The following is a 111,371-nucleotide window of genomic DNA, read 5'->3' on the forward strand; positions in this document are numbered from 1 at the left end:
CTGCAGGGGGGACCCTGTGGGAGAGTAGGACGCCGCCGAACAATTTTTAGCCTCAACCCCCGAGCCATGCTCGGGGGTTGAGGCATTTTTGCGTTTAAGGTCAGGGCATGCGATACGACCTGGTCATCTTCGACAACGACGGCGTCCTTGTGGACAGCGAGCCGATCTCCAACACCATCCTGGCCGGATATCTCACCGAGCTGGGACACCCCACCACGTATGAGGAGTCGCTCCGCGACTACATGGGGGCTGCCGTGCACCGGGTGCACGATCTCGTGCTGGAGCGGACCGGGCAGCAGCTGCCCGAGGGGTTCGACGAGGCGCTGCACGCTCGGGTGTTCGCCGCCTTCGAGCGGGAGCTGGAGCCCGTCGCCGGGGTCGCCGAGGTGCTGGGGGAACTGGTCGCGGAAGGTGTGCCGTACTGCGTGGCGTCGTCCGGGACCCACGAGCGGATCCGGGTCGGGCACTGGAGGACCGGGCTCGACGAGTGGTTCGAGGAGGAGTGGGTCTTCAGCGCGGAGGACGTGGGGCGCGGGAAGCCGGCGCCCGACCTGTTCCTGCTGGCCGCGGAGCGGATGGGGGTGGCGCCGGAGCGGTGCGTTGTCATCGAGGACAGTCCGCTCGGGGTGGCTGCGGCTCGGGCGGCGGGGATGGATGTGTACGGGTTTACGGCGATGAGTACCGAAGAGGCGCTCGCGGGTGCGCAGGGGTACTTCTCGAAGATGGCGGATCTGGGGCAATTGCTCGCTTGATCCATCTACCCATGGGTAGATCGGGGGCCTAATGTGCGGCCATGACGACAGATGTGCGCCTGCGCCATGGCCGGGTGTCCCTCGGGATCAGCTTCTTCGCACAGGGCGTGTGCTTTGCCCTGCTGGTGACGAGGATCCCTGCCATGCAGGACCGCTACGGGATATCCGACGGGCTGTTGCCCGTCTTTCTCGCGGCGGTCCCGATCCTCGCCGGCGTCAGCAGTGTCCTCACCGAGAAGCTGGTGGCGCGTGTCCGGCCCAGTTCCGTGCTGCGGTGGGTGCAGCCCGTGGTGATGCTGGCTCTGCTCGGGGTCGCTGCCGGGGATCAGATGTGGCAGGCGGCCGTCGCGTTGGGCGTGTTCGGGCTCTCGGTGGGGGCGCTGGACGCGTCCATGAACATGCTGGGGGTCAGCCTTCAGCGCTCGTACGGGCGCAGCATCATGCTCGGCTTCCATGCGGCGTACAGCCTCGGCGGGATAGCCGGGGCCTCGCTGGCCTGGGTCGGGGCGCACTGGCATCTGTCGCTGCTGGTCCTGTACTTGCCGGTGGTGGCCGTGCTGGGGCCTGTGTGCCTGGTGGTGAGCCGGTGGTATGCCGATGCCAGGGCCGAGAGCAAGGTCGGGGACGGGGCCGCTGAGGTGGGTGGGGCCGACGCTTCTGGGGGCATCGTCTTCAAGCTGCTGCTGCCGCTGTGCCTGGTGATGTGCTTCGCGTACATCGGGGATTCGACCGTCTCCAACTGGAGCGCGAAGTATCTGCAGGATGTGCTGGGGAGTTCGGAGCAGCTGGCCACCGTTCCGTACAACGTCTACATGGTGACGACCCTGCTGGGGCGGGTCGTCGGGGACCTCGGTGTGCGCAGGTTCGGGGCTGTGGCTGTGGTGCGGGCGGGGAGTGTGGTCGCCGCTGTGGGGTTCGGGGTGGTGGCCGCTGCGCCCGGGCCCTGGGTGGGGATGCTCGGGTTCACTCTGCTGGGGTTCGGGCTGTGCGTGATCGTGCCGCAGACCTTTGCCGCGGCGGGGCGGCTGTTCCCGGGGAACAGCGATGCCGCCGTCGCGCGGCTGAACATCTTCAATTACGTGGGGTTCCTGGTGGGGGCGCCGTTGGTGGGGGCCATCGGGGACGCCTGGAACTACCGGGGGGCCATGATCGTGCCCATGGTCCTGGTGCTGGTGACGCTCGTGTATGCCCGGTCGTTCGGTGCGGAGGACGCCCGATACGGTGGCGGGCATGAGCGGCCGCGGACTGTTGATGTGGGACGAAGCAGTAACGAGGTATGACTTCGGGGCCGGGCACCCCATGGATCCGGTGCGGCTGGAGTTGACCATGGGGCTTGTGCGGGCTCTTGGTGTGGATGCGGCTGTCGAGGTTGTTGCGGCCCGGGCTGCCGGGGATTCGACGCTGGGGCTTGTGCACCGGGCGGACTACATCGCGGCCGTACGGGCTGCTTCGGTGGACCCGGGGGCTGCTGATGGGGCCTATGGGATCGGGACGGCTGATGATCCTGCCTTCGCGGGGATGCACGAGGCTTCGGCGCTGATCGCGGGGCAGTCCGTGGGGGCTGCGGAGGCGGTGTGGCGGGGGGACGCCGAGCACGCGGTGAACTTTGCGGGCGGGCTGCACCATGCGATGCCGGGGGCCGCTTCCGGTTTCTGTATTTACAACGATGCGGCGCTGGCCGTCGCTCGGCTGCTTGAGCTCGGCGCCGAGCGGGTCGCGTATGTGGATGTGGATGTCCATCACGGGGACGGGGTCCAGGCCGCCTTCTGGGAGGATCCGCGCGTGCTGACCATTTCGCTGCATGAGCACCCCCGGATGCTGTTTCCGGGGACGGGGTGGGCCGAGGAGACCGGGGGCGCCGGGGCCGGCGAGGGATCCGCGGTGAATGTCGCGCTGCCGGCGGGCACCGGGGACGCGGGGTGGCTGCGGGCCTTTCATGCGGTGGTGCCCGAGCTGCTGGACGACTTTCGGCCCGACGTGCTCGTGACGCAGCACGGGGCCGATACGCACTTTGATGATCCGCTGGCGCATCTGGCCGTTTCGGTGGATGGGCAGCGGGCTGTGCAGGTCGCTTGTCATGAGATGGCCCATGCGTATGTGGAGGGCGGGAAGTGGGTCGCTCTGGGTGGGGGCGGGTACGCGGTGGTCGATGTGGTGCCGCGGTCCTGGACTCACCTGGTGGGGGTCGCGGCGCATGCGGAGGTTGATCCGGAGACTGTGATCCCTGCTTCTTGGCGGGATGAAGTGTTCGCGCGTACGGGGGAGTTGGGGCCGGGGCGGATGACTGATGGGGGGTGGCCTGTGGGGTGGCGGTCGTGGGAGGCCGGGTACGACCCTGAGGACCGGGTGGACCAGGCGGTGCTTGCCACGCGGCGGGCGGCGTATCCCCTGCGGGGGTTGCTGGCCTAGCGGGGCTGGGCAGGGGGCTTTCCTCGATCCCGCCCCTTCCCGAAACCGGGGTTGCACCCCGGGCCCCGCTCTTCGGGGGCTCCGCCCCCGGACCCCCGGTCCTCAATCGCCGGACGGCTTGATTTGGCTCGGGATCGCTGGGATGTGCCGGTGGTGCCTGGCGGGTTGATTCTTGTTACGCCAACTGTGCGGTGTATTTGGGGTTTTGGCCCCGAGGGTGGGGCGGTGCGGCAGCATCGGGAGGGTGTTGAGCACTGGTGCGCTGCGTGCGCATTTGCTGGCCGCCCGGTTGGCCGGGCCCGTGGCCACCTCTCGGGAGGAGAGCCTGCGGAGTTATCGGCTGTTCGCCGCGCGCGATCCCCGCGTGACCCTTGGTCTCGATCCCGAATGGGGGTGGGGGGAGAGGGAGTTGTTGCGCCTGATGGCTGACAAATGCGGGGTGTCGGGTGATCCTGAGCATCGGTCCGGGCCCGATGTCATCGACCCGGAGCTGACGTTGGCGGGTCTCGATGCCTTTGCCGGGCGGCTTGCGGAAGCTGTTGAGCGGGGGGTTCCGGTGCTGTTCGGGACCGGCCATCCGCATCGACTGCTCGGGTTCTACGCCGGGTTGGCAGACGCTTTGTCGGCGGCGGGGTGTGAGATTCTCACCCCCGCGCAGGGTCGGAGTGTCGACATAACGACCCGGTTCGGCGTACGTACGTACAACCTTGACTACGTACGAGGAGTCGCGCTGGTGCGTGAAGCGGGCGCGCGAGCCCCCGGGAGTGAGCCGGGCGTGCACACGCATTCGCCGCTCCCGGTTCGGGTCGCCCTGGAGGGTGCTGCGGCGGGCGGAGGAGCGCTCCCAGGGCTCGTCGTGGGGGATCACGGGTGGGTCTGCGGTGCAGGTCAGCTGGGTATTGAGGCCATTGGACTGGCGGATACGGATGATCCCGCGCTGTTCGTCGGTGAGGCCGAGGGGCGGGTGTCCGTAGCCGTTCCACTTGATGACGCTGTGCGGTCTGATTACTACCGACCGCTTACTCGCTATGTACTCAATCGAGCGTGTCTGTCACGGTAGGCGTCCGATGGCTGCTCCTCTTCCCCACTCGCACCACCCGCCCCTAGTCTGGGGAGTGAGCGCACAACGACGAAGAGTCACCGGAAGGGGAAGCCGGTGCCCGTCCTGTGCGGAAGGTTCAGGTGGGTCATGGCTGCTGGCAGTGAGAGGCCTCTCAACGAGGTCAAGTTCCTGACCGTGGCGGAAGTCGCTTCGGTGATGCGAGTGTCCAAGATGACCGTGTACCGACTGGTGCACAGCGGTCATCTGCCGGCGATCCGGGTGGGCAGGTCCTTCCGGGTTCCGGAGCAAGCAGTGCACGAGTACCTTCGCGAGTCCTTTGTGGGGGTTGAAACGGCGTAGAAAGCCCTAGGGGGGTCCGGGGTCTTCCCTCGGATTACGTCCCTCACTCGGCGGCAGGTAGGCTAGGCCGACGTAGGTCGTGTGGGCCCAGACGCCCCGCACCGAGTGAAGAGAAGTGAGCGAGGGTAGTCGTGGGCTCTGTTATCAAGAAGCGGCGCAAGCGGATGGCTAAGAAGAAGCACCGCAAGCTGCTCAAGCGCACACGCGTTCAGCGTCGCAACAAGAAGTAAGCGGCAGCTGTACGTGTTTCCGAAGCCCTTCCACCATCACGGTGGGAGGGCTTCGGTGCGTTGTGGGAGTGGTCACTTCATGCAGCGTGCGGTCATCACAGCGCAACATCCAACCGATACGGTGGCCGGTACGGCAGACCTATTGGGGAGGCGCTGGTCTTGGGGAAGGTCGTGCTCGTCACCGGAGTGGCCCGGCAGCTCGGCGGCCGGCTCGTACGGCGTATTCAGCGCGATCCCGAGGTGGACCGGGTGCTCGGGGTGGATGTCGTGCCGCCGGGGGAGAGCCTGGGCGACGCCCTTTTCGTACGGGCCGACATCCGCCAGCCCACGATCACGCGGGTCCTGGCCGAGCACGACGTCGACACCGTCGTGCACATGGATGTCACAGGGACCCCGCTGGGCACGGGCGGCAGCCGGGCGTCGGTCAAGGAGACCAACGTCATCGGCACCATGCAGCTGCTCGGCGCCTGCCAGAAGTCGCCGACCGTCAAGCGGCTGGTGATCAAGTCCAGTACGAGCGTGTACGGGTCGGCGCCGCGCGATCCGGCCGTGTTCACCGAGACCACGCCCCCCAAGTCACTGCCCAGCGGCGGCTTCGCCAAGGATGCGGTCGAGGTCGAGGGGTACGTACGGGGCTTCGCGCGGCGGCGGCCCGATGTGGCCGTGTGCGTGCTGCGGTTCGCCAACATCCTGGGGCCGAGGGCCGATTCGCCGCTGGCCGAGTATCTTTCGCTGCCCGTGCTGCCGACCGTCTTCGGCTACGACCCGCGGCTGCAGTTCGTCCACGAGGACGATGTGATCGACGTGCTGCGGATCGCTCTGCACGAGCCCCGCAGAGGGACCCTGAACAGTGGGACCTTCAACATCGCCGGCGAGGGCGTCCTGCTGCTCTCGCAGTGCTCGCGGCGGCTGGGGCGGCCCACCGTCCCGGTGCTGCTGCCCGCCGTGACCTGGGTGGGATCCGCGCTGCGTACGGTGGGGGTGTCCGACTTCTCGCCCGAGCAGATCAGGCTGCTGACGCACGGGCGGGTCGTCTCGATCGTCCAGATGCGGGACACGCTCGGGTTCGTACCGCAGTACTCGACCGCGGAGACCTTCGAGGATTTCGCGTGCAGCCGGGGGGTTGGGCTGCTGTCGCCCGAGGTACTCGCGCGTACGGTCGACCGGGTCTCCGGATTTGTCTCTTCTGTTGGCAAGGAGCGCAGCTGACATGGCCGATGCCAAGGTCATCCCCTTCGGTGACGAGCCGAGGACCAGGCGGGCCAGGAACACCAAGGCCAAGCGGACGTCGGGGCGGAGTGCCACGGCCGCGCCCTCGGCGCTCGCGTCCGTACCGGAGGAGCAGGAAGAGGCCGTGGAGGCCCCTGTGGAGGCTCCTGCGGCTGCCGACGGCGGCGGGTGGGAGCGGAGGATCGCCGGCGGGCTGTCCTTCCTGCGCAGGCGCATCACCGGGGATTACGAGGTCGATGAGTTCGGGTACGACAAGGAGCTCACCGACCAGGTCCTGATGTCGATGGTGCGGCCCCTGTACGAGAAGTACTTCCGGGTGGAAGTGAAGGGGATCGAGAACATCCCCGCCGAGGGCGGTGCGCTGGTCGTCGCCAATCACTCGGGGACGCTGCCGCTGGACGGGCTGATGCTGCAGGTCGCGGTGCACGATCACCATCCGGCCGAGCGGCATCTGCGGCTGCTGGCCGCGGATCTTGTCTTCATGCTGCCGGTCATCAACGAGCTGGCCCGCAAGGCCGGGCACACCCTGGCGTGCGCCGAGGACGCCGAGCGGCTGTTGCAGCGCGGCGAGGTGGTCGGGGTGATGCCGGAGGGGTTCAAGGGCATCGGGAAGCCCTTCGGCGACCGGTACAAGCTGCAGCGGTTCGGGCGGGGCGGCTTCGTGTCGACCGCGCTGCGGGCAGGGGTGCCGATCGTGCCGTGCTCGATCGTGGGGGCCGAGGAGATCTACCCCATGATCGGGAACGCGAAGACCGTGGCGCGGGTGCTGGGATTCCCGTACTTCCCGATCACGCCGACGTTCCCGTGGCTCGGGCCGCTGGGGATGGTGCCGCTGCCGACGAAGTGGACGATCCAGTTCGGTGAGCCGATTCCTACGGACGGGTATCCGGCTGAGGCGGCCGAGGATCCGATGCTGATGTTCAATCTGACCGATCAGGTCAGGGAGCAGATCCAGCACACGCTTTATAAGTTGCTCGTGCAGCGGCGGTCGGTCTTTTTCTGACATGTGGAAATGCCGGGCCCCTCGCGGAGGGGCCCGGCATTTTCCGTACGTACCCGCCGCTACGGGGCGTCCTCGCCGTCGATGCCCAGGCCTGGGAGCAGGCCGGGGAGCAGGGGCGGGAGGGTGACGTCCGGGTGGGTCGTCTTCTTGCCGTCCTTGCCGGTGGCGGGGGTGCTGCTCGTGCCCGTGCTCGGGGGGTTGAGCAGGCCGCCCGTGTTGCCGCCGATCAGGCCGCTCGATCCCGTCGAGCCGGAGGCGGACGGGTGCGGGCTGGTGCCGCTCGTGCCGCCGTGGCCGGGGGTGGTCGAGGTCGACGGGTGGGTGGTGCCAGTGGAGTCCGTGGAGGAGCTTCCACTGCCCGTGCGGCCCGTGCTGCGGCCGGGCGGGCTCGGCAGCAGGGACTGGAGCGGGCCGACTTCCTGGTCTATGGCGTCGAAGACCGAGTTGACCTCGTTGCCCATGTCGGTGAGCTGGGCCGGCAGTCGGCGCTGGAGCTGGCTCCAGGTGTCCCGGTGGGAGCGCGCGAAGGAGGAGAGGGCCTGGATCGGGCCCAGCGCTCCGTTGCGTGCGTACGCCTCGTGGAGGAGGCGGTGTCCTTCGGTCGCGTCGTGCTTCATGCCGGTCAGGGCACGCCTGACCTCGCCCAGCTGTTCGTGGTCGAGCTGACCTGCCCGGTCCCGCTCCATGAGGCGACGTGCCTCCTGGAGGCGGGTGGACGCCTGGTCCAGGTAGATCTCGCCGCGGTCGGCGTTGTTGTCCGCCATGCCGAGTTTGAGATCTTCCATGCCGCGCTTCAGCCCGTACAGCGAATCACCTGGAAGGGCGTTGGAACTGGCAGCGGCCACGCCGCTGAAAGCCCCGGCCGCCACACCGACGGTGAGTCCGCCCGCAGCGATGCCCTTCGACCAGCGGGAGCGGGGGCGCAATTTCCGGAGCGAGGTCGCCCTGTGGGCGCCGCGACCGGTCCGCTGCTCGGGCACCTGAGGGCCCGCTGCTGCACCTCCCTCGGCGAACAGAGCCTCCATGGCTGCCACGAGCTGGGCTCGTTGCACCACTTTGACCTCGGGGTCCAGCTCGGGCATCGGGCGTGCGCCGATGTCGTTCGCCAGGGACAGCAGCCCCTCGGGGTCTGGCTGTTGCTCAGCCGCCGTGTCCTGGAGTGACTGCTCTTCCAGGGCCTGGGCGAAGGCGTCCGCCCGCCGGTGTGCCGAAACGTGTCCGATCACTGGCGGCACCTCCTCTCGTCATGACCATCGACTCCCCTCGGGGTCCAGAAGGTTGCACACCTTGAGCGCTTACACACTTTCGAGTGAGCGCCTGCGGGCGTGGCGTGACCACAGGGAGCCTGCATCCCGCTCAACGAGCCGGGCGCCACTTGGGTTACGGACGAAGGATGATCGGACCGCAGCTCTTTTGGCGGGCAAGTGGCGGGCATGCGGCGTTCGTTCAGCGTGCGTCGTCGGGAAGGAGCCGGGCCAGTGTGCGTACGGCCCGGTACTGCAAGGTTTTGATCGCACCCTCGTTCTTGCCCATGACCCGAGCTGTCTCCGCGACCGAGAGGCCCTGGAGGAACCGGAGCGTGACGCACTCCTGCTGCTGGGGATTGAGCTTGCGGACCGCCTCGAGGAGGGCCGCGTTGGAGAGGGATTCGAGGACGGAGTCCTCCGGGGAACGCTCGACCTCGTTGGCGTCGAGCATTTCGCCCGTGGTCACTTCCAGCCGGAAACGGCTCGATTTGAAGTGATCCGCGACCAGGTTGCGGGCGATGGTGACCAGCCAGGCGCCGAAATCACGGCCCTGCCAGGTGAAGGTGGAGATGCGGCGCAGGGCGCGCAGGAAGGTCTCACTGGTGAGATCCTCCGCCGTCGCCTTCCCGCCGACGCGGTAGTAGATGTAGCGGTAGACGGTGTCGCTGTACTGGTCGTACAGGCGCCCGAAGGCATCGGCTTCGCCGGCCTGGGCCCGTTCGACCAGTTCCATCATGCGGGCGCTGTCGCTGTCGGCCGTGGGGCGCTTTGGTGTCGGCGCAGCGGTTGTTGCGGTGGACGTGCCGCCGCGCGCGCTCCGTCTGCCGACTGCCGCGCTGCTCTGTGCGAGCGCGTAGCAGGGGCCGACGGGCGTGAGCGTGGCGGGCACAGGGGTGGCGAAGGCGGGTACGGCGTACGCGGTGGGGACGAAGCCGCGCAAGCGGTCGGCGACCGTTGCGCGCAGCGTAGCCAGGCCCGAGGCGTCAACCCCGACGTGTGGGTACACGGGACTCCCAGAGGCAGAGCTTCCATCACGTGCAGTGCTGGACCGTTCACCCGTAGTGCTTGTAGGTGGGGTCCGGTATGCGTCTGAGGAGAATAACGCTTCGTACAGGCAGTGCTACACCCAGTTGCTCAAATCATCGATTCCGTCGCTTCTGTTACGTCTTGGCGGCGGATCAAGTAGCACTTCGTGACCGGTTGTTGATCGGATTGCGTCACGATCTGGTTGGCTGCAGAGACACTTGTGGCCGAGTGGCAGTCACGGGACTGGCGGGGGCCCGGTGTGGGTAAGTGGCCGGGCCCCTGGGGGAATCCGGCTCAGCGGCGGCGGCGGTGCAGGGCGACCGCGGCGGCGGTGCCGCCCGCGATCGCGCCGACTCCGGCGGCGGCCGGGATGCCGACCTTGGCCGCCTTGCGGCCGGTGCGGTAGTCGCGCAGCCGCCATTCGCGCTCACGGGCGTGGCGCCGCAGTTTGGCGTCCGGGTTGATCGCGTACGGGTGTCCGACGAGCGAGAGCATCGGGATGTCGTTGTGCGAGTCGCTGTACGCGGCGCAGCGGGCGAGGTCGAGGCCTTCGGCCGCGGCGAGCGCGCGGACGGCCTCCGCCTTCGCGGGGCCGTGCAGGGGTTCGCCCACGAGGCGTCCGGTGTAGACGCCGTCGATGGACTCGGCGACCGTACCGAGCGCGCCGGTGAGGCCCAGGCGGCGCGCGATGATCGTGGCGGTCTCGACGGGGGCGGCCGTGACCAGCCAGACCTTCTGGCCCGCGTCGAGGTGGGCCTGGGCGAGGGCGCGGGTGCCGGGCCAGATGCGGTCGGCCATGTACTCGTCGTAGATCTCCTCGCCGATGGACATCAGCTCGGAGACGCGGTGGCCCTTGACGATGGACAGGGCGCTGTCGCGGGCGTCCTGCATGTGCTCGGGGTCCTCGATGCCGGCGAGCCGGAACCAGGTCTGCTGCCAGGCGAACCTGGCGAGCTCGCGGCGCTGGAAGAACTTGCGCTTGTAGAGGCCCCGGCCGAAGTGGAAGAGGGCCGCACCCTGCATCACGGTGTTGTCGAGGTCGAAGAAGGCGGCGGCGAGGTCGTCGCCGACGACCGGGAACTCGGGCTCTCTCGGGGTGTCTGCGGTGTCCTCGGGGGACTGCTCCTGCTGGGCGTGTGCCAGCTCGGCTGAGGACTTGCGGGCTGCCTCGGCTGCGGCCTCGCCTGCCAGCACGCTGCGTGCCGTGGCGGAGCGCCTACGAGGGGTGAGCCATCCCAGTGCGGCCATGTCGTGAGCATAGCCAGTCTGTTCGGTCCGTTCCGACCCGGCGGGATGCCATGGCGTGAACTCTCCGCGACTGCCGTGTTACGCGGATTACCGTGCGGCGCGCGGTTGAGGGGCGGCAGAGGGGCTGCCGTGGGGTGCCGGAGCCGCGGGAAATTTCGAAAGGGGCGATTCAGGACAGAGCGGCGTGGGCGGAGAATGGCCCGCATGAGTCCCCTGTTGCGGCGTGCGAAGAAGAGCCCCGGTGAGCGTGTGGTCACCCTGATCGGGAAGAGCGGCTGTCATCTGTGCGACGACGCCCGCGAGGTGGTCTCCCGGGTGTGCGGGGAAGTGGGGGCCGGGTGGGAGGAGAAGAGCATCGAGGAGGACGCCGAGCTCTACCGGGAGTACTGGGAGCAGATTCCGGTCGTACTCATCGACGGGAAGCAGCACACCTTCTGGCGGGTCGATGCCGAACGGCTTCGTCGCGAGCTGGCCTCTTAATCACGAAAGACCGCTACGATCGTGGGCGATTTGAGCGGTCTCGGGGGCGTAGTCGTGAGGAGTGTGTGCGGTTTTGCCCGCTTCGGTTTCTCAACGGATCGGAATGGCCTGCGGTTCCAAGATCGTGCGGCCGAAGTGCGTGACCCCGGTCACTTTGGTCGGACAAAGCGGACACCATCTTTGTGCACGCGTTCACAAAGACATAGCCTGCATTCGACGGGGCGGTCCTGGGACAAGTGGCCGCCTACAGCCTCGCTCATCCCGCAGGAGCACCGTGGCAACTGGCCGAACTCACCGACCGGCGACCCGTAGCCGAGGAATCCCCGAGGCCACCGTCGCCCGACTTCCGCTGTACCTCCGCGCCCTCACCGGGCTTTCGGAGAGGTCCGTACCCACCGTTTCATCGGAGGAACTGGCCGCTGCGGCCGGGGTCAACTCCGCGAAGCTGCGGAAGGACTTCTCGTATCTCGGGTCCTATGGGACGCGTGGGGTGGGATACGACGTCGAGTACCTCGTCTATCAGATCTCGCGCGAGCTGGGCCTCACCCAGGACTGGCCGGTCGTCATTGTCGGTATCGGTAATCTCGGTGCCGCGCTGGCCAATTACGGCGGTTTCGCCTCCCGCGGTTTCCGCGTCGCCGCTCTGATCGACGCCGATCCCGCGATGGCCGGGAAGCCCGTCGCGGGAATGCCCGTACAGCACAGCGATGATCTGGAGAAGATCATCAGCGACAACGGCGTCTCCATCGGGGTCATCGCGACCCCGGCCGGTGCCGCGCAGCCCGTCTGTGACCGGCTGGTCGCCGCGGGTGTCACCTCCATCCTGAACTTCGCGCCCACCGTGCTGACCGTTCCTGACGGTGTGGACGTGCGCAAGGTCGATCTCTCGATCGAGCTGCAGATTCTTGCCTTCCACGAGCAGCGCAAGGCCGGCGAGACCGCTGCCGCCGCCGACGAGCGGAAGGGACCCGACGGGGAGCTGCCCGCCGTGATGCCGGCATGAGTCTTCTGGTCGTCGGACTGAGCCACCGCAGCGCGCCGGTCAGCGTGCTCGAGCGGGCATCCCTCTCCGCTGATGCGCAGGCCAAGCTGCTGCAGGACACGCTCGCTTCGGAGCCCGCGGTCGAGGCCGCCGTGCTCGCGACGTGCAACCGCATCGAGCTCTACGCCGACGTGGACAAGTTCCACGCGGGCGTCGCCGAACTCTCCACGCTGCTCGCCCAGCACTGCGGGGTGGGGCTGGACGAGCTCACTCCGTATCTCTACGTGCACTACGAGGACCGGGCCGTTCACCACCTCTTCTCGGTGGCCTGCGGACTCGACTCCATGGTCGTCGGCGAGGGGCAGATCCTCGGGCAGATCAAGGACGGTCTTGCGCGCGGGCAGGAACTGCACACCGCGGGGCGGCTGTTGAACGATCTGTTCCAGCAGGCGCTGCGCGTCGGGAAGCGTGCGCACTCCGAGACCGGCATCGACCGGGCGGGTCAGTCGCTCGTCACCTTCGGGCTTCAGCAGCTCTCCGATGGTGCTGAAGTGGCTGACTGGGCCAAGGGGAAGCGCGTGCTGGTGATCGGCGCGGGCTCCATGTCCTCGCTGGCCGCCGCGACCGTCGCCCGCGCGGGCGCAGCCGAAATCGCCGTCGCCAACCGGACGTTGACACGTGCCGAGCGGCTCGCGGAGATCCTGGGCTCCGGCGGTACGGGAGTGGTGGCGCGCGCCGTGGCGATGGAGGAGGTGCGCGGCGAGCTTTCGTACGCGGACCTCGTGATCTCCTGCACGGGCGCGACCGGACTCGTACTGACCGCGGAAGCCGTCGAAGAGGCGGCCGGCGAGCGGCGGATCGCGCTGCTCGACCTGGCCATGCCGCGCGACATCGATGCGGCCGTGCACCGGCTCGCGGGTGTGCGTCTCGTCGACATCGAGTCGCTCGCCGAGGCCGCGGCCGACGCACCGATGGCCGCCGACGTGGAGGCCGTGCGCGCCATCGTCTCCGACGAGGTCGCCGCCTTCGGCGCGGCGCAGCGGGCCGCGCACATCACCCCGACCGTCGTCGCCCTGCGCACCATGGCCGCCGGCGTCGTCGCCGGTGAGATCGCGCGGCTCGACGGACGCCTTCCCGACCTGGACGACAAGCAGCGCGCCGAGATCACCCAGACCGTGCGCCGCGTCGTCGACAAGCTCCTGCACGCGCCCACCGTGCGGGTGAAGCAGCTCGCGAGCGAGCCCGGCGGCGCCGGGTACGCGGACGCGCTGCGCGAACTCTTCGACCTCGACCCGCAGACGGTCGCAGCCGTCAGCCGGGCGGATCTGACAGAGCTGACCGACCTGAAGACCGCTGATGTGAAGTTCGCTGATTTGAAGATCGGTGATCTGCAGATCACAGACGTCAAGAACCGAGGGCAGGCATGACCAGTGCCTTGAGGCTGGGGACCAGGCGCAGCAAGCTCGCCATGGCCCAGTCAGGACACATCGCCGAGGCGGTGCGGCAGATCACCGGCCGCCCCGTGGAGCTCGTCGAGATCACCACGTACGGGGACACCTCTCGCGAGCACCTCGCGCAGATCGGCGGCACCGGCGTCTTCGTCACCGCGCTGCGTGACGCGCTGCTCAGCGGTGAAGTCGACTTCGCCGTGCACTCGTTGAAGGACCTGCCGACCGCGCAGCCCGACGAACTGGTGCTGGCGGCGATTCCCGTACGGGAGGACCCGCGTGACGCCCTTGTCGCACGCGACGGGCTGACCTTCGAGCAACTGCCGGACGGGGCCCGCATCGGCACCGGTTCGCCGCGGCGCATGGCGCAGCTGAACGCGTACGCGCGGAGCCACGGACTGCGCATCGAGACCGTGCCGATCCGCGGGAACATCGACACGCGGGTCGGATTCGTGACCAACGGTGAGCTGGACGCGGTGGTTCTTGCCGCCGCCGGGCTCAACCGCATCGGGCGGGGCGACGAGGTCACCGACTTCCTCCCCACCGACACCATTTTGCCCGCCCCCGGCCAGGGGGCCCTGGCAGTCGAGTGCACGGCGGTCAACGCCGACCTCATTGCCCAGCTCGCCGAGCTCGACGACCCGTACACCCGGGCCGCCGTGACCGCCGAGCGATCTCTGCTCGCCGCCCTGGAGGCCGGATGCAGTGCACCTGTGGGTGCACTGGCCGACGTCCTGGCCGACGGGCAGATTGTCAACGAAATGCGCCTGCGCGGCGTCGTCGGCTCGATCGACGGCTCCGAACTGGTGCAGCTGTCCACCACCGGTCCCGTACCTACGTCGCACGAAGGCATTGTGGCTCTGGGGCGCGAACTCGCGTCCGAGATGCTCGCCAAGGGTGCGGCCGGTCTTATGGGGGAGCGAGCACGATGAACCCCACCGCCCCGAACCTTCCCGCCATTCCCGGACACGGGCACGTCACCTTCCTGGGTGCCGGACCCGGAGATCCGGGGCTGCTCACACTGCGCGCCGTCGAGGCGCTCGCTCGTGCGGACGTACTCGTCGCCGAGGAGGATGTGCTCGGCGTCGTACGCAGCCATGCGCGCGGAGACGTGAGCACGCCTCAGCTGACGGTTGTTGACGAAGCGTCAACAGCCGCCGGTATCCCGGCTATCCGAGATGCCGCCAATCTTGTCATGGAGGCCGCGCGCTCCGGCAGGCGGGTCGTCCGTGCCATCGCCGGTGACCCCGGGCTCGACGGCTGGGCGGGCGAGGAGATGCTTGCCTGCGCCGCCGAGGGGATTCCCTTCGAGGTCGTGCCCGGTGTGGCGACGGCGGTGGGCGTGCCCGCGTACGCCGGTGTGCCGCTGCGTGACGCCCAGGGTGCCGACGTGCGGTTCATCGACGCCAGGACGGCGTCGGGCCGTTGCTGGAGCGAGGTCGGCGCGAGCGATGCGACGGCCGTCGTCACGACGACGCTCGACACCGTTTCGGCCGCCGCCGGTGAGCTCGTCTCCGCCGGGCGCAAGCCCGACACCCCGATGACCGTGACGGTCGCGGGCACCACCACCCGGCAGCGGACCTGGTCCGCGACGCTGGGGACGGTCGCCCAGGTGCTGAAGCAGGCCAAGGTGCTGCCTTCGCCGGACGGGCACCAGCCGGTCATAGCCGTGGTCGGTGAGCGCAGCTCCGCTGCACAGCGCGACCAGCTCGCGTGGTTCGAGTCGAAGCCGCTCTTCGGGTGGCGGGTGCTGGTTCCGCGTACGAAGGAGCAGTCGGCTTCGCTCTCCGACCAGTTGCGGAGCTATGGGGCGGTGCCTCATGAGGTTCCGACCATCGCCGTCGAGCCGCCGCGCACGCCGCAGCAGATGGAGCGGGCGGTCAAGGGGCTCGTCACGGGCCGCTATGAGTGGATCGCTTTCACGAGCGTCAACGCCGTGAAGGCGGTGCGGGAGAAGTTCGAGGAGTACGGGCTCGACGCGCGTGCATTCGCCGGGATCAAGGTCGCCGCTGTGGGCGAGCAGACCGCTGCCTCGCTGGTGGAGTTCGGGGTCAAGCCCGATCTGGTGCCGAGCGGCGAGCAGTCGGCTGCGGGGTTGCTGGAGGACTGGCCGCCGTACGACCCGGTCTTCGACCCGATCGACCGTGTCTTCCTGCCGCGTGCGGACATCGCGACCGAGACGCTGGTCGCGGGGCTGATCGAGCTCGGGTGGGAGGTCGACGACGTCACGGCCTACCGGACCGTGCGCGCTTCGCCGCCGCCGGCCGACACGCGTGAGGCCATCAAGGGTGGGGGATTCGACGCCGTGCTGTTCACGTCGTCGTCCACCGTGCGGAACCTGGTGGGCATTGCCGGCAAGCCGCACAATGTCACCGTCATCGCATGTATCGGTCCTGCCACGGCGAAGACCGCCGAGGAGCACGGGCTGCGGGTGGACGTGCTGTCGCCCGAGCCGTCCGTGAACCGGCTGGCCGAGGCTCTCGCGGAGTTCGGCGCGGCGCGCCGGGACGCGGCGAGGGAAGCGGGGGAGACGCCCTGCCGGCCGAGCGAGCGGCGCCCTGGGGGGCGTCGCAGGCGCACCACCTGAGGCGTAGCCTCGTGGGGGGCCTGGTGTTGTTCGCCCGGGCCCCCCGACCCTGAACCCCTGAAGACGCTGGAGACGTACGTGAGTTCTTCGTTCCCGGGGGCCAGGCCCCGCCGTCTGCGTACCACTCCCGCGATGCGGCGGATGGTCGCGGAGACGCGGTTGCACCCCTCTGATCTGATCCTTCCGGCCTTCGTACGGGAGGGCATCGGGGAGCCGGTGCCGATCTCGGCGATGCCGGGAGTCGTCCAGCACACGCGGGACACCTTGCGGAAGGCGGCGGTCGAGGCCGTCTCGGCGGGCGTCGCGGGGATCATGCTCTTCGGGGTGCCCGAGGACGCGAAGAAGGACGCGGTGGGGTCGGCGGGGACGGATCCTGACGGGATCCTGCAGGTCGCTCTCCGTGATGTACGCGAGGAGGTCGGCGACGACCTGGTCATCATGTCCGACCTGTGCCTCGACGAGTACACCGATCACGGGCACTGCGGGGTGCTGACCGAGGACGGGCGCGTCGACAACGACGCGACGCTGGAGCGGTACGCCGAGATGGCGCAGGTCCAGGCGGACGCGGGCGCCCATGTGGTCGGTCCGAGCGGGATGATGGACGGCCAGGTCGGCGTCGTCCGTGATGCGCTGGACCAGATCGGGAAGGAGGACGTCTCGATCCTGGCCTACACGGTCAAGTACTCGTCCGCCTTCTACGGCCCCTTCCGGGAGGCCGTCGGGTCTTCGCTGGTCGGGGACCGGAAGACGTACCAGCAGGACCCGGCCAACGTCCGGGAGTCGCTGCGGGAGTTGGCGCTCGACCTGGAGGAAGGTGCGGACATGGTGATGGTGAAGCCGGCCGGACCTTATCTGGACGTTCTGGCGCGGGTCGCGGATGCGGTGGACGTGCCGGTGGCCGCGTACCAGATCAGTGGTGAGTACGCGATGGTCGAGGCGGCCGCCGAGCGGGGCTGGATCGACCGGGACAAGGCGATTCTCGAATCGCTGACCGGGATCAAGCGGGCGGGCGCGAACATGATCCTCACGTACTGGGCGACGGAGGTCGCGCGGCAGTTGTGAGCGGGTCGGGTGTGCGCTTGGCGCGCTTGGTGCGCGCAGTGCGCGTGGCCCCGCTGTCCGGTGACGGGCGGCGGGGCTTTGTGCTGTCCACCGTCTATGCGAACGCTTTGAGCTGGTCGTCGACGGGGGCGCCGGTGAGGCGGTTGGCGAGGGTCGAGAGTGTGTACGTACCGATGCCGAGGACGACTTCCAGGGCGTTCTGGTGGGTGTAGCCGTGGTCGAAGAAGGCCTGGAGGGCTTCGGGGGACACCTCGCCCGCGGTGGCGAGGACTTCGAGGGTGAAGAGGCGTACGGCCTCCAACTCCGGGGCGGAGAGCGGCTTCTGGGTGCGGAGGGCTTCTATGAGGAGCGCGTCCGCTTCGAGGTTCGTGAGGATGCGGGTGTGTACGGCGACGCAGACGTGGCAGCCGTTGCGGGTGGCCATGGTGAGGATGACGGTCTCGCGGGCGAGCTGGGGGAGGGTCGTCGTCTCGAAGAGGGCGCTCAACTTCAGGAAGCCGTCGAGGGTTTGGGGTGAGGTCGCCATGCGGGCGACGGGGGAGGGGAGGTAGCCGAAGTGCTGGGTGGTGGCCTTGATGGGGCGGTGCGCTGCTTCGGGGGCGGTGTCGAGGGTGTGGTGGGGGAAGGGGTGGGCGTGCGGTGTCATGGGTGGCCCTTCGGTAGAATCGACAACGTGATTGACCAAAAGGTAAACCAGGTTGTCGAGTTCTGCAATGGCTGAGGCGTCGGGGTCCGACGACGGACGCGGCTTCGAGCTGCCCCTGCTGATGTTCGCCGGATTCCGCGTGATCCTCGACGAGTTGCACGCCGAGCTGCGCCGGGAAGGGCACCCGGATGTCCGGCCCGCGTACGGCTTCGCGCTGCAGGCGGTCGGGATCGGCGGGGCCACGGCCACCGAGATCGGGCAACGGCTCGGGGTGTCGAAGCAGGCCGCAGGGAAGACGGTGGACCGCCTGGAGGCCCTGGGGTACGTGGAGCGGGGCGACGATCCGAACGACGGGCGCCGGAAGGTGGTGCGGCTGAGCGGGCGCGGGATCGACGTACTGGTGAGGTCTGCGGCGATCTTCGACAGGCTGCACGGGGAGTGGGCGCGGAAGCTGGGCGCGGACCGGCTGGCGGAGGTCGAGGGGGCGCTGCGCGAGGCCGTGCCGGGGGACTTTTTCCGGCTGGACGCGGTGAGTTGGTTCTCGGGGTGAGCCGCTCAGGCTGCTGAGGGGGCCAGCCGGTCGATCGCCCCGGTGACGTGGGCCGCGTGGGCGGGCAGTTGGGCGAGGAGGGCTTCGTCCCAGAGCTCCTCGGCCTCGCCGAGATAGATCGCTCGCGCGTGGGCGAGTACCGGGCGGTGCTCGGGCGGGAGGTGGGGGAGCACCCAGTCGGCCGCGGCGTCCTTGGACGTGATGTCGCCCGTCGCGAGCGTCGTCCAGATGCGGGCCAGGGTGAGCAGAACGTTGCGGGTGTCGGGTCCGAGGTTGGCGAGCAGGCCGGGGACGCCGGCGACGATCGCGTGGGTGAGGTCGGCGGGCGGCACGGGGGCGAACACGTCGGCGGGGGGCGGACCGGCCAGCGGTGCGTCGCCCAGGAGCGCCATCGTGATCAGGGGCGCGAGGTCGGGGCTCGGATGGGGTGCGGGGATCACGCCGCGCTCGTAGTCGTCGCGCAGCCACTCGCCGTACAGGAACTCGCAGCGGGGCGGGTACGTCCACGGGCTGACCTCGGAGTGCACGACGACGCTCAGCTCGATGGGGCGGGCGGGGCCGCGGCGGGCGCGCGAGCCGGAGATCTCCATCAGTGCCTCGACAAGTGCCCGGCTCTGGCGGGCGGTTGTGGGCTGCCGTACGACGACGAGGACGTCGATGTCGCTGTACGGCCGGAGACCGCCGAGTACCGCCGAGCCGTGCCGGTACATGCCGACGACGGTGTCGCCGAGGATCGTGTGGACCAGCTCGACCACGTCGTCGGTCTGCGTCATGGCTGCCTGCTTCCTCCGGCTCCGCTGCTCTCGGCATCCTCGCAGAGCGTGATCCGCCCGGCCCCGGCCCCGGGGGCCTTCTCCCGGCGCGGGAGCAGCAGCGGGGTCGCGAGGAGGAGGACGCCGGCGGCCGCGATCGCGGTGCGCGGGGTGGTGAGCGCTGCCAGCAGGCCCCACGCGGCGGTCAGTGACGCGATGGCCGCGCTGGTGCTGACCGACCATGCGGACAGGGTGCGGGCGACCCGGCCGGGGTCGGTGTGCTGGAGGCGGTGGGTGGCCAGCACCGGGTTGAAGACGCCGATGCAGGTCACCAGGCCGAACTGGACGACGATGATGAGCGCCATCCCTGGGATGCCCGGCTGGACGAACGCCAGCCCCAGCGGCCAGATCGCGCGCAGCGTCCCCGAGGTCAGGAGGACGCGCCGCTGCCCGAAGCGTGCCACGAGCCGGCGCGACAGGCGTGAGCCGAGCAGGCCGCCGATGCAGGGGGCCGCGAAGGCGAGGCCGTACTGCCAGGGGGCGAAGCCGAGATGGTCGAGAAGGAGGACGGCGAGCAGCGGCTCGGTCGCCATGATCAGGCCGTTGACCAGCATGGCGTTGAGGAAGAGTGCGCGCTGCGTACGGTCGGCCAGGATGAAGCGCCAGCCGTCGGGCAGGTCGCGGGCGCGCAGCCGCTGGGCTTCTCGGGGGGCGGGGGGCGGTTCGCTGGGGCCGTTGGCGCCGCTGCCGCCGATGGCGCGGATGCCCAGGGCCGAGAGCAGATAGCTGACCGCGTCGGCGATGACGGTCGTCACCGGGCCGAAGAGGCCCATCGCGGCTCCGCCGAGGGGTGGGCCGACGACCGTCGAGGTCCATGTCGTGGACTCGAAGCGGCTGTTGGCGACGAGGAGGTCCTCGGGCGGGAGGAGCGTTTTGAGGTATGCGCCGCTTGCCGCTCGGAAGGCGATGTTGGCGGCCGCGACGACGATCGAGACGAGGAGGAGCTGGGCGAAGGTGAGCAGGCCGAGCGCGTACGCGGCGGGGATGCTCATCATCGCGGCGAAGCGGACCAGGTCCATCGCGATCATCACCGGCCGCTTGGGGCGGAACTCCACCCAGGGGCCCAGCGGGACCGCGACCACCGCGCCGACGGCGCGTCCAGCGGCCGCGAGTGCGGCGACCTGGGTCGGCCCGGAGTGCAGGACGAGGATCGCGATCAGCGGGAGCGCGCCGAAGCCGAACCCCGTGCCGTACGAACTGACCGCGAACGCCGCCCACAGCCACCCGAACCGCCGCCCCAGCGCGCGCTTCCCCGCCATTCCCGTCCGTGCCTCTCCGTCGCGACCGCCCGTCGATCCGGACCCAGGGCATCAAAGCGGGGAAGGGGAGGCCGGGGCAAACAACCGGCCTGCTGCGAGCGCACAACCGATCGTTGTACGGATAGCGTGACGGGTGTGGATCTCACCTCTGTGCGTACCTTCGTGGCCGTGGTGGACGAGGGGCGGTTCCAGGACGCCGCTGCCGAGCTGTCCGTGACGCAGCAGGCCGTCTCGAAGCGGATCGCCGTGCTGGAGAAGCAGCTGGGCGTGCGCCTCTTCACGCGGACCGCGCGCGGGGCGGAACTCACCGTCGACGGGCAGGCGTTCCTGCCGCACGCGCGGGATCTGCTGCGGGCGGAGGAACGGGCGCTCGCGTCCGTACGGGCTGGTCGGCGGGGCGCGTTGCGGGTCGACGTGATCGGGCGGCGGCTGGCTCCGGCGGGGGTGCTGGGTGGGTTCCACCGGGCGCATCCTGAGGTCGAGCTCGCTGTGGTGACGCTTTTCGACGTGGGCGCGGCTGTCGATGCACTGGTCGCGGGGACGGTCGATGCGTCCTTCCGTGCGGTAGGTGATCCGGGGACTCCGCTCCCGAAGGAGATTGGGGCAGCCCGTGCCTTCGACGAGCCGCTCCAGCTAGTCGTGGGTCCCGGCCATGAGCTCGCCGACGCGGGTGCGGTGACGCCGGCGGAGCTGGCCGGACATCGCATCTGGATGCCGGGCATCGTCGCGGGGACGGAGTGGGCCGCGTACTACGACGCCCTCGCCGACGTCTTCGGTCTCACCATCGAGACGACCGGCCCCGACTTCGGGACCGAGCCGCTGCTGGACACGCTGGCCGACTCGGGGACGCTGGCGACGTTCGTGGGGGAGCAGACGCGATTGGCGTGGCCGCCCGAGCACGGGCTGCGGCGCATCGACGTACGGGAGCCGACGCCGGTGTACCCGCACTCCCTGCTCTGGCGCCGGGACAACGCGCACCCGGGGCTTGCCGCGCTCCGGGAGCACCTTGGGGGCGTACGGGGGGAGGGCGTTGGGGGCGGGGGGACTTGGGTGCCGGATTGGGCGTAGGCGGGGTGGGTGGGGCGGTGGCGGGTTTCGCGGATGTCGGGGTCACTGATCTACGACGCTGCGCGTCGTAGGCCGAGCCCTGGGGGCTCGTCCGGCTGGCTGCTGCCGCGATGGGGCGCGGGTTTCGTGGTGACCGCGCTGCTCCTGCGGACCGGATGAGCTGAAGGGTTCGGCTGCGGGGCACTTCGGCGGGGCAGTTGGCGTCACAGCATCCAAGGTGGAGCTCCGCTCCCCGCGCCGGTGGTGGAGGTCGCACGACTTGCGTGGGGCGGTGGCTCTCGGTTCGGCGTCAAGGGGCCGTCGTGGGGCGGGACTTCATGCCCCGCTGGTCGCCGTTTCGGGTGGGCGGAAGCGGTGGGGTGCCCCTTAGGTGACCCACTTGAGCCTTCAACCATCCTGCCCCCGGAGTGCAGGGCTGTGACCTGCGACGATGCCGGTGTGTCGTGTGCTCGTCGGGCGTGGGGGTGGGTGTGTGTTCAGTTAGGGGCGCGGATCGCACGCTGCGAGGTCCGGTCCGCCGTCCCGCACACGCCGAGCAGACCCGCGCTACCCGTCCAGCGGGTGCGGTGGTTCGCCCGCGCCCGGTGCGGGTGGCGGACCGGATCACCGGCCCGGCTCCGGCGGGTGTGGTTTGGCCACGGGCTGACCGCACCCCGGATGCTGCTCGCTTTATGCGGCCAGGACCCTCTGCCGACCGATAACCCGCCAAGTTTTTGCGGTGGAGGGGTGGTGTCAAGGGTGGCCCGCAGGGCCATCGCGCAGCGACGCGACCGCAGGGAGCGCCCTTTACTCCGCCCCGGAAACGCCACACTCCAGGTATCGGTCGGCAGGGGGGCCCACCCATCCGACCCCGACAAGAAGCCCCTGGTCTTGGGGGCCGCTCAATGCGGGAGCTTCTGCAGGGTCCAGCCGTTGCCGTCCGGGTCGGTGAACGCTGCGTAGGAGACGGTCGGCTTGCCCGGTGCGGTCATGTCGACCACCTCGGCGACCTCGACTCCGTTCTCCACCAACTCGGCCCTGGCCGCATGGATGTCGTCCACTACGAGGTGCAGGCCCTGGACCGAGCCCGGTGGCGTGCTGACGACGCCGACTCCGATGGCGATCGAGCAGGCCGATCCCGGGGGCGTCAGCTGGACGACGCGGAACGCGTCGTTCGGGCTGAAGTCGAGGTCGACCTTGAAGCCGAGCCGATCGGCGTAGAACGCCTTGGCGCGGTCGACGTCGGCGACCGGGATGGGGATCAGTTCGAGGCGGTATTCCACGGTGGCGGTTCCCTTCGCGAAGCAGTCCTAGGTGAAGTACGGGTAGAGATCGATCTGCTCGGGAGCGAGCGCGAAGTCGGTCCAACCCGTGGTTGCAGGGTGCGGGAGCGGCTCGGTCACGTCCAGTTGAATCGCGGTGTCTCCCAGATGGAGGAAGGCCGTTCCGTCGCCGAGCGGACTTGTGCCATGCGGAGGTCTGTGAACGCCAGGACCTCTACCTGCATGAGGTCAGGCCGCCCACTGGCGGGAGTCGGGGTGCCAGGGTGTGGAATTGGTTCGCGCGCGGGTCCATGGGCGGGACTCTAGGGGTGGGTACTGACAAGTGCCCGGGTGGAGCGCAAGGTGCATGAGGTGCGGCGGGGCGCTTGCGCGCTTCGTCACCAGGCGCTGATCGCGTCCAGGTCCGACTGCCAGTAGGTGACCGCCGCCTGGGAGTCGACGACCGAGAGCGGCTTGGGGAGGTGGGCGTAGGAGGCGGGGCCCACCGAGCCGTTGTTGGCGCGGTTCTCGAAGTGCACGCGGATCTGCTGGGTCGTGTACGGCTTGTCGCCGTTGTCCTCGCCGGACGTGCGGATCATCGCGTAGCCCGACTGGCCCGGGGAGAGCGTCACCACGGCCTGGGGCTGGGTGTCCCTGTCGATCTGGAGCGGGGACTGGGCATCGTCGGAGAAGGCGGTCGCGGGGGCGTAGTAGAGGTCGCACGTCGTGCTGCCGGTGTTGGTCGCGGTCAGGAGGACGTGGTTGACGGGGCGGGCGACCGGGGATGCCGTGAGCTTGATCGTCGAGCTGGTGCAGGTACTCCGCTTCTGGGGTTCTGCGGGCGACTTCGGGTTCTCGGGCTTCTTGGTGGTGGCGGTCGTCGTGGTGGTGTCGGTTCCCGTTCCGGCGGTGTCCTTCTGGGCCGGCTTGGCGGCTGCGGGCTGCTTTTGGGTGGGGGTGGTGGTCGAGGCGGACTTGTCGTCGGGCTTTGCGGTGGCGTCTGTTGAGTTCGAGCAGGCGGTGAGGGCCAGCGAGGCGAGCAGGGCGGTGGCGGCGAGGGTGGAGGTGCGGATGAGGCGCATGATGGGTGGTACTCCCCGTTCGGTGTGCGGTTGTTGGGTTGTCACGTGTGGCAGATCAGCGTGGTGACGATCACGGTTGTCGCGATCAGTACGCAGATCGCCACCGCGTCGGTGACGCTGATGTGGAGGCGATTTCGCATCGCTGCTTCCGGTGTGGGCTGCGGTGTGATCACAGCTTGGGGGGCGCCGGATTTCGGCGGCAAGCGTTGCCGGTCCATTCGGGACGCTGGAACGCTTTCACCCAGGCTGACCTGGGGAAACGAACCGTCCCTGGAACGCTTTCCTGGGACGGACGAAAGGATGTGCAGGGGTGGCAGGGCGGGAAATCGCGGAGTTCGCGGCGCTGGTGAAGGAGCTCAAGGAGCGGTCGGGGGACAGTTACGGGACGCTCGCGGGGAAGCTTCACGTCAGTACGTCCACGCTTCACCGGTACTGCAACGGGGATGCGGTGCCTGCGGAATTCGCGCCGGTCGCCCGGCTGGCCACGGTGTGCGGGGCGGGGCGGGAGGAGCAGGTCGAGCTGCACCGGCGGTGGATTCTGGCCGATGAGGCTCGGCGGCGGCCTGCGGGGGACGCCGTGATGCCGGAGGTCGCGCCACAGCCGGGGACAGGGGCAGGGACAGGGCCAGAGGCCGAGGCTGTTGCTGACGGCGCTGGTGCGCCGCCGCGTGCCGGGCGGCGCAATCTGCGGATTGCCCTGGCCGCGGCGGCTGTTGTGGCTCTGGGTGTGCCCACCGCTTACGTCGCCGCGCGCGACGGGTCCGACAAGGGCGGCGGGCGCGCCGCCGCCGCGGATTCCGCTTCGCCCTCGGTGAGCGCGGACGGGGGCGCGGACGGGGCGAACGCGACTGCCTCGCCCTCGGGGTCCGTCTCGCCGTCCGTTTCCGCCTCCCGTACGGCCTCGCCTTCTGCCACGGCTTCGCACGGTGCAGGTGGGGGCGGCAGCGCGGTGGGCTCGGGCGTGCCTGTGAGCGTGGGCGTCAGTTCGTACAACTGGGATGGGCCCTGCGATCAGTACTACGTACTCGACCAGCCGCCCACGGCCGTCCCCCCGCCCCCGAGCGATCCGCAGGACAACCGCAGTTGGGCGCGGGCGCTGGGCGGTGTCGACGGCGGGGGGATCATGCTGCAGGTCACCGCCACCGGCAAGAGCAAGGAGTCCGTGGTGCTGACCGGGCTGCGGGTGCGGACCGTCGCGCGCAGTGCGCCGCTCGCTTGGACCGCGTACTCCATGGGAGACGGCTGCGGGAGCGGTGTCACGCCGAGGAGCTTCGATGTGGATCTGGATTCCGCGCAGGCGCTGACCAGGCCCGTCGGGGGAGTGCAGGGCGATGTGAAGATCCCGGCCGTGGACTTCCCGTACAAGGTCGCTTCGGACGATCCGCAGGTGCTCAATCTGAATGTGCACAGTGATGCGCGCGACGTGAGCTGGTACTTGGAGCTCTCCTGGAGCACTGGCGGCCGGTCGGGGAAGGTGCGCGTCGACGACGGCGGGAAGCCGTTCAGGACGAGCGCCGTCAAGGGGCGGCCGCTCTACCTCTACAACCGGGAGTCCAACGTCTGGGAGCAGAAGGCGGCGGACTGACCTGACCGACGTGTGCGGTCGGTCCGCCGCCTTCTGGCGCCGTCAGAGGCGCTCGGGGGTCCTGATGCCGAGCAGTGCCATGCCCTGGTGGAGCGTGCGGGCCGTGAGCTCGCAGAAGAACAGGCGGTTCTCGACGTGTGCCGGGGTCTCGGCCTTGAGGACCGGGCACTCGGCGAAGAACGTCGTGTAGTGCGACGCCAGTTGGTAGAGGTACGCCGCCAGCTTGTGCGGCGCGTAGTCGGCTGCGACCTCGGTCAGCGTCTCGGCGAAGTTGTCCAGGTGGAGGCCCAACGCCCGCTCCGCCGGGGCCAGTTCCAGCTCCGGGTGGGCGGCCGGCTTGGTGTCGCCCGCCTTGCGGAGGATGGAGCGGTTCCTGGCGTACGCGTACTGGAGGTAGACCGAGGTGTCGCCGGTCAGCGAGACCATCTGGTCCAGGTCGAACTTGTAGTCGCGGTTCGCGGACGTGGAGAGGTCCGCGTACTTCACCGCGCCGATGCCGACCTGCGTGCCGCGCTCGGTGATCTCGGCTTCGGTGAGGTCCAGGGCCTTTTCCCGTACGACCGCCGATGCGCGCTCGATCGCCTCGTCCAGGAGGTCGACCAGGCGGATCGTCTCGCCCTCACGGGTCTTGAACGGCTTGCCGTCCTTGCCCAGCACCGTGCCGAAGGCGAGCTGCACCGCCTTCGTGTCCTCGTTCAGCCAGCCTGCGCGGCGGGCCGTCTCGAAGACCATCTTGAAGTGGAGCGACTGGCGGGCGTCCACGACGTACAGGAGCGTCGTCGCCTTGAGGTCCGTGACGCGGTTGCGGATCGCGGAGAGGTCCGTGGCCGCGTAGCCGTAGCCGCCGTTCGTCTTCTTGACGATCAGGGGGACAGGGTTGCCGTCCGGGCCCTTCACGTCGTCGAAGAAGACGCAGAGCGCGCCCTCGGAGCGGACCGCGACCCCGGAGTCCTCCAGGATCTGGCAGGTCTCTTCGAGCATGGCGTTGTAGCCGGACTCGCCGACGATGTCCGGGTCGTCGATCTCCATGTCGAGCTTGTTGAAGACCGAGTAGAAGTAGACCTTCGACTCGTCGACGAACCGCTGCCAGAGCGCGAGGGTCTCCGGGTCGCCCGCCTGGAGGGCCACGACGCGGTCCCGTGCGCGTGCCTTGAACTCCTCGTCGGAGTCGAAGAGTGCGCGCGAGGCCTTGTAGAGGCGGTTGAGGGAGGACATGGCTGCCTCGCCGTCCGCCTCGCCGGCTGCGGCGTCCTTGTGGTCCAGCTCGGTGGGGTGCTCGATCAGGTACTGGATGAGCATGCCGAACTGGGTGCCCCAGTCGCCGATGTGGTGGCGGCGGATCACCTTCTCGCCCTCGAACTCCATGATCTTCGCCATCGCGTCGCCGATGACCGCCGAGCGGAGGTGGCCTACGTGCATCTCCTTGGCCACGTTCGGCTGGGCGTAGTCGATGACCGTGGTGCCCGGGTTCTCCGCGTACGGAACCCCGAGGCGGTCGTCCGCCGCGCGCGCGGCCAGGGTCTCGGTGATCGCCTTGTCGGTGAGCGTGATGTTCAGGAAGCCGGGGCCCGAGACCTCGATGTCCTTGATCAGGTCGTTGGCGGGGAGGGCCGACGTGACCTGGGTCGCCAGGTCGCGCGGGTTGGCCTTCGCCTTCTTCGCGAGCGCCAGGATGCCGTTGGCCTGGAAGTCGGCCCGGTCGCTTCGTCGCAGCAGCGGGTCCGCGGCGCCGGCCTCCGGCAGGGCTGCCGTCAGGGCGTCCGCGAGGTGCTGCTGGAGCGTGGAAGCGAGGGAATTGACCGAGGCCATGGGCTGGCTGCCGTTTCCGTAGGGGGTATGGGGATCGGCTCCAGTATCCCATGGGGCGTCTATCCGTTTTCGCTCTGTCGGTGGGACCTGGGAGGATGGGGTACGCCCGTACCAGAGAGAAGGACGTACCGACCGTGGCCGAGAGTCAGAGCAGCACCGAGACCGACTGGGTCTCCCGTTTCGCGGACGATGTGATCGCTGAATCGGAGCGTCGTGCGCCTGGCAAACCGGTTGTGGTTGCCTCCGGGCTTTCGCCTTCCGGGCCCATTCACCTGGGGAACCTCCGCGAGGTCATGACCCCGCATCTCGTCGCCGATGAGATCCGGCGGCGGGGGTATGCCGTACGGCATCTGATCTCGTGGGACGACTACGACCGGTATCGCAAGGTCCCGAACGGGGTCCCCGGGGTCGACGCGTCGTGGGCCGAGCACATCGGGCGGCCGCTGACCTCCGTGCCCGCGCCGGCCGGGTCCGCGTATCCGAACTGGGCGGAGCACTTCAAGGCCGCCATGGTCGAGGCGCTGGACGAGCTGGGTGTCGAGTACGACGGCATCAGCCAGACCGAGCAGTACCAGGCCGGGACCTACCGGGAGCAGATCCTGCTGGCCATGCGGCGGCGGGGCGACATCGACGCCATTCTTGATCAGTACCGGACCAAGAAGGTCGTGAAGAAGCAGTCGCAGAAGGCTGTGGACGAGGCCGAGCTGGAGGCTGCCGAGGGATCGGGGGCCGCCGAGGAGGACGACGGCAGCACCGGGGGCGGCGGGTACTTCCCGTACAAGCCCTACTGCGGTGGGTGCAACAAGGACCTCACGACGGTGCTCGCGTACGACGAGGAGAGCACCGAGCTGTCCTACCGGTGCGAGGCCTGCGGGTTCACCGAGACGGTGAAGCTGAGCGAGTTCAACCGCGGCAAGCTGGTCTGGAAGGTCGACTGGCCGATGCGGTGGGCGTACGAGGGCGTGATGTTCGAGCCGAGTGGGGTCGACCACTCGTCGCCCGGGTCCTCCTTCCAGGTGGGGGAAGAGATCGTGCGGATCTTCGACTTCGAGCGGCCGATCGGGCCGATGTACGCCTTCGTGGGCATCAGCGGCATGGCGAAGATGTCGTCCAGCAAGGGTGGCGTGCCGACGCCGGGTGACGCGCTGAAGATCATGGAGCCGCAGCTGCTGCGGTGGCTGTATGCACGGCGCAGGCCGAATCAGTCGTTCAAGATCGCTTTCGACCAGGAGATCCAGCGGCTCTACGACGAGTGGGACAAGCTGGAGGGGAAGGTCGCGGACGGCAGCGTGCTGCCGGCCGACGCGGCCGCGCACTCGCGTGCCGTACGGACCGCGGCCGGTGAACTGCCGCGGACCGAGCGGCCGTTGCCCTACCGGACGCTGGCCTCTGTGGTGGATGTGACCGCCGGGGACGAGAAGCAGACGCTGCGGATCCTGAACGATCTGGACCCCGCGAATCCGCTGGGCTCGCTCGACGAGGCGCGGCCGCGGCTCGACAAGGCGGAGGCCTGGATCACCACGCAGGTTCCGGCGGAGTCGCGGACCGTGGTGCGCGAGGTGCCGGACGCGGAGACGCTGGGGGCGCTGGACGAGCAGGCGCGTGAGCAGGTGCGGTTGCTGCTCGACGGGCTCGATGCGAACTGGTCGCTGGATGGCCTGACGCACCTGGTGTACGGGGTGCCGAAGGTGCAGGCCGGCTTCTCGGCGGACGCCGGGCCCAAGGAGCTTCCGGCGGAGATCAAGGTGGCGCAGCGGACGTTCTTCGCGCTGCTCTACCAGCTGTTGGTCGGGCGCGATACGGGGCCGCGGCTGCCTACGTTGTTGTTGGCTGTGGGTGCTGAGCGGGTGCGGGAGTTGCTCGGGGGCTGAGGCGTCGGTTGGTGGTGTGGGGGCGGCTGTCCGGGTTCGGGTGGTCGCCCTTCGGCGTGGGTGGGGTCGCGGGTGGTCGATCGGCGGGCGGAGTCCGGCGCAGCGGCCCGATGCCTGTGAGGCCCCTTGGGGCCGAGCGGTGCGAGGGTTGCACGGGGGAGAGGTCACGGGGCCGCGGCTGCCTACGTTGTTGTTGGCTGTGGGTGCTGAGCGGGTGCGGGAGTTGCTCGGGGGCTGAGGCGTCGGTTGGTGGTGTGGAGGGCGGCTGTCCGGGTTCGGGTGGTCGCCCTTCGGGCTGTCAGGCGGCTGTTCCGTATGCCGTGCGCGGGTCGCCGGTGGTCTGCGGCTTCGGGGCGAAGACCGCGAGTTTCAGGATGAGGAAGCGGCCTATACCGATGAGGGCGCTCGCGGTGAGGTAGACGGTCTGCGCGAGCAGCATTCCCGCGTCGGGGTGCACGGCGTGCAAGGTGGTGACGGCGAGCGTCGTGACCAGCCAGCCGCCGGCGATGGTCAGCGCGCTCTGCAGGTGGCGGCGCCAGTCGGGGCGGCCCTGCCGGAAGGTGACACGGCCGTGCAGCTCGGTGGCGGCCACGGTGGAGACCACCGTGATCAGGGCGTTGGCCAGGGCCCAGGGCATCCAGAGCGCCAGCACCGGTATGACGGCGGAGGCTGCGAGGGTCATCCCGCCGCCCAGGGCGGTGAAGCGGAGGAATGCTGCGACGCTGCCGCCGCGGGCCGTTCGCTCGGCTGTGATCGTGTGCGACATGTCGTCTCCTCGTCCAACGTTGTGTGCTCGGGTTCGGGGACGAGCTTCGCAAGCCGCACTGACAGGTCGGTGACAGAGCGCTGACAGCCCACCGACGGCCCTTCCGGCGCACCCCACAGCACGACGGCAGGCCCCGGATTTTCCGGAGCCTGCCGTCGAGGGGGTACGCGTGCGTGGGGTCAGGCGATGTGCTCTTCCTTCAGTTCCACCTCGTGGCGGTGCCTGAACTCCGGCAGCAGGCGGCGGACGAGGGCCGCGCTGTGCGGGTGGCTGAGCTGGTGGATGTCCGCGAGGTGTATGTCCAGCTGGTCCGCGCTGGGGTAGTTGTTGTGCTCGTGGGCGTAGGCGCGGAAGGCTTCGTACGCCGTCTGCATGAACTCGATCTCGTCCAGCGGGGGTTGGGGATCGAGCTCCGGCTGCTGGTCCGGCTCCGGCTGGCGCGGGCCCGGGAGGGTGGCGCCTGCGAGGGGGCGGGTGCGGCCGGGGGCGCCCGAGGGGATCATCATCGGGGGCGCGGGCTGCTGCGCCGTGTCGTCCGGGCCGTACGGGGGGACGTAGGTGGGGCTGCTCTCGGTGTCGTACGCCGTCGGGCTGTAGTTGCCGTCGTACGCCTCCTGGGCCACCTGCGCCTCGAACCAGGGGCTTTCGTGGGTGGCTTGCGGCTGCGGCTGCTGCTGAGGGGCGGGCTGGGTCTGCGGCTGCTGGTGCTCCTGCCACTGCTGGGGCTGCTGGTACTGCTGCTGCACGGGTTGTACGGGGGCCTGCTGGGCCGGGAGCGCGGGCTGCTGCGCCTGCGCCTGCGCCGTCACCGGCACCACCGGCGGCATCAGCTGCGGGTCGATGCCCGCCGCCGCGAGGCCCGCGGGGGCCGTGTCCGCGAGGGGGACTCCGTACTTCGCCAGGCGCAGCGGCATCAGCGATTCGACCGGCGCCTTGCGGCGCCAGGCGCGGCCGTAGCGGGCTTGGAGGCGGGCCTGGTAGATCAGGCGGTCCTGCTCGAGGCGGATCACCTGGTCGTAGCGGCGCAGCTCCCAGAGCTTCATCCGGCGCCAGAGGCGGAAGGTGGGGATCGGGGAGAGCAGCCAGCGCGTGAGGCGCACGCCCTCCATGTGCTTGTCCGCCGTGATGTCCGCGATCCGGCCCACCGCGTGGCGGGCGGCCTCGACCGCGACCACGAACAGGATCGGGATCACCGCGTGCATCCCGACGCCGAGCGGGTCGGGCCAGGCGGTCGCGCCGTTGAAGGCGATCGTGGCTGCCGTGAGCAGCCAGGCCGTCTGGCGCAGGAGCGGGAAGGGGATTCTGATCCAGGTCAGGAGCAGATCCAGGGCGAGCAGGACGCAGATGCCCGCGTCGATGCCGATGGGGAAGACGACGGAGAAGTCCCCGAAGCCCTTCTCCTGCGCGAGTTCGCGTACCGCTGCGTAACTTCCTGCGAATCCGATCCCGGCAATTACTACTGCACCGGCGACGACGACACCGACGAGTATCCGGTGTGTGCGTGTCAGCTGCATCGCGGCCATGTACCGCAATCCCTCCCGAAGCTTTTGACATCTGGCGGGCACAGCCTGGCACATGCGTACGGGTGCTGGTGCGCGGGTACGGCCGGAGCCCGGTCTCCGGGGGAGGGCCGGGCTCCGTAAATCGGCGTGTATGGGGGCTTGTTGGGCCCGATTCGCTGACGCGTTCGGCTGCTGGGTGCTGGTCCCGCGCCTACTTGTTTGCTGTGGCGACCGCGGCGACGGCTTCCTTGGCCGCCGTCTGGGCGCCCTTGGTGACGTCGTCCACGGACGGGGACTTGGCGCCTTCGTAGCCCGCGCCGTTGTAGTCGACGATGGCGACGACGTTCTCCGTGCGGACGACGACCGTCGCGTACGTGAAGTCCGCGTCCGTCTTGCGCAGGGTGTACGTGACCGTGGTGGCCTGGTCGCCGATGCCGCTCGTGGCCGCCGTCTTGACGTTCTTCGCGCCCTCGGTCGCCTGGGCCTTGGTGACTTCCTTCGCGTACTGGTCGGTGGCGCGCTTGGCGCCGTCGCCCAGGGTCGCGTCCGAGGGGAACCGCAGGTAGGAGACGCCCAGCCAGCGGTAGTCGGAACCCTTGGTGCCGTTGCTCTTCAGGCCGTTCCAGTTGCAGCCGCTGCGCAGCTCGATGTCGGTCGACTTGTCCGCCGTGCCGGCCTTGGTCTTCACGCTGGGGACCAGGTCCTCGACCGTCTTCGCCGAGATCGACTTGCAGGCGTCCTCCGGCAGCTTGGCGAACGCGGCCGCCGCGGCCGTCGGGGACGCCGACTTGCTCGCGGAGGCGGTGGGGCTGGACGTCTTGCTGCTGGAGCCCGAGCCGGAGTCCGACGAGCAGCCGGCGACGACGAGCATCACCGGGACGGCTGCGAAGGCGAGGAGGCGGGGGGCGAGGCGGTGTCGCGGGGCTGATCGGTGCATGGTTCCTTCACTGGTCGTACGGTCCGGTGCGCCGCCACCGTATCGGCGGGTGGGCACACACCGGACTAATCGCTGAACTGCTCGGCGAGTTTGCGGGCCATGGCCTGCGTCCGGTCCTGCAGTTCCTTGCTGTCGGGCACGACGGCCGCCGCGGTGGGCTGCTCGCTGTACTCGACGGTGACGATGACATTGGCGGTACGGAAGACGACGGTGACCGTGCGTTCCTTGCCGGTGGCGCCGGCCCGGGCGAGCGCGTCGTCCAGGAACGCGGCGTCCCCGAGGCCGCCGAGGGTACGGGGTTCGAGGGCGTCGGCGGGGTCGGTGCCGCTGTCCGCCGAGGTGGAGGGGGTCGAACCGGCGGTGGCTCCGTCGGTCGGGGTGGGGGTCGCCGTGGCGGTGGGGGTCGGGGTCGAGCGGTGCGCCGGGGGGAGGTCCGCTGCGGATTCCTTGTCCGCGTACACCTGCTGGGCGCGGTCCTCGTCGCTGACCGCGGTGTCGTAACTCACGACCCGCTCGAAGCCGACGGAGAGCTGGTGCGAGGCGTCCGCGGAGTCGGCCTTCCAGTGGCAGCCGACGCGGCGGTCGGTGTCGTACGTCACGACCGCGCTGCCCGCGTACACCTTCTCCTGCTGGTCCTTGGGCAGCGTCTCCACGCCGGGGAACATCCGCTTGAGCGCGCCCGCGTCTGCGGCGCCGCAGGCCTCGGGAAGGGTGCGGTACTTGCCGGGGGCGGCGGCGGGGGTGGTCTCCCCGGACTTGGAATCGGCTCGGGATCCGTCGGTTCCCGAGGCGCTGGAGCAGCCTGCGACCAATGCCGTGACCAGCGCCGAAAGTAGCGCGGTGGCGGGGACGAGCGCCCTTCGCTGCACGGTCGGAGGCTCCCTTCGGGACGAGAAGCGGTTACCGCCGGATGGTGGTGCCCGGACACAATGTCTATCGCACGCACTGGAGTACATGCCGGTCCGCTGTCGCTTTCGTGGGCCTTGGCACGGGATTTGCGTTCTGCGATGTTCGCGGTGATTTGGGCAGTTATGTCGCATCCGGAGATGCCGGCGTTCGCTTCGACGGCCCCCGGAGCCTCTGGTTCCGGGGGGCCGTCGTGCGTCACAGCTCGCGGTGGACCTTGGTGTTGGAGGCCTGGGCGCGGGGGCGGACCACCAAGAGGTCGATGTTGACGTGGCTGGGGCGGGTCACCGCCCAGGTGATCGTCTCCGCCACGTCCTCCGCCGTGAGAGGGGCCGCCACGCCTGCGTAGACCTTGGCCGCCTTCTCGGTGTCGCCGTTGAAGCGGGTGGTCGCGAACTCCTCCGTCTTCACCATGCCGGGGGCGATCTCGATCACCCGGACCGGGGTGCCGACGATCTCCAGGCGCAGCGTCTCGGCCAGGACGTGCGCGCCGTGCTTCGCCGCCACGTACCCGCCGCCGTTCTCGTACGTGGCGTGGCCCGCGGTGGAGGAGAGGATCACCACCGTGCCGTCCTCGCTCGCGGTCAGTGCGGGGAGCAGGGCCTGGGTGAGGTTGAGGGTGCCGATGACGTTCGTCTCGTACATCTGGCGCCAGTCCGCCGGGCTGCTGGTGGCGATGGGGTCCGCGCCCAGTGCGCCGCCCGCGTTGTTCACCAGGACATGGATCGTGCGGAACGCCGTGGCGAACTCGTCCACCGCGGCGCGGTCCGTGACGTCCAGGGGGTACGCCGTGGCCTGGTGACCTGCCGCGGTCAGTTCCTCCGCGAGGGCCTCGATGCGGTCCTTGCGGCGGGCGGTGAGGACGACCCGGTAGCCGGCGGCAGCAAGGCCGCGGGCGGTGGCGGCGCCGATTCCGCTGCTCGCCCCGGTGACTACTGCGATGCGGTTCGTGGCTGCGGCGGTCATGGGGCTGCTCCTCGGGCGTTTGTACGAGTCGGTTCGGAATCAGGATAGGCGCGGGGTCAGCGGCCCCGCGGGGCGTACATGATCACTGCCATTCCGGCCAGGCAGATCAGGGCTCCTGTGATGTCCCAGCGGTCGGGGCGGTACCCGTCGGCGACCGCTCCCCAGGCCAGGGAGCCGGCGACGAAGACTCCTCCGTAGGCGGCGAGGATGCGGCCGAAGTCGGCCGAGGGCTGGAGGGTCGCGACGTAGCCGTACAGCGAGAGGGAGAGGGCTCCGGCGATGATCCAGAGCCAGCCCTTGTGTTCGCGTACGCCCTGCCAGATCAGCCAGGCCCCGCCGATTTCGAGGAAGGCTGCCAGGAGGAAGAGCGCTGCTGAGCGGGTCGTGAACATGAGGGCGATCGTGGCACGGGCGGGTGGGGTCAGAGGGGGAGGGCGGCTGACGTGGTGTAGCCGTCGGGGCGGACCAGGAGGGTGTCCTTGCGGGAGGAGCTCTGCCGCCAGTGGGCTTGTATCGCGCCGGTGACCGTGGGGGGTGCTGTGGTGCCGAGCGGGGTGATCTCGACGAACTTGCCTGCGCGCAGGGCCTCGTAGAGACGGGTGTCGTCGGACAGTGCGATGTCGGGGACGCGGCGGGTGTGCTTGTCGTAGGCGATGGCTGTACCGCTGATCTGGCCGGCGGCCTTGCGGCGGGCCGGGGCGAGGAGGTTCAGCGCGGTGGTCAGTACGGCGCGAAGGGCCTTGCGCGGTGCGGTGTGGGCGACGGCCAGCCGGACCAGGGCGCCGCTGGTGCGCAGGACCGCGGTGCCCACGGGGTGGCGCTCCGACTGGTAGGTGTCGAGGAGGGTGTCGGGGGACTCGCCGTCCAGGACGCGGGCCAGCTTCCAGGAGAGGTTCGCGGCGTCCTGGAGACCGGTGTTGAGGCCCTGGCCGCCGGCCGGGGAGTGGACGTGGGCGGCGTCACCGGCGAGGAAGACGCGGCCTTCGCGGTAGCGGGGGGCCTGGCGTTCGTCGCTGTGGAAGCGGGAGAGCCAGCGGGCGTCGTGTGCGCCGTGGTCGGTGCCGTGGGTGCGCTGGAGGAGCGCGCGGATCTCGGAGAAGTCGACCGGGTCGCTGTCCGGCACGACGTGGTTGCGGTCCCAGCCGATCACCCGGTAGTAGCCGTCGCCGAAGGGGGCGATGAAGGTGAAGGAGTTTCCGTCGGGGGCGGTGGAGAGCTGAGGAAGCTCGGCGGGCGGCTCGGAGAGGCGGACGTCGGCGAGCACGATGGACTTGAGGACGGCTTCACCGGGGAAGGGGATGCCGAGCGCCTCGCGGACCGCGCTCCGGTGGCCGTCGGTGCCCACTGCGTACCGGGCGGTGGTGGTTTCGGAGGTGCCGTCGGCCGTGCGGAGCTCGGCGGTGACGGTGGTGGGGGACTGGGTGAGCGACGTCAGTTCCCGTTCGTACCGGAAGTCGACGCCGGCCTCCACCGCGCGCCGTTCCAGTAGGCGTTCGACCTCGTACTGAGGGGTGATGAGGAGGAACGGGAAGCGGCTGGGGAGGTGGCTGAGGTCCATCCGGACCCGGCCGAAGACGCGCAGGGCGGGCGTGATGGAGCCGGTCTTGATCAGGTCGTCGGCGAGGCCCCGGGCGTCGAGGGCTTCCAGGGTGCGGGCATGTATCGCAAAGGCCCGGGTGAGATTGCTGATCTTGTGCGGGCGGCGCTCCACGAGCGTGACACGCAGTCCTGCGGCGGCGAGGTCGCCCGCCAGCAGCAGGCCGCTGGGGCCTGCGCCGACGACGAGGACGTCTGTCGTGGTGGTTTCGGTGGTGCTGGGCTCTGCGGCCATGGCTGCCTCCTGTTGCCAACAAGCGTTGGTCAACGCTTGTTGGCAACAGTAGAGCGGTGCGCGCTGGCTTGTCAACGATTGTTGGCATACAGTTGTTGGCATGACGGATTCAGTGGGTGCTACGCGGCGTTCCTCCGAGGTCACCAAGGGAGTGATCCTCGCTGCCGCCCGCGAACGGTTCGCCGCGGACGGATATGAGCGGGCGACGATCAGAGCCATCGCGCGCGACGCGGAGATCGACCCGTCGATGGTGATGCGGTACTTCGGGAACAAGGAAGGGCTGTTCGCCGCCGCCTCCGAATTCGAGCTGCGCATCCCGGAGTTGGGCGCGCTGCCCGGCAAGCATGTGGGGGCCGTGCTGGTCTCGCACTTTCTCGACCGGTGGGAGCAGGACGACGTGCTGACCGCGCTGCTGCGGGTGGGCGTCACCAACGCGGCGGGTGCCGAGCGGATGCAGGAGATCCTGCGGGGGCAGATCGCCCCGGTCGCGGCCGGCGTCTGTCCCGATCCCGCTCAGGCGCCGCAGCGGGCGGCCCTGGTCGCCTCGCAGATACTGGGCATGGCGATGGCCCGGTACGTCCTGCGGATCCCGGCGGCGGTCGAGATGGATCGCGAGGAGATCGTGGCGTGGCTCGCGCCCACGGTGCAGCGGTATCTGACCGCGGAGGTGCCGTAGCGGGCGGGCGGGCCATGGGCGCGGATGGGAAACTTGCGGGGTGATCGTCGAACGTGCGTACGCACACGTGAGCTCCCATGACGAGGAGGCGTGGCCCTGGCGGGTGCCCTGTGTGCGGCAGCTGCTGGAGGAGGGGCTGCGGTTCACGGCGCCCGTGACCTTCCTGGTGGGGGAGAACGGGTCGGGCAAGTCGACGCTCGTCGAGGCGCTCGCCGAGGGGTTCGGGCTCGACTCGTACGGCGGATCGCACGACTGGAAGTACGCCTCCCATCGGGAGAAGTCCGCGCTCGGTGAGCGGATCCGCTTCGACGCCGCGAGGGGCGGGCGTCGCATGGTGCAGAGCTTCGCGGCCCGCAAGGGGTTCTTCCTGCGGGCCGAGACCGCGCTCGACGCACTGGGGCGCGAGGGGTTCGATCCGGACGGGCGCAGTCACGGCGAGGGCTTCCTGGAGGCGTTCCGCGGGAAGTTCCGGCAGGCCGGGCTGTATGTGATGGACGAGCCCGAGGCGGCGCTCTCCTTCGCCTCGTGCCTTGAACTGGTGGGGCATATGGACCAGTTGGTGAAGGCGGGTGCCCAGATCATCTGCGCCACGCACTCTCCGCTGCTGACCGCTCTGCCCGGTGCGGACATCGTGGAGGTCGGGGAGCACGGCATGGCGCGGGTGGAGTGGGCGGACCTGGCGATCGTCGACCACTGGCGGCGCTATCTCGCCGATCCGCAGGCTTATCTGCGGCATGTCATCGACTGAATCTGCGTCGTACACTTGCTGCATGACGCAGAAGCTTGAGAAGTCGGAGAAGCGGGCGCGGCTGATGGCCGAGTTGGGCGCCGAGTCACGTCGGTACATGGCCTCGTACGCACTGTTCAACCAGGCCCTCGCCGACCACCTCAAGCTCCATCCCACCGATCTCCAGTGCCTGAATCTGCTCGGTCTCGAAGACGCACCGGTCACCACGGGGCGCGTCGCCGAGCTCACCGGGCTCACCACCGGGTCGGCCACCCGGCTCGTCGACCGGCTGGAGCGGGCCGGGTACGTCACCCGGCAGCGCGACGCCGAGGACCGCCGGAAGGTCCTGGTGGTGCTGGAGCCCGCGCGGATGGCGGAGCTCGGGGCGGTGTGGGGGAAGCTGAACGGCGCCTGGTTCGAGATGTTCGACGCGTACGGGGACGAGGGCATCGAGCTGATCACCGAACACATGCGGCGCACCGTGGAGTTGAGCGGTGCGCAGATCAGCCGGCTGAGGAGCGGGGAGCTGGACGGCTGAGGCCCGCGGGGCCGAAGTCGCGTACCGCCTCCTCGACGATCGCGTCCAGGCGGGCATGGTGCGCGCCGCGCCAGTAGGGGCGCTCGCAGGCCGTGCACTGCGCGAAGACGTCGTACGAGCGCTCGGTCCCGCCGTGGAGACGGGCGCTGACCTCGGCCTTGGTGGCCTCCTTGAGCGCGCCGTTGCAGGCGGTGCAGCGCGTCCAGGGGGCGAGGACCGGGGCGAACCGGCCCAGGACATCGCGGAGTTGGAGGTCCGGCTGGTCGCTGTAGACGTACGCGCCCGCCCACAGCTCCCTGCGGTGCAGCAGCCCGCGGTCCCGGGAGAGCAGGACGCGCTGCTCGCGGGCGGAGTGCGTGGCGAGGGCCGGGTCGCCGATGTCCTCACTGAAGTACGCGGCGTCCACGCCGAGCAGGCGCAACCGGCGGGCCAGCGTGCCCAGGTGGACGTCGAGGAGGAAGCGGAGCGGGGCGCCGGGGATCTGCTGCGGGCGCTCGACGGCGTGCACGTCGACCGATTCGCCGGATCGCGGTACGTGCGAGCGCGGCGTCGGGACGCCGTCGACCGTGAGGAGTCCGGCCTCGGTGAGCGGGACGCCCAGGGATTCGACGACGTGGCCGAGGCTCGATGTGCCGTCGGTGAGGAGCGTCGTACGCCCCTGACGGCGCTCCGAGGGGACGAAGAGGCGCAGCTCAGGGGCGAATTGGAGGTGGATCTCCGGGCGCGTGGTCACCTGGCCAGGGTGGCATGGGGCGGGTGGTGCGGGCCAGGGGTTTGCCCCCTGGTCGGGTGCGGCGTGGGAGCGCGGTCAGGAGCGGAAGGCGTCCGCGTTCTCCTTGGCCCACTCGGTGAAGGTGCGCGCAGGGTGGCCGGTCAGCGTCTCGACGTGCGGGGTGAGGCGCCTGGGCGTGCCGTCGGCGGAGGCCCAGTAGCTGAGCAGGGCGTCCGCGAAGGGGGCGGGCATGTAGTCGGCCATCGACTTCTTCCACGCCTCGGGCGTCACCTGGGCGACGGGGAAGGGGAGGCCCGTCGCGGTCTCCAGGATGGCGATCTGCTCGGTGAAGGTGAGCGACTCGGGACCGGTGAGCTGGTACGACGTGCCGCGCAGGCCGGGGTTGTCGAGGACGGCGAGCGCTGCTTCGGCGATGTCGCGCTCGTGCAGCGGGTCTCCGTAACTGCCCGGGTAGGGAAGGGAGATGGGGCTCCCCGACTTCAGGGCCCATGCCCACTGCAAGGCGTTGCCCGCGAACGCGCCGGGCTGGAGCGCGGTCGAGGCGAGGGGGGAGGCGTCCAGGGCCTGCTCCACGGCGAGGTGGCCGGCGGCGATCGGGTTGTCGGCCGCATCGGGGTCCAGGACGGAGCTGGAGGAGAGCAGCACGATGTGTTCGACTCCGGCGGCCTCGGCCTGCTGGAGGAAGGCATCGATGTGGGAGGCCTCGGCGTACAGGAAGACCGAGGTGGCCGAGGCGAGGGCGGCCGGGAAGGTGCCCGGGTCGCCGAGGTCGAGCTTCACGGACTCGACGCCTGCGGGGAGTTCGAGTTTCTCGGGGGCGGCGGATGCGGCCCGGACGGGGGTGCCCCGGTCGTGCAGGAGCTGGATGAGGGCAGCGCCGACCTTGCCGCGGCTGCCGGTGACGAGAGTGGTCATGGTGAAGTCCTTAAGGTGAAGTCCGCGTGATGCAGAATCTGTGTCACGCAGATAAATATCCGTGAAGAAGGCCCGCTCGTCAAGCGGGCCGGCTTCGCGGACTTCCCGCGGGCTTCTCCCGGACTCCTCAGACCGTGCGGAAGTGCGTCGTGATGGCGGCGCCTTCGCTGCCGCTCTCGCCGATGAGGTGGAAGGCGACTCCGGGCGGCGCGGTCCGGCTGACCAGGCCGTCGCCCGGCTCCCAGGGCAGGCGGAGCGTCGAGGTCACGCCCGGCGCCACGAGGAGCGGGCGGCCAGCGAAGGTGGTCGCGGCGGGGGTGTGGGCGTGGCCGGTGAGGATCGCGGGGACGTTGGTGCGACCCGCGAGGACTTCGGCCAGGCGGCCGGGGTTGGTGAGCGACGTCGAGTCGACGTACGGGTGATGCAGGGCGGTCGGCGGGTGATGGAAGGCGGGCAGCGCGGGGGTGTCGCCGAGGTCGTCGAGGGTGCGGGCCAGCCAGTCGAGCGTCTCGTCGTCGAGGAGGCCGGGGTCCTCGCCGGGGATGCTGGAGTCGAGCAGGAGGAAGGCGTAACCGGCCGCGTGGTGCAGGCGGTTGACGGCGCTCGTGTCGGGCGCCTCCTCGCCGAGCAGGGCTTTGCGGTACGCCGTGCGGTCGTCGTGGTTGCCCGGGCAGGTGAAGACCGGGGCGTCGAGACGGGCGAGGAGCTCGGCGGCTTCCGCGTACTCGGCGGGGGCGCCGTGGTCGGCGATGTCGCCGGTCACCAGTACGGCGTCGGGCTGCCGGGTCAGGGAGCGCAGGTAGTCCACGACGCGGGTGGTCCGCTCCGTGGCGCGGGCGTCTCCGTCGAGGTGCAGATCGCTGATCTGGGCCAGCAGCATGGGTGCCCCCTTGATGGCTTTAATGGTTGCAACCATTAAAGCCATTAGGAGGTGTCGATATCAAGAGGCGGTGGCCTGGTTGTCGTGGTGTTCGCGGGCCGCGAGGACGTCGTCCATGTGGCTCTCCGCCCAGGCCTTCACCTGGGTGATCAGGCAGGCGAGGTTGTAGCCCAGCGGCGTGAGTTCGTAGTCGACGCGCACCGGCACCGCGGCGGTGACCGTACGACCCACCAGGCCGTCGCGCTCCAGGGAGCGCAGCGTCTGGGTCAGCATCTTCTGGCTCACGCCGGGGATCTTGCGGGTGAGGCCGCTGTAGCGCATGGGGCCGCCGCTCTCGGCGAGCGCGGCGACGATCAGCGAGACCCACTTGTCGCTGATGCGGGCGAGGAGCTGGTTGGTCGGGCACTCCTTGAGGAACGCGTCGTAGGCCACGCGGGCCTCGGTGCGGCGCTGGGTGGCGGTGGTCGTGGGTGCCATGCTCCGGCTCCTACCTCTGGGTGAGTTACGCACTTTCAGGTGCCTACTTACCAGAAGAGAGTACCTCTCCGTAGGTTTCTGTCCAGCGGCAGGACGCCGCTCAAGTGGACCGACCCATCAGGGGAGTTGTCATGCGTGCAGTCGTTCTTACGTCGTTCGGTGGGCCCGAGGTGCTGGAGACCGCCGAGGTGGAGACGCCGGAGCCCGGTCCCGCGCAGGTGCGGATCAAGGTCCGTGCGGCCGCGGTCAATCCGGTCGACGCCGGCACCCGCGCCGGGGTGTTCGGCGGGGAGCCCGGGCAGCAGGTCGGGCTCGGATGGGATGTGGCGGGCACCGTCGACGCGGTGGGGGCCGGGGCCCCGTGGAGCATCGGCGACGAGGTCGTCGGGCTGCTGTACGGGACGGTCAAGTCCCTCGGTACGCACGCCGAGTTCGCGGTCCTGGACGCCTCCGCGATCGCCGCGGCCCCGCGCTCCGCGGACGCGGACGCCGCGGCGACCCTGCCGCTCAACGGGCTGGCCGCAGCTCAGGCGCTGGCGCTGCTGAAGCTCGACGCCGGGCAGTCGCTGCTGGTCACGGGGGCGGCGGGCGCCGTCGGCGGGTACGCGGTGCAGCTCGCGCGGCGGGCCGGTCTGGTCATCGACGCGCAAGCCGGCGCGGAGGACGAGGAGTTGGTACGGGCGCTGGGCGCGGATCACTTCGTACCGCGGACCGGTCCGCTCGGCACGGGGTACGACGGGGTGCTGGACGCGGCCGTACTGGGTGACGTGGCGCTCGCGGCCGTACGCGACGGGGGAGCGCATGTCGGCCTCATCCCCGGGGCCTCGCCCGCGAGCGAGCGGGGGATCCGGGTCGAGACGCAGGAGGTCGAGGCGGACGGGGAGTTGCTGGCGGAGCTGGTGACGCTGGTCGACGAGGGCGTGCTGACGCTGCGCGTCGCGGAGACGTACGGGCTGGAGGAGGCGGCCAAGGCCCATGCGCGGCTCCAGGAGGGCGGGGTCCGCGGGCGTCTGGTGCTGGTGCCGTGAGCGGTGCCCTGCCGGAATCGCGTGGGGCGGCGGTGGGGGGCCCACAGGGAAAGGGGTCCCCTTCCGGCGTCCGCGCTCGTACAGTTTCCGTTATGAAGATCATCGACCTTGAGCCCGGCGACGAGCGGCTCGCCGCCGACCTCCTTCCCGTCCTGCGCGAGCTCCGCCCGCACCTCACCGAGGAGCTGCTGACCGGGGTGTACGCGGAGGGGCACGGCCAGGGGCTGCGGTTCACCGCCGTGTACTCCGACGCAGGCGTGTGCGTCGGCGGCGCCGGGTGGCGCATCGTCGTCAACACCAGTGCGCTGCGGAAGCTGTACGTCGACGATCTGGTCACCGCCGCCACCGCGCGATCCACCGGTGTGGGACGGGCGTTGCTGGCCTATCTGGAGGAGCGGGCCCGGGAGACCGGGTGCAGCCGGCTCAGCCTGGACTCCGGTACGCAGAGGGCAGATGCGCACCGCTTCTACTTCCGGGAGCGGATGGCCGTCACCGCCTTTCACTTCGATCGGCATCTGGACTGAGGGAGCTGAGGGAGCTGAGGGGACTCAGGGGATTCAGCGCCGACAGGTCCAGGCGCCAGTCGTTCGTCCGGATCTTGTGGCCCGGCGGATACTCGAAGTCGCACTCCGCCATCAGCACGAACCCCGCCTTGCGGCACACTCCGTTGGACCCGGGGTGGTCCGTCTTCGGGAACGCGTGCAGATAGCGGTTGCGGCCGTGTTCCGCCGCCTCGGCCGCCACGGCCCGGGCGGCCGCGGACGCGACGCCCAGACCCTGGAAAGCGGACAGCACCGCCCAGCCCGTCTCGTACACGGTCCCGCCCTGCCACTGCCGCTCCCAGTAGCCGATCGTGCCCACGGGCTCGGGGTCGGGGTCGGGGTCGGGGTCGGGCCCGGACCCGTCCGCTCGCACGATGCGGTACATGCGCCCCGCCGCCGGGTCCGTCATCCCCACATACCGCGCATGGCGGACGGCGAGCTTCTCTTCGGTCTCCGGACCGCCCAAGTGGTCCATCATCTCCGGTGCGTTGGCACGCCGCAGCAGGTCCAGGTCGTCCTGCGACCACCGCTCGATTCGCACGCTGCTTCCCATGGATCCGACGATAGGCGCAGGGTCTGACAATCGGCGTCAGTGCGCCGCGTACGCCGTCGGCGGGACACCGATCGTGGCCGTGAAGTCCCTGGTCAGATGCGCCTGGTCCGCATACCCCAGCTCAGCCGCCAGCCCCGCCCAGTCGATCGCGGACTGCGTCTCGGCACGCTCCAGCGCCTCATGGATGCGGTAGCGCAGGATGACCCACTTCGGGCTGACGCCGACGTACGCGGAGAACAGCCGCTGCAGCGAGCGCGCCGACACCCCTTCCCCCGCGGCCAGTTCCTCGACCCTGCGGATCGTCCGGTCCCTGCGGATCAGGTCCGCCAGTTCCATCGCACGCGTCGCCTGTGCGTCCGGCGCGGGTGCGAGCGCGAGGAGATACGCATCCAGCGCGGCCACCCGGTCGTCCTCCCCGGACGGCGCGAGGACCGACTCCGCGTCCACGTCCGCCTCCGGGAGGCGTACACGCTGTCCCGTCCAGTGCGAGGCCGGGTGCTCCGGCGCGAACGGGCGGAAGCCGCCCGGGCGGAACTGGATGCCGCAGACCCGTCCGCTGCGCTCCAGTTTCTGCTCGGAGAGGCCCAGGCCGATGCCCGAGATCTCCGCGAAGTCCGCCTCGTCCGCGTACCGCTGGAAGACGACGTTCACCGAAGGGTGCGGCACGACCTGGGAGACGTAAGGCTCCGGAAGGTCCCAGTCGATGAGCCAGTAGTGCTCGAGATACGGACGTAGCGCGGGCGCCGGCTCGCGGCGCCGGAAGTGGACACGGCGCATCAGCTGCGAGGCGTCGACGATGCCTCTGGTGTCGCGGCGCGGGCCGGACACCCCCTACGGCCAGACCAGGCAGTACGCCTGATGCCCCGCGTCATGCAGCCGGTGGCTGAAATCCTGCCATTCATGGAGGAGTTGGTACACATTGAAGGCGTCGCGCGGGCCGCCCCGGTCCGGCACCGTCGACCAGATGAAGGCCGCCGCACCCACCGATTCCTCGCCCACGCCCCGCAGCGGGTCCACGACCGTCATCGGAAGCTTGACCACCGCATAGTCGGGGTGGAGCACCACCAGCTCCAGCGGCGGGACCTTGTGCAGGGGTATGCCCTGGATGCCGGTGAGGACCATCGCGGCCATCGTCTCCGGCTTGATCTTGGTGAACATCCCGCCCATGCCGAGCTCGTCCCCGCCCAGTTCCTCGGGGCGCATCGTCACGGGCACGCGGGCGGCGGTCGCGCCGTCGGGGGCACCGAAGTACTTGTAGGTCACCCCCATGGAGCCTGCCCTGTTTCCCGTGTGCGCGACAGGCTTCGAGGCAGCCCTCTCCCGCGCCCGTCGGTGTTTCCCCTTGGGCGCACGCTCGGGATCGAGGTCGTCGGTACCCTCGCCCAGTCCGCCACCGCGATGCATATCTCCACCCGACCACTCGCGGCCCCCGCCGCGCAACCCGATCATCGTGTCAGTGACCTCCCCCACGTGCGTGCGGTGAAACACCTGTCCGCAAGAGTGCTCGGGGCTCTGACACCATGGCTTGTGTGAGCTATCCGTACGAATACGACGCCCCAGTTTCGCAGACGCTCTTCGACCGTGCGTCCCTCGTGACACCCGGCGGGGTGAACTCGCCCGTCCGCGCCTTCCGCGCGGTGGGCGGTACGCCCCGTTTCATGGTGTCCGGTACCGGTCCGTACCTGACCGATGCCGACGGACGCGAGTACGTCGATCTCGTGTGCTCGTGGGGGCCGATGATCCTCGGCCATTCCCACCCCGAAGTGATCGCCGCCGTCCAGGCCGCCGTCGCCCGAGGAACCTCCTTCGGTACGCCCGGTGAGGGAGAGGTCGCCCTCGCCGAGGAGATCGTCGCCCGCATCGAGCCGGTCGAGCAGGTCCGCCTGGTCTCCTCCGGCACCGAGGCGACCATGTCCGCGATCCGCCTCGCCCGCGGATTCACCGGCCGCGCCAAGGTGGTGAAGTTCGCCGGCTGCTATCACGGTCATGTCGACGCGCTGCTCGCCGCCGCCGGTTCCGGCGTCGCGACCCTCGGCCTCCCGGACACCCCGGGTGTCACGGGCGCGCAGGCGGGGGACACCATCGTCCTTCCGTACAACGACATCGAAGCGGTCCGTGCCGCCTTCGCCGCCCACCCCGGCGAGATCGCCTGCGTCATCACCGAGGCCTCGCCCGGCAACATGGGCGTGGTCCCGCCGCTGGACGGCTTCAACGCCGGCCTGGCCGAGCTGTGCGCCGCCGACGGCGCCCTCTACATCTCCGACGAGGTGATGACCGGCTTCCGTACCTCCAAGGCCGGCTGGTACGGAATCGACGGCGTCAAGCCCGACCTGATGACCTTCGGAAAGGTCATGGGCGGCGGCTTCCCGGCCGCTGCCTTCGGCGGCCGCGCGGACGTCATGGGGCACCTCGCCCCCGTAGGACCCGTCTACCAGGCAGGCACCCTGTCGGGGAACCCGATCGCCACCGCCGCCGGTCTCGCCCAGCTCCGGCTCCTCGACGACGCCGCGTACGCGAAGATCAACGCGGTCTCCAAGGAGATCCAGGGCCTGATCACCGCCGCGCTCTCCAAGGAGGGCGTCGCGCACCGGCTGCAGACGGCCTCCAGCATGTTCTCGGTCTTCTTCACCGACAGCGACGTCCGCGACTACGACGGAGCCAAGGCCCAGGAGTCCTTCCGCTTCACCCCGTTCTTCCACTCGATGCTGGCGCAGGGCGTCTATCTCCCGCCGTCCGCCTTCGAGTCCTGGTTCGTCTCGACCGCCCACGACGAGCGCGCGGTCGAGCGCATCGCGGCCGCACTCCCCGCCGCCGCCCGAGCCGCCGCGGAGGCGACCGCATGAGCACCGACAGCAGCAAGGACATCACCGTCGTCCACCTGATGCGCCACGGTGAGGTCCACAACCCGGAGGGCGTCCTCTACGGCCGCCGCCCCGGCTACCACCTCTCCGAGCTCGGCCGGCAGATGGCCGACCGGGTCGCCGAGCACCTGGAGGGCCGCGACATCACGCATGTCGTCGCCTCCCCGCTGGAGCGCGCCCAGGAGACGGCGACCCCGGTCGCCAAGGCGCACGGCCTGGACCTGGCCACCGACGACCGGCTCATCGAGGCGGGCAACGTCTTCGAGGGCAAGACCTTCGGTGTCGGCGACGGGGCCCTGCGCAAGCCCGCCAACTGGAAGTACCTCACCAACCCCTTCCAGCCGTCCTGGGGCGAGCCGTACATCGAGCAGGTCGTACGGATGATGGGCGCCCTCGGTGCGGCGCGCGACGCCGCCCGCGGGCACGAGGCGGTCTGCGTCAGCCACCAGCTGCCGATCTGGATCGTACGGAGCTTCGCCGAGCGCCGTCGCCTGTGGCACGACCCGCGCAAGCGGCAGTGCACCCTGGCCTCGCTGACGTCCTTCACGTACCAGGGCGACAAAATCGTCTCCGTCGGTTACTCGGAACCGGCGAGGGACCTTGTGCCGTCCCATCTGTTGGCGGGCGCGAAGCCTGTGAAGGGTAAAGCAAAAGCCTTTGGTGCATAACGCCAAAATTTGTACTGATTCCCCGGAACCCTCGTGTTCCTCCCCGCATCTCACTCGTTGTCAGCTGTGAATAGGCTGTCAAAGAATCGAGCTGGGATGGGTGGCGCAATGCGCAACATGAGCCGAAGGGGTCTGCTGGGACTGGGAGTTGGGGCTGCGGCCGCGGCGGGACTCGCGGGCTGCAGCTCCGGCTCCGGATCGTCCGATACGTCGGACACATCCGATCCGGGGCACGTCGGCAAAGGCAAGGGATCGACCCCGAGCAAGGCGCCCGCGGGCCGCCCGATCGGCGACGGGTCGACCTCGGACACCGGCAAGCAGCCGCATCAGCCGGCCAGGCCCGTACCGCTGCAGCCGGGTGAGACCCCGCCGCAGTTCGTGATCTTCTCCTGGGACGGGGCGGGCGAGGTCGGCAACGGCCTCTTCCCCCGCTTCCTCAAGCTCGCCAAAGAGCACGACGCGAAGATGACCTTCTTCCTCTCCGGGCTCTATCTGCTCCCGGAGTCGAAGAAGTCCCTCTACCGTCCGCCGAACAACCGCATCGGCGCCTCCGACATCGGCTACCTCACCGACGAGCACGTCAGGGCGACCCTGACCAACACCCGCCAGGCGTGGCTCGACGGGCACGAGATCGGCACCCACTTCAACGGTCACTTCTGCGGTACGTCCTCGGGCTCGGTGGCGCACTGGACGCCCGAGCAGTGGCAGAGCGAGATCGACCAGGCCGTGTCCTTCGTCACCGAGTGGCGCACCAACACCGGCTGGCACGACGAGGACCCGCTGCCCTTCGACTACCGCAAGGAACTGGTCGGCGGCCGAACCCCGTGCCTGCTCGGCCAGGACAATCTCCTGCCCACGGCGAAGAAGCTCGGCTGGCGCTACGACGCCAGCTCGCCCGGCGGCCGCCAGACCTGGCCCGTCAAGCGCGGCGGACTGTGGGACCTGCCGCTGCAGGCGCTGCCGTTCCCCGGCCATTCCTTCGAGGTCCTCTCGATGGACTACAACATGCTCGCCAATCAGTCGGGGAATTCGACCAAGGGCATGACCTCGCGTTATGACGGCTGGCGCAAGCAGGCGGCCGCTTCGTATTTCGCCGGATTCAAGCGGGCGTACGAGGGCAATCGCGCGCCCCTGTACATCGGCAACCACTTCGAGCAGTGGAACGGCGGCATCTATATGGACGCCGTCGAGGACGCGCTCAAGAGGATGGCGGGCCGTCCCGGTGTGCGCTTGGTCTCCTTCAAGCAGTACGTCGACTGGCTCGACGTCCAGGACCCGAAGATGCTCGCCAAGCTGCGCACGCTCGATGTCGGCCAGCGCCCCGAGGGCGGCTGGAACACTTTCCTTAAGACGGCCTGACAACGGGCGTTCCGGGCACCGAGGGGGGCGCCCAAGATCCCGGATTGCGCCATGCGAAACTTTTCACATGGCACTTACGTATGCCCTGCCCCGCCGCACCGTCCGCCGTCGCGCCGCCCAGTTGGGCGTTGTGGCCGCGGCGGGTGCGCTGACGCTCACCGCTTGCAGCTCGGGCTCCCAGGTGAGCAGCTCGGCGGGCGCGCGATACGTGACGAGCAGCAGCGGGATCTCCACCGTGGCCAAGGGCTCCCGGGTGGCCGCCCCCGAGCTCTCCGGTGAAACCCTCGAAGGCGCCGAGCTCGATGTGAACTCCGCCTACAAAGGCAAGATCGTCGTGCTGAATGTCTGGGGCTCCTGGTGCAGCCCGTGCCGTGCCGAGGCGCCGAATCTGGCGAAGGTCGCGAAGGAGCTCAAGCCCAAGGGCGTCGAGTTCGTGGGGCTCAACACCCGTGACGCGTCGACGGGTCCGGCAAAGGCGTTCGAGAAGGATTTCGGGGTCGAGTACCCGAGCCTCTACGACCCGGCCGGCAAGCTTCTTCTCCGTTTCCCCAAGGGGAATCTGAATCCGCAGGCCATTCCGTCGACGATCGTCCTCGACCGTGACGGAAAGATCGCGGCCCGTAAGCTCACCGCCTTGTCGGAGGAGCAGCTGCACAAGATGCTCGACCCCCTGGTGGCGGAGAAGTGATCGCGTGATCCCTCTTGCTGCCGCGGCGGCCGAATCCGGCATCACGCACACCGTGAACAGCGGCACCCTGGTGGTCGCTCTCCCGATCGCGCTGCTCGCCGGCCTCGTCTCCTTCTTCTCACCGTGCGTGCTCCCACTGGTTCCGGGATATCTGAGTTACGTCACCGGGGTGTCCGGCACCGACCTGGCGCATGCCAAGCGCGGGCGCATGGCGGCCGGGGCCTCCCTCTTCGTGCTCGGTTTCACCGTCGTCTTCGCCTCCACCGGGGCTCTCTTCGGGTACTTCGGCCAGACGCTCCAGGAGTACAGCTCGGTCATCACCAAGGTGCTCGGCGCCCTGATGATCGTCCTCGGCTTCTTCTTCATGGGGATGATGCCGTGGCTCACCCAGCGCGAATTCCGCATCCACAAGCGGCCGGTGACCGGTCTCGCCGGCGCTCCGCTGCTCGGTGCGCTCTTCGGGGTCGGCTGGACTCCGTGCCTGGGGCCGACGCTCTCGGCGGTGAACACACTCTCCTTCCAGGAGGGGACCGCGGGCCGGGGGGCCATACTGACCGTCGCGTACTGCATCGGCCTCGGGGTGCCGTTCGTACTGGCGGCTGTCGCCTTCCGTAAGGCGCTCGGCGCCTTCGGCTGGGTCAAGAAGCATTACGCGTGGGTGATGCGGATCGGCGGGATCATGATGATCGCGACCGGACTGCTGCTGGTCACCGGCGTCTGGGACCGCATCATCCAGCAGATGCAGGTCTGGTCCGGCGGCTTCACGGTAGGGATCTAGGTTCATGAGCGACACCGAGACCAAAACGACGGACGACGACCTCGGCGCAGCCGGTTCGCAGCTGTCGACCGCTCCCAAGGAGGAGTCGGCCTCCTCGCTGCCCGCCATGGGAGTCATCGGCTGGATCCGCTGGTTCTGGCGGCAGTTGACGTCCATGCGCGTCGCCCTGCTCCTGCTGCTCCTGCTCTCGCTCGGCGCGATCCCCGGATCCCTGATCCCGCAGACCAGCATCGACCAGAACAAGGTCGACGTCTTCAAGGCCGCGCACACCTTCCTCACGCCGGTCTACGAGAAGCTCGGCATGTTCCACGTGTACAGCTCGGTGTGGTTCTCGGCGATCTACATCCTGCTGTTCGTCTCGCTCATCGGCTGCATCGTGCCGCGCACCTGGACCTTCGTCGGCCAGCTCCGCAGCCGCCCGCCGCATGCCCCCCGTAACCTCAAGCGCCTCCCCGCGTACACGACCTGGCGCACCGAGTCCTCGCCCGAGGACGTCCGGGCCGCCGCGCTCGCGCTGCTGAAGAAGCGGCGCTTCCGGGCGCACGCGGAGGCGGACGGTGACGCGGTCGCCGCCGAGAAGGGCTATCTGCGCGAGACCGGGAATCTCCTCTTCCACATCGCGCTGATCGTGCTGCTCGTGGCGTTCGCCGCCGGGCAGCTGTGGAAGTCCGAGGGCGGCAAGCTGATGGTGGAGGACACCGGCGACGGGTTCTCCAACACGCTGTCCCAGTACGACGACTTCACCGCAGGGAACCTCTTCGACGCCGACGAGCTGAAGCCGTTCAGCTTCACGCTGGACCAGTTCGTCGGTACGTACGAGAGGACGGGACCGAACCGCGGCACCCCGCGCAAGTACGAAGCCCATGTCACGTACTCCAAGGGCGTCGACGGCAAGGACCAGAAGGGCGTCATCAAGGTCAACGAGCCCCTGGTCATCGACGGCACCAAGGTCTATCTGATCAGCCACGGCTACGCCCCCGTCGTCTCCGTCAAGGACGGCAAGGGCAAGGAGATCTACCGCGAGGCCGTACCGCTCCTGCCGCTCGACTCCAACGTCACGTCCACCGGCGCGATCAAGGTCATGGACGGCTACAAGGACGCCAGGGGCAAGAAGGAGCAGCTCGGCTTCAACGCGATGTTCGTGCCGACCTTCAAGGGGCACGGCACGATGATGTCGCAGTACCCGGGCCTGGACTTCCCCGTCCTGGCGCTCTCCGGGTACCACGGCAGCCTCGGTGTGGACGCGGGGCTTCCGCAGAGCGTGTACCAGCTGGACTCGTCCAAGATGACCAAGTTCAAGGACAGCAAGGGCGATCTGCTCAAGAAGATGCTGCTGCCCGGCGAGACGATGAAGCTGCCGAACGGCGCGGGCTCGATCCAGTTCGTCGGCGTCAAGCAGTGGGCCAGCTTCCAGATCTCGCAGCAGCCCGGGAACGATTTCGCGCTGATCGGTGCGATCTCGGCCATCCTGGGCCTCGCCGGATCGCTGTTCATCCAGCGCCGCCGGGTGTGGGTGCGGGCCGTACGGGGCGAGGACGGGACCACCGTCGTCGAGATGGCGGGGCTGGGGCGGAGCGAGTCCGCGAAGCTCCCCGAGGAGCTGGGCCTGCTGGCCGAGAAGCTCCATTCAGTGGCGCCCTCGGCGCCAGAACCTGCAGAGACAGTTGAAGGGGCCGGGAAGAAGTGAATCTCGCCGCGGGAACCAATGAGAACCTCGCGCACATGAGCAATGTGCTCATCTACTCCGCGATGGCCGTCTACACCCTGGCCTTCCTTGCGCACATCGCGGAGTGGACCTTCGGGGCGCGCTCCAAGGTGGGCCGTACGGCCGCCGCACTCACCGCCACCACCTCGGCGAAGGCCGCCGCTCCGGCGGTTCAGGTCAAGAAGGCGGGCGGGGGCACGACCGTCCTGGAGCGCCCGAAGGTCGTCACGCGTTCGGCGGCCGGGGCGCGCGACGTCCCCGACGGCCCGGGTGCTGCCGGCGGTACGGAGCAGGGCGACCTGTACGGCCGGATCGCCATCTCGCTGACCGTCGTCGGCTTCCTCTGCGCGGTGGGCGGCGTGGTCACCCGCGCGGCCTCGGTGCAGCGGGCGCCGTGGGGCAACATGTACGAGTTCTCGATCACCTTCTCCACGGTCGTCGTCGCCGTGTACCTGGTGCTCCTGGCCGCCAAGGTGAAGGTCCGCTGGCTGGGCCTGATGCTGGTCACCGCGGTCCTGCTCGACCTCGGTATCGCCACGACCGTCCTCTACACCTCCAGCGACCAGCTGGTCCCGGCCCTGCACTCGTACTGGCTGTGGATCCACGTCTCCTGCGCGATCATCTGCGGCGCGACGTTCTTCATCGGCGGCGCGGGCACCCTGCTCTACCTCCTCCGCGACTCCTACGAGGCGAAGGTCGCGGCCGGCAAGAAGCCCGGAGAGCTCATGACCTCGGTCATGGAGCGGCTCCCCTCGGCGGCCTCGCTCGACAAGTTCTCGTACCGCATCAACGCCGCCGTTTTCCCGCTCTGGACGTTCACGATCATCGCGGGCGCGATCTGGGCGGGCGACGCATGGGGCCGCTACTGGGGCTGGGACCCCAAGGAGACCTGGTCGTTCATCACCTGGGTCGTGTACGCCTGCTACCTGCACGCCCGCGCCACCGCGGGCTGGAAGGGCCGCAAGGCCGCGTACCTGGCGCTCTTCGCCTTCGGCTGCTGGATCTGGAACTACTACGGCGTGAACATCTTCATCAGCGGCAAGCACTCCTACGCCGGAGTCTGAGCCCGCGCCGTACGAAGCACTCTCGGCGAAGGCCGGTTTCTGTGACACAGGTCACGGGAACCGGCCTTCGCCGTACGGACAGTTGGAGTGTGTGGACACACAATTCAGGGCCCGCGTCAGAGAGGGCGACCACGGCGCTTTCGGTGAGCTCTTCGACGCCTGCTCCCGCGCCGTCTACAACCACGCCTACCGCCTGACGGGCGACTGGGCGCACGCCGAGGACGTCGTCTCGCTGACCTTCCTGGAGGCGTGGCGGTTACGTGGGACGGTCGAGGCGGAGGGTGGTTCGCTGCGGCCCTGGCTCCTCGGTGTCGCCACCAATGTCACCCGCAATACGCGGCGGGCCGCGCGCCGCCATGCGGCAGCCGTGGCCCGGCTGCCGCGCGAGGAGGGGGTGCGGGACTTCGCCGACGCTTGCCGAGCCCGGCGGAGGCGACGCCCTACGCGTGCGGAACCCGGCCCGCCGGGTGAGGCTGGTGTCATGACGTCCGACGCGATCGCCCATGGCACCAGCTCCACCCGCGGCAATACGCACGTGCTCCGGTTCGCCCTGCACCTGCCGCACTCCCTGGAGCAGGTCTGGGCCGCCGTCGCCACCCCGCGCGGGCTGCCGGGGTGGCTGGCGGCGGCCGATGTGCTGGAGCCGAGGCTCGGCGGGGCCGTCACGCTGCGGTGGCTGAACGGCGAGAGCGACAGCGTCCACAGCGGCACCGTCACCGCGTGGGAGGTGCAGCGCGTCGCCGAGTACACGGTCGATCTGCACGGGCGGATCCGCTTCCACCTCGAACCCGTCGGCTCGCAGGCCGCCGTCGTCCGCTTCACCAATGAGTTCACCGGGCCCGACAGCCTGCGCCTGGACTGCCTGGCCGGGTGGCACCACCACTTCGAGTTCCTCTACGACGCCCTCGAAGGCAGCCCCAAGGACTGGGCGACCTGGAATCTGGACCGCTGGCGGGAGCTCAGGGCGGCCTATGAGACGGCGGGCGGCAAGCACGCCTGAGTCGGCGGCTTCCCCTCGGGCCAGGCGATCTTCACGAAGCGCTGGGTGCCCTCGGGGGTGAGCTGCACGATCGGGACGGCCTTGTTGTACGGGTTGCCGTGGTTGTCCAGGCAGATCCAGCCGCTCGCGCCGGGGATGCGGTTGTAGGTGCCCTTGATCTGCGGCCACTGGGTGCCGACATCCGTCAGGTCGGGGAGCGTCCTGCCCTTCACCGTCGCGTTGCGGATGCCGTGCACGGCGAGCGTGAGGGCGTCGTACGCGACGATCGCCTGCCCGTCCGCGAGCTGCGAAGGGCCGATCGGGCCGACGCCGGGGGTCGCCGCCTTCGCCAGCAGATCAGCGAACCGCTTGTAGTCCGCCGCGCTGCCGCCCGTCTTCGGCGGGGTCCCGGTGGTCCAGGCGTCCGGGTGCGAGAGCGAGGCGTAGCGGACGGTGACCTTGCGGGTCAGGGCGTTCTTGTCGAGCTTGGAGTCCCGGCCGAGGTACGAGGCCTCGTCGCCGGTGAGGATCGTGAAGGGGCGCTCCTGGCAGGCGCGCGCGCCCAGTTCATTGACGAACTGCCGCAGCTGGGTGTGGCGTCCGGCGAAGAAGACCGTGTCGGCCTGGGTCTCGCAGATGATCTGGGTGATCTGCCGGAAGGTGTTGGAGGTGGTGCCCTCCTCGGTCGAGTCCGGCGGCGAGGTGAAGATCTGCGGCGGGTACGGGGCGCCCTTGAGCAGGGCCAGGAACGCGGTCTTGAGGGTGGAGGTGTAGTAGTCGGAGGACCGCGTGTCCTGGACGATCACGGCCTTCTTGGCGTCGACCTTGCCGAACTGGGCCAGCGCGCGTGCCTCGTCGCGGTTGGTGGGCGAGACTCTGGCGAGGCCCGGATAGGGGTCGCCTGCCGCGCTGTTGGCGATGTCGTCGGCGGTGATCGTGGTGCCGATGACGGGGATGTGGGCGGCGGTCAGCGCTTTGACCGCGGCCTTGGTGCTGGGGCTGCTGATGGCGATCCCGGACACGGCGCGGAGGTTGTCGGGGGCGCCGGTCATCGACTTGATGCGGTCGACGGCGCTGCTCCACTGCTCGCTGCCGCGCCCGGAGTTGGCGAGGACCAGGCGGATCTTGGGGACCTGGTCGTTGTTCTCGTGGTTGGCGCTGTACTGCTCCAGGAACGCGCCCTGCACCTCGTTGATCACCTTGGTCGCGGTGCCGCTGTCGGTGGAGGTGAGAGGGAGGAGGAGGGCGACGGTCGCGTACTCGCCGCTCTTGAGGGTGCGGTTCTCGCGGGCGACGGCCTGGGCGACGCGGCGCAGGGCCGGCACCCCGAAGTCGTAGCCGTCCCCCGAGACGCCTATGCACTCGGCGCCCTTCTCGGGGCGGTCGACGCCCTCCGCGCAGTGCAGATCGGGCGTGTAGACGACGTACGCGCCGATGCCCGCGCCGGTGAGCAGTGCCAGGACGAGGACCGAGGTGAGGATGCGACGGAGCCGGTTGTACCAGAAGATCTCGCGGAACCGATTGTTCATGGCAGGTCTCCCGTCTGCGGCGGCCGCCACTCGCGGACGGCCTGCGGCCAGCTCCGGGAGGCCTGCCAGAGCACTTCGTTGCCGGTGGGGTGGAGGGCCGCGAGCTGCCCGAGTTCGTCACCCATCTTCTCGGTCACGTCCTCGTCGGGGAGCGTGAGGAGATCGGTCAACTGCCAGACGCAGTACAGAAGTCGGCGTATGCGGAGATGGAACACCCGGTCCGTGCCGTCGGGCACCAGCTGCTCGGCGTCGGTACGCCCCAGTGCGACGGCCCGCCGGGTGTCGCCGGGGCCGAAGAGCGGCGCGGAGGCGATGAAGCGCAGCTCGCGGAGCCAAGCGGCGCAGTCGGCGGTGCGGAAGGTGTCGCGCAGCCGGGCGACGGCGAACGTCGTCTGCCCCAGGGCGAGTTCATGGTGGAGGCGGCGCGGATGGCCCTCCGGGTAGTGGTCGGACATCGTCTGCTGTACGTCGCGCCAGCGCACCTGGTCGGTGTTCAGCCGGTGCAGGAGGAGGGTCCGCAGAAAGGGGTCGCCGACGAAGTGGTCGGGCGACGCGCCCCAGTACTCCTCCGCGAGCAGGTCGCGCATCGGCAGCACCCCGGCCGCCCCGCCGTCGTGGTCGAGGCGGGCGGCGGCGAGGAACTCGGCGTCGGCGGTGTCGTGCGCGGCGGCGAGCACGGTGAGCCGGTCCAGGCGGGCCGCATGGACGAAGCTCTCCAGGAGCTCGGCGGCCGTCTCGCGCCCCGGAGTGTCCTCGCGCAGCGCGACGGAAAGACCGAGAAGCGCGCCAGGAGTCAGCGCAACAGGGCCGCTGCCAGGAAGAGTTGGCGCATGGGCCTGCGAGGGATGCGGTACGGGAGCGGCCCGCGCGATCCGCGGATCGACCGCCTGCCCCGCGGCCCTGGTCAGCAGGGCGACGCCCAGCGGCCGCCCTTCGGTCAGCCGGTGGATGCCGCGCGCAAGCTGCGGCGGCGTGCGCAGACCGGGGTCCTGCGCGTCGAGCATCTGCCGTACGTGCTCGGGCTCCAACCCGGTCAGTTCCACGGCCAGCGCACCGGAGGCGACCTCGGGGCCGCGGTTCCAGGCGGTGGAGTGGGTGACCCGGGGCAGGGTGCAGCGGCGTGCGGCGCGGAGCGCCGGGTGGTCGTAACCCCGGAACGCCGCGACGATGACGGTCTGGTCGTGCCGTCCTTCGGCACGGTCCCTGAGCACCGGCTCCAACAGGCGCCGCCCGAGCGGCTCCTGGACGTTGTCGAGGAGTACGAGGGGCCGCCCGACGCGCCGCAGCTTGCCCATCCCCGCGTAGGCGGCCATCAGATCGGCGCGCAGCGCCCCGACGAGATGCCGCTCGGCCAGCGTCCGGGCGTCGGCGTCGCGCTCCCGGTGGAACTGCAGGGCGAGGAGGTTGAGCCCGCGCTTGGCATTGCCTCCGGCGCCGGGGTACTCCCCGTAGAAGTTGGCGGCGTGCCGCTGCCCGCGGTCGAAGAGGTCCTCCAGGAGCGACTCGACGGTGGACTCGACGATCACGTCGAGCCCGGGCGGCGCCCCGGCCCCCAGCGCGGCGAACTTGGCCCCGATCTTGACGACCCACCCGCGTCCGGCGCTCCGCAGCCGCGACCCGGACTCGACGAGCATGCCGAGACGCAGCGCCTCGTCGCGTATGTGCTGGGTGTTGTTCGGGTCCCAGCCGGTGGACGCGATGGCCACCAGCCCGGCCGCCAGGCGCGGGAAGGTGACGTGCCCGGCCCCGCGCACGGCGGGCCCGAGCTGCTCACCGAGCACGGAGAGCGCCTCGGTGACGGGCGACCAGTACGGGGCGCGCGGATCCCCCGTGGGCAGCCCGGCGAAGTCGCGGTGCGCGCAGTCGATGAGGGCGACCGGGATACGCCCCCGGTAGTGGGTCCGCAGCTGCTTGAGGAGAACGGTCTTGCCCGTCCCGCGCCCGCCGGTGAGGACGACGACCGGCAGATCCTCCGCATGCTCGGTCTTGACCTGCTGGAACCCGCCGGCCGGCAGGCCGACGAGGCGTGGTGCGAGCCCTTCGAGCACCGCCTCGCGGCCGAGCAGCTCTCTGTCCACAGCACCTCCCGTGCCAGGGGTAGGCAGCTGTCGCTGCGTCAACATCAGTTTATCGGGGGGAGGTTGCCATCAGTACAGGCTTTCGGATCACGGTTGTGGTCACGGGGATGCGCCAGCCGCACGACCCGCAGCGGGGCGAAACGGGGGTCGCGGGTGCGCCGCAGGATCTCCGCGCGCCGCCCCTCGTACTGGGACATGGCCCACCACACGGGGTGGTCGCGCCGGAACCACCCCGCGAGCGCTTCCCGGTTGCCCCCGAAGACGCGCTCGCGCAGCAGCGTCCTGCGGACCGACCGCCGCAGGACGCGCCACAGGACGACGCGGCGCGGGTAGTCGAGCCACACCACGGTGTCGGCGTGCTCCCAGAGCAGGTCGCGTACGTCGGGATGCCCGAGGGAGTCGAAGACCCATCCGCCGGGGCCTTCGAGGATCCGCGCGACCTGCCGGGTGAGGTTGGGGTTCTCCTGCCAGCCGGGCCCGATGAAGTGCAGGGCGTCCATCTCGTGGAATTCCAGGCCGAGCCGGCGGGCGATCGCGCGTGCCATGGTGGACTTGCCGGCCCCGGTGCTCCCGACGACGAGGACGCGCGGCGCCGCCCTACGCGAGGTCACGCAGGTCCCGTACGAACCGGATCGCGGGACGCCCGTTCAGCTCGGTGTCGCCTACGGGGGTGAATCCCGTACGGACCAGGACGGCCTGCGACGCGGCGTTGTCGACGGTCGCCGCGGCCCGGAGCGAGCTCAGTCCGTACTCCCGGGCGGCGAGTGCGCAGACCTCGCGCACACCGGCCGTGGCCAGCCCCTGTCCGGCGGAGCGCTCGGCGATCCGATAGCCGAGATCGGCCGAACCGCCCTCCACATCGATGAGGTTGATCCGTCCGAGCACCTCGCCGCCGTCTCCCACCACGAGATGGAAGAGGATCGTCCCGGTCTCCTGCTCGTCCAGCAGCGCGCGGTGACGCTCGTCGAAATGGGCGAAGTAGTCGTCCCCGCGGTCGGGGATGTGGGCGGCGAAGTACGCCCGGTTCTCCCGCTCGAAAGCGAGAAGCGCCGGGGCGTGGTCCGCGCGGAGGCGCTGGAGCAGGGGCATGCGCGCAGGTTACGCACAGTTGAGTACGCGTGCTCATGCCATTTCCCCGGCCCCGGGAGAAGCTGCCGGACATGACGGAATCCCTGGACTCGCCGAGTGTGGGCGCCGACGCCGCGAGCGGCTGTCTGCTGATCTTCGTCGAACTGCTCGCGCTGGTCGTGATCTTCATCCTCTGGGCGGTCTCCGGCTGGACCCTCGACCCTGAGGCGAACGTCACCGCCGACCCGGTCTGGTGGTACCTGGTGGCGGTCGGCGTGCTCACCGGACTGACCGTCCTCGCCATGATCCTGGCGTCGCGCCGGAAGGCGAAGGTGACGGGCTGGGGCCAGTTCTTCATGGCGATCGGCCTGGTGCTCGTCATCCTGGCCGGGGCGGCCGGCCAGGTGCACGAGGACCACAAGAAGGCGGAACGGGCCTGTCTCGCGCAGCACAACGGGGCGTACTGCTACGACTGACGGGCCCGGATATCCAGTTGCGCACAGTACGTCGCCGAAGCGACCATCCCCGGATGGTTTCGACTCCTCCCGACGGCCGCGCCGGTATCGACGCCGCCCTCGTGAAGCGACTGATCGCCGCCCAGTTCCCGCAGTGGAGCGCGCTCGATGTGGCCCCCGTGGAGGTGGAGGGCTGGGACAACCGCACGTACAGGCTCGGCGACGACATGACCGTACGGCTGCCGACGGCCGCGGGCTACGCACCGGCCGTCGACAAGGAGAACCACTGGCTCCCCCTGCTCGCATCCCAGCTGCCGGTCGCCGTCCCGCCGGTGCTCGCCAAGGGCGCGCCGGGGGAGGGGTACCCGTATCCCTGGTCCGTGCGGGGCTGGCTGGACGGTGAGGCGGCCCTGCGTGCCCGGATCGACGACCGGGTCCAATTTGCGGTGTCCGTAGGCGAGTTCATCGGCGCGCTCCAGCGCTGCGACGCGACGGGCGGACCGCTCGCCGGGGAGCACAGCTGGTACCGGGGTGCGTCGCTGCTGCATTACGACGAGGAGACCCGCCGCTGCCTGGCCGCGCTGGCAGGCCGGGTGGACACGGCGGAGGCCGCCGCCGTGTGGGAGGCGGCCCTCGCGGCCGAATGGCACGGCGAACCCGTCTGGTTCCACGGCGACATCGCCCCCGGCAACCTCCTGGTCGCCGACGGCAAACTGACCGCCGTCATCGACTTCGGCACCTCGGGCGTCGGCGACCCGGCCTGCGATCTGGTCGCCGGACTCGGCATGTTCGAAGGCGAGGCGCGGGCCGCTTTCCGCGCCACCGTACGAGCAGATCCCGCGATGTGGGCGCGGGCCAGGGGCTGGCTGCTGTGGAAGTCGCTGCTGGTGCTGAGCGGCTGCATCGACACGGATCCGGTGGAGGCGGCCGTCAACCGGCGCCTGATCGACGAGGTGCTGGCCGATCACGGGCGGTCCCGGTAGGCGCTTCCGCAGGCGGCGTTGTCAGTACCGGGCGGCATGATCCGTACATGCGACTCACGCGATGGACCACGGACCGGATGTTCGTCTCGTACTCCCAGTACTACCTGCAGGGCATGGAGTTCCTCGACGTCTACGGCGACAGCGACACCGTGGAGCGGATCTTCGCGGGCAACAGCCTGGCGGCGGGAGGACCGGAGCATCTCACCGTGCGCGCCGGGACCCACACGGGGTGGATATCCCTGACCACGGAACAGCGTGTGGACGCACCACCAACCGTGGACGAAGGGTGGGAGACGGTCGTGGAGGTGAGCGTCTTCAGCAGCAGCGGCATGCTGAGGCTGTTCCAGTGGGGCGGCGAAGTGGTGGACGAGGCCGGCAACTTCGCGACGGCCGGGCCCGGCTGGTACCGGGTGCGCGCCCACACGCGGGGCCGGGACTCGGGCGATGCCGATGGCGCGGAGGAGCACCTCCTGATCTCGTGGCCCGCGCCTCCGCAGGCGGATGTCGTGCACCGGGCCGATGACACCTTCGCCAGGAGCCACTACGACCCTCAGCGACCGGCAGGGCTGCCGGTCGACCCGGACGACCCCGCGTCCTTCCTGGACCTGAAGTAGGCGCGATTTCCATCGGTTCAGGGCGCCGGGACGACTTCGGCGGGGGGCCGGAGGCGCTGGACCAGCTGCCTGATGACGGGTTGGGGCACGGTCGGGTGCTGGGCCGCGGCTCTCGCGGTGCCGGTGTCCCGCAGCAGACCGACCAGCACCCGTGCGGGCAGCAAGGGGTGCCGGGCAGCCGCGTGGCGTATGCGGTCGTGCGGGTCGTCGAGCAGCCGCACCGCGGACGCGGGGCTCAGGCGCGGGTCGGACGATGCCCGGTAACGCACGTCCGCGTTGTCGTCCCTGCTGAACCTCTCCACGAGTTCGGCCGTGGACTGCGGGTCGTCCAGGGCCAGTTGGCGCATCCGCGGGTTCGGGTCGTCGGCGTAACGGAGCAGGCCGTGCCGCGGGAAGTTCGGATGACCGCGCGGGCGGTCGGGGAAGCTGAAGCTGCCGGTCCACCACTGCCACACCCGCAGCAGCATGTCCGCGGGCGCGTCGTCGCAGGACTCCGCGAGGAAGAGCTGGACCACGCGGTCCTCGTCGCGGGCGAGGCGTTCGACGACATCCGGCGGGAGACGGCGGGCGCGCGCGACGCTTCTGCGTACGAGAGGGTGCGCGGAGGCGGCCAGACGGCGCATGGCGGCGGGATCGTCGTGCAGGGCCAGGACCCAACGGAGGGGTCCGTAACGAGTGTGCGGGTCGAAGGAGAAGTCGATGGCCGCCCGTAGTTCCTCGGTGATGTCGGGGCGCGAGGCGATCGTGGTCCGGACGCCTTGGTCCGGGTCCTGGGCGAGGAGGCTCACCAGGTCGGGGTCCAGGTGCGGGTTGTCCGCGAGGGAGCGGCGCAGGTACAGGTCCTCATGGCGGGCCGCGTGTTCGGCAAGCCCGCGTTCCAGGCGGCACGTCTTCGCTGCGAGGTTGTTCAACTCCTGTGCCTCGAAGGCCGATCGGGACAGCGGGTGCACCAGATGATGCTGGAGCAGCGCCTCGATCCGAACGTGGTCGTCGGAGTCATCGAGCAGTCCTTGCTGGACCGTGCCTTCCAGCCGGTGCCAAGCACCTGAACAGACCGAGGCGCGCACGGACGGATCGTCGTCTGCGGCCAGTGCGGTCAGTACCCGTATCGGCAGTCCGGGGAGGCGGACAGCCTGTCGGCGTATCCGTGTGGACGGGTCCGCGGCGAGTTGCTCGCACGCGATGTCGGGCAGGTCCACCCGTCGGTCTGCCGCGATCCAGGTGAACATCCACCGGTACCGCTCGTTCCTTTCCTCCAGGATCAGACGGGTCCACTGCTCAGCTGTGAGATGAGAGTTGTACTCGGCCAGTACCTCGCGGACTTTGACCTCCGGGTGGGCGATGGCCGCTTCGACGACAGCTGCCGGCAGGGCGCGGAACATCACGTACTGCGTCAGCCCCAGCAGATCGGCCAACAAGTCCTCGGGCGTCGCCGGGTTCAGCGCCAGCCCGTCCGCCCATTGCCCGCGCAGCTTCTTCGAAGGCTTCAACCCCCCGGCCAGCGAAGCCCAAGCCCCTTCCCGCTCCTCCGCGCTCTCCCGGACCGCCGCCTCCGCTGCCGCCTCCTGCCGCTCCCGGATGCGGTCCACGGCGACGAGCCACACCTCGTACTCCTCGGTGGTCGCCCCCAGCAGGCGATCGCCGTCCAGCGAGAGGGAGATGAACTCCGGCCGACCGGGCCGGGGGCCGAGCACCCCGGCCAGATCCCACCCGTCGGTGAGCCTCACCCGCGTCCAGCCGTCACCGCCGTCACCGCTGTTACCGCTGTCACCGCCGTCACCGCCGGCGGCTATGAGGAACACGCCGTCCTCGCCGATGACCCCGTTCCCGACCGCGAGCCGGTGCCACTGCGCGTTGAGCTCGGCGACCGGATCGGGATGGTCGTGCCGTACGGCCACGGTCGGCTCGGTCTCCATCGAGGCGACCGCGCGCATCGCGGCCCGGACCGGCAGCACCTCCTCGATCCGCCGGTCCCCCGCGATCTCCAGGCCGGCGCGCCCCAGCAACTCCCGAAGTCCGTCGCTCACACCCGTCATGGGAGCCATCCTGCCCGAACGCCCGTTCAGGTCACCGTGATCGCGTCCAGCTTCGCCCGCAGATAGACATGGCTGTCCACCGGCTCGTACGCCACCCGGCCCGTCGGTGCGGGGACCGGGGCGACCGTCGTACGCGGGTCGCACTCGTAGAAGTAGACCAGCGACATCAGCTCCTCCGCCGGTACGTCCGCCGGCGGCGGCAGCACCCGGTGGCGGCCCGAGCGCCAGCGGTCGCCTGTCCAACGCGCCATCAGATCACCGATGTTGATGGTGAAAGCGTCCGCATCGAACGGGGCGTCCTCCCAGCCGCCCTCGTCCGTGAAGACCTGCAGCCCGCCCTTGCCCGCCTGGCGGTCGAGCACCGTCACCGTGCCGAAGTCCGTGTGCGGGCCGATACGGAACTGGCCAGGCTCCGGGGTACCCGTCACCTCCGTGCCGGGGTACCAGTTGATGTTGAAACCCCAGGTGGGATGGGCCGTGTGCCGGGTGAAGAAGTCCGTGCCCTGGCCGAGCGCGACGCCCAGGAGTTCCAGGAGCCGGTCGGAGAGCGCCTGCATCTGGGAGAGGTACGTCTCCACCAGGGCCTTCAGCGCCGGAGCCTCCGCCGGCCAGGTGTTGGGGGCGAACCACTCCGCGTCGATCTCCGCGTCGCCCGTCCTCTCCTCCGCCGCGAAGGAGATCGACTCCTTCAGGTCGGGGGGCGTCGGCGTCCCCTCCGAGTAGCCGTTGGCCTCCGCGCCGGGTCCGAGCCAGCCGCGGCCGCCGACCTTCACCGCGTACGGCTCCTTCGTCGCGGGCGGCAGCCGGAAGAACTCCCGTGCCGAGTCACGGATCCGCGTACGGAGAGCCGGGTCCACGCCGTGGCCCGTCACCAGCAGGAAGCCCGCCGTCTGCAGCGCCTGGTCGACGGTCTCGGCGATCGCGGCGCGTGCGCTCGCGTCGCCGGCCGTCCAGGGCGCGAGGTCGATCGTGGGGATACGGGGTTCGCTCATGGCTCTCACTCTCCTGGTGAGGAAACACCGGGGCAACGTGCGGAAAGTACTCTCCGGGCAGCCGCACGCCGGACGAACTGTCGGGAGGCCCTCCCCATGCCCGCACTCACCCTCCGCGAGATTCTCTCCCTGGACGTCCTGCGCGATGCGGCCCCCGTGCTGCTCGCGGGCGCCGACGCCCTCGACCGGCCGGTGCGCTGGGTCCATTCCAGCGAGGTCTACGAGGGCGCCAACTTCCTGGACGGCGGCGAGCTGCTGCTCACCAATGGCTTCGGGCTGGTCGACGCGGATGAGGAGACGCGGCGCCGGTACGTCCGCGAGCTCGCCGCACGCGGCGCCGTCGGGCTCGTCGTCGAGGTGGGGCGGGCGCTCGCCGACATGCCCGCGGAGGTCGTCGACGAGGCGGGGCGTCTGGGGCTGCCGCTCGTCGCGCTGCGGCGGGTCGTTCCTTTCGTACGGATCGCCGAGGCCGCCAATCGGGCCATCGTCGCGGAGGGGCTGACCGGTCCCGCCGTACGGCCCTGGGGCGGCGACCATGCCGCGGCCCTGCTCGCCGACCTGGCCGACGGGCGTGCCCTCAACCAGCCCGAGGTGTCCGCCCGTTCGGCGCTCGCGGGCTTCCGGCCCGCACCCGGCACGAAGCTCGTGGGGCTTTCCGCGCAGGGGATCGACGGCGGCCTCGGGGGAGCGGTGCGGCGGCTCGGCGGGCATGCGGTGCTGTGCGCGGCCTTTCCCGGGGACACGCTCGGACTGGTCGCCGTCGCGGGGGCGCGGCGCGACCCCGTGCGGGCCGTGCAGGAGGTGCTCGGCGGGTGCGCGCCCGACGTGGTCGCCGCGGTCGGGCACGCGGTGGCGGCGGACGCGGGCTGGCAGCGGTGGAGCGAGACGCTGCGGGCCGCGCGGACCGCACTGGAGCTCGCGCTGACCGTCGCTCCCGCCGAACCCGGCCTCATACAGGGTCCGTTGGTCACTTCGTCGCGGGCCCTCGCCCTGGAGCGGGAGCTGACGCGCGGCGGCATCGACGCCAACAGGGACCGCCTCGCGCACCTCGTGCAGCACACCCTCGGTCCGCTGCTCGCGTGGGAGGCGGCGCACGGCTCCGATCTCGTACGCACCCTGGAAGTGCACCTGCGCAACGGCTGCAGCCCCACCCGCACCGCCGCACTCCTCCACATCGGCCGCCAGTCGCTCTACCAGCGTCTGGAACGCATCGAGTCGCTGCTCGGCCTGGAGGTCGCCGACCCCGAACTCCTCGGCGAACTGCTCTCCGCGGACTGCGCGCACCGGGTGGTGCGCGGGGCCGCGGAGTCCCTCGGGGGCGTCGGCGGGCGGTCAGGCGCGGTGGCCGCGGCCTGACAGCGTCTTGATCGCCCCGTACGTCACGGCGCTCACCGCGAAGCCGACCAGGCACGTGATGTCACCCAGCGACGACCAGCGCTCGGCCGCCCAGCCCACGTACTGCTCCTGGTTGGAGAAGAGCGGGACCGAGACCGCGACACCCGCCAACAGGGCGATCACACCTGCCCAGTTGGCGTACCCGCGATCCGTCATGCGCTGCGTCAGCTCCTCGTCGGGCGTGGTGCGCGCGGAGAGCCGGCGCTCCAGGAGTACGACGCCGAGCCACGGCCCGACCCAGTACGCGATGACCAGCAGGAACGCCTCGTACGCATGCCCCGCGTCCGAGAGCGACGCCCAGGCGGCCGCCGTGCCGGCCACGCCCGAGATCACGACCAGCGTCGAACGCCCCAGCCACCGCGGCAGCTTCAGGCCCAGCGAGGTCAGCGACATGGAGGAGGAGTAGATGTTGAGCGCGTTGGCGGAGATGCCGCCCAGGATGATCGCGATCAGCGTCAAGTCGCCGAGCCAGCCCGGCAGATGGCCCGTGAAGGCGGCCGTCGGGGTGGCGTCCTTGGGGGCGGCGATCGTCGCGGAGGCCGCCCCGATGAGAGCGACGACGGAGATCGAGACGAAGAGGCCGAGGCCGGGGAAGAGGGCCGTCTTGAGGCGGGAGGCGGTACGGGGGAGATAGCGGGTGTAGTCGGAGGCGTAGGTGTTCCAGCCCGCCGCGTAGCCGAAGGCCGTGCTCGTCGCGAGGAGGAAGCCGCCGAGGGAGCCGCCGGAGCCGTCGCCTGCGGTGGCCGAGAGGTGGGCGTGGTCGAAGGTCCAGATGCCGGCCAGGACGAAGACGACGGCGAGCAGCGGGAGCGCGTACCGCTCGAAGACATGGACGAAGTTGTGGCCGATGAAGCCGATCGCCATCTCGGCGACCACCACGAGCAGCAGGCTCGGAAGCGGCCGCAGCCCGGTCAGGGTGTTCAGCGCGAAGGCCGCGCTGACGCTGTTCACCGCGAACCAGCCGACGCCCGCCACCAGGGCGTTGACCCCGGCGGGCAGCACATTGCCGCGGAAGCCGAAGGAGAGGCGGCCCATGACCATCTGCGGGACGCCGAAGCGCGGGCCGTCCGTGGAGAGCAGGCCCTGGGTGAGCGAGCCGATCGCCGTACCGAGGACGATGGCGGCCGCGGCCTGCCAGAAGCTGAGGCCGAAGAAGAGCACCGAGATGACGCCGATGTAGACGGTCGCGAACTCGATGTTGGGCGAGGCCCAGGTCCACAGCAGCTGACGGGGGTGCCCGTGCCGCTCGGCGAGCGGGATGGGGTCGGAGCCCGCCGTCTCTACGGCGATGACCTTGTCGCCGTAGTCGGCGGCGGGGGCGGCGGGCGCCGGAGCGCTGGTGGGAACGGTCGTCATGCCCCGTAAGTGTCCGGCTCACCCGCCCCTCGCGTCAGGGGCGCAGTGTCCGCTTCGGGGGGCGCGAGGACGTACAGCGTGTACGCCTCGACTCAATTCGTGCCGCCGTCTTCCTTGCGCCGCAGCTCCTCCTCGCGGCGGCGCAGGTCCGCCTCCCAGTCCTTGAGGAGCGACTCGTCCTTTTTGTTCTCTTCCTTCAAGGACTTCAGGAACTCGGGGTTGTCGTCCGGCGCCGTCCAGGTGGTGCGCTGATTACGGTGCCACTCCGAGGGCGTCGAACCGCCCGCGGGGGCGCGGCGCGTGCGGCCCGCGACCAGCCAGGCGATCGGGCCGATGAGCACCTCGCCGAAGAGCAGGATGATGATGACCCAGACGACCTTGGGCAGGCCGCGGACCTCCTGCTCCGGGGTGTTCAGACAGTCGATGAACGCGTAGATCCACAGCGCGAGGACCAGCAGAAACGGGATGTACCTGAGCATGGTGGAGCGATCCCCCCGGGGACGGCGGCGGGGCGTGTGCGCCGCCCCGGTGACGCGCACAGGTTAGCGGGTGGCAGATACTGGACGGCATGGCTTACGACGATCTCCGCTCGCTGCTCCGCGCTCTGGAGCGCGAGGGCGACCTCAAGCGCATCAAGGCCGAAGTCGACCCTCACCTGGAGATCGGGGAGATCGTCGACCGGGTGAACAAGGCCGGCGGCCCCGCGCTCCTCTTCGAGAACGTCAAGGGCGCCTCGATGCCGCTCGCGATGAACGTCTTCGGCACGGACCGCCGTCTCCTGAAGGCGCTCGGCCTCAAGTCGTACGACGAGATCAGCGGCAAGATCGGCGGCCTGCTGCGCCCCGAACTGCCGCAGGGGTTCGTCGGGGTGCGCGAGGCCTTCGGCAAGCTGGGCACGATGGCGCACGTACCGCCGAAGAAGGTCAAGCAGGACAGCGCGCCCGTCCAGGAGGTCGTCCTCACGGGCGACGACGTCGACCTGGACCTGCTCCCCGCGCTCTTCACCTGGCCCGAGGACGGCGGCTCCTTCTTCAACCTGGGCCTCACCCATACGAAGCACCCCGAGACCGGCATCCGCAATCTCGGCCTGTACCGCCTCCAGCGCCACGACAAGCGCACCATCGGCATGCACTGGCAGATCCACAAGGACAGCCGCAACCACTACGCGGTCGCCGCCAAGCGCGGCGAACGCCTCCCGGTCGCGATCGCCTTCGGAGCCCCGCCGGCGGTCACGTACGCATCGACGGCCCCGCTCCCCGAGGACATCGACGAGTACCTCTTCGCCGGCTTCGTGCAGGGCAAGCGGGTCGAGATGGTCGACTGCAAGACGGTCCCGCTCCAGGTCCCGGCCAACGCCGAAGTGGTGATCGAAGGCTGGCTGGAGCCGGGCGAGACGCTCCCCGAGGGCCCGTTCGGCGACCACACGGGCTTCTACACCCCCCAAGAACCTTTCCCCGCGCTCACGATCGACTGCATCACGATGCGCAAGCGCCCGCTGCTCCAGTCGATCGTCGTAGGCCGCCCGCCGACCGAGGACGGCCCCCTGGGCCGGGCCACGGAGCGCTTCTTCCTCCCGCTCCTCAAGATCATCGTCCCGGACATCGTGGACTACCACCTCCCCGAGTCGGGCGGCTTCCACAACTGCGCGATCGTCTCGATCAACAAGAAGTACCCCAAGCACGCGCAGAAGGTGATGCACGCGATCTGGGGGGCACACATGATGTCCCTGACCAAGCTGATCGTGATCGTCGACGCGGACTGCGACGTCCACAACCTCCACGAGGTCTCCTGGCGGGCCCTCGGCAATACGGACTACTCCCGCGACCTCACGGTCGTCGAGGGTCCGGTCGACCACCTCGACCACGCCTCCTACCAGCAGTTCTGGGGCGGCAAGGCGGGGATCGACGCCACGAAGAAGTGGCCCGAGGAGGGCTACACGCGGGACGGCGGCTGGCCGAACATGGTCGAGTCCGACCCCACGACAGCAGCGACGGTCGACCGCCGCTGGAAGGAGTACGGACTGTGACCAGCGCTGCCGCCGCCATCCCGCAGCCGGGACGCACCAAGGCGTTCCTGCGCCTGGTGATGATCGAGCACTCGGTCTTCGCGCTGCCCTTCGCCTACACCGCCGCCCTGACCGCGATGTTCCAGAAGGACGGCAACATCCACTGGGGCCTGCTCCTCCTGGTCACCATCGCGATGGTGGGCCTGCGGACCTTCGCCATGGCGTGCAACCGCATCATCGACCGCGAGATCGACGCCCGTAACCCGCGTACGGCCAACCGCGAAATGGTCACCGGCGTCGTCTCGGTCCGTTCCGCGTGGACCGGCGCCGCGATCGCGCTGGTGATCTTCCTGGGCGCGGCCGCGGCCCTGAACCCGCTCTGCCTGGCCCTGGCCCCCATCGCGGTCGTCCCGATGGTGGTCTACCCCTACGGCAAGCGGTTCACGAACTTCCCGCAGGCCATCCTCGGCATCGCCCAGGCGATGGGCCCGATCGGCGCCTGGATCGCGATCACCGGCAGCTGGTCCTGGGACGCGGTCCTCCTGGGACTCGCCGTCGGCGTCTGGATCGGCGGCTTCGACCTGATCTACGCCTGCCAGGACGTAGAGGCGGACCGCGGCGAAGGCGTGAAGTCGGTCCCGGCCCGCTTCGGCATCCCGGCCGCGATCTACGGCGCCCGCACCTGCCACACGATCACCATGATCCTTCTCGTCTGGTACGCCCTGGCCACCGACGGCGGCTTCTTCCTCTGGCTGGGCCTGCTGATCGTCGCGGCGGCCTTCCTCTACGAGCACCAGATCGTGAAGCCCCACGACCTGTCCCGCCTGAACCGCGCGTTCTTCCAGGTCAACGGCTTCATCGGCATCGCACTCTTCGTCTGCGCCCTGCTGGACCTGCTGGTCCGCGGCCTGACGGTGTAGCCCTCAGAGAGTGGACTTCGACCTGGCCTTCGAGGGTCTTGATTCCGTGCCATGGGCAGGTGTGGGGGAGCCGGATATGCCGGATATGCCGGATATCTTGCGGTCCCTCGCTTCGCCGGACCCGGTGGATTCGGAGGCGGCGATTTTTGGCCTGTCCGATCGAGTTCTCAATCAAGGCACGGTATTCCCGGCAACGATTCCGGCGGTTCCGTTCATCGCGCGATTGGCTTGTGCCGGTGTATTCGCGCCGACTCTTCTTGGCTTGCTGGGGTATATCGCTGACGCCGACAGCGAGGTCGATATCGCTCAGGGGGCGGCGCGTCTCGCCGTCCGCCAACAGTATCCGCTGTTGGTCTCTCAATTGGCAGCGCCTGACGCCGGCGTGCGCCAATATGCCCTCTGGGCGGTGGCTAAATCCGGACCGGCCCAAGAGGTGGCAGATGCGTTGATGGCTCGGTGGTCGATCGAACAGGAACCCTCAGTTCGGGCGGACCTTCTGTACGCCGTCGCAGCAGTCTCTCCGGAATCCGCGAGGCTTCTGGCGAGTAGTTCCCTGTCCCACACGGAGCCGGACAAGGTTCGGATCGCTGCTGTAGTGGCCGGTCTCGACTCTGGTCTGCCGTGGACCGCTGAGGCAGCGAAAACCCTCACCGCCCTCCTGCCAGCCACGGACCGTAGGGGGGAGACGCCGTGGTTGCCGGATCCGCCACTTAGTGAAGTCGTACGACGCCTTGCGTCGAGAGGCGAATCGCATTTTGGCGTCGATCTCGTGATGAGGGCCCTTAACGGTCCCGCCATGCATGAGCCGAAGGCTGTGCGCGAGGCTGTTATGGCTGCAAAGGCGTTGGGTCAGATATCCCCTGAATCCCGCCGCCAGTTGCTGCTGGGCCTGGAGCCACTTCGGAGTGATCCTCAGTCCGGTGGTCGAGTACAGCGAATCATTCGTAGCTGGCGTCACCCGATGTGATGACGGGATCTCGAAGCTGCGGATACCGTGGGCAGCGGATGCTTCGCTCTCGTCCATGGGAATCATGGGAGGAACCATGACCGCCGACTCCGTCGAGCAGTACCACTGGCCGGTGCCGCCGCAGGACGGTTACACCGTGGACGACCTGTTCACGCTGCCTGACCTCCCGCCGCACACCGAGCTGATCGACGGGAGCCTGGTCTTCGTGAGTCCGCAGCGAATTTTTCACGCTGATGTGATCGATCTGCTGGTGGGCAGTCTGCGCCGGACCGTGCCGGACGGGCTGAAGGTCAAGCGTGAGATGACGGTCATCCTCGACCGCCGCAACGGCCCCGAACCTGATGTCTGCGTCGTCCGCGCCGATGCCGTGACCAGCCGCAGCCAGACCTGCTTCCAGGCTGCCGACGTCCTGCTCGCCATTGAGGTCGTCTCCCCCGAGTCCGAGGCACGCGACCGGAACACCAAGCCGGGCAAGTACGCAGCTGCGGGCATCCAGCACTTCTGGCTCGTGGAGATGGCCGGCGAGGACGACCACCCCGTCGTGCAGGTCTACGAACTTGGCCAGGCGACCCGTACGTACGCCCTGACCGGGATTCAGCACGACCGCATCAAGCTCAGCGTGCCTTACGACATCGACATCGATCTCACTGAACTCGACGCCCTCTAGCCGGCGTTGGGACACACAGTCCAGGTCTGCAGGCGTCTGAACGCGGAGGGGCTCGCACCGGTCGTCGTGCGGCCGGTGCGGGCCCCTCTTGTTCTCGTCGTGCGCGTGCGCGGGATCAGATCTTCGCGTCGCCCATCGCCATGAACATCACTGCGCTCATCAGGTCCTGCGGCTTCAGCTCCGCCGCGTTCGCCGGGGGCGTCACCGGGATGGCCTTGCCGTCGATCGCGATCGAGACCGGGAGCTTGCCCTTGGCCTTGGTGTCGAGCTGGGCCACGTCGAAGGAGACGCCGGAGAGCAGGCCGTCCTTGATCGACACGTCGATGGCGATCTTCTTGTTCGGGACGTCGGACGGCTTGAAGTCCTTGAGGCTCTTCTTGAACTGCGGGAACGGCTTCAGGCCGTTCACCAGGTCCGTGGCCGCCTTGCGTCCTTCGACGGTGACCGTGACGTGCTCGACGCCGTCCTTGGTCGGGGCGTCCTTGAACTCCGCGTTCTCGCCGAGCGCCTTCTTGACCGCTTCGATCGCCTGCTTCTGCTGCTTGGCGTCGAGGGACGAAGTGTCGGGGACGGGGAGCGGGGAGTCGTCGCCGCCCATGCCGCTCTGCTTGGCGAAGTCAGTGAAGGACTTCGGGTCGAAGGAGACCCACTTGCCCTGGAAGACGTTCTTCACGGAGCCCAGCGAGGACGGCAGCTTGTCGGCCTGCTTCAGCATGGTGTCGAGCTCCTTGGAGCTCTCGTTCTTGCTGCTCGTGTCCAGGGCCGACATCGCCTTGAGGTCCGCGCGCAGGTACATCTTGCCGTCGACCGAACGGAACTCGAAGAGGTCCGACGTGCCGTTGCTCAGCGCGAGGGCGATCGAGCCGTTGTCCTTCGTGAGGTCCTTGGCGTCCTTGAGCGGCTTGTCCGACGCGGCGCCGAACTTCACCTTCAGGCCGGCCAGCATCTGCGCGTCGGAGCGCTGGAAGTCGTCCTCGTTCTTCATGGCGGCGTAGATCTCGTCGGCGCTGCCGTCGAAGCCCAGCTCGGCGCTGAACGACTTCTGTTCGCTCAGCTTCTCGAAGGCGTTCTGTACCTTCATGCCCGCGCTGATGTTCTCGGCGGTGCCGCAGGCGGCGGACAGAGCGGTGATCAGGGCTATGCAGCCGGCGGCGGCAAGACCCCTGCGCTTCGTGTTGATGACTGGACTCCTTGGCAGACGAAAGAAATGAGACTCAGGTGAAAAGTACCTGTGAAGGTTCGGCTTAAGAAATGGTTAAAGGTGCGGCGAGGCAGTGCCCTTGGTCACTGCCGCGTGGGGTGGGGTGCGGAACGCGAACGCCGCCCCCACGCCCCCGGCCAGACCGAAGAGGTGGCCCTGCCAGCTGATCCCGGAGTCTGTCGGCAGCACGCCCCACAGGATCGATCCGTACACCGCGGCCACGATCACCCCCACCACCACGTCCAGCGGCGAGCGGTTCACGAAACCGCGCACGAGGAGATAGCCGAACAGGCCGAAGACGATGCCGGATGCGCCGATGGTCACCGAGTTCGCCGGAGATGTGAGCCAGACCCCCAGGCCGCCGATCACCGTCACCGTCAGGACGACCTTGGCGAAGCGGCGTATCCCGGAAAGGGCTGCCACGAAGCCGAGAATCAGCAGCGGCAGCGTGTTCCCCATGAGGTGGTCGAAGCCGCTGTGCAGGAACGGCGCCGAGAAAATGTCCGGCAACTCGTCGAAACGGCGCGGGGTGATCCCACCCGCGTCCAGCGCGTGGTCCGACGCCACGTCGATCACTTCGAGCAGCCACAGCAGCGCCACCCAGCCCGCCATGAGGAGGGCGGCGGCTTTCGCCCTGCCGTCCCACCGTTCGTTCAACCCGCTGTTTTCCCTCACAGGCCCCACCCCTTGTGCCGTAGAACGTACGCCGCACCGTGGTCGGTTCCCGGACAGGGGCGCCGGTTAGGCTCGGTCCCATGAACGACGGTGAGCGCGTCCCCTGGGTCGTCGGGGTCTCCGGGGCGTCCGGCACCCCCTATGCCGCTGCCGTTGTCCGCGGACTTCTCGATGCGGGCGAGGCCGTGGACCTGGTCGTCAGCCGGGCCTCGCGGCTGACGCTGCTCGACGAGACCGGGATCGGCTTCCGGGACGCGCACTGGCAGGAGGACCTGCACGCGTGGCTCGCGCGGGGCGCGGACGGGAAGCCCGGCACCTTCGACGTGGACATCGACGCGGTACGGCACTGGCCCGCCGGGGATCTTGCCGCCGGCCCGTCGTCCGGTTCGTACCCCGTCAAGGGGATGATCGTCGTGCCCGCCTCGACCGCCGCCGTCGCCGGCATCGCGCTCGGGCTCTCCAAGGACCTGCTGCAGCGGGCCGCGAGCGTCACGCTCAAGGAGCGGCGCACGCTGGTCGTCGTCGTGCGCGAGACACCGCTCAGCGGCCAGACGCTCAAGCAGATGGTCGCGCTGGACGAGGCCGGTGCCGTCGTACTGCCCGCCTCGCCCGCCTTCTACGCGGGCGCCACGCACATCCAGGACCTGGTCGACTTCGTCGCCGGCCGGGTGCTCGACGCGGCCGGCGTCGCCCACACGCTGTACCGCCGCTGGGAGGGTGAGCTCGGCGGAGGCTCCCGGAGGGGCTGACGGACGCGGGCTCCGGTTAACTTACGTAAGCGCTTTACGGGTGGACACAAGGAAGGCTTCACGTACATGGACGCGGTGGACAGGCAGCTCATCCAGGCCCTCAGAGAGAACGGCAGGGCCTCCTACGCCGAGCTCGGCCGGCTCGTCGGGCTCTCGGGCCCCAGCGTCACCGACCGCATCAACCGCCTGGAGTCGGCGGGGGTCATCACCGGCTACCGCGCCACCGTCGACGCCAAGTCGCTGGGTCTCGGGGTGACGGCCCTCATCGGGATCTCGCTCTCCGACGCCGCCGACCACGAGGACGTGGCGCACCGGCTGAAGGACCTCGCCGAGATCGAGGACTGCTGGTTCATCGCGGGCGACGACTCGTACATGCTCAAGATCCGCGCCAGTGATGTGGACGGTCTGGAGAAGACGATCCGCAGGCTGAGCGGCACGCGCGGCGTCTCGCGCACCCGTACGACCATCGTCCTCTCCACGAAGTGGGAGAACCGGGTCGGGGAGCTGCCCGAGGAGAGCTAGGCGTACCGTGGACGAGGCTTGATTACGGAGACACACAGGAGGCGGCCGACTATGGACGCGGGACTCAAGCGCGAGCTGGAGCAGAAGGTCCGGGACGGCGAGCGGCTGTCCCGCGAGGACGGCATCGCCCTCTACGAGTCCGACGACCTGGCCTGGCTCGGCGGCCTCGCCCACGAGGTGCGTACGCGCAAGAACGGCGACGTCGTCCACTTCAACGTCAACCGTCACCTCAACATGACCAACGTGTGCACCGCGTCCTGCGCGTACTGCTCGTTCCAGCGCAAGCCGGGCGAGAAGGACGCGTACACGATGCGCATCGAGGAGGCCGTCCGCCTCGCCAAGTCGATGGAGGGCGAGAACCTCACCGAGCTGCACATCGTCAACGGCCTGCACCCGACGCTCCCTTGGCGCTACTACCCGCGCTCGCTCTCCGCGCTGAAGGAAGCCCTCCCGCAGGTCTCCCTCAAGGCGTTCACCGCCACCGAGATCCACCACTTCGAGACGATCTCCGGGCTCTCCGCCTCCGAGATCCTCGACGAGCTGATCGAGGCCGGCCTCGAATCGCTCACCGGCGGCGGCGCGGAGATCTTCGACTGGGAGGTCCGCGAGCACATCGTCGACCACAACACCCACTGGGAAGACTGGTCGCGCATCCACCGCCTCGCGCACGAGAAGGGTCTCAAGACCCCGGCGACGATGCTGTACGGACACATCGAGGAGCCCCGCCACCGCGTCGACCACGTGCTGCGCCTGCGCGAACTCCAGGACGAGACCAACGGATTCCAGGTCTTCATCCCGCTGCGCTACCAGCACGACTTCGTGGACATGAAGGACGGCAAGGTCCGCAACAAGCTCCAGGCGCGGACGACGATGGCGACCGGCGCCGAGGCGCTGAAGACCTTCGCGGTCTCGCGCCTGCTCTTCGACAACGTCCCGCACGTCAAGGTCTTCTGGGTCATGCACGGCGTGCAGACCGCGCAGCTCGCGCTCCAGCACGGTGCGGACGACATGGACGGCTCGGTCGTCGAGTACAAGATCACGCACGACGCGGACAACTACGGCACGCCCAACAAGCTGACCCGTGAGGACATCCTCGAGCTGATCCGCGACGCCGGCTTCCGCCCGGTCGAGCGCAACACGCGCTACGAGATCATCCGCGAGTACGAGGGCCCGGACACGGCCCGCCGCGAGACCCCGCAGCTCATGCGGTTCTGACCGGGAAGCCCCGCCGGGAAGTTCTGCCGAGAAGCCCCAGTGCCTGTTGCGCACTGGGGCTTCTCGCGTGGTGGGGCGGGGTTGAAATGACGGCACGGTAATAGTTAATGTCTTCCCATGACCCTTACCTTCGAGCTGGACCCGTCCGTCGACCGCCCGCTGCGCGACGGCATCCTCGCGCTCTGGGCGGATGTCTCCAACGCGGGCGGGGCCGTCGGCTTCGTACCGCCGGTGACGTCCGACGAGATACGCCCGGAGCTGGTCAAGCACTTCGCCGCGATGGCCGAAGGCCGCACCCGGCTGCTGGTCGGCCGCGACGCGGAGGGGGCCGTGGCCGCCGCCGCCTTCCTCGCGTACAACACCCACCGCCTGATGGTCCACTGGATCTGGCTCTACACGGTGATGGTCCACCCCTCCCACCAGGGCAAGGGCTACGGCCGCGACCTGATGGCCGCCGCCGCCGACGCGGCCCGCACCTCCACGGGCATCGAGGCGATCCGCCTCACCTGCCGGGGCGGCACCGGTGTCGACAGCTTCTACGCGACCTGCGGATACAAGGAGTACGGGCGGGTCCCCGACGCGATCCGGGTCGCCCCGGGCGACGACCGCGACGACATCACCATGCTCCTGACCCTGTGAACTGATCAATAACAGGGCGTGCTTCACTAGTCGGGCACGTTCCGCAGTCGTACGACGTACGAAGAGAGAGGCCTCAGCCGTGTCTGCAGCCAAGCCGGGCGCCACGATCCAGTACACGATGGCGCGCGTCGGCATCTTCATGGGATGCCTCGTCCTCGTCGCCGTCCTCGTCCACTTCGGCATCGTCCCCAAGGGTCTCGGCGGCTCCGACGCCATCTGGACGATCCTGCTCGCGCTCGTCATCTCCGCGCCGCTCAGCTTCGTACTGCTGCGCAGGCAGCGTGACCAGATGTCCCAGCAGATCGTCGCCAAGGTCGACCGTACGAAGGCGAAGTTCGAGGCCAACAAGGCCCAGGAAGACGGCGTCACGCAGTAAGCGCCGCGTAAGGTACGTCACACGCCGAAGCCCCTGACCCGGGGCTTCGGCGTTTTTGCGTCTCCGGGGCGCCTGGAGCCGTCTCAGACCCCAAGACAAGCTTTGAGCTTCTCAAAGTACAAGTGTTAACGTGTTCGACATGAAGACAGCAGCTGCGCACACCCACTCCATGAGCACCGCGCTCGTGGAGCGCCTGCATGTCGATCTCTGCCGCTGCATGTCCGCGGTCTGTTGCCGCCGCGTCTGAACCCGGCCGGTCTTTCTCTTTCCCGCGTCCCCACCGGAGTGCTTACGTGTCGTCCGCGACGTCTTCTTCCCGCGTCCGAATACCCAAGGTCCCCTTCTGGGCCCAGATCCTCACCGGTCTGGTCCTCGGCGTCCTCCTCGGCTGGGTCGCCCGCAGCCAGGACATCAGCTGGCTCCACACCACGCTCGGCCAGATCGGCGACATCTTCGTCCAGCTGCTGAAGCTGGCCGTCGCCCCGCTGGTCTTCTTCGCGATCCTGGTGTCGATCACCAACCTGCGCAAGGTCAACAACGCCGCCAGGCTGGCCTCCCGCACGCTGCTCTGGTTCATGATCACGTCGCTGATCGCGGTCTCCATCGGCCTCGCGATCGGCCTGATCACCAACCCGGGCGCCGGCACAGGCCTCACCCCCAAGGACGGCAAGCTCCCCGAGCACGCCGGCTCCTGGATCGACTTCCTCACCGGCATCATCCCCACCGACATCATCACGCCGTTCACCGAACTGAACGTGCTGCAGATCGTCTTCATGGCCGCCGTCGCCGGTATCGCCGCGCTCCAGCTCGGCGAAAAGGCACAGCCGATCCTCACGCTCTCCGAGTCGATCCTGGAGCTGCTGCAGAAGGCCCTGTGGTGGGTCATCCGCCTCGCCCCGCTCGGCACGCTCGGCCTCATCGGCTTCGCCATCGCGGACTACGGCTGGGACCTCATCGGCAAGTACGCGACCTTCACGGCCGACGTCTACATCGGCTGCGCCCTGGTGATGTTCGGCGTCTACCCGCTGCTGCTCGCCACGGTCGCCAAGGTCAACCCGCTGCAGTTCTACAAGGGCGCCTGGCCCGCGATCCAGCTCGCCTTCGTCTCGCGCTCCTCGGTCGGCACGATGCCGGTCACCCAGAAGGTCACCGAGCGCCTCGGCGTCCCGAAGGAGTACGCCTCCTTCGCCGTCCCGTTCGGCGCGACGACCAAGATGGACGGCTGCGCCGCGATCTACCCGGCGCTCGCCGCGATCTTCATCGCGCAGATCTTCGACGTACAGCTCTCGATCGGCGACTACCTGCTGATCGCCTTCGTCTCGGTGATCGGCTCGGCCGCCACGGCCGGCCTGACGGGCGCGACGGTCATGCTGACGCTGACCCTCTCGACGCTGGGTCTGCCGCTGGAGGGCGTGGGTCTGCTGATGGCGATCGACCCGGTCCTGGACATGATGAGGACGGCAACGAATGTTGCAGGTCAGAGCCTCGTACCCGTGATCGTCTCCGCCCGCGAGAAGATCCTCGACCACGATGCGTACAACTCCGCGTCGTCGTCGCCGATCGAGTCCTACGACGCCGCGGTCGAGGACAAGGCTCCGGTCGCGGTCGCTGCCTGACGCTCCTCACCTCGCACCACGCGTGCCCCACACCGAAGTTCAGGTGTGGGGCACGCGTGCGTGTACGACCCGGCGCGATCCGCGCGGGCATCCTGAGGCCTCCGCTCGGACGTGAGGGGAGCCCGCACTCACTCGAAGGCGTCCGTTGCTCATTCCTTCCGTGCCTGGCGTCGGAGCTCGACCCTGGCGGTTCGTGCGCTGGGGATGGTTGCCCAGTACGGGTGGGTGATGAGCTGTGCGGTCAGGCGCTGGAGGCGGCGGCGCAGCAGGGTGGGCGCTGTGGGCCGGGGCGCGGCGAGTTCCTCGTAGGTGCTGTGGATGTGGCGCTGGAGGGTGACGAGGTCCTCGGGGAAGGTGTGAGGGGACATGACTCAAGTAGATCAGGTGTTCGAATAGCTCCGCACGTTCCGCCGCGCCCTGGTGGCCGGGTCTCTGTGTCAGTTAGCGCGCCTGCATGGTCGACCAGCCCGCGGCCGGTCCTCACCTCGCATCGGGCGATGAGTTTGCGGGCCCGGAACGGTCCACCCCAGTAATGAACGGATCAGACGGTTCACCGCGAAGGCGACGGAAGGTCGCCACCAGGAGGATGGCACAGTGACCGAACATCTGGGCAAGGTGACCTGCGACCTGTCGATCTCCGTCGACGGGTACTCGGCTGGGCTCAACCAGGCCGAGCATCGCCCGTTCGGCGACGACGCCGGCGATGGCTGGGGCGACAGGCTGCACGCCTGGATGTTCGAAACCCCGGAGCAGCGGCAGGCCGCGCTCGACCAGCTGACGGTGGTCGGCGCCTTCATCATGGGGCGCAACATGTTCGGCCCCGTACGCGGCGCATGGGATCGGCAGTGGAAGGGATGGTGGGGCGACAATCCCCCCTATCATGCACCGGTGTTCGTGCTCACCCACCACCCGCGCGACCCGCAACCGATGGACGGCGGCACCACGTTCCACTTCGTCACCGACGGCATTGAATCCGCGCTGCGACAGGCTCGCGAGGCGGCAGGGGACCGCAACGTGTCGATCCACGGGGGCGCGACCACCATCAACCAGTACCTCGCCGCAGGCTTGATCGACGAGCTGCGGCTGCACATCGTGCCGTTCACGCTCGGCGCCGGCACGCGGCTGTTCGACGGCGTGCCGTCACTGAATCTTGAACAGGTGGAGTCGCGAGCAGCGAACTCGGTGACACACGTGACCTATCGCGTGCTGCCCTGAGCGAAGGGCGCGCGTGCTTCAGCGCGTGCGTGTGTGCCGTCTGCGTGACGACGACGTTCCTTTACGCCTCCGAGCGGCGGTGGCAGGATGCGCGGCATGGTGATCATCGCGCACATGAGCGACACCCATTTCGACGGCGGCGAACGCGCGTTGGCCCGCGTCCGGCGATCTGGCCGACCACGGCGACATCAAGGAATACGAGCAGGCGAAGGCCGAGCTGGTGGCCGACGTTCCCGTACTGATGCTGCCCGGCAACCATGACGATCGGGCCGCCTATCGAGAGGTGTTGCTCAACAGTTCCGGATCGGCGCCCATCAATCAGCTGAAGCGTGTCGGCGGTTTGCTGTTCGCGCTCTGTGACTCCACCGTTCCCGGGGAGCATTACGGTCTGCTCGCGCCGGAGACTCTCGACTGGCTGGAAGAGGTTCTCGCCGACGCCGAGGAGCCGGTCTTCGTCGGCCTCCACCATCATCCGATTCGGCTGAACAATCCGCTCCTGGACGGCATTCGACTCCGTAACCCCGACGATCTGGCCGCCGTGCTCCGGGGGGCGTCCACGGTGCGGGCCGTTTTCTGTGGGCACGCGCATGCCGCCGCTGCGGGGACGTTCGCCGGACTGCCCTTGATCGCGGCGCCGGGCATCTTCTCCACCACCCGCCTGCCGTGGACGACGACCGATCAGTTGGCGTGGGCCAACACTTTCGACCGCGATGACGTACCCGGCGTGGTCTTTCACGTCGTGGAGAACGGCGAACTGACCAGTCATTTTCGCAGCATCGCCGAGTGACGGCATCGGGGCGGGTGTACGGAGGACTCAGACCCGGCGGCCCGTCGTGGAGGCGAAGCCCAGCCAGGTGTGACGGTTGCCCGCCCAGCACCAGCCGACCTTGGGGGCGTTCTTGCGCTCGCGGCCGTCGCGTCCCGTGCCGTTGCTGATCCAGATCGCCGGGGTCCGGGCGTCCAGGGATCCGTTGGCCTTGCGCAGGCGGGAGCCGATGGTCATGAAGCAGTGGTTGCGCTCCAGGTACGCCGGCTCCTGGAGCACCCAGTGGATGCCCTCGGTGAGCACGAACGGGGTGCGTGCCCGTTCGGTGAGGGCGGGCATCGCCTCGTCCGGGCTCCAGTTGGCCATGTCGTCCCCGCGGTCGGGGCCGGTGACGAGGTAGAGGGGCGCATCGGGCAGCGCCACCGTGTCGAGCGGGGAGAAGTGGTCCACGTCGGGCATGTCGACGACGACGAAGCCCGCCTTGTCGTCGCGGCGCAGCAGCGGTGCGAGAGCGGAGGCCGGGGCTTGGTCCGGGTGTACGGCGAGCAGGGCGCCGGCGCCTGCCCCGGTGCGTTCGGCGGCCACCGCGTAGGAGCGGATCTCGGCGGCGGACAGCCCGGCGATCTCGTGCACGCCCAGCTCGATCAGGCGTTCGGCCTGCACGCTCAGTGCGGGAAGTACCGGGAGGGTGGTGGAGGTGGTGGGCGTGGTCTCGGACACGATGCTCCCGGGGATGGCGGCGTGGACGGTCCCAGGCTGAACGAGGCGGCCCGCCGGAGCGTTCCCGTGACTGCTGCCCGCAGATGTTGCGCAGGGCCACCGGTGGGGCAGGAACCGCCGTATGACACTGAGCCGTCGCTCCCTCATACGTTCCACCGCAGCCGTCGCCGCCACCGCTCTGGTGACCGGTGGCGGGGTCACCACCGCGAGGGCCGCCGCCGCTGCCTCCGGCAGTGCGATCCCCGCCGACTGGATGGGTGCGCTGCCCGATGCGCTGTCGCTCACCCGCATGACGATCCCCGGCACCCATGACTCGGGCTGCACCGATCCCGCCAACGGCACCGAGTGGTCGCACACCCAGAACTGGGGCATCGCCCAGCAACTCCAGCGCGGCGTACGGTTCCTGGACATCCGCGCCAATGGCCTCCAGGACCACATCGACGACACGTTCGGGATCTACCACGGCGCGTACTACCAGGGCATCACCTTCGACGGGGTGCTCGAACAGTGCCGTGACTTCCTGCGGCAGCATCCGGGCGAGACCATTCTGATGCGGCTGAAGAAGGAGAACGGCACCAACAACGATGTCGGCGCGCGCTTCAAGGACGTCCTGAACGGCTATCTCGACACCAAGGGGTGGCGGCCGTGGTTCCATCTCGCCGACAGGGTGCCCTCGCTGGGTGAGGCGCGAGGGAAGATCGTTCTCATCGCGCAGTTCGACAACGCCCTGCCGATCCTGCAGTGGCCCGGCGGCGACAACGACTTCCTGAGCAATCAGTGGTTCTCGCTGCAGGACATCTACCAGGGGCTGTCCTGGCCGTCCAAGAAGACCGCGAAGGTCACCCAGCAGTTCGACAACGCGACCCGGGACCAGGACTCGGCGCTGATGTACATCAACTTCACCAGTTACGCGGGCGGCGGCTGGCCCAAGGTCAACGCGGACGCGATCATGCCCGGGGTGCAGAGCTATCTGGGCGGCAGGCTGTCGGACCGTACGCACCTGGGCGTCGTCCCCATGGACTTCCCGGACTTCCACGCGGAGACCCTGACCACGCTCATCGACTGGAACTGGCACTGACGAGCCGCTTTCCGTGCCCCCGTACCCTTACCGAGGAGTAGGCGGGCGGAAGGGACTGTCACGTGAGCACAGCCAAGGGCAAGCGGATGCCGCGGGCCGTACGGGAGCAGCAGATGATGGACGCTGCCGTACGGACCTTCGGGCAGCGCGGGTACCGGGCCGCCTCGATGGACGAGATCGCCGAGCTGGCAGGGGTCTCGAAGCCGCTGGTGTATCTGTACCTGAACTCGAAGGAAGAGCTGTTCACCGCGTGCATCCGCAGGGAAGCGCAGGCGCTCGTCGCCGCGGTGCAGGCGGGTGTCGAGGTGGGGGCCGCCGCGGACCGGCAGCTGTCGTCGGGGCTCGGTGCGTTCTTCGCTCATACGGCGTCGAACCCGGACGGGTGGGCGGTGCTGCACCAGCAGGCCCGTACGCACGGGGAGCCCTTCGCGGCCGAGGTCGCGGCGATGCGGGACGAGATCGTGGCGTTCGTGACGGGGCTCATCGGGGCGGCCGCCCGGGAGACCCACGGCGATTCGGATCTGCTGCAGCGGGATGTGGCGGGGCTCGCGCAGGCGCTGGTGGGCGCGGCGGAGTCTCTCGCGGCGTGGGCGAACGACGCGGAGGGGGTCTCCGCGAAGGAGGCTGCCGCGACGCTGATGAACTTCGCGTGGGCGGGGCTGGGGAACCTTATGAGGGGGGAGCGGTGGGTGCCGTCCTCCCGGTGAGGTGGAGGCGGGTGCCGTCTGCGCTCAGCAGTTGGAAGGCGTCGCCCTCGGCTGCGTAGGCGAGCGTCGAGGGGAGCAGGGCGGGGGCCCTGAACTCGGCCTGTACGTAGGCGGGTTGGGCGTCCTTCCCGGATTCCGCCAGGCACCTCGCGAAGGTCCACATGCCGTGGGCGATCGCTCGGGGGAAGCCGAAGAGGCGGGCCGTGAGGGGGTGGAGGTGGATGGGGTTGCGGTCGCCGGAGGCGGCGGCGTAGCGGCGGCCCAGGGCGGCGGGGAGCTGCCAGGTGGTGGTGGCGGGGAGGGGCTCGGGGGGCGCGGGCCGGGCTGCCGTCGTGGCGGTGGTGGTGCGGTGGCGGGCCAGGTAGGTGCTGCGGGACTCCCAGACGAGGTCGCCTGAGCGGCGGGCCTCGGTGACCATGGTGGCTTCCGTGCCCCGGCGGTGGGGCTTCAACTGGGCTGCGTAGACCGTGAGTTCGAGCTCGTCGGTGGGGTGGATGGGACGGTGGGGCTCGATCTCGATGCCGGTGTGTACGAGGCCGAGGAGGGGGAGCGGGAAGCCGCGTGACGCCATGAGCTGCATGGCGAGGGGGAACGCGAGGACGTGGGGGTACGGGAGGGGGAGCGGGTCGGTGCCGGTGAAGGCGCAGACCGCTGCGTAGGTGGCGAGGCGGGTGGGGTCGGGGGTGGTCGTCAACGTCAGCCGGGTGGCTGGGAGTTGACTCTCTGAGTTGTAGCGGCGGCGGAGAGGGGAGACGAGGGCCGCGCGGAGGAGCGTGACGGGGAGGGGGTGCGGCATCGGGGGCTCCTGGGGGTTGGTTGTGCGGGTGGGTGGGTGGGTGGGCGCGTGCGGGTGGGGGCGCCTGCGGCGGGCTTCACCCCGCCCCGCCCCTTCCCGAACCGGGGCTGCGCGCTGGACTTCGTTCGCATCCGCACTGTCCATGCGAGGTGGGGTGAAGCCCCGTTACGCCCCCAGCAGGCTCTGGCCGCACACCCGCACCACCTGCCCTGTCACCCCGCCCGACCCCGGGCTCGCGAGCCACGCCGTCGTCTCCGCCACGTCCACCGGAAGCCCGCCCTGCGCAAGGGAGTTCATCCGCCGGCCCGCCTCCCGGATGAACAGCGGGACCGCCGCCGTCATCTTCGTCTCGATGAAGCCGGGGGCCACCGCGTTCACCGTGATGCCCCGGTCGGCGACCTGCGGCGCCAGCGCCCGGACCAGGCCGATGATCCCCGCCTTGCTCGCCGCGTAGTTCGTCTGGCCGGCGTTGCCCGCGATCCCGGCGATCGACGCCGTCGCGACGATGCGCGCGCCCTCGCGGAGGGTGCCGGACTTGAGGAGGGCGTCCGTCGTCGTGACGACGCTGTCCAGGTTGACGTCGATCACCGAGGACCAGCGCTCGCCCGGCATGTTCGCCAGCTTCCGGTCGCGTGTGATCCCCGCGTTGTGGATCAGGATGTCCAGGCCGCCGTGACCGAGGGCCTGGGTGATGCGGTCCGCCGCGTCCGGCGCCGTGATGTCGAGCGGCAGCGCGGTCGCGCCCAGCCGTACGGCCGTACGCGTCAACTCCTCCTCGGACTGCGGGATGTCGAGGACGTAGACCTCGGCTCCGTCCCGTACGAGCGTCTCGGCGACCGCCGCTCCGATGCCCCGCGCCGACCCGGTGACCAGCGCCGTACGGCCCGCGAGCGGGCGGTCCCAGGACCCGGGCGCGGTCACTTCGGCGTCCTTGATCTCGATGACCTGGCCGCTGACGTACGCCGACTTGGGCGAGAGCAGGAAGCGCAGGGTCGATTCCGCGGCCGGCGCCGAACCGAGCCGCACCAGCTGCGCCGTGCTGCCGCGCCCCAGCTCCTTGCCCAGCGAGCGCACGAAACCCTCCAGCGCCTGCTGGGCCGCCGCCTGGTGGTGGTCGTCCGCGGAGAGCGGTGCGCCCAGTACGACGATGCGGCCGCAGTCCGCCACCGAGCGGACCACCGGGTGCAGCGCCGCGTGCACCGCGGCCAGCCCGGCCGGCGTCTCGACGCCCGTCGCGTCGACCACCACGGCCGCGGGACGGGCCGACTCCGCCGTCACCGGCAGGCCCGTGCGGGACAGTACGTCCGCGAGACCCGGGAGCGGCTCCGTCGCCGTCAGGTGGAGCAGATCGCCTTCCAGCGCGGGGTGTTCGGGGGTCCATCGCCGCAGTTCAGCGGGGGCGGGAAGGCCCAGTCGCTTGGTCAGGAAACGGCCGGGTGCTGTGCCTGTGAAGTGCAGATAGCGATCGGCCATTGTCCGGACTCCCTGAGTGGTCGTAGATTTACTCCGGAGTAAGGTTACTCAAGGGTCAGGAGCTGGTCGAGATGATCCCCCTCAAAGTCGCCGTCATCGGCGGCAATCGCATTCCCTTCGCGCGCTCCGACGGCCCCTATGCCACCGCGTCCAACCAGGAGATGCTCACCGCCGCCCTGGACGGGCTCGTCGAGCGGTACGGGCTCGGCGGAGAGCAGCTCGGGGAGTTCGTGGCGGGTGCCGTGCTCAAGCACAGCCGCGACTTCAATCTGGCGCGTGAGGTCGTCCTGGGGTCGGGGCTCGACCCGCGTACGCCCGCCTACGACGTCCAGCAGGCCTGCGGGACCGGGCTGCAGGCCGTCATCGCAGCCGCCAACAAGATCGCCGTGGGCGCGATCGACTGCGCGGTCGCCGGTGGCGCCGACACCACGAGCGATGCGCCCCTCGGCGTGAACGACCGGCTCCGCCGCATCCTCCTGGAGGCGCGCCGCGCCCGGTCCGCCGGGGCCCGGGTGAAGGCCCTCGCCAAGATCCGGCCCTCGCATCTCGTCCCGGACATTCCTCGCAACTCCGAGCCCCGCACCGGGCTTTCGATGGGCGAGCACGCGGCGGTCACGGCCCGCGAGTGGGGTGTACGGCGCGAGGACCAGGACGCTCTCGCCGCCGCGAGCCACCAGCGGCTGGCCGCTGCGTACGAGCGTGGATTCCTCGACGATCTCCTCACCCCTTACCGGGGGCTCGACCGCGACCAGAATCTGCGGCCCGGATCCACCGTGGAGAAACTCGCCACGCTCAAGCCGGTGTTCGGGACCGACCACCCGGCGGACGCGACCATGACCGCAGGGAACTCCACCCCGCTGACCGACGGCGCGGCGACCGTGCTGCTCGCGAGCGAGGAGTGGGCGCGCGAGCGCGGGCTCGCGCCGCTCGCGTATCTGACCGTGTACGAGACCGCCGCTGTGGACTATGTGGGCGGTGGGGAGGGGCTGTTGATGGCTCCCGCGTACGCCGTCCCGCGCATGCTGGAGCGCGCCGGGCTGACAATCGACGACTTCGACCTCTTCGAGATCCACGAGGCCTTCGCCTCCCAGGTCCTCGCCACCCTGGCCTCCTGGGAGAAGCAGGGTCTCGCCCCCGTCGACCGGGCGAAGCTCAACGTCGCCGGGTCATCCCTCGCCACCGGCCACCCCTTCGCGGCGACCGGCGCCCGCATCGTCGCGACCCTCGCCAAGCTTCTCTCGGAGCGGGACGCTCCCGGGCGAGGCCTCATCTCCGTCTGCGCCGCGGGCGGTCAGGGAGTCACGGCGATTCTCGAACGGCCCTGACCGGCCTTCCCGTTCCGCCCCGCACGCCCCCACCAGAGGAGCCGCACGTGACCACGTCTCTTTCCCAGGTCCAGCCGCGGATGCGGACCGTAGCCGGTGTCGTACGGGAAGTCTCCGTGCCCGCGCTCGTGAAGCCCGTCGCCCACGGCTCGCTCGCCGAGATTCCGTACGACAATGCCCGCGAGGCCCCCGGCGAGGCCGTCCTCAGCCGGAAGCAGGCGGACGGGAGCTGGCGTGACGTCACCGCCAGGGACTTCGCGGCGGAGGTCCAGGCGGTGGCCAAGGGGCTGATCGCGGAGGGGCTGCGGCCCGGCGAGCGCATCGCGATCATGGCCCGTACGACCTACGAGTGGACGCTCCTCGACTTCGCCGCCTGGGCGGCGGGTCTGGTCACCGTCCCCATCTACCCGACCTCGTCCGCCTTCCAGGCCCGCTGGATCCTGCAGGACTCGGGCGCGGTGGCCTGTGCGGTGGAGAACAAGGAGCAGGCGCGGGTCATCAGTGCCGAGCGGCGTCAGATACCGGGGCTCGCGCATCTGTGGGAGTTCGACACGGGCGCGGTGAGCGTGCTGAAGCAGGCGGGGCGCCATGTCCCCGACGAGGAGGTGGCCGCGCGGCGGGCCGCGCTCGCGCCGTCGTCCGTGGCCACCCTCATCTACACCTCGGGGACGACGGGCCGGCCCAAGGGGTGCGTCCTGACCCACGCCAACTTCTTTGCCGAGGTGGACAATTCGATCGAGCTGCTGCACCCGGTCTTCAAGTCGGTGAGCAAGGAGCCGGCGTCCACGCTGCTCTTCCTGCCGCTGTCGCACGTCTTCGGGCGGATGGTCGCGATCGGGTGCCTGCGGGCGCGGGTACGGCTCGGGCATGCGCCGAGCATCCAGACGGAGGATCTGCTGGCGGATCTGGCGGGGTTCAGGCCGACGTTCCTGCTGGCCATTCCGTATGTGCTGGAGAAGGTCTACAACACCGGGCGGGCGACCGCCGAGAAGATGGGCCGGGCCTCGTCGTTCGACCGTGCGGCGCGGATCGCGCAGCGGTACGGGGAGGCGGTCGAGGCGCGCGAGCACGGGACGGGGGGCGGCCCCGGATTCTGGCTGCGGGTCGGCCGTGCGCTCTACGACCCGCTGGTCTACCGGCGGATCAGGGCGGCGCTCGGCGGCAAGGTCAAGTACGCGATCTGCGGCGGATCCCCGCTCGGCCACCGGCTCGCTGCGTTCTACGCGGGCGCCGGCATCGAGATCTTCGAAGGGTACGGACTGACGGAGACGACGGCGGCCGCGACCGTCACCCCGCCGCTCAAACCCCGTCTGGGGACGGTGGGCTGGCCGCTCCCCGGCACGGCGGTGCGGATCGCGGACGACGGGGAGGTGCTGCTGAGCGGCGGGCAGGTCTTCGGCGGGTACTGGGCGCCCGAGCTGGGCCAGGCGGTGCCGGCGTCGGGTGACGAATGGTTCGCGACGGGGGACGTCGGCGAGCTCGACGCGGACGGATACCTCACGATCACCGGGCGCAAGAAGGACATCATCATCACCTCCGGCGGGAAGAACGTGGCGCCCGCGCCGCTGGAGGACTGGCTGCGGGCGCATCCGCTGGTCGGGCAGTGCATGGTCGTCGGCGACAACCGCTCCTTCATCACCGCGCTGATCACGCTGGAGCCGGACGGGCTCGCGCACTGGCGGCGGATGCGCCGGAAGACCGAGGTGCCGATGCGTGAACTGGTGCGGGACGAGGAGCTGTTGGCGGCGTTGCAGCGTGCGGTGGACGAGGCGAACCGCCTGGTGTCGCGGCCGGAGTCGATCCGTAAGTTCACTGTTCTGCCGGTGGACTTCACGGAGGAGAGCGGGCATCTGACGCCGTCGCTGAAGCTGAAGCGGGCGGCGATCGCGAAGGACTTCGCGGCGGAGATCGAGGCGCTGTACGGGCGGTGAGCGGTGAGCGGTGAGCGGTCAGCCGGTCCGGGGGTGTGCGCGCCCCCGGACCGCTCCGGTCACCCGACTTTCGCGTCCCAGTCGATCCGGTGGTCGAACTGCCATGCCGTCTTCTCCGGCTTGGCCAGTTTCATCAGGCCCGGCATCAGCAGGTCGCGGATCACCCGGCCCACCGGGCCCGCCGACTTGTCGCTGTTCGTGCGGGCGCCCAGCTTGATGATCCGCTCGACGCGCGGGCGGCGCAGTCGCTCGTACGCATCGAAGGCCGGCCCGTACGGCAAGTCCCGCAGGCAGCGCGCCAGTTCCACCGCGCTCTCGGTGGCGATGGACGCGCCCTGGCCCGAGCTGGACGAGGCCGCGTGGGCCGCGTCGCCGATCAGGGTCATCCGGCCGCGGGACCAGGTGGGCAGTGAGGGCGGCATGTTCTCGACCGGGCCGGTGATCAGCAGGTCGTCGGCGGGAGTGCGGGCGATCATGTCGGGCGCCGGCGTGCGGTCGTCGGCGAAGAGCGTACGCAGCCTGCGCAGCCACTCCTCCGCGCCGATCGCCTGCGCCTCGGCCAGGGTCATCGGCTCGCGGCGCGGGACGTTGGCGAACCAGACGGCGGAGGAGTCGTCGAACACCTGGTAGCCGAAGAAGGCGTGCTTGCCGAAGCACATGGACATCACACCGTCCGTCGTCGGCAGCCCGGTGTCGTGCATCCGGGCGCCGAAGGAGACCAGGCCCGCGTAGTGCGGGGAAGGGGCCGCCGGGTCGATGAGGGTGCGGACCGTGGAGCGGATGCCGTCGGCGCCGATGAGGATGTCGGCGGCCGCCTCCGTACCGTCGGCGAACCGTGCGGTGATCGAGGAGTCGGTCTCGGCGGCGTCCACCAGGCGTTTGCCGTGGACGATGCGGAGGGAGCGGCGGGCGGCCTCCGCGTAGATCTCGCGGTAGAGGTCCGCGCGCCAGACGAACCGCATCGGGGGCAGCCGGTCGGGCGGGGCGAACCGGGCGAGCTCTCTGCCGTTCCAGCTGCGCAGCGCCATGGAGGTGACCGGGATGCCGATGGTGCGTACGAGGTCGCCCGCGCCGATCGTGTCGAGGGCGAACTGGCCGTTGGGGGCGATGCTCATGCCGCCGCCCACGGTGTCCGCCGTCGAGTCGTAGGCCTCGTACACGGTCGCCTCGATGCCGGCCTTCTGCAGCGCCATCGCGGCGACGGGGCCCGCGATGCCGCCGCCGATGACGACGGCCGTGCGGGTGGGTCGGGTGTTGGTGGTCATGACCGGTGCCCCCTGGTCGGGTCGTCGATCGTCGGGACGCAGCCGAAGCGGTGGACGCGGCGCAGGTCCTGGACGTACGCGCGGGAGAACATCGCCGAAAGGAGCGCGATGCCGCCGCGGTGGACACGGATCTCGCTGTTCGTGGCGGAGCCGGAGAGGCGGATGCGGCGGCCGGCCTTGTCGCCGGTGGAGCTCGCCGCGGAGTCCTTGATCCGTCCCCGGTCGGTCCAGCTCAGGTCCCAGTGGTCGATCGCGGTGTCGTCGGCGACGAGCAGCTTGACCATGGCCCGGTCGAGGTCCAGGTGGATCTCGATGTCGTCGGGGAGGTCGGGGGAGCGGAGGTCGAGAACGGTCGCGCCGCTGCGGGCCTTGATCTCGAAGTGGCCGGCGTCGGTCCAGTTGCCGAGGTGCTTGATGGAGGTGTGGTCGCTGTGGATGCGCTCTGTGGAGGTCATGGATAAATAGTTGCACTGAAACTAGTTGCTCGTCAACTAGTTTGGGTGAGGCTAGTATCGATCGCATGAACGCGACCCCGCCCCGCAGCTCACCGCTCGCCCTCACCGTCCTGGCCCTGCTGCACTACAAGCCGCTGCACCCGTACGGAATCCAGCGGCTGATCAAGGACTGGGGCAAGGAGCAGGTCGTCAATGTGAGCCAGCGCGCGAGCCTCTACCGGACCATCGAGCGGCTGAACGGCGCCGGGCTCATCGCCGTCAAGGAGACCGGGCGCGACCAGCAGTACCCCGAGCGCACCGTGTACGAGGTGACGGACGCGGGACGCGACACCGCGCGCGTCTGGCTGGAGGAGATGCTGGGGGCGCCGAAGGCGGAGTTCCCGGAGTTCCCGGCCGCCCTGTCCAATCTGCTGCTGCTCTCGCCCGAGGAGATGGCGGACGTGCTGGAGCGGCGGGCGGCCGCGCTCGCGGACAAGCTCGACGCGCTGGAGAGCGCCCTGGTCAAGGAGAAGGAGCAGGGCCTGCCGCGCGTCACGCGGCTGGAGACGGAGTATCTGCGGGCCGTGACGGACGCGGAGCTGGAGTGGGTGCGCGCGGTGGTCAAGGACCTGCGTGCGGGCAAGCTCGCATGGACGAAGGAGGGCCTGGACGCCTTCGCGGACGGGGTCGCCGAACAGCAGTGAGCCCGCCCCGGCGTGGTGCCTGGACGGGCTTCGGGCTTGCGGGCTGCGGGCTGCCGGCGCGGTGGCCGGTCTTCCGGTGGCCGCCGATCAGCGGGTCGCGCGCCACTCCTCGACCATGGCGTCCACGTCGAAGCGCTTGAGGCGCAGAGGCGGTCCGGGCGGCGGGAAGCGGGTCGCCGCGTCGATCCTGACGTTCACCTCGGTGAGGATCCGCCGCACCTGGCCTTCCGACCGCGCCTCCGCGACCGCCTCCACCGCGTCCTCGGCCTCCTTGCGCAGGGCCAGCGCCGGCGGCAGCACGGCGACGCCCTCGCGGTGCATCTTGCCCTTGATCCACCAGAGTTCGTCGTACGGAGCCTTCTCGTCCGGAAGCGGCTTCCCGAAGCCGGGCAGGTCCTTGAAGTCGCCGCGGTCCGACGCGTCCCTGATCTGCTTGTCGATCCAGGACTCGAAGTTGACGCCCGGGGGCTTGCGGTCGGTCACCTGGAGGTCCTCCCGTCGGGATGGATGGGGCAGCCGCCGGACACCCTCTGACCGCGGCCGCCCCCTCACCGTACCTCCGTGCGAATCACCCGGTCCTGATCAGCAGTTGCCGGGCGCCGCACGGCCCGCGAACCGGTCCGCCAGCCAGTTCGCGCCCGGCAGCGCCCCCACCGTCACCCCGCCGATGTGCCCGAGCAGGGGATACGACTTCCACTGCACGCGCGCGCCCTTCGCGCACCAGTCGGCGCGCAGCTGCTCGCCCACCTTGTACGGAATGAGCTCGTCGACCCCGCCGTGGTAGAGGTAGACGGGCGCGTCAGGGGCCTTCGTCCCCAGGCGCGAGGAGTTCAGCCGCGCCTGCCAGTCCGGTTGGTCCAGGGGGTTGTTCACCGTCACGTCGGAGATGTGCTGGAAGAGCCCGGCCACCGCGCCCTCCGCGACGCAGTTCTTCTTCATGTACTCGACGTAGCCGCGCCCCTTGGCGTTGAGGTACGTGTCCAGGTGGAGTTCGGGGAAGGCCGCGTTCTGGCCGGTCGCCGCCATCAGGACCAGACCCGCCCCGATCCCGCCGTCGTTGTACGCGGCCACCTTCAGCAGGTCGGCCGGCACACCGCCGGTGACCGTGCCCGCGACCTTCAGCTCGGGGGCGTACGTGTCGTGCAGTTCGGCGGCCCAGCTGCTCGCCTGCCCGCCCTGCGAGTACCCCATGATCCCGACCGGGGAGTCGGCGCCCACCCCCGCGATGCCCAGGCGCTGCGCGGCCCGTGCCGCGTCCAGCATCGCCTGGCCCTCGGAGCGGCCGACGGCGTACGTGTGGTCGCCGGGGGTGCCGAGCCCCTCGTAGTCGGTGACGGCGACGGCCCAGCCCTTCTGGACGACCTGGTTGATGAGCGTGGCCTCGACGGCCGTGCCGGTGGGGAAGTTGGCGCTCGGCGCGCACCGGTCGCCCAGGCCGACGGTTCCGACGGCGTACGTGACGACCGGCCGCGTTCCCTTCTTCCCGTCGTCGGGGACGATGACCGTCCCGGAGACGACATTCGGGGCGCCCGTCGCGCTCGTCGAGCGGTAAGTGATGTGCCAGGCCGAGGTGTTGGTGGGCTGCAGCGGCAGCGGATGGAAGGCGGTCGGCGCGACGGAGACGATGTCCCCTGGTGCGCCTGTCTCGCTCGAAGCCGAGGCGGTCGCCGAGGCGGTCGCCGAGGCGGTCGCGGGGGCGATCCCCGCCACGGTGAGCGCGGCCACGACGGCGAGCGCTCCGATACGTACGTGCATGCGGCTCTCCCAACGGTCCAGTGGTACTGGGTTCGTTGAGGAGAACGTAGTGACCGGCCGGTAGGTATCGCGCTGACCGCGCGGCTCACCTTTACTGACGCGATGTCTCATGGGAGCTGACGCGGTACGCCCCCGGAGTCGTCCCCGTCCACCGCCGGAACGCCCGGTGGAACGAGGTGTCCTCGGAGAACCCCAGCCGCGCCGCCAGCTCCGCGATCGGCTCCTGCCCCTCCGCGAGACCCGCGATCGCGGCATCGCGCCGCACGGTGTCCTTGAGCTGCTGGTACGAGGTCGCCTCCCGCGCGAGCCGCCGCCGCAGCGTCGCAGGACTGAGCGCGAGCCGGGCCGCCACCTCGCCCAGGCCCGGCAGCCTGGGGGACTCGCGCAGGGCACGCGCCAGGGTGCGCTGGACCTGCTCGGCGACGGTCGTCCCGTACGCGCGCCGGCTCAGCAGCTCGAAGGGGGAGCGGCGCAGCATGACGTCGAGCGCGGGCTCGTCGCGTACGAGAGGAGCGCTCAGCCAGTGCGCGGCGAAGGCGGCGGTGGTGCGGTCCTCGCCGAAGCGGACCGGGCAGCCGAACAGCTCCTCGTACTCGTCGCCGTGCGGGGGCGGCGGATAGCCGAAGCCGGCCCCGGCGAGCGGGATGCGGCGGCCGACCAGCCAGCTGCAGAGCCGGTGCCAGATGATGACGAGGCACTCGGTGAGGAAGCGGTCCTCGTCGCGGCCGAGGTCGTTCCGTACGGTGAACACGGCTGTCCCGTCCGGCTGTTGGTGCAGCGAAAGTTCCGGACCGCCGGGAAAGAGACCGTAATAGGTGATTCCGCGGGCCACGGCCGTGCCCAGGTCGCGGCAGCCGAGCGTGGCGTAACACATCATCGCGAAGGTGCCGGGCCTGCTGACCGTGGCGCCGAGCCCCAGGAACTCGTCCTGCGTCGCCCGGTACAGCGCCCTGAAGAGCCGGGCGAACTGTACGGAGGTGACCCGTGCGCGGTCGTCGCCGAGCAGCAGCGGCGGGATCCGCGCCTCCTGCAGGAGCGGCACGGTGTCGAGGCCGCGGCGTTCGGCGCCGCCGAGCACGGCCCGTACGTGGTGCACGGTGATCGTCCGCCTGTCCATGGCCGTCGACGGTAGCGAGGATTGCGCGCAGAGGTCAGCCCGGCTGACGTTTCCGGTCATTCCCGCAGGCGGCCCGCCGTCCCTACCGTCGGGTGCATGACCCCGACCGAGAGCCGCTCCGGCGAGAGCCGACGTCCGAAGACCCTGGCCGTGTTCACCGAGTGGACGGGGGAACGGTACGGAGGCATCCCGGCCCTCAGCGGCGGCACAGGCGGCACGTTCCGGATGTCGTACACCGAACTGCGCGACGAGGTACGGGAGATCGGCCGCAGGCTGGTCTCCCTGGGCGTCGCCCCCGGCGACCGTATCGGCATCCTCTCCGAGACGCGCCCCGAGTGGACGCTCACGCACTTCGCGGCCTTCGCCGCGGGCGCGGTCGTCGTCCCCGTCTATCCGACGGCGGGCGAGGAGGAGGTCGTCTGGGTGCTCGGGGACTCCGGTGCGGTGGCGGTGATCTGCGAGGACGGGGCGCAGGCGGCGCGCGTGGAGGCCGTACGCGACCGACTGCCCGCCCTGCGCGACGTCCTCCTGCTGACCGAACTCCCCCTGCTCCCCGCCCCGGTGGACCTCCCCGAGCTTCTTGGCCGCGCCGCGGCGGTCAAACCCGGTGACCTGTGCTCGATCGTGTACACCTCGGGCACCACGGGCCCGCCCAAGGGCTGCCGCCTCACCCACGCCAACCTCGGTGCGGTCCTGGAAGCCAACCTGGACGTCGTCGACGGCGGCCCGGGCGACTGCACCTACCTCTACCTGCCCCTCGCCCATCTCCTCGCCCAGCTCATCGAGTTCACCACGCTCATGTACGGCGGCGAGCTCGCGATCTTCGGCGGCCGTATCGAGGACGTGGTGCAGGAGCTGGCCGAGGTGAAGCCGACCCATCTGCCGTCCGTGCCCCGCCTCTTCGAGAAGATCCATTCGGTGGTCCGGTCCCTGGCGGAGGCCCAGGAGGGCGGCGGCGCCCGCTTCGACGAGGCCGTGCGCGTCGGCATCCTGGCCGCGGACGGCGCCCTTCCGCCCGAACTGGCGGAGGATCACGCGGTATACGACCAGACCCTCTATTCCCCGGTCCGCGCGGCCTTCGGCGGCCGGCTCCGCTCGGCGGTGACCGGGGCCGCGCCCATCGCGCCCGCGACCATGGACTTCCTGCGGGCGTGCGGGATCCCGGTGTACGAGGGGTACGGCATGACGGAGTCGGGCGGCGTCATCGCCCTCAACCACCCCTCGGCGAACCGCCCCGGCACGGTGGGCCGCGCCATTGCCGGCTGCGAGATCACGATCGCCGCCGACGAGGAGGTGCTGGCCCGGGGCCCGATGGTCTTCCCCGGCTACCACGCCAACTCCGAGGCCACGGCGGCGGCGCTGGACGAGGACGGCTGGCTGCACACGGGTGACCTGGGTGCGCTGGACGCCGACGGCTACCTGACGATCACGGGCCGCAAGAAGGACCTGATCATCACGTCCGCGGGCAAGAACCTCTCCCCGTCCCAGGTGGAGCTGGCGATCGCCCGTTCCCCGTACGTCGCGCACGCGGTGATGATCGGCGACCACCGCCCGTACCCGGTCGCGCTGATCACGGTGGACGTGGAGGCGGTGGCGGGCCGGGACGACGTACGACAACGGGTCCAGGAGGCGGTGGACGCGGCGAACGAGACGGTCTCGCGGCCGGCACGGATCAGGGCGTTCGCGATCCTGGAGGAGGACTTCACGGTCGGGACCGGGGTCCTCACTCCGACGCTGAAGGTGCGGAGGGGGAGGGTGCAGGAACGCTACGCGAAGGAGATCGAGGAGCTGTACGGGGCCGGCCCCGAGCCCCGGTGAGCGGGGGCCGGGGCACGACCCCGCCCGCACAAAGGCAGGAGCCCCGCAACGTACGGACAAGTCCGCACAGAGCAGGGCTCCTTGGGTGGTGCTATCCCGACCGCGATCCGATCGGCCCGGGCAACTAGGCCGGGGTGACGTTCTCCGCCTGCGGACCCTTCGGGCCCTGCGTGACGTCGAAGTTCACGACCTGGTTCTCCTCAAGCGAGCGGAAACCAGACGCGTTGATCGCGGAGTAGTGGACGAAGACATCCGGGCCGCCGCCGTCCTGGGCGATGAAGCCGAAGCCCTTTTCAGCGTTGAACCACTTCACGGTTCCGGTAGCCATAAGCCCTCCTTGGGCCACTGGGTTGCCCTGCTCCAGAACCTGCTAAGAAGTCTGAAAACTACAAAAGCCTGCGGGTTACATGCTCCGCAGGCTCTGTACTGCAAGGGAAACCAAACTGCAACTTGCGGCGAGACTAGCACGCAGAATCGGGGCTGCGGAAGAGGGAAAGATCACTCACCGCAGATGTTTGCCCAACCCTTGGCGACGGCCCTGAAGAGCGATCCGAGGAGCGCTCCGAGGCCCCCAGAGAGGCCCGCCAGGCCCCTCCCCGCACGGCAGGTCTAGTCTCGCGATGTGGACATTTCTCGCAGCCGGCCCCGCGTCGGACACATCCAGTTCCTGAACTGTCTGCCCCTGTACTGGGGGCTGGCCCGGACCGGGACCCTGCTCGATCTCGAGTTGAGCAAGGACAGTCCCGAGAAGCTCAGCGAGCAGCTGATCCGCGGTGATCTCGACATCGGCCCGGTCACGCTCGTGGAGTTCCTGAAGAACGCCGACGACCTGGTCGCCTTCCCCGACATCGCGGTCGGCTGCGACGGCTCCGTGATGTCCTGCGAGATCGTCTCCCAGGTCCCGCTGGAGCAGCTCGACGGGGCGCGGGTGGCGCTCGGCTCGTCCTCCCGTACGTCGGTGCGCCTGGCCCAGCTCCTCCTGGAGGAGCAGTACGGCGTGCGGCCCGACTACTACCAGTGCCAGCCCGACCTCGCGCTGATGATGCGCGAGGCGGAGGCCGGCGTCGTCATCGGCGATGTGGGCCTGCGCGCGTACCTCCGCGATCTGCCCAGCCCCGAGCTGGCCGTCCACGACCTCGGCCGGATGTGGAAGGACCACACGGGGCTGCCGTTCGTCTTCGCCGTCTGGGCGGTCCGCAAGGACTACCTGGCGCGCGAGCCGGAGATGGTGCGCGAGGTGCACCGGGCGTTCCTGGCCTCGCGTGACCTCTCCCTCGAAGAGGTGGGAAAGGTCGCCGAGCAGGCGGCGCGCTGGGAGTCGTTCGACGCGGCCACGCTGGAGCGTTACTTCACGACGCTCGACTTCCGCTTCGGTCCCGAACAGATCGCGGGCGTACGGGAGTTCGCACGCAGGGTCGGTCCGACGACCGGATTCCCGGCCGATGTGAACGTGGAACTGCTCACCCCCTGAACGCGGTCTACGCTCCTGGAGCAGGAGAGTGGGACTGCCGAGGGGGACGAGGCACAGCATGCAGCCGCTCGAAGCGGGCGAACCAGGGACCATCGGCGCGTACCGGCTGCTGGGACGGCTGGGTGCGGGCGGGATGGGACGCGTCTATCTGGGGCGCAGCGCGGGCGGCCGTACGGTCGCGGTGAAGGTCGTCCATCCGCATTACGCGCTGGACGAGGAGTTCCGGGCCCGTTTCCGGCGCGAGGTGGAGGCGGCCCGCAGGGTCGGGGGAGCGTGGACGGCCCCTGTGCTTGATGCGGACCCGGAGGCTCCTGTTCCGTGGGTGGCGACGGGGTACGTGGCGGGCCCGCCGCTCTCCCAGGCGGTCGCGGGCCACGGGCCGTTGCCCGAGCATGCGGTACGCACGCTGGGCGCGGGTCTGGCGGAGGCGCTCGCCGCCGTCCACCATCTCGGACTCGTACACCGTGATGTGAAGCCGTCCAACGTGCTGCTGACCGTGGACGGCCCCCGGCTGATCGACTTCGGCATCGCCCGCGCCACCGACGGCACCGCCTCGCTCACCTCGACGGGCGTCTCGATCGGTTCGCCCGGCTACATGTCGCCGGAGCAGATCCTCGGCAAGGGCGTCACGGGTGCGGCGGACATCTTCTCGCTGGGTGCGGTCCTCGCGTACGCGGCCACGGGCGCACCGCCCTTCCCCGGGGACTCCTCGGCCTCCCTCCTCTACAAGGTGGTGCACGAGCAGCCCGAACTGGACGGTGTTCCGGAGGGGTTGAGGGATCTGGTCGCCTCCTGTCTGGCGAAGGACCCGGCCGGGCGGCCCTCGCCCCGCGAGGTCGCCGAGCGGCTGGCGCCGGAGGGGGCGGCGGCGCTGGTCGCGGCCGGCTGGCTGCCGGCGGCGCTGGTCGAGGAGGTGAGCCGTACGGCGGTACGGCTCCTGGACCTGGAGCCGGCCGCGGAGCATCCCCAGGATTCGGGGCCGATCCCCTTCACCAGCGCGGCGGTCGCCGGCTCCTTCGGGCCGCCCGACCCGTCCTTCGCCGCCGCTGCCGTCGCCGATGCGGTGCCCACGCCGCCCCCGGGCCGGCTCTCCGTCTCGGTCACCGCGGCCGCGCAGCCCGAGGGGAGCCGTGGCCGCAGGGTCAGCTGTACGGTCGCGCTGGCCGTCGCGGGCGCGCTGGCGGCGGTGTCGGTGGGCGGGACTGTGCTCTACAACGGGCTGCGGGACCAGGGCGGTTCGCACGGGGACGACACGGCGGCCAACCCGCCCGGCACGGGATCGACCCCCGGCCCGGCGTCGTCCGCGTCACCCACCTCGACACCGTCAGGAACGCCGTCCGGAACGTCGTCGCAGGCCCCCGGACCCGGATCGGTACCGGCCGCGTACACCGGCAACTGGCAGGGTCAGGTCACGGTCAGCGTCCTGGGTAAACCGCTTCCTGCGGGCACGCTCACGGTCGTGCTCAAGGCGGGCAGGACCGGCGAGGAGATCGGCACGGCCAGCCAGGTGGACGCGCTGGGCACCTCGGTCTGTGTGGACGCTCTCGTACTGAAGAAGGTGAGCGGCGGCGAGCTGGTCGCCGACGGCACCGCCCGCAACAAGCCGGGCGACGCGGACAAGTGCACGTCGGGTACGCATCCGGTCCGGCTCAAGCTCACCGGCGGCAAGCTCACGTACACCTCGGCCAACCCCGAGGGCGGCAACCCTTACGGCACGCTGGCCCGCCAGGACGGCTGACCGCCGGCGGCCTCAGCCCTCGGCGCGCTTGACCTCGGCGTCGTGATGCCGCAGCGCCGTGATGGCCGTACCGGTGGCGAGGAGCGCGGCGCCCGCGGCGGACAGCGGCACGGACAGGACCAGGGCGGTGACGGGGCCCGTCCAGTCGCGGTCGGCCTCGCAGTGCATGGCGCGGTCGTGGTCGTCGTCGTCACCGATGTAGACGTCCCTACGCTCGGAGAAGGCAGGCGCCGAACAGTCCACCTTCCAGGTGGTAGAGGTGAACGGCGCGAACATCTGCCAGGCGGCGTAGATCCAGATCACCCCGGCGACACAGAGCAGTCCGGTGCCCCAGCCCCTGAGCCGCTGGGACTTGGCCAGGAAGTTCTGCTCGACAGCCAAGGGATGCACGGAAACTCCTTGTAACGGGGGCGAGTTGACGCGCAGACCCTACCCAGGCTGTCCGGGCAGCGTGCCCACGGGGACCTCGGCGTCGCGCGCCTTGTCGCCCACGGTCAGCTGGTCGCCGTAGCCGGCCTCGGTCCATATGAACTTCTTGAACTGCTCAGGTGTCAGCACGCCCCACCACGGGGCGGCGGCGGGGCAGAACACCGACTCGCAGCCGTAGCAGTAGTGCGCGGGCCGCCACAGCCAGTCGGCCCGGGCCTGGCCCGCCTGCTCGGCGGCCATTTCGCGGCGGTCGCCGCGGATCACCACGACCGTCCCGATCGCGAGCACGATCGCCAGGGCCACGCCGCCGAGGACGTACAGCGGCTTCTCCTGCTGGACACCCGTGTACGCGAGGCCGACGCCGAGCCCGGTCAGGACCAGCCCCTCCAGACCGTGGATGAAGCCGTCGCCGGACTTGTCCGGGCCCTTCGCCAGCCGGGTCAGCAGGTTCTTACGCGCGGCTCCTTTGCCGGTCCTCGCCGCCTCGACCGTACGGACTTCGGAGCTTCCGCAGCGCGGGCAGCGGACATCAACGTGGCTGTGCGCACTCTCGGTTGACATCTGGGCAACGTTACGGGAAGGCATCCCTGTGGCGCCCCCTGCATCGACAGCCCCGGCATTCTCCTACTGTGTCCACGACCACGCCCGACATCACACCCGAAGGACTGCCCGCTATGGACGAGTTGCAGCCGGATGATCCCCAGACGCTCGGTTCCTACCGGATGTTGAGCGTCCTGGGAGCGGGCGGCATGGGCAAGGTCTATCTGGCGCGCTCGCCCGGCGGACGTACGGTCGCGGTGAAGGTCGTACGCCCCGAACTCGCCGCCGACCAGGACTTCCGGCAGAGATTCCGGCACGAGGTCGAGATAGCCAGGGCCGTCTCGGGCCGCTACACCGCGCCCGTCGTGGACGCCGATCCCGAGGCGCCGCTGCCCTGGCTGGCGACCGCGTACGTCCTGGGCCCCGACCTCACGGACGTGGTGACCGCCCACGGCGCGCTGCCCGAGCACACGGTGCGGGCGCTGGGCGCGGGTCTCGCCGCGGCCCTCCAGGAGATCCACGCGGCGGGCCTCATCCACCGCGACCTCAAGCCGTCCAACGTCCTGCTGGCCGCCGACGGCCCGCGCGTCATCGACTTCGGCATCGCGCGGGCGGTGGACGGAAGTCGTATGACCCAGACGGGAGTTGTGGTCGGTTCACCCGGCTACATGCCGCCCGAGCAGGCGCTCGGCCAGGACGTCGGGGTCGCGGGCGACATCTTCTCCTTCGGCGCGGTCCTCGCCTTCGCCGCCACAGGACGCAATGTCTTCGGCGAGGGCATGGCCCCTGCCGCGATGCTCTACCAGGTGGTCCACGCGGAGCCCGACCTCACCGGCACCCCGCCGATGCTGACCGGCCTGATCCGCGCCTGCCTCGCGAAGGACCCGGCCGCCCGCCCGTCCCCCGCGGAGATCATCAACTCCCTTGCCCCCGGCGGCACGGGACAGGTCCTTGCGGACTGGCTGCCCTCCTCGGTCTCCTCGACGATCGCCACGCACGCCTCGCGCATCCTGGACCTGGAGACCCCGGCGGCCGGGAACACCCCGATCCCCGTACCGGGCCCCGGCCAGGGCTTCGGCCCCGCACCCGCGATGCAGACGGTCCTCGACAACCCGGGCGCGACCGCACCCCAGCCGCAGGCTCCGTCCCGCCGCCGCTTCATCGGCATCGCGGCGGGCGGCGTGGCCGGTGTGGCCGTCGTCGGAGCGGGCGCGGTGTGGGCGGTGAACCGCAATGACGGCAAGAAGGGCGACGACGCCAAGGACAACACGACGGACGGCAAGAAGAAGAAGGCGACGGAGCAGCCCGAGCCCGAGGTCTTCAAGACCCCGCCGAACGGTGTCGCCCCCCAGCCGCTCTGGCACAAGACCCCCGGTCACGACAACCTCAACTTCATGGTCCCGCCGCTCGTCATCGGCACCACGGTCGTCATCAGCGGCGAGGAGATGCAGGGCTACGACGTCGTGCACGGCGCCCGCAAGTGGAAGACGAAGGAGATCCAGCCGACCTCCAGCGCGGGGAAGATCGTCGCGTCCGGCGGGATGTTCTTCGTCGGCAGCGGTGACTACGACGGCGCGCTCGTCGGCTTCGACGCGCAGACCGGCAAAGAGGCCTGGCGCACCCGGCTGGGCGGCAAGCTGACCGCCAAGCCCCCCATCGGCGCCGACGACCGGCAGATCTACGGCATCGCCGAGGTCGACGACCCCGACATCCAGAAGAACGTCACCGCGATCTACGCCGTGAACATCAAGACCCGCAAGGTCGCCTGGCAGGAGACGCGCGACGACGGCACCGAGGACTACGGCTTCGACCTGACGGTCGTCCCCGGCCACCTCGTCTACACCGACGGCCGCAAGAACCTGACCGTCCGCTCCTCCGCCACCGGCAAGCAGCTGTGGAGCAAGAAGGCCGGCGACAGTTCGGTCGCGGAGAAGGTCGCCGTGCACGGCAACACCGTGATCGTCTGCGGCAAGGCGATGCGCGGCTTCGACCTCAGGAACGGCAAGCTCCTGTGGACCCTGTCGCCCAACGGCCGCCGCGGTTTCCAGCCGGCGTTCGTCTTCGACGGCGTCGCGTACGCCTTCGACTACGACAGCGGGGTCTGGGCGGTCAACCCGAAGAACGGCTCGAAGATCTGGATGAGCGACGACCTGGAGAAGAAGCCCTTCTCCTCGTGCCTGGCGAAGGTGGGCGGCAACCTCTACGCGGGATCGTTCTTCGAATCCGGCGGCGTGTACGCGATCGACGCCCGCACCGGCGCCCTGCGGTGGACGTACAACGACGGCCGCAGCGACGAGGACGGCTTCCGGGTGGCGGCCGCGGGCAACCGCCTGCTGGTGGCCCACGCCAATGAGCTGTACGCGGTCCCGGCCGTGTAGAAGGCCTGGCGTAGGCTGGATCGGACGCTGTACGAACCTGTTGAACCCCTGCTGAACCCTTGGGAAGGACCCACCCCGGTGACCGAGAAGGCCGACCTCCAGTCCGTCCTTGACCGTGCCGCCGCAGGCGGGCGCATCACCCCCGAGGAGGCGCTCGACCTGTACCGCGACGCGCCCCTGCACGCGCTGGGCTCGGCGGCCGATGCCGTACGCCGCCGCCGGTACGCCGGGACCGAGCACATCGCGACGTACATCATCGAGCGCAACATCAACTACACGAACGTCTGCGTGACGGCGTGCAAGTTCTGTGCGTTCTACGCGGCCCCCAAGGACACCGACAAGGGCTGGACGCGTGACCTGGACGACATCCTGCGCCGGTGCGCGGAGACGGTCGAGCTGGGCGGGACGCAGATCATGTTCCAGGGCGGACACCACCCGGACTACGGCGTCGAGTACTACGAGAAGCACTTCGCGGCGATCAAGGCCGCGTACCCGCAGCTGGTGATCCACTCGCTGGGCGCGAGCGAGGTCGAGCACATGGCGCGGATCTCCAAGGTGACGGTGGAGGAGGCCATCTCCCGCATCCACGCGGCAGGCCTCGACTCCTTCGCGGGCGCGGGCGCCGAGCTCCTGCCCGAGCGGCCGCGCAAGGCGATCGCCCCGCTGAAGGAGTCCGGCGAGCGCTGGCTGGAGATCATGGAGGCGGCGCACGGCCTGGGCGTCGAATCGACGTCGACCATGCTCATGGGCACGGGTGAGACGAACGCCGAGCGCATCGAGCACCTGCGGATGATCCGTGACGTACAGGACCGGACGGGCGGCTTCCGGGCCTTCATCCCGTACACGTACCAGGCCGAGAACAACCACCTCAAGGGCCGTACGCAGGCGACGATCTTCGAGTACCTGCGCATGATCGCGATCGCGAGGCTCTTCCTCGACAACATCGCGCACATCCAGGGCTCCTGGCTGACGACGGGCAAGGAGGCCGGCCAGCTCTCCCTGCACTACGGCGCGGACGACCTCGGCTCGATCATGCTGGAGGAGAACGTCGTCTCCGCGGCGGGCGCCAAGCACCGCTCCAACCGCATGGAGATCATCGACCTGATCCGCAAGGCGGGCCGGGTGCCGGCGCAGCGCGCGACGACGTACGAGCACCTCGCCGTGCACACCGACCCGGCGAACGACCCGGTCGACGACCGCGTGGTCTCGCACATCTCCTCGACGGCGATCGAGGGCGGCACGGCGCACCCCGAGCTGAAGCTCATCTCCACCAACTAAGGCTGCTGTGCTCACACTTCACACCGCCGAGGCCTCTCCGGAGGCCTCGGTCCTGGTCGACGGGGCGACGATCGCCGCGCTCGGCACGTACGAGGACCTGGCCGCTGCACACCCTGACGCACGGGTGCGCCGGTGGCCGGGGATCTTGGTCCCTGGCCTTCTGAACCCGTACGGGCTCGAAATCCTCGAAGGCACCTACCACCCGGATCCGCGCGAGGCGGACGAGTTCGGCACGGTGCCGCTGGGGGGCGAGCGCGCGCGGGAGATCTTCCGCGCGGACCCGTCCCGACTGGGCGCGAGCGCCCGCCGGGGCATCCAGCGGCTGCTCGCCCACGGCACGGTCGCGGTGGCCGGGGAGCTCCGGGCCCGCCCGGTGGTGGACGCGGTACGCAGAGCGGGCCTGGGCATCGCCCGCCGCCCCGAACGCCTGACCCCGCCGGTCTCCTTCTCCCCGTCGCCACTGATCCTGCTGCCGGCACTGGCGGCGGACGGCCCGGCCCGCTTCGCGGTCTTCGACGTGGCGGACCGCGCGGGGCTGGTGGAGCAGGGTGCGGGCACATGCGTGGCGACGGTGATCGGCGGACGCCTGGTGTACCGGCGGGTGTGACGGGGGTCCTTCCCCAGCCCCGCTCGCCTGAGCCCGTGTCGCGAACATCCCGCGCGTGCGAGCCCAGTCCAGCAAGATCAAGCCCGTCCGGCGTTTGAGGACGAGCGGCCGGAGGCCGCGATCGGGGGGCGCAGGGGGCGAAGCCCCCGCACACCGGGGCCCGGGGGGGGTCCGGGGCTCCGCCCCGGTTTCGGGAAGGGGCGGGGTAGGGGACAGGCCCCGCGCAGCGGCCCCCCGCCGGGGCTCGGAGCCCGTACGACACAATGGTCAAGTGACCCGCGCATCTCTGGACAAGCAGCCGCACGAAGTCGCCTCGATGTTCGACGACGTGGCGGCGAACTACGACCTCACCAACGACGTGCTCTCCCTCGGCCAGGACCGCGTCTGGCGCAAAGCGGTGGCCAAGGCCGTCGACGCGCGCCCGGCGCAGAAGATCCTCGATCTCGCCGCCGGGACCGCCACCTCCTCGATGCCCTTCGCGCAGGCCGGCGCGTACGTCGTCCCCTGCGACTTCTCCATCGGCATGCTCAAGGTCGGCAAGGAGCGCACCCCCTGGCTCCCGATGACGGCCGGCGACGCGACGAAGCTCCCCTTCCGCGACAACGTCTTCGACGCCGTCACGATCTCCTTCGGCCTGCGCAACGTCCAGGACACGGACGCCGGGCTCCGCGAGCTGTACCGGGTGACGAAGCCCGGCGGACGCGTCGTGATCTGCGAGTTCTCGCAGCCGGTCTGGAAGCCGTTCCGCACGGTCTACACCGAGTACCTGATGCGCGCGCTGCCCCCGGTGGCCACCGCCGTGTCGTCCAACCCGGACGCGTACGTCTACCTCGCCGAGTCCATCCGCGCCTGGCCCGACCAGCCGGCCCTCGCAGCGAAGCTGCAGCAGGCAGGCTGGTCGAACGTGGCCTGGCGCAACCTCACAGGCGGGATCGTCGCACTGCACCGAGGGACCAAAGCGGCCTGAACCTAAAGCCGCAGGACATACCGGTACCCCCGCGTCTGCGACCTGGGCACGACAAACGTCTCCGCACGTTCCATGCCCAGCCGCCGCGTCACCGCGATGGACCGCTCGTTCCGGGCGTTGACCATCGCGTGTACGACACCGACCCCCGCCCCCCGCACCCGCTCCAGCGTGGTGCGGGCGGCGGCGGTCACGTACCCCTTCCCCCAGTACGCGCGCCCCAGCCGCCACCCGATCTCGATCTCGCCCACCGGGCCGAACTCCGGGTCGGCCCACGGCTGCGCGCCGGTGAAGCCCATCACCTCGCCCTCCGGGTCGAGCATCGTCCAGAAGCAGAAGCCGTGTTCGGCGTCATGTCTCCGCTGCCGGGCGGTCAGCTCCTCGTACACGGAGAGCTCCGTACCCTTCCCGCCGTGGAACTCCATCACCTCCGGATCATTGAAGACCCGGTGCCAGGCGTAGGCGTCTTCCTCGGTCGGCACACGCAGCGAAACGACGGGGTCGGTCACTTGGCACTCACCCTTCGGATTTCCGATCACGGCACCCCCATAGACTGCCCATGACCGGTGCCGATCGGCACGCGATTTCGAGTCTTCGGGAGACCCCGCCGTGACCGAGCCCCTCTCCGGACACAGCGCAGATGTGATCGTCGTCGGGGCAGGCCCAGCCGGCTCCACCACCGCGTACTACCTCGCCAAGGCCGGTCTGGACGTTCTCCTCCTGGAGAAGACCGCCTTCCCGCGCGAGAAGGTCTGCGGCGACGGCCTCACCCCGCGCGCCACCAAGCAGCTCGTCTCGATGGGGATCGACATCTCCGAGGAAGCGGGCTGGCTGCGCAACAAGGGCCTGCGCATCATCGGCGGCGGTGTGCGCCTCCAGCTGGACTGGCCGGAACTCGCCTCGTTCCCGGACTACGGACTCGTCCGCAAGCGCGACGACTTCGATGAGCAACTGGCGCGCCAGGCGCAGAAGGCGGGCGCCCGTCTCCACGAGCGCTGCAACGTCGGCGCCCCGATCATCGACGACCGCACGGGCCGCATCACCGGCGTGAACGCCAAGCTCGGCGAGGAGAAGACCCCGGTCACCTTCCACGCGCCGCTCGTGGTCGCCGCAGACGGCAACTCCACGCGCCTGTCGGTCGCGATGGGGCTGCACCGCCGCGAGGACCGCCCGATGGGCGTCGCGGTCCGTACGTACTTCACCTCGCCCCGCCACGACGACGACTACCTGGAGTCCTGGCTGGAGCTGTGGGACCGGCGCGGAGCGCAGGACCGGCTGCTCCCCGGCTACGGCTGGATCTTCGGCATGGGCGACGGCACGTCGAACGTGGGCCTGGGCATCCTCAACTCCTCAAAGGCGTTCAAGGAGCTGGACTGGCGCGAGGTGCTGAAGGCGTGGTGCGCCTCGATGCCGGAGGACTGGGGTTACGTACCCGAGAACATGACGATGCCGATCCGCGGCGCCGCGCTCCCGATGGCCTTCAACCGCCAACCCCACTACACCAAGGGGCTGTTGCTGGTCGGAGACGCGGGCGGCCTGGTCAACCCCTTCAACGGGGAAGGCATCGCGTACGCCATGGAGTCCGGCCAGATCGCGGCCGACGTCATCGTCCAGGCACACGCCCGCGCGACGGACGCCCAGCGTGAACTGGCCCTGCAGAACTACCCGAAGGTCCTCAAGGAGACCTACGGCGGGTACTACACGCTGGGCCGCGCCTTCGTGAAGCTGATCGGCAACCCGAAGGTCATGAAGATCGCGGCACAGCGCGGTCTGACCCACCCGGTGCTGATGAAGTTCACGCTGAAGATGCTGGCGAACCTCACGGATCCGACGGGCGGCGACGCGGCGGACCGGATCATCAACGGGCTGTCGAAGGTGGCCCCGAAGGCCTGAGGCCCGGGGTGGCTGCGCCACGAGGTGCAGCCACCACCGTGCCGGGCCTCAGCTCACCGCCTGCTTCACCAGCGCACCGATCCGCTCCTCGACCTCGGCCGTCACCTCGGTCAGCGCGAAACCCGCCGCCCACATGGGGCCTTCGTCCAGCTTGGCCTGGTCGCTGAAGCCGAGCGTGGCGTAGCGGGCCTTGAACTTCTCCGCGCTCTGGAAGAAGCAGACGATCTTGCCGTCCAGCGCGTAGGCGGGCATGCCGTACCAGAGCTTGGGCGCGAGGACCGGGGCGGTGGCCGTCACGACGGCGTGGATGCGCTCGGCCATGATCCGGTCCGAGTCCTGCATCTCGGCGATCTTCGCGAGCACGTCCTGCGCCGCCTCCGCCGCCTTGTCCGCGGCCGAACTGCGGCGCGCCGCCTTCTTCATCTCCTGGGCGTGGTCCTTCATCGCGGCCCGCTCGTCGGCCGAGAATCCGTCGAACTTGGTGTTCGTCATGGCGATCTCCTTCGTAGTTGTCAGGTGTTCAGGTGGGGTGGAGGTGAGTCGTCAGACCAGCCACTGGCCGTCGCGCATCAGGTCGCGCCCCGCAATCTCGTCCGCCTCGCGCCAGGCCTGGATGCGGACCGGCGAGATCCGGAACCACCGGTACCGCCCGGTCGGCGTGCGCGGGTCGAATCCCGTACGGGCGGCGAACGTGTCGCCCTGCTCCTGGGACAGTGCGTCGATCTTCAGAACCTCGACGGTCCCCTCGATCATGGACACGTCGCGGCTGAGGCCCAGGGCCACCCGTGCGATCCCGGTGGCGGCGAGATTCCTGCCGGTCGGACTGTCGGCCGGGGTGGCCACCAGCAGCGTCTCGCCGTCCCAGTCGAAGGACAGCGGCACCAGATACGGTGCGCCGTCCGGCGAAGCGCTGGCCACCCAGACATCCACATCGTGGGCCAGCCGGTGCTCGGTGTCCTGGCGACGCCGGGGGCTTGTGCGCGGGGCCATTGGTCGCTCCTCAGGTCGTCGTCCCTCTCTGTGCCCACAGCTTCTCCCGTACGGGATACGGTCCGCTTCCGTGGTCACCACGGAGAGCACTACGGATAATGGCCCGGTGTCCACACCAGTGATCTCCGCGCGGGAAGCCGAAGTGCTCACGCTGCTCGGGCAGCACCTCAGCAACGCGGAGATCTCCGCACAGCTGTTCATCTCGGTGCGCACCGTCGAGTCCCATGTCTCCGCCCTGCTGCGCAAGTTGGGGGAGGCGGACCGGCGCGCGCTGTCCCGGCGTGCGGCCGAAGCGGTCCCCGATCAGTCAAGTGCGGTGGTTTCGCTGCCCACTTCGCTGACCGCGTTCGTCGGGCGGGTCGGTGAGCGCGCGGAGCTGGCCGATGCGGTGAAGGCGCGGCGCCTGGTGACCGCGGTGGGCCCTGGCGGGGTGGGAAAGACCCGGCTGGCACTGGCGGTTGCGGCGGATGCGGCGAGCGGGTTCGCCGACGGGGTGCGGTTCGTGGACCTGGCACCGGTCACCGATCCTGGGCGGGTGGGGGCGGCGGTCGCGGTGGCCGTGGGGGTGGGAGAGCAGCGGGGCAGCGGCATCGACGAGGCGGTGTTCGCCACCCTGGCGGACCGCCGGACGCTGCTGGTCCTGGACAACTGCGAGCACGTGCGCGACGGTGTGGCGCCTTTCCTGGAACGGCTGTTGGTGGCCTGCCCGCAGGTCCAGGTGCTCGCGACCAGCCGGGCCCGGATGCTGGTCCCCTTCGAGTGGGTCTTCCAGGTTCCGCCGCTGTCCTTCGTGGGCGGGAGCGAATCGGAGGCCGTGGAGCTGTTCATGGAGCGGGCGTCGGCGGTCGGGCCGCTGCCCGCGCCGGGGACGTACGACAAGATCGCGGAGATCTGCGAGCGGGTCGACGGCATGGCGCTGGCGATCGAACTCGCGGCCGCGCGCTGGCCCACGCTGGGTCTGGACGGCCTCATGGCCGGCCTCTCGGACCAACTGCGGCTTCTCGCGGGCGGACCGCGCTCGCAGGACAGGCACCGGTCGGTGCGGGCGGTCCTCGAGTGGAGCCATGACCTGCTGGAGGCGGACGACCGGGCGCTGCTGCACCGTATATCGGTGTTCGCCGTGCCGTTCACCGCCGAGGCGGCGACGGATGTGGCGGCTTTCGCCCCGCTGGATCCGACGTCGGTCGCCGACGGGCTCGGCAGGCTCGCCGAGCAGAGTCTGCTCACCGTGACACCGTCGGAGACCGGCACCCGCTATCAGGCGCTGGAGACGATCCGCCAGTACGGAACCGAGCAACTCGACGGCGCCCGCGAGCTGGTGGACACCAGAGCCCGCCACTTCGCCTGGTGTCTGGCCCAGGCCGCCACCCTCGCGGATACCCGACGCGCCGACTGGCGGGGGCGGTTCGACGCGGTCGCCGACGACTTGAGGTCCGCCCTCACCTGGGCCTCCGAGCAGCCGGAGCACCGCGAGGGCGCCCAGCGCCTCGCGCTGTCCCTGGCCGGGCTGGCCTTCAGCCGCAATCTGCTCGGTGAGTCCCAGGAGCGGTTCGAGCAGGCCGCGGCGCTCGCCACCGGTGCCGACAGGGCGGCGGCGCTGCGGGAGGCCGCCGCGGTGGCGGGCTGCCGCAGACTCGGCGACGACGCGTTCCGCCTGCACCGCGCGGCCGCGGAGGCCGCCCGCCAGGCCGGTGACGGCGTCGGTGCGGGCCGGGACCTGGCGGCCGGCGCCACCTTCGCGTACCGCTTCTCCAGCCAGTTCACGCTGATCCCCGCGGCGGACGAGGTGACCGGCATGCTCGATGCGGCGCGCGAAGCGGCCGGTACCGGCGGGCCCGCCGACGCCGCGGCGGTCGCCCTGGCGGAGGCGGCGGTGATCGCGGACGCGTACGGAGCGATCCAGGGCAACTCGTCCCACACCCTTCAGGAGACGCTCGGTTACGCGGAACGGGCCCTCGACCTCGCCCGGCGCACCGGCGACCCGGTGGCCGAATCCGCCGCTCTCGACGCGGTCTCCGGTGCCCGGTGCTGGGTCGGCGACCCCTTCGGTGCCTCGGCGGCCGCGCGGCAGCGGATGGACATCCTGCCTTCGGCACCCCGCACTCCTGCCGCCTCGCACGAGCGGATGGACGCTCTGTCCATGGCGGCCGGCAACGCCCTGGGCGTGGGCGACCTGCCGCAGGCCCGCCGGTGGGCCGGGCAACTGGCCGACCACCCGCTGCTGGTCGAGGTGGGGCACCACGCCATGCAGTGGCTCCTGGTCACGGACGCGTTCGCGGGCCGCGGCGACGACGTGCGCGCCGGCGGCGAGCGGTTCCTCGACGCGTGGAAGCACAGCGGCAGGCAGCGGCTGACCTCGCTCGGTCCTGCCGCCGCTTCGGTCGCGATGATCCACGGACTGCGCGGCGACCAGGACGCCCGTACGCAGTGGCTCACGGTCGTCGACGAGGTGGTGGGCGACGCGGGGGAGTACCGCCATGGCTACGGCGTTGTCTTCGACGCCATGGTCCTGCTCCACCACGGGGACCCGGAGGCGGCGCTGGCGCGGGTCGCACCGGAACCGGGCGAGGTGTGGAGGTGGGTCTCCTGGGTCTGGCTGCACTGGTACGCGGCGCTCCGGGCGGAAGCCTCCGTGCTCACTGGGCACCCGGATGCCCGGGACCGTGTCGAAGCGGCCCGCGAGCTGGTCGCGGGAAATCCGGTCGCCACCGCCCAACTGGCGCGCGCACAGGGCCTGCTGACGGGTGACGTGACGCAGCAGCTTGCCGCCGCGGCGGCCTTCGACGCGGCCGGCTGCCCGTATCAGTCGGCGCGCACTCTGCTGCTCGCGGGGGACGGCCACACCGCAGCGGGGACGGCGGCGCTCGCCGGCCTCGGGCTCGCCTTGTGATCCACGGGCCGGAATCCTCGTACGCCGGGCGGCTGGCCGCGTTCGGGGCCGTGGGGAAGCGGCTCGCGCTGGTGGACGACCGCCGGCTCGGCGCGATGGTGGACGCTGCGATTCCGCTGGGGGAGGGCATCGGCGGCAGGTCGGCGGAGCTGGAGGTCGAGGGGACGCGCGGCGCCTGGCGCGAGCTGGCCGTGCACACCATGACGACCGACTGGGTGCTCACGGACGCGTACGAGGGCTTCCCGCTGATGTACCACTGGCGCGTGCTGCCGGACACGCCGCCCGAGGGGTTCGTGGACGAACTGGGCGGCGTCGAGGGCGCGGGTCCGCCACTGGGAGGGCTCGGCGGCCGTACGCGAACGGCTGGAGGCCATCGGGCGGTCCTCGGCCGGTCCGGTGCTGTTCCTGGAGCACGTACCGCAGACGCTGGCCGCGTGGCTGGGCGACCGGTGGGACGGGGCCGTGGGCGAGGGTGGGGACTGTGCGCCCTATGAGTGGGCTGAGCGGGAGCTGATGCGCGGGGCGGCTTTCATGGCCTCGCGGGGGCCAGGACCGGTGCCGTCAGGGACGACTTCTTCTTCCGGCTGCTGACCGAGAGCAAGCGGACACCGTTCCCGGCGGCCGGGATCGAGCGGGAGCTGGACCGCCGCTGACGGATACCGAAGGGCCCGTATCCCGAGCGGGGGATACGGGCCCTTCGGGCATTTCCGTACAGATCAGTCAGTTACTCAGTCGCTCAGGCGGTGCTCAGAGAACGCGGACCGCGCCGGTCGGCTGGTCGTAGTCCAGGGGGCGCTCGACCACACCGGTGCTGGAGTTCTGCGCGCCGACGAAGTTGCCGCCGCCGACGTAGATCGCGACGTGGTACGCGCTGCCGGCCGAACCCCAGTAGAGGATGTCGCCGGGCTGCAGGTTGGACAGCGAGACCTGGGTGCCGGAGGTCGACTGGTCCTGCGAGACGCGGGGCAGGTCGACGCCGATGGCGGCGTACGCGGCCTGGACGAGGCCGGAGCAGTCCCAGGAGTTGGAGCCGGTGCCGCCCATGACGTAGGCGTCGCCCACGTGGGACTTCACGAAGCTGACGATGGACGCGGCGGAGCCGGTGGCCGTCGAAGAGCTGCTGGAGGAGGAGGAAGAGGACGCGGTGGAGGCGGAGAGCGTGGTGCGGGCGGAGGAACGCGAGGCGCGCTCCTCGGCCGCGGCCTTCTTCTTCGCCGCTGCCTCGGCCTTCTTCTTGGCCTCGGCCTTGGCCTTGGCGTCAGCGACGTCCTTGGCCTTCTTGGCATCCTTGGCCGCGCTCTGGGCAGCGGCATCCTGCTGGGCCTGCTGCTGGAGCTCCTCGGCGGCCTGCTGGGTGGCGTCGGCGGAGAGTGCGGTGGCGGTGGAGCTGGTGGCGGCGAGGCCGGTCGTGATGATCGGCATCGTGGCGGTCGTCTCGACCGGCGTCTCCGCGGCGTTCGCGGGGAGGGCGGCGCCGGCGACGGCGATGGCACTGAGGACGCCACCGGTGACTCCGGCGCGGACCGCTGCCTTCGCTGCGTTGCGGCGGGGCTTCCGGTGGCTGGGTATGTGAGCGGTGTGGGACATGAGAACTACGGCTATCAGGGGTTTGCGGTTGCCATCAAGAAACGTGTGTTGCGCCACAGTTACGTTCGGAACCCCTCAATCCGCTTCCTGGTAGCCCTTATTGACGCCGTAACGGGCAATTCGGGCATGCATGATCACCGCCTTGAGCAGGGGATTCTGTAATACGCCCGAATTGCCCGGTGCTTACCATCCGTTCACACGGTTGGCCAAGCCCCGTTTCCGCGGGCTCGATTCCGAGTGACGCAGGTCACTGCATGGCCAACCGTCAGGCGTCTGTGAGCTCGTGAACGCGCTCACGCGTCCACCTCCGGCACCCGAACTCCCTCGCGCGAGTGA

Annotated in this window: 110 protein-coding genes and 2 pseudogenes; 63 read left to right on the forward strand and 49 right to left on the reverse strand. The window is 69.9% G+C overall.

What is annotated here, in order from left to right; genetic code table 11:
* The first annotated feature begins 107 nt into the window (after positions 1-107).
* The 8 genes from AB0H78_RS33390 (at position 108) to AB0H78_RS33425 (ending at position 7,026) form a co-directional block, all read left to right on the forward strand.
* On the forward strand, positions 108-752 hold the full coding sequence (locus tag AB0H78_RS33390) for an HAD family hydrolase (RefSeq protein ID WP_363238498.1): 645 nt from the start codon (positions 108-110) through the stop codon (positions 750-752).
* Positions 753-793: 41 nt separating this feature from the next.
* On the forward strand, positions 794-2,032 hold the full coding sequence (locus tag AB0H78_RS33395; protein ID WP_363238499.1) for an MFS transporter: 1,239 nt from the start codon (positions 794-796) through the stop codon (positions 2,030-2,032).
* On the forward strand, positions 1,983-3,161 hold the full coding sequence (locus AB0H78_RS33400; RefSeq protein WP_363238500.1) for an acetoin utilization protein AcuC: 1,179 nt from the start codon (positions 1,983-1,985) through the stop codon (positions 3,159-3,161). Before AB0H78_RS33395 ends, AB0H78_RS33400 begins: the two co-directional genes overlap by 50 nt.
* 244 nt (positions 3,162-3,405) lie before the next feature.
* Positions 3,406-4,221, forward strand: coding sequence for a phosphatase (locus AB0H78_RS33405; RefSeq protein WP_363238501.1), 816 nt, complete (start codon positions 3,406-3,408; stop codon positions 4,219-4,221).
* Between the two features lie 129 nt (positions 4,222-4,350).
* Positions 4,351-4,563, forward strand: a complete 213-nt coding sequence (locus tag AB0H78_RS33410) for a helix-turn-helix domain-containing protein (protein WP_206963731.1) — start codon at positions 4,351-4,353, stop codon at positions 4,561-4,563.
* Positions 4,564-4,694: 131 nt separating this feature from the next.
* Complete coding sequence (locus AB0H78_RS33415; RefSeq protein ID WP_003948845.1) at positions 4,695-4,793, forward strand: AURKAIP1/COX24 domain-containing protein; 99 nt, start codon at positions 4,695-4,697, stop codon at positions 4,791-4,793.
* A gap of 159 nt (positions 4,794-4,952) precedes the next feature.
* Entirely contained in the window at positions 4,953-6,002 is a 1,050-nt protein-coding gene (locus tag AB0H78_RS33420; protein ID WP_363238502.1) for an NAD-dependent epimerase/dehydratase family protein, read from the forward strand.
* A 1-nt stretch (position 6,003) separates the two neighbouring features.
* The gene (locus AB0H78_RS33425) at positions 6,004-7,026 is read left to right on the forward strand and encodes a lysophospholipid acyltransferase family protein (RefSeq protein WP_363238503.1); all 1,023 of its coding nucleotides are present in this window, start codon (positions 6,004-6,006) and stop codon (positions 7,024-7,026) included.
* Between the two features lie 59 nt (positions 7,027-7,085).
* Here AB0H78_RS33425 and AB0H78_RS33430 read toward each other — a convergent pair whose 3' ends face one another.
* The 3 genes from AB0H78_RS33430 to AB0H78_RS33440 form a co-directional block, all read right to left on the reverse strand.
* The gene (locus AB0H78_RS33430; RefSeq protein WP_363238504.1) at positions 7,086-8,252 is read right to left on the reverse strand and encodes a DUF5667 domain-containing protein; all 1,167 of its coding nucleotides are present in this window, start codon (positions 8,250-8,252) and stop codon (positions 7,086-7,088) included.
* Positions 8,253-8,472: 220 nt separating this feature from the next.
* A complete protein-coding gene (locus tag AB0H78_RS33435) occupies positions 8,473-9,279 on the reverse strand; it encodes an ECF subfamily RNA polymerase sigma factor, BldN family (protein WP_363238505.1) in 807 nt (268 codons plus the stop codon).
* A gap of 314 nt (positions 9,280-9,593) precedes the next feature.
* Positions 9,594-10,547 carry an HAD-IB family hydrolase gene (locus AB0H78_RS33440; protein ID WP_363238506.1) on the reverse strand — a complete coding sequence of 318 codons (954 nt, stop codon included), beginning with the start codon at positions 10,545-10,547 and terminating at the stop codon, positions 9,594-9,596.
* A gap of 204 nt (positions 10,548-10,751) precedes the next feature.
* Between AB0H78_RS33440 and AB0H78_RS33445 the strand changes: the two genes are divergently transcribed.
* The 6 genes from AB0H78_RS33445 (at position 10,752) to hemB (ending at position 17,106) form a co-directional block, all read left to right on the forward strand.
* On the forward strand, positions 10,752-11,027 hold the full coding sequence (locus AB0H78_RS33445) for a glutaredoxin family protein (RefSeq protein WP_363238507.1): 276 nt from the start codon (positions 10,752-10,754) through the stop codon (positions 11,025-11,027).
* Between the two features lie 274 nt (positions 11,028-11,301).
* The gene (locus AB0H78_RS33450; RefSeq protein WP_363238508.1) at positions 11,302-12,030 is read left to right on the forward strand and encodes a redox-sensing transcriptional repressor Rex; all 729 of its coding nucleotides are present in this window, start codon (positions 11,302-11,304) and stop codon (positions 12,028-12,030) included.
* Positions 12,027-13,436, forward strand: a complete 1,410-nt coding sequence (locus AB0H78_RS33455; protein ID WP_363238509.1) for a glutamyl-tRNA reductase — start codon at positions 12,027-12,029, stop codon at positions 13,434-13,436. Before AB0H78_RS33450 ends, AB0H78_RS33455 begins: the two co-directional genes overlap by 4 nt.
* Positions 13,433-14,389 carry a hydroxymethylbilane synthase gene (gene hemC, locus AB0H78_RS33460; RefSeq protein WP_363238511.1) on the forward strand — a complete coding sequence of 319 codons (957 nt, stop codon included), beginning with the start codon at positions 13,433-13,435 and terminating at the stop codon, positions 14,387-14,389. Before AB0H78_RS33455 ends, hemC begins: the two co-directional genes overlap by 4 nt.
* Positions 14,386-16,044 carry a bifunctional uroporphyrinogen-III C-methyltransferase/uroporphyrinogen-III synthase gene (locus AB0H78_RS33465; RefSeq protein WP_363238512.1) on the forward strand — a complete coding sequence of 553 codons (1,659 nt, stop codon included), beginning with the start codon at positions 14,386-14,388 and terminating at the stop codon, positions 16,042-16,044. Before hemC ends, AB0H78_RS33465 begins: the two co-directional genes overlap by 4 nt.
* A gap of 78 nt (positions 16,045-16,122) precedes the next feature.
* Complete coding sequence (gene hemB / locus AB0H78_RS33470) at positions 16,123-17,106, forward strand: porphobilinogen synthase (protein WP_363238513.1); 984 nt, start codon at positions 16,123-16,125, stop codon at positions 17,104-17,106.
* Positions 17,107-17,200: 94 nt separating this feature from the next.
* Here the strand turns inward: hemB and AB0H78_RS33475 are convergent, their stop codons facing one another.
* Positions 17,201-17,752, reverse strand: a complete 552-nt coding sequence (locus AB0H78_RS33475; RefSeq protein ID WP_363238514.1) for a carboxymuconolactone decarboxylase family protein — start codon at positions 17,750-17,752, stop codon at positions 17,201-17,203.
* A gap of 67 nt (positions 17,753-17,819) precedes the next feature.
* Between AB0H78_RS33475 and AB0H78_RS33480 the strand changes: the two genes are divergently transcribed.
* The gene (locus AB0H78_RS33480; RefSeq protein WP_363238515.1) at positions 17,820-18,302 is read left to right on the forward strand and encodes a MarR family transcriptional regulator; all 483 of its coding nucleotides are present in this window, start codon (positions 17,820-17,822) and stop codon (positions 18,300-18,302) included.
* A gap of 5 nt (positions 18,303-18,307) precedes the next feature.
* Here the strand turns inward: AB0H78_RS33480 and AB0H78_RS33485 are convergent, their stop codons facing one another.
* Together AB0H78_RS33485 and AB0H78_RS33490 are read right to left on the reverse strand one after the other, a co-directional pair.
* Entirely contained in the window at positions 18,308-19,075 is a 768-nt protein-coding gene (locus AB0H78_RS33485) for an aminoglycoside adenylyltransferase family protein (RefSeq protein WP_363238516.1), read from the reverse strand.
* Positions 19,072-20,373, reverse strand: coding sequence for an MFS transporter (locus tag AB0H78_RS33490; RefSeq protein WP_363238517.1), 1,302 nt, complete (start codon positions 20,371-20,373; stop codon positions 19,072-19,074). Before AB0H78_RS33490 ends, AB0H78_RS33485 begins: the two co-directional genes overlap by 4 nt.
* Positions 20,374-20,508: 135 nt before the next feature.
* Between AB0H78_RS33490 and AB0H78_RS33495 the strand changes: the two genes are divergently transcribed.
* A complete protein-coding gene (locus AB0H78_RS33495) occupies positions 20,509-21,441 on the forward strand; it encodes a LysR family transcriptional regulator (protein ID WP_363238518.1) in 933 nt (310 codons plus the stop codon).
* An 881-nt stretch (positions 21,442-22,322) separates the two neighbouring features.
* Here AB0H78_RS33495 and AB0H78_RS33500 read toward each other — a convergent pair.
* Both AB0H78_RS33500 and AB0H78_RS33505 read right to left on the reverse strand, forming a co-directional pair.
* Positions 22,323-22,703 (reverse strand): VOC family protein, encoded by a 381-nt coding sequence (locus tag AB0H78_RS33500; protein WP_363238520.1) that lies wholly within the window; start codon positions 22,701-22,703, stop codon positions 22,323-22,325.
* A gap of 377 nt (positions 22,704-23,080) precedes the next feature.
* Complete coding sequence (locus AB0H78_RS33505) at positions 23,081-23,764, reverse strand: DUF4232 domain-containing protein (protein ID WP_363238521.1); 684 nt, start codon at positions 23,762-23,764, stop codon at positions 23,081-23,083.
* Positions 23,765-24,074: 310 nt separating this feature from the next.
* Here AB0H78_RS33505 and AB0H78_RS33510 point away from each other — a divergent pair, with 310 nt between their 5' ends.
* Entirely contained in the window at positions 24,075-25,349 is a 1,275-nt protein-coding gene (locus AB0H78_RS33510; protein WP_363238522.1) for a helix-turn-helix transcriptional regulator, read from the forward strand.
* Between the two features lie 42 nt (positions 25,350-25,391).
* On the opposite strand, the gene argS is transcribed toward AB0H78_RS33510, so the two are convergent.
* On the reverse strand, positions 25,392-27,158 hold the full coding sequence (gene argS, locus AB0H78_RS33515; RefSeq protein ID WP_363238523.1) for an arginine--tRNA ligase: 1,767 nt from the start codon (positions 27,156-27,158) through the stop codon (positions 25,392-25,394).
* A 95-nt stretch (positions 27,159-27,253) separates the two neighbouring features.
* Between argS and lysS the strand changes: the two genes are divergently transcribed.
* Complete coding sequence (gene lysS, locus AB0H78_RS33520) at positions 27,254-29,029, forward strand: lysine--tRNA ligase (protein ID WP_363238525.1); 1,776 nt, start codon at positions 27,254-27,256, stop codon at positions 29,027-29,029.
* A gap of 298 nt (positions 29,030-29,327) precedes the next feature.
* Here the strand turns inward: lysS and AB0H78_RS33525 are convergent, their stop codons facing one another.
* The 7 genes from AB0H78_RS33525 to AB0H78_RS33555 all read right to left on the reverse strand — a co-directional run bounded on the left by AB0H78_RS33525 (position 29,328) and on the right by AB0H78_RS33555 (position 35,937).
* A complete protein-coding gene (locus AB0H78_RS33525; protein WP_363238526.1) occupies positions 29,328-29,795 on the reverse strand; it encodes a GtrA family protein in 468 nt (155 codons plus the stop codon).
* A gap of 179 nt (positions 29,796-29,974) precedes the next feature.
* Complete coding sequence (locus AB0H78_RS33530) at positions 29,975-31,318, reverse strand: DUF2637 domain-containing protein (protein ID WP_363238528.1); 1,344 nt, start codon at positions 31,316-31,318, stop codon at positions 29,975-29,977.
* 190 nt (positions 31,319-31,508) lie between these two features.
* Entirely contained in the window at positions 31,509-32,234 is a 726-nt protein-coding gene (locus tag AB0H78_RS33535) for a DUF3558 domain-containing protein (RefSeq protein ID WP_363238530.1), read from the reverse strand.
* Between the two features lie 65 nt (positions 32,235-32,299).
* Entirely contained in the window at positions 32,300-33,103 is an 804-nt protein-coding gene (locus AB0H78_RS33540) for a DUF3558 domain-containing protein (protein WP_363238531.1), read from the reverse strand.
* Positions 33,104-33,338: 235 nt separating this feature from the next.
* A complete protein-coding gene (locus AB0H78_RS33545) occupies positions 33,339-34,106 on the reverse strand; it encodes an SDR family NAD(P)-dependent oxidoreductase (RefSeq protein WP_363238532.1) in 768 nt (255 codons plus the stop codon).
* Positions 34,107-34,162: 56 nt separating this feature from the next.
* Entirely contained in the window at positions 34,163-34,498 is a 336-nt protein-coding gene (locus AB0H78_RS33550) for a YnfA family protein (protein ID WP_363238534.1), read from the reverse strand.
* A 29-nt stretch (positions 34,499-34,527) separates the two neighbouring features.
* On the reverse strand, positions 34,528-35,937 hold the full coding sequence (locus AB0H78_RS33555) for an FAD-dependent monooxygenase (RefSeq protein WP_363238535.1): 1,410 nt from the start codon (positions 35,935-35,937) through the stop codon (positions 34,528-34,530).
* 100 nt (positions 35,938-36,037) lie between these two features.
* Here AB0H78_RS33555 and AB0H78_RS33560 point away from each other — a divergent pair, with 100 nt between their 5' ends.
* From AB0H78_RS33560 to AB0H78_RS33570, 3 genes are read left to right on the forward strand one after another with little or no spacing between them, the layout of a single operon-like run.
* A complete protein-coding gene (locus AB0H78_RS33560) occupies positions 36,038-36,613 on the forward strand; it encodes a TetR family transcriptional regulator (protein WP_363238536.1) in 576 nt (191 codons plus the stop codon).
* 40 nt (positions 36,614-36,653) lie between these two features.
* A complete protein-coding gene (locus AB0H78_RS33565; protein ID WP_363238538.1) occupies positions 36,654-37,361 on the forward strand; it encodes an AAA family ATPase in 708 nt (235 codons plus the stop codon).
* A gap of 22 nt (positions 37,362-37,383) precedes the next feature.
* The gene (locus AB0H78_RS33570; RefSeq protein ID WP_363238540.1) at positions 37,384-37,878 is read left to right on the forward strand and encodes a MarR family transcriptional regulator; all 495 of its coding nucleotides are present in this window, start codon (positions 37,384-37,386) and stop codon (positions 37,876-37,878) included.
* Here the strand turns inward: AB0H78_RS33570 and AB0H78_RS33575 are convergent.
* The 4 genes from AB0H78_RS33575 to AB0H78_RS33590 form a co-directional block, all read right to left on the reverse strand.
* A complete protein-coding gene (locus AB0H78_RS33575; protein WP_363238541.1) occupies positions 37,844-38,611 on the reverse strand; it encodes a Mut7-C RNAse domain-containing protein in 768 nt (255 codons plus the stop codon). The two genes, AB0H78_RS33570 and AB0H78_RS33575, sit on opposite strands and share 35 nt — an antisense overlap.
* Before the next feature lie 75 nt (positions 38,612-38,686).
* Positions 38,687-39,526: an NAD(P)H-binding protein gene (locus AB0H78_RS33580; RefSeq protein WP_363238542.1), complete on the reverse strand. Its 840-nt coding sequence runs from the start codon at positions 39,524-39,526 to the stop codon at positions 38,687-38,689.
* Positions 39,527-39,653: 127 nt separating this feature from the next.
* On the reverse strand, positions 39,654-40,406 hold the full coding sequence (locus AB0H78_RS33585; protein WP_363238543.1) for a metallophosphoesterase: 753 nt from the start codon (positions 40,404-40,406) through the stop codon (positions 39,654-39,656).
* Between the two features lie 60 nt (positions 40,407-40,466).
* Positions 40,467-40,883: a helix-turn-helix domain-containing protein gene (locus AB0H78_RS33590; protein WP_363238544.1), complete on the reverse strand. Its 417-nt coding sequence runs from the start codon at positions 40,881-40,883 to the stop codon at positions 40,467-40,469.
* Positions 40,884-41,014: 131 nt separating this feature from the next.
* Between AB0H78_RS33590 and AB0H78_RS33595 the strand changes: the two genes are divergently transcribed.
* Positions 41,015-41,911, forward strand: a complete 897-nt coding sequence (locus tag AB0H78_RS33595; RefSeq protein WP_363238545.1) for an NADP-dependent oxidoreductase — start codon at positions 41,015-41,017, stop codon at positions 41,909-41,911.
* Between the two features lie 92 nt (positions 41,912-42,003).
* On the forward strand, positions 42,004-42,435 hold the full coding sequence (locus AB0H78_RS33600; protein ID WP_363238546.1) for a GNAT family N-acetyltransferase: 432 nt from the start codon (positions 42,004-42,006) through the stop codon (positions 42,433-42,435).
* On the opposite strand, the gene AB0H78_RS33605 is transcribed toward AB0H78_RS33600, so the two are convergent.
* The 3 genes from AB0H78_RS33605 to AB0H78_RS33615 are packed head-to-tail and all read right to left on the reverse strand — an operon-like array spanning position 42,401 to position 44,275.
* Positions 42,401-43,006, reverse strand: coding sequence for a GNAT family N-acetyltransferase (locus AB0H78_RS33605; RefSeq protein ID WP_363238547.1), 606 nt, complete (start codon positions 43,004-43,006; stop codon positions 42,401-42,403). The genes AB0H78_RS33600 and AB0H78_RS33605 overlap by 35 nt on opposite strands.
* A 36-nt stretch (positions 43,007-43,042) precedes the next feature.
* Positions 43,043-43,834 (reverse strand): helix-turn-helix domain-containing protein, encoded by a 792-nt coding sequence (locus tag AB0H78_RS33610; RefSeq protein ID WP_363238548.1) that lies wholly within the window; start codon positions 43,832-43,834, stop codon positions 43,043-43,045.
* A 3-nt stretch (positions 43,835-43,837) separates the two neighbouring features.
* Positions 43,838-44,275 carry a hypothetical protein gene (locus tag AB0H78_RS33615; RefSeq protein ID WP_206960113.1) on the reverse strand — a complete coding sequence of 146 codons (438 nt, stop codon included), beginning with the start codon at positions 44,273-44,275 and terminating at the stop codon, positions 43,838-43,840.
* 251 nt (positions 44,276-44,526) lie between these two features.
* On the opposite strand from AB0H78_RS33615, the gene hemL reads away from it, so the two are divergent.
* The 9 genes and pseudogenes from hemL to AB0H78_RS33660 all read left to right on the forward strand — a co-directional run bounded on the left by hemL (position 44,527) and on the right by AB0H78_RS33660 (position 53,129).
* Entirely contained in the window at positions 44,527-45,849 is a 1,323-nt protein-coding gene (gene hemL / locus AB0H78_RS33620; protein ID WP_363238549.1) for a glutamate-1-semialdehyde 2,1-aminomutase, read from the forward strand.
* Entirely contained in the window at positions 45,846-46,535 is a 690-nt protein-coding gene (locus AB0H78_RS33625) for a histidine phosphatase family protein (protein ID WP_363238550.1), read from the forward strand. Before hemL ends, AB0H78_RS33625 begins: the two co-directional genes overlap by 4 nt.
* Positions 46,536-46,643: 108 nt before the next feature.
* Positions 46,644-47,894 (forward strand): hypothetical protein, encoded by a 1,251-nt coding sequence (locus tag AB0H78_RS33630; protein WP_363238551.1) that lies wholly within the window; start codon positions 46,644-46,646, stop codon positions 47,892-47,894.
* Between the two features lie 67 nt (positions 47,895-47,961).
* The gene (locus AB0H78_RS33635) at positions 47,962-48,582 is read left to right on the forward strand and encodes a TlpA disulfide reductase family protein (RefSeq protein WP_363238552.1); all 621 of its coding nucleotides are present in this window, start codon (positions 47,962-47,964) and stop codon (positions 48,580-48,582) included.
* A 4-nt stretch (positions 48,583-48,586) separates the two neighbouring features.
* Complete coding sequence (locus AB0H78_RS33640) at positions 48,587-49,360, forward strand: cytochrome c biogenesis protein CcdA (RefSeq protein WP_363238553.1); 774 nt, start codon at positions 48,587-48,589, stop codon at positions 49,358-49,360.
* Positions 49,361-49,364: 4 nt separating this feature from the next.
* Positions 49,365-51,047, forward strand: a complete 1,683-nt coding sequence (locus tag AB0H78_RS33645) for a cytochrome c biogenesis protein ResB (protein ID WP_363238555.1) — start codon at positions 49,365-49,367, stop codon at positions 51,045-51,047.
* Positions 51,044-52,129: a c-type cytochrome biogenesis protein CcsB gene (gene ccsB / locus AB0H78_RS33650; protein WP_363238556.1), complete on the forward strand. Its 1,086-nt coding sequence runs from the start codon at positions 51,044-51,046 to the stop codon at positions 52,127-52,129. Before AB0H78_RS33645 ends, ccsB begins: the two co-directional genes overlap by 4 nt.
* Before the next feature lie 91 nt (positions 52,130-52,220).
* Positions 52,221-52,541, forward strand: a pseudogene (locus tag AB0H78_RS33655) (sigma factor); the annotation flags it as partial.
* Between the two features lie 69 nt (positions 52,542-52,610).
* On the forward strand, positions 52,611-53,129 hold the full coding sequence (locus tag AB0H78_RS33660) for an SRPBCC domain-containing protein (RefSeq protein WP_363238656.1): 519 nt from the start codon (positions 52,611-52,613) through the stop codon (positions 53,127-53,129).
* On the opposite strand, the gene AB0H78_RS33665 is transcribed toward AB0H78_RS33660, so the two are convergent.
* From AB0H78_RS33665 to AB0H78_RS33680, 4 genes are read right to left on the reverse strand one after another with little or no spacing between them, the layout of a single operon-like run.
* Complete coding sequence (locus AB0H78_RS33665; RefSeq protein WP_363238557.1) at positions 53,099-54,637, reverse strand: hypothetical protein; 1,539 nt, start codon at positions 54,635-54,637, stop codon at positions 53,099-53,101. The two genes, AB0H78_RS33660 and AB0H78_RS33665, sit on opposite strands and share 31 nt — an antisense overlap.
* Positions 54,634-56,715 carry a hypothetical protein gene (locus tag AB0H78_RS33670; RefSeq protein WP_363238558.1) on the reverse strand — a complete coding sequence of 694 codons (2,082 nt, stop codon included), beginning with the start codon at positions 56,713-56,715 and terminating at the stop codon, positions 54,634-54,636. Before AB0H78_RS33670 ends, AB0H78_RS33665 begins: the two co-directional genes overlap by 4 nt.
* Before the next feature lie 44 nt (positions 56,716-56,759).
* The gene (locus AB0H78_RS33675; protein ID WP_363238559.1) at positions 56,760-57,326 is read right to left on the reverse strand and encodes an AAA family ATPase; all 567 of its coding nucleotides are present in this window, start codon (positions 57,324-57,326) and stop codon (positions 56,760-56,762) included.
* Positions 57,313-57,804 (reverse strand): GNAT family N-acetyltransferase, encoded by a 492-nt coding sequence (locus tag AB0H78_RS33680; protein WP_363238560.1) that lies wholly within the window; start codon positions 57,802-57,804, stop codon positions 57,313-57,315. Before AB0H78_RS33680 ends, AB0H78_RS33675 begins: the two co-directional genes overlap by 14 nt.
* 71 nt (positions 57,805-57,875) lie before the next feature.
* Between AB0H78_RS33680 and AB0H78_RS33685 the strand changes: the two genes are divergently transcribed.
* Genes AB0H78_RS33685 through AB0H78_RS33695 form a run of 3 tightly spaced genes read left to right on the forward strand, consistent with a single transcriptional unit; the run spans position 57,876 to position 59,835 of the window.
* The gene (locus AB0H78_RS33685) at positions 57,876-58,259 is read left to right on the forward strand and encodes a DUF6234 family protein (protein ID WP_363238561.1); all 384 of its coding nucleotides are present in this window, start codon (positions 57,876-57,878) and stop codon (positions 58,257-58,259) included.
* 53 nt (positions 58,260-58,312) lie between these two features.
* Positions 58,313-59,221 carry an aminoglycoside phosphotransferase family protein gene (locus AB0H78_RS33690; protein ID WP_363238562.1) on the forward strand — a complete coding sequence of 303 codons (909 nt, stop codon included), beginning with the start codon at positions 58,313-58,315 and terminating at the stop codon, positions 59,219-59,221.
* A 47-nt stretch (positions 59,222-59,268) separates the two neighbouring features.
* Complete coding sequence (locus AB0H78_RS33695) at positions 59,269-59,835, forward strand: hypothetical protein (RefSeq protein ID WP_363238563.1); 567 nt, start codon at positions 59,269-59,271, stop codon at positions 59,833-59,835.
* A gap of 17 nt (positions 59,836-59,852) precedes the next feature.
* Here the strand turns inward: AB0H78_RS33695 and AB0H78_RS33700 are convergent, their stop codons facing one another.
* The gene (locus tag AB0H78_RS33700) at positions 59,853-61,871 is read right to left on the reverse strand and encodes a PE-PGRS family protein (protein ID WP_363238564.1); all 2,019 of its coding nucleotides are present in this window, start codon (positions 61,869-61,871) and stop codon (positions 59,853-59,855) included.
* A gap of 26 nt (positions 61,872-61,897) precedes the next feature.
* On the reverse strand, positions 61,898-62,863 hold the full coding sequence (locus tag AB0H78_RS33705; RefSeq protein ID WP_363238565.1) for a 2-oxoglutarate and iron-dependent oxygenase domain-containing protein: 966 nt from the start codon (positions 62,861-62,863) through the stop codon (positions 61,898-61,900).
* Positions 62,864-62,959: 96 nt separating this feature from the next.
* On the opposite strand from AB0H78_RS33705, the gene AB0H78_RS33710 reads away from it, so the two are divergent.
* A complete protein-coding gene (locus AB0H78_RS33710) occupies positions 62,960-64,219 on the forward strand; it encodes a PucR family transcriptional regulator (RefSeq protein WP_363238567.1) in 1,260 nt (419 codons plus the stop codon).
* Here the strand turns inward: AB0H78_RS33710 and AB0H78_RS33715 are convergent.
* Both AB0H78_RS33715 and AB0H78_RS33720 read right to left on the reverse strand, forming a co-directional pair.
* Positions 64,196-65,614, reverse strand: coding sequence for a cytosine permease (locus AB0H78_RS33715; RefSeq protein WP_363238569.1), 1,419 nt, complete (start codon positions 65,612-65,614; stop codon positions 64,196-64,198). The genes AB0H78_RS33710 and AB0H78_RS33715 overlap by 24 nt on opposite strands.
* A gap of 92 nt (positions 65,615-65,706) precedes the next feature.
* On the reverse strand, positions 65,707-66,093 hold the full coding sequence (locus tag AB0H78_RS33720; protein ID WP_363238570.1) for a PLD nuclease N-terminal domain-containing protein: 387 nt from the start codon (positions 66,091-66,093) through the stop codon (positions 65,707-65,709).
* Between the two features lie 89 nt (positions 66,094-66,182).
* On the opposite strand from AB0H78_RS33720, the gene AB0H78_RS33725 reads away from it, so the two are divergent.
* The 4 genes from AB0H78_RS33725 to AB0H78_RS33740 all read left to right on the forward strand — a co-directional run bounded on the left by AB0H78_RS33725 (position 66,183) and on the right by AB0H78_RS33740 (position 70,173).
* Complete coding sequence (locus tag AB0H78_RS33725; protein WP_363238571.1) at positions 66,183-67,640, forward strand: menaquinone biosynthesis decarboxylase; 1,458 nt, start codon at positions 66,183-66,185, stop codon at positions 67,638-67,640.
* Complete coding sequence (gene mqnP / locus AB0H78_RS33730) at positions 67,637-68,539, forward strand: menaquinone biosynthesis prenyltransferase MqnP (protein ID WP_363238572.1); 903 nt, start codon at positions 67,637-67,639, stop codon at positions 68,537-68,539. Before AB0H78_RS33725 ends, mqnP begins: the two co-directional genes overlap by 4 nt.
* 10 nt (positions 68,540-68,549) lie before the next feature.
* Positions 68,550-69,506, forward strand: coding sequence for a hypothetical protein (locus AB0H78_RS33735; protein WP_363238573.1), 957 nt, complete (start codon positions 68,550-68,552; stop codon positions 69,504-69,506).
* Between the two features lie 76 nt (positions 69,507-69,582).
* A complete protein-coding gene (locus tag AB0H78_RS33740) occupies positions 69,583-70,173 on the forward strand; it encodes a Uma2 family endonuclease (RefSeq protein WP_363238574.1) in 591 nt (196 codons plus the stop codon).
* Positions 70,174-70,288: 115 nt separating this feature from the next.
* Here the strand turns inward: AB0H78_RS33740 and AB0H78_RS33745 are convergent, their stop codons facing one another.
* Both AB0H78_RS33745 and AB0H78_RS33750 read right to left on the reverse strand, forming a co-directional pair.
* Positions 70,289-71,254 (reverse strand): hypothetical protein, encoded by a 966-nt coding sequence (locus AB0H78_RS33745; RefSeq protein ID WP_363238575.1) that lies wholly within the window; start codon positions 71,252-71,254, stop codon positions 70,289-70,291.
* Between the two features lie 174 nt (positions 71,255-71,428).
* The gene (locus AB0H78_RS33750; protein ID WP_363238657.1) at positions 71,429-71,986 is read right to left on the reverse strand and encodes a rhomboid family intramembrane serine protease; all 558 of its coding nucleotides are present in this window, start codon (positions 71,984-71,986) and stop codon (positions 71,429-71,431) included.
* Positions 71,987-72,129: 143 nt separating this feature from the next.
* Here AB0H78_RS33750 and AB0H78_RS33755 point away from each other — a divergent pair, with 143 nt between their 5' ends.
* From AB0H78_RS33755 to AB0H78_RS33780, 6 genes are all read left to right on the forward strand, one after another.
* Positions 72,130-72,798, forward strand: a complete 669-nt coding sequence (locus AB0H78_RS33755) for a UbiX family flavin prenyltransferase (protein ID WP_363238576.1) — start codon at positions 72,130-72,132, stop codon at positions 72,796-72,798.
* Between the two features lie 66 nt (positions 72,799-72,864).
* Positions 72,865-73,320 carry an Lrp/AsnC family transcriptional regulator gene (locus AB0H78_RS33760; RefSeq protein WP_363238577.1) on the forward strand — a complete coding sequence of 152 codons (456 nt, stop codon included), beginning with the start codon at positions 72,865-72,867 and terminating at the stop codon, positions 73,318-73,320.
* 51 nt (positions 73,321-73,371) lie between these two features.
* Positions 73,372-74,535, forward strand: a complete 1,164-nt coding sequence (mqnE, locus tag AB0H78_RS33765; protein WP_363238578.1) for an aminofutalosine synthase MqnE — start codon at positions 73,372-73,374, stop codon at positions 74,533-74,535.
* Positions 74,536-74,652: 117 nt separating this feature from the next.
* Entirely contained in the window at positions 74,653-75,174 is a 522-nt protein-coding gene (locus AB0H78_RS33770) for a GNAT family N-acetyltransferase (protein ID WP_363238579.1), read from the forward strand.
* Positions 75,175-75,253: 79 nt separating this feature from the next.
* A complete protein-coding gene (locus AB0H78_RS33775; RefSeq protein WP_363238580.1) occupies positions 75,254-75,550 on the forward strand; it encodes a DUF4229 domain-containing protein in 297 nt (98 codons plus the stop codon).
* A 293-nt stretch (positions 75,551-75,843) separates the two neighbouring features.
* Complete coding sequence (locus AB0H78_RS33780) at positions 75,844-77,166, forward strand: dicarboxylate/amino acid:cation symporter (protein WP_363238581.1); 1,323 nt, start codon at positions 75,844-75,846, stop codon at positions 77,164-77,166.
* Positions 77,167-77,315: 149 nt separating this feature from the next.
* Here the strand turns inward: AB0H78_RS33780 and AB0H78_RS33785 are convergent, their stop codons facing one another.
* Positions 77,316-77,534, reverse strand: coding sequence for a hypothetical protein (locus AB0H78_RS33785; protein ID WP_363238582.1), 219 nt, complete (start codon positions 77,532-77,534; stop codon positions 77,316-77,318).
* 226 nt (positions 77,535-77,760) lie between these two features.
* Between AB0H78_RS33785 and AB0H78_RS33790 the strand changes: the two genes are divergently transcribed.
* Both AB0H78_RS33790 and AB0H78_RS33795 read left to right on the forward strand, forming a co-directional pair.
* A complete protein-coding gene (locus AB0H78_RS33790; RefSeq protein WP_363238583.1) occupies positions 77,761-78,381 on the forward strand; it encodes a dihydrofolate reductase family protein in 621 nt (206 codons plus the stop codon).
* A 220-nt stretch (positions 78,382-78,601) separates the two neighbouring features.
* On the forward strand, positions 78,602-79,168 hold the full coding sequence (locus AB0H78_RS33795) for a metallophosphoesterase (protein ID WP_363238585.1): 567 nt from the start codon (positions 78,602-78,604) through the stop codon (positions 79,166-79,168).
* Between the two features lie 27 nt (positions 79,169-79,195).
* Here the strand turns inward: AB0H78_RS33795 and AB0H78_RS33800 are convergent, their stop codons facing one another.
* Positions 79,196-79,867, reverse strand: a complete 672-nt coding sequence (locus AB0H78_RS33800) for a DUF5701 family protein (protein WP_363238586.1) — start codon at positions 79,865-79,867, stop codon at positions 79,196-79,198.
* Positions 79,868-79,988: 121 nt separating this feature from the next.
* Between AB0H78_RS33800 and AB0H78_RS33805 the strand changes: the two genes are divergently transcribed.
* Together AB0H78_RS33805 and AB0H78_RS33810 are read left to right on the forward strand one after the other, a co-directional pair.
* Positions 79,989-80,945 (forward strand): phosphatidylinositol-specific phospholipase C, encoded by a 957-nt coding sequence (locus tag AB0H78_RS33805; RefSeq protein WP_363238587.1) that lies wholly within the window; start codon positions 79,989-79,991, stop codon positions 80,943-80,945.
* Positions 80,946-81,031: 86 nt separating this feature from the next.
* Entirely contained in the window at positions 81,032-81,652 is a 621-nt protein-coding gene (locus tag AB0H78_RS33810) for a TetR/AcrR family transcriptional regulator (protein WP_363238658.1), read from the forward strand.
* Here the strand turns inward: AB0H78_RS33810 and AB0H78_RS33815 are convergent.
* Both AB0H78_RS33815 and AB0H78_RS33820 read right to left on the reverse strand, forming a co-directional pair.
* The gene (locus AB0H78_RS33815; protein WP_363238588.1) at positions 81,615-82,448 is read right to left on the reverse strand and encodes a MaoC/PaaZ C-terminal domain-containing protein; all 834 of its coding nucleotides are present in this window, start codon (positions 82,446-82,448) and stop codon (positions 81,615-81,617) included. The two genes, AB0H78_RS33810 and AB0H78_RS33815, sit on opposite strands and share 38 nt — an antisense overlap.
* 165 nt (positions 82,449-82,613) lie before the next feature.
* On the reverse strand, positions 82,614-83,921 hold the full coding sequence (locus AB0H78_RS33820) for a 3-oxoacyl-ACP reductase (protein ID WP_363238589.1): 1,308 nt from the start codon (positions 83,919-83,921) through the stop codon (positions 82,614-82,616).
* 71 nt (positions 83,922-83,992) lie between these two features.
* Here AB0H78_RS33820 and AB0H78_RS33825 point away from each other — a divergent pair, with 71 nt between their 5' ends.
* Together AB0H78_RS33825 and AB0H78_RS33830 are read left to right on the forward strand one after the other, a co-directional pair.
* On the forward strand, positions 83,993-85,246 hold the full coding sequence (locus tag AB0H78_RS33825) for an acetyl-CoA C-acetyltransferase (RefSeq protein ID WP_363238590.1): 1,254 nt from the start codon (positions 83,993-83,995) through the stop codon (positions 85,244-85,246).
* 80 nt (positions 85,247-85,326) lie between these two features.
* Complete coding sequence (locus AB0H78_RS33830) at positions 85,327-87,177, forward strand: AMP-dependent synthetase/ligase (protein ID WP_363238659.1); 1,851 nt, start codon at positions 85,327-85,329, stop codon at positions 87,175-87,177.
* A gap of 59 nt (positions 87,178-87,236) precedes the next feature.
* On the opposite strand, the gene AB0H78_RS33835 is transcribed toward AB0H78_RS33830, so the two are convergent.
* Both AB0H78_RS33835 and AB0H78_RS33840 read right to left on the reverse strand, forming a co-directional pair.
* The gene (locus tag AB0H78_RS33835; protein ID WP_363238591.1) at positions 87,237-88,442 is read right to left on the reverse strand and encodes an NAD(P)/FAD-dependent oxidoreductase; all 1,206 of its coding nucleotides are present in this window, start codon (positions 88,440-88,442) and stop codon (positions 87,237-87,239) included.
* Entirely contained in the window at positions 88,439-88,897 is a 459-nt protein-coding gene (locus tag AB0H78_RS33840) for a hypothetical protein (RefSeq protein ID WP_363238592.1), read from the reverse strand. The genes AB0H78_RS33835 and AB0H78_RS33840 overlap by 4 nt, the downstream gene beginning before the upstream one ends.
* A 65-nt stretch (positions 88,898-88,962) precedes the next feature.
* Between AB0H78_RS33840 and AB0H78_RS33845 the strand changes: the two genes are divergently transcribed.
* Positions 88,963-89,580: a PadR family transcriptional regulator gene (locus AB0H78_RS33845; RefSeq protein ID WP_363238593.1), complete on the forward strand. Its 618-nt coding sequence runs from the start codon at positions 88,963-88,965 to the stop codon at positions 89,578-89,580.
* 87 nt (positions 89,581-89,667) lie between these two features.
* On the opposite strand, the gene AB0H78_RS33850 is transcribed toward AB0H78_RS33845, so the two are convergent.
* From AB0H78_RS33850 to AB0H78_RS33860, 3 genes are all read right to left on the reverse strand, one after another.
* A complete protein-coding gene (locus AB0H78_RS33850; RefSeq protein WP_363238594.1) occupies positions 89,668-90,063 on the reverse strand; it encodes a DUF1992 domain-containing protein in 396 nt (131 codons plus the stop codon).
* A 99-nt stretch (positions 90,064-90,162) separates the two neighbouring features.
* Positions 90,163-91,335 (reverse strand): lipase family protein, encoded by a 1,173-nt coding sequence (locus AB0H78_RS33855; protein WP_363238595.1) that lies wholly within the window; start codon positions 91,333-91,335, stop codon positions 90,163-90,165.
* Positions 91,336-91,426: 91 nt separating this feature from the next.
* The gene (locus AB0H78_RS33860) at positions 91,427-92,452 is read right to left on the reverse strand and encodes an AraC family transcriptional regulator (RefSeq protein ID WP_363238596.1); all 1,026 of its coding nucleotides are present in this window, start codon (positions 92,450-92,452) and stop codon (positions 91,427-91,429) included.
* Positions 92,453-92,548: 96 nt separating this feature from the next.
* On the opposite strand from AB0H78_RS33860, the gene AB0H78_RS33865 reads away from it, so the two are divergent.
* Positions 92,549-94,270, forward strand: coding sequence for an AMP-dependent synthetase/ligase (locus AB0H78_RS33865; RefSeq protein WP_363238598.1), 1,722 nt, complete (start codon positions 92,549-92,551; stop codon positions 94,268-94,270).
* A 124-nt stretch (positions 94,271-94,394) separates the two neighbouring features.
* Here the strand turns inward: AB0H78_RS33865 and AB0H78_RS33870 are convergent, their stop codons facing one another.
* Complete coding sequence (locus tag AB0H78_RS33870) at positions 94,395-94,598, reverse strand: cold-shock protein (protein WP_003967102.1); 204 nt, start codon at positions 94,596-94,598, stop codon at positions 94,395-94,397.
* A 294-nt stretch (positions 94,599-94,892) separates the two neighbouring features.
* On the opposite strand from AB0H78_RS33870, the gene AB0H78_RS33875 reads away from it, so the two are divergent.
* Positions 94,893-95,741, forward strand: coding sequence for a menaquinone biosynthesis protein (locus AB0H78_RS33875; protein WP_363238599.1), 849 nt, complete (start codon positions 94,893-94,895; stop codon positions 95,739-95,741).
* A 58-nt stretch (positions 95,742-95,799) separates the two neighbouring features.
* Entirely contained in the window at positions 95,800-97,479 is a 1,680-nt protein-coding gene (locus tag AB0H78_RS33880; RefSeq protein ID WP_363238600.1) for a serine/threonine-protein kinase, read from the forward strand.
* Between the two features lie 12 nt (positions 97,480-97,491).
* Here the strand turns inward: AB0H78_RS33880 and AB0H78_RS33885 are convergent, their stop codons facing one another.
* Positions 97,492-97,869, reverse strand: a complete 378-nt coding sequence (locus AB0H78_RS33885) for a hypothetical protein (RefSeq protein ID WP_363238601.1) — start codon at positions 97,867-97,869, stop codon at positions 97,492-97,494.
* A 39-nt stretch (positions 97,870-97,908) separates the two neighbouring features.
* The gene (locus AB0H78_RS33890; RefSeq protein WP_363238602.1) at positions 97,909-98,469 is read right to left on the reverse strand and encodes a hypothetical protein; all 561 of its coding nucleotides are present in this window, start codon (positions 98,467-98,469) and stop codon (positions 97,909-97,911) included.
* A gap of 68 nt (positions 98,470-98,537) precedes the next feature.
* Between AB0H78_RS33890 and AB0H78_RS33895 the strand changes: the two genes are divergently transcribed.
* From AB0H78_RS33895 to AB0H78_RS33910, 4 genes are all read left to right on the forward strand, one after another.
* Positions 98,538-100,826 carry a PQQ-binding-like beta-propeller repeat protein gene (locus tag AB0H78_RS33895; RefSeq protein WP_363238603.1) on the forward strand — a complete coding sequence of 763 codons (2,289 nt, stop codon included), beginning with the start codon at positions 98,538-98,540 and terminating at the stop codon, positions 100,824-100,826.
* A 78-nt stretch (positions 100,827-100,904) separates the two neighbouring features.
* On the forward strand, positions 100,905-102,104 hold the full coding sequence (mqnC, locus tag AB0H78_RS33900) for a cyclic dehypoxanthinyl futalosine synthase (protein WP_363238604.1): 1,200 nt from the start codon (positions 100,905-100,907) through the stop codon (positions 102,102-102,104).
* Between the two features lie 7 nt (positions 102,105-102,111).
* Complete coding sequence (locus tag AB0H78_RS33905; RefSeq protein WP_363238606.1) at positions 102,112-102,711, forward strand: hypothetical protein; 600 nt, start codon at positions 102,112-102,114, stop codon at positions 102,709-102,711.
* Between the two features lie 271 nt (positions 102,712-102,982).
* Entirely contained in the window at positions 102,983-103,678 is a 696-nt protein-coding gene (locus tag AB0H78_RS33910; RefSeq protein ID WP_363238607.1) for a demethylmenaquinone methyltransferase, read from the forward strand.
* Positions 103,679-103,680: 2 nt separating this feature from the next.
* Here AB0H78_RS33910 and AB0H78_RS33915 read toward each other — a convergent pair whose 3' ends face one another.
* Entirely contained in the window at positions 103,681-104,184 is a 504-nt protein-coding gene (locus AB0H78_RS33915; RefSeq protein ID WP_363238608.1) for a GNAT family N-acetyltransferase, read from the reverse strand.
* 100 nt (positions 104,185-104,284) lie between these two features.
* Between AB0H78_RS33915 and AB0H78_RS33920 the strand changes: the two genes are divergently transcribed.
* On the forward strand, positions 104,285-105,568 hold the full coding sequence (locus AB0H78_RS33920) for a geranylgeranyl reductase family protein (RefSeq protein ID WP_363238609.1): 1,284 nt from the start codon (positions 104,285-104,287) through the stop codon (positions 105,566-105,568).
* 48 nt (positions 105,569-105,616) lie between these two features.
* Here the strand turns inward: AB0H78_RS33920 and AB0H78_RS33925 are convergent, their stop codons facing one another.
* Complete coding sequence (locus tag AB0H78_RS33925) at positions 105,617-106,060, reverse strand: DUF1801 domain-containing protein (protein ID WP_363238610.1); 444 nt, start codon at positions 106,058-106,060, stop codon at positions 105,617-105,619.
* Positions 106,061-106,111: 51 nt separating this feature from the next.
* Positions 106,112-106,558 carry a pyridoxamine 5'-phosphate oxidase family protein gene (locus AB0H78_RS33930; protein ID WP_363238611.1) on the reverse strand — a complete coding sequence of 149 codons (447 nt, stop codon included), beginning with the start codon at positions 106,556-106,558 and terminating at the stop codon, positions 106,112-106,114.
* A 106-nt stretch (positions 106,559-106,664) separates the two neighbouring features.
* Between AB0H78_RS33930 and AB0H78_RS33935 the strand changes: the two genes are divergently transcribed.
* Together AB0H78_RS33935 and AB0H78_RS33940 are read left to right on the forward strand one after the other, a co-directional pair.
* Entirely contained in the window at positions 106,665-109,448 is a 2,784-nt protein-coding gene (locus AB0H78_RS33935) for a LuxR C-terminal-related transcriptional regulator (RefSeq protein WP_363238612.1), read from the forward strand.
* Positions 109,448-109,994 (forward strand): annotated as a pseudogene (locus tag AB0H78_RS33940) (protein kinase family protein); the annotation flags it as partial. The gene AB0H78_RS33935 and the pseudogene AB0H78_RS33940, both read left to right, overlap by 1 nt.
* Before the next feature lie 201 nt (positions 109,995-110,195).
* Here the strand turns inward: AB0H78_RS33940 and AB0H78_RS33945 are convergent.
* Positions 110,196-111,035, reverse strand: a complete 840-nt coding sequence (locus AB0H78_RS33945) for a C40 family peptidase (RefSeq protein ID WP_363238613.1) — start codon at positions 111,033-111,035, stop codon at positions 110,196-110,198.
* Positions 111,036-111,371 lie beyond the last annotated feature (336 nt).

This window comes from Streptomyces sp. NPDC050738 (genome assembly GCF_040654175.1).
Lineage (GTDB): Bacteria > Actinomycetota > Actinomycetes > Streptomycetales > Streptomycetaceae > Streptomyces.

Bases quoted from the DNA above. Each gene is read 5' to 3' on its own strand.
- AB0H78_RS33535 (WP_363238530.1), bottom strand. From the start codon at position 32,234: ATGCACCGATCAGCCCCGCGACACCGCCTCGCCCCCCGCCTCCTCGCC.
- AB0H78_RS33815 (WP_363238588.1), bottom strand. From the start codon at position 82,448: ATGCCGCACCCCCTCCCCGTCACGCTCCTCCGCGCGGCCCTCGTCTCC.
- AB0H78_RS33695 (WP_363238563.1), top strand. From the start codon at position 59,269: ATGCGACTCACGCGATGGACCACGGACCGGATGTTCGTCTCGTACTCC.
- AB0H78_RS33590 (WP_363238544.1), bottom strand. From the start codon at position 40,883: ATGGCACCCACGACCACCGCCACCCAGCGCCGCACCGAGGCCCGCGTG.
- AB0H78_RS33865 (WP_363238598.1), top strand. From the start codon at position 92,549: ATGACCCCGACCGAGAGCCGCTCCGGCGAGAGCCGACGTCCGAAGACC.
- AB0H78_RS33570 (WP_363238540.1), top strand. From the start codon at position 37,384: ATGACGCAGAAGCTTGAGAAGTCGGAGAAGCGGGCGCGGCTGATGGCC.
- AB0H78_RS33890 (WP_363238602.1), bottom strand. From the start codon at position 98,469: ATGTCAACCGAGAGTGCGCACAGCCACGTTGATGTCCGCTGCCCGCGC.
- AB0H78_RS33635 (WP_363238552.1), top strand. From the start codon at position 47,962: ATGGCACTTACGTATGCCCTGCCCCGCCGCACCGTCCGCCGTCGCGCC.
- AB0H78_RS33680 (WP_363238560.1), bottom strand. From the start codon at position 57,804: ATGCCCCTGCTCCAGCGCCTCCGCGCGGACCACGCCCCGGCGCTTCTC.
- AB0H78_RS33700 (WP_363238564.1), bottom strand. From the start codon at position 61,871: ATGACGGGTGTGAGCGACGGACTTCGGGAGTTGCTGGGGCGCGCCGGC.
- AB0H78_RS33760 (WP_363238577.1), top strand. From the start codon at position 72,865: ATGGACGCGGTGGACAGGCAGCTCATCCAGGCCCTCAGAGAGAACGGC.
- AB0H78_RS33720 (WP_363238570.1), bottom strand. From the start codon at position 66,093: ATGCTCAGGTACATCCCGTTTCTGCTGGTCCTCGCGCTGTGGATCTAC.
- AB0H78_RS33425 (WP_363238503.1), top strand. From the start codon at position 6,004: ATGGCCGATGCCAAGGTCATCCCCTTCGGTGACGAGCCGAGGACCAGG.
- AB0H78_RS33820 (WP_363238589.1), bottom strand. From the start codon at position 83,921: ATGGCCGATCGCTATCTGCACTTCACAGGCACAGCACCCGGCCGTTTC.
- AB0H78_RS33785 (WP_363238582.1), bottom strand. From the start codon at position 77,534: ATGTCCCCTCACACCTTCCCCGAGGACCTCGTCACCCTCCAGCGCCAC.
- AB0H78_RS33705 (WP_363238565.1), bottom strand. From the start codon at position 62,863: ATGAGCGAACCCCGTATCCCCACGATCGACCTCGCGCCCTGGACGGCC.
- AB0H78_RS33840 (WP_363238592.1), bottom strand. From the start codon at position 88,897: ATGACCTCCACAGAGCGCATCCACAGCGACCACACCTCCATCAAGCAC.
- hemL (WP_363238549.1), top strand. From the start codon at position 44,527: ATGGCTTGTGTGAGCTATCCGTACGAATACGACGCCCCAGTTTCGCAG.
- AB0H78_RS33660 (WP_363238656.1), top strand. From the start codon at position 52,611: ATGACGTCCGACGCGATCGCCCATGGCACCAGCTCCACCCGCGGCAAT.
- AB0H78_RS33525 (WP_363238526.1), bottom strand. From the start codon at position 29,795: ATGTCGCACACGATCACAGCCGAGCGAACGGCCCGCGGCGGCAGCGTC.
- AB0H78_RS33725 (WP_363238571.1), top strand. From the start codon at position 66,183: ATGGCTTACGACGATCTCCGCTCGCTGCTCCGCGCTCTGGAGCGCGAG.
- AB0H78_RS33555 (WP_363238535.1), bottom strand. From the start codon at position 35,937: ATGGCCGCAGAGCCCAGCACCACCGAAACCACCACGACAGACGTCCTC.
- AB0H78_RS33755 (WP_363238576.1), top strand. From the start codon at position 72,130: ATGAACGACGGTGAGCGCGTCCCCTGGGTCGTCGGGGTCTCCGGGGCG.
- AB0H78_RS33550 (WP_363238534.1), bottom strand. From the start codon at position 34,498: ATGTTCACGACCCGCTCAGCAGCGCTCTTCCTCCTGGCAGCCTTCCTC.
- AB0H78_RS33625 (WP_363238550.1), top strand. From the start codon at position 45,846: ATGAGCACCGACAGCAGCAAGGACATCACCGTCGTCCACCTGATGCGC.
- AB0H78_RS33805 (WP_363238587.1), top strand. From the start codon at position 79,989: ATGACACTGAGCCGTCGCTCCCTCATACGTTCCACCGCAGCCGTCGCC.
- AB0H78_RS33595 (WP_363238545.1), top strand. From the start codon at position 41,015: ATGCGTGCAGTCGTTCTTACGTCGTTCGGTGGGCCCGAGGTGCTGGAG.
- argS (WP_363238523.1), bottom strand. From the start codon at position 27,158: ATGGCCTCGGTCAATTCCCTCGCTTCCACGCTCCAGCAGCACCTCGCG.
- AB0H78_RS33615 (WP_206960113.1), bottom strand. From the start codon at position 44,275: ATGGGGGTGACCTACAAGTACTTCGGTGCCCCCGACGGCGCGACCGCC.
- AB0H78_RS33465 (WP_363238512.1), top strand. From the start codon at position 14,386: ATGAACCCCACCGCCCCGAACCTTCCCGCCATTCCCGGACACGGGCAC.
- AB0H78_RS33400 (WP_363238500.1), top strand. From the start codon at position 1,983: ATGAGCGGCCGCGGACTGTTGATGTGGGACGAAGCAGTAACGAGGTAT.
- AB0H78_RS33845 (WP_363238593.1), top strand. From the start codon at position 88,963: ATGAACGCGACCCCGCCCCGCAGCTCACCGCTCGCCCTCACCGTCCTG.
- AB0H78_RS33645 (WP_363238555.1), top strand. From the start codon at position 49,365: ATGAGCGACACCGAGACCAAAACGACGGACGACGACCTCGGCGCAGCC.
- hemC (WP_363238511.1), top strand. From the start codon at position 13,433: ATGACCAGTGCCTTGAGGCTGGGGACCAGGCGCAGCAAGCTCGCCATG.
- AB0H78_RS33455 (WP_363238509.1), top strand. From the start codon at position 12,027: ATGAGTCTTCTGGTCGTCGGACTGAGCCACCGCAGCGCGCCGGTCAGC.
- AB0H78_RS33855 (WP_363238595.1), bottom strand. From the start codon at position 91,335: ATGCACGTACGTATCGGAGCGCTCGCCGTCGTGGCCGCGCTCACCGTG.
- AB0H78_RS33835 (WP_363238591.1), bottom strand. From the start codon at position 88,442: ATGACCACCAACACCCGACCCACCCGCACGGCCGTCGTCATCGGCGGC.
- AB0H78_RS33630 (WP_363238551.1), top strand. From the start codon at position 46,644: ATGCGCAACATGAGCCGAAGGGGTCTGCTGGGACTGGGAGTTGGGGCT.
- AB0H78_RS33945 (WP_363238613.1), bottom strand. From the start codon at position 111,035: ATGTCCCACACCGCTCACATACCCAGCCACCGGAAGCCCCGCCGCAAC.
- AB0H78_RS33475 (WP_363238514.1), bottom strand. From the start codon at position 17,752: ATGACACCGCACGCCCACCCCTTCCCCCACCACACCCTCGACACCGCC.
- AB0H78_RS33585 (WP_363238543.1), bottom strand. From the start codon at position 40,406: ATGCTGCTGGCCCAGATCAGCGATCTGCACCTCGACGGAGACGCCCGC.
- AB0H78_RS33545 (WP_363238532.1), bottom strand. From the start codon at position 34,106: ATGACCGCCGCAGCCACGAACCGCATCGCAGTAGTCACCGGGGCGAGC.
- AB0H78_RS33395 (WP_363238499.1), top strand. From the start codon at position 794: ATGACGACAGATGTGCGCCTGCGCCATGGCCGGGTGTCCCTCGGGATC.
- AB0H78_RS33810 (WP_363238658.1), top strand. From the start codon at position 81,032: ATGCCGCGGGCCGTACGGGAGCAGCAGATGATGGACGCTGCCGTACGG.
- AB0H78_RS33770 (WP_363238579.1), top strand. From the start codon at position 74,653: ATGACCCTTACCTTCGAGCTGGACCCGTCCGTCGACCGCCCGCTGCGC.
- AB0H78_RS33605 (WP_363238547.1), bottom strand. From the start codon at position 43,006: ATGGGAAGCAGCGTGCGAATCGAGCGGTGGTCGCAGGACGACCTGGAC.
- AB0H78_RS33485 (WP_363238516.1), bottom strand. From the start codon at position 19,075: ATGACGCAGACCGACGACGTGGTCGAGCTGGTCCACACGATCCTCGGC.
- AB0H78_RS33690 (WP_363238562.1), top strand. From the start codon at position 58,313: ATGGTTTCGACTCCTCCCGACGGCCGCGCCGGTATCGACGCCGCCCTC.
- AB0H78_RS33580 (WP_363238542.1), bottom strand. From the start codon at position 39,526: ATGACCACTCTCGTCACCGGCAGCCGCGGCAAGGTCGGCGCTGCCCTC.
- AB0H78_RS33880 (WP_363238600.1), top strand. From the start codon at position 95,800: ATGCAGCCGCTCGAAGCGGGCGAACCAGGGACCATCGGCGCGTACCGG.
- mqnE (WP_363238578.1), top strand. From the start codon at position 73,372: ATGGACGCGGGACTCAAGCGCGAGCTGGAGCAGAAGGTCCGGGACGGC.
- AB0H78_RS33930 (WP_363238611.1), bottom strand. From the start codon at position 106,558: ATGGCCCCGCGCACAAGCCCCCGGCGTCGCCAGGACACCGAGCACCGG.
- AB0H78_RS33480 (WP_363238515.1), top strand. From the start codon at position 17,820: ATGGCTGAGGCGTCGGGGTCCGACGACGGACGCGGCTTCGAGCTGCCC.
- lysS (WP_363238525.1), top strand. From the start codon at position 27,254: ATGGGGTACGCCCGTACCAGAGAGAAGGACGTACCGACCGTGGCCGAG.
- AB0H78_RS33440 (WP_363238506.1), bottom strand. From the start codon at position 10,547: ATGGCCGCACTGGGATGGCTCACCCCTCGTAGGCGCTCCGCCACGGCA.
- AB0H78_RS33490 (WP_363238517.1), bottom strand. From the start codon at position 20,373: ATGGCGGGGAAGCGCGCGCTGGGGCGGCGGTTCGGGTGGCTGTGGGCG.
- AB0H78_RS33870 (WP_003967102.1), bottom strand. From the start codon at position 94,598: ATGGCTACCGGAACCGTGAAGTGGTTCAACGCTGAAAAGGGCTTCGGC.
- AB0H78_RS33560 (WP_363238536.1), top strand. From the start codon at position 36,038: ATGACGGATTCAGTGGGTGCTACGCGGCGTTCCTCCGAGGTCACCAAG.
- AB0H78_RS33925 (WP_363238610.1), bottom strand. From the start codon at position 106,060: ATGACGAACACCAAGTTCGACGGATTCTCGGCCGACGAGCGGGCCGCG.
- AB0H78_RS33530 (WP_363238528.1), bottom strand. From the start codon at position 31,318: ATGGCCGCGATGCAGCTGACACGCACACACCGGATACTCGTCGGTGTC.
- AB0H78_RS33390 (WP_363238498.1), top strand. From the start codon at position 108: ATGCGATACGACCTGGTCATCTTCGACAACGACGGCGTCCTTGTGGAC.
- AB0H78_RS33740 (WP_363238574.1), top strand. From the start codon at position 69,583: ATGACCGCCGACTCCGTCGAGCAGTACCACTGGCCGGTGCCGCCGCAG.
- AB0H78_RS33745 (WP_363238575.1), bottom strand. From the start codon at position 71,254: ATGAAGGTACAGAACGCCTTCGAGAAGCTGAGCGAACAGAAGTCGTTC.
- AB0H78_RS33825 (WP_363238590.1), top strand. From the start codon at position 83,993: ATGATCCCCCTCAAAGTCGCCGTCATCGGCGGCAATCGCATTCCCTTC.
- AB0H78_RS33665 (WP_363238557.1), bottom strand. From the start codon at position 54,637: ATGAACAATCGGTTCCGCGAGATCTTCTGGTACAACCGGCTCCGTCGC.
- AB0H78_RS33685 (WP_363238561.1), top strand. From the start codon at position 57,876: ATGACGGAATCCCTGGACTCGCCGAGTGTGGGCGCCGACGCCGCGAGC.
- AB0H78_RS33410 (WP_206963731.1), top strand. From the start codon at position 4,351: ATGGCTGCTGGCAGTGAGAGGCCTCTCAACGAGGTCAAGTTCCTGACC.
- AB0H78_RS33445 (WP_363238507.1), top strand. From the start codon at position 10,752: ATGAGTCCCCTGTTGCGGCGTGCGAAGAAGAGCCCCGGTGAGCGTGTG.
- AB0H78_RS33710 (WP_363238567.1), top strand. From the start codon at position 62,960: ATGCCCGCACTCACCCTCCGCGAGATTCTCTCCCTGGACGTCCTGCGC.
- AB0H78_RS33600 (WP_363238546.1), top strand. From the start codon at position 42,004: ATGAAGATCATCGACCTTGAGCCCGGCGACGAGCGGCTCGCCGCCGAC.
- AB0H78_RS33750 (WP_363238657.1), bottom strand. From the start codon at position 71,986: ATGGCGGGCTGGGTGGCGCTGCTGTGGCTGCTCGAAGTGATCGACGTG.
- AB0H78_RS33830 (WP_363238659.1), top strand. From the start codon at position 85,327: ATGCGGACCGTAGCCGGTGTCGTACGGGAAGTCTCCGTGCCCGCGCTC.
- AB0H78_RS33715 (WP_363238569.1), bottom strand. From the start codon at position 65,614: ATGACGACCGTTCCCACCAGCGCTCCGGCGCCCGCCGCCCCCGCCGCC.
- AB0H78_RS33505 (WP_363238521.1), bottom strand. From the start codon at position 23,764: ATGCGCCTCATCCGCACCTCCACCCTCGCCGCCACCGCCCTGCTCGCC.
- AB0H78_RS33860 (WP_363238596.1), bottom strand. From the start codon at position 92,452: ATGGACAGGCGGACGATCACCGTGCACCACGTACGGGCCGTGCTCGGC.